The sequence below is a fragment of the Bacteroides sp. 41_26 genome, from assembly GCF_949740115.1.
Classification (GTDB): Bacteria; Bacteroidota; Bacteroidia; order Bacteroidales; family Bacteroidaceae; genus Bacteroides; species Bacteroides nordii.
In genome coordinates, this window is record NZ_CATJGZ010000054.1 from 1 (window position 1) to 115,343 (window position 115,343).

The 115,343-nt window shown below is 41.1% G+C and carries 79 protein-coding genes and 1 tRNA gene (1 of these 80 running past the window's edge); 46 read left to right on the top strand and 34 right to left on the bottom strand.

Translation table 11 applies throughout. From position 1 onward, the window contains the following. Positions 1-263: 263 nt before the first annotated feature. Genes QX565_RS04235 through QX565_RS04245 form a run of 3 tightly spaced genes read right to left on the bottom strand, consistent with a single transcriptional unit; the run spans position 264 to position 2,960 of the window. The gene (locus tag QX565_RS04235; RefSeq protein ID WP_289291480.1) at positions 264-1,220 is read right to left on the bottom strand and encodes a glycosyltransferase family 2 protein; all 957 of its coding nucleotides are present in this window, start codon (positions 1,218-1,220) and stop codon (positions 264-266) included. Further along, positions 1,220-2,194: a glycosyltransferase family 2 protein gene (locus tag QX565_RS04240; protein WP_289291482.1), complete on the bottom strand. Its 975-nt coding sequence runs from the start codon at positions 2,192-2,194 to the stop codon at positions 1,220-1,222. Before QX565_RS04240 ends, QX565_RS04235 begins: the two co-directional genes overlap by 1 nt. Next, positions 2,175-2,960 carry a glycosyltransferase family 2 protein gene (locus QX565_RS04245; protein WP_221650712.1) on the bottom strand — a complete coding sequence of 262 codons (786 nt, stop codon included), beginning with the start codon at positions 2,958-2,960 and terminating at the stop codon, positions 2,175-2,177. Before QX565_RS04245 ends, QX565_RS04240 begins: the two co-directional genes overlap by 20 nt. A gap of 171 nt (positions 2,961-3,131) precedes the next feature. Here QX565_RS04245 and QX565_RS04250 point away from each other — a divergent pair, with 171 nt between their 5' ends. From QX565_RS04250 to lpxZ, 6 genes are all read left to right on the top strand, one after another. Continuing rightward, positions 3,132-4,091, top strand: coding sequence for a glycosyltransferase (locus QX565_RS04250; protein WP_289291485.1), 960 nt, complete (start codon positions 3,132-3,134; stop codon positions 4,089-4,091). After that, positions 4,091-5,281, top strand: coding sequence for a glycosyltransferase (locus QX565_RS04255; RefSeq protein WP_289291487.1), 1,191 nt, complete (start codon positions 4,091-4,093; stop codon positions 5,279-5,281). The genes QX565_RS04250 and QX565_RS04255 overlap by 1 nt, the downstream gene beginning before the upstream one ends. Before the next feature lie 17 nt (positions 5,282-5,298). Continuing rightward, the gene (locus tag QX565_RS04260; protein ID WP_289291489.1) at positions 5,299-6,288 is read left to right on the top strand and encodes a glycosyltransferase family 2 protein; all 990 of its coding nucleotides are present in this window, start codon (positions 5,299-5,301) and stop codon (positions 6,286-6,288) included. Between the two features lie 434 nt (positions 6,289-6,722). Beyond that, a complete protein-coding gene (locus tag QX565_RS04265) occupies positions 6,723-8,726 on the top strand; it encodes a glycosyltransferase (RefSeq protein ID WP_289291491.1) in 2,004 nt (667 codons plus the stop codon). Between the two features lie 344 nt (positions 8,727-9,070). Continuing rightward, positions 9,071-10,903 (top strand): ABC transporter ATP-binding protein, encoded by a 1,833-nt coding sequence (locus QX565_RS04270; protein ID WP_221650707.1) that lies wholly within the window; start codon positions 9,071-9,073, stop codon positions 10,901-10,903. 11 nt (positions 10,904-10,914) lie between these two features. Further along, positions 10,915-12,147: an LpxZ family protein gene (gene lpxZ, locus QX565_RS04275; protein WP_221650706.1), complete on the top strand. Its 1,233-nt coding sequence runs from the start codon at positions 10,915-10,917 to the stop codon at positions 12,145-12,147. A 1-nt stretch (position 12,148) separates the two neighbouring features. On the opposite strand, the gene QX565_RS04280 is transcribed toward lpxZ, so the two are convergent. Further along, on the bottom strand, positions 12,149-12,781 hold the full coding sequence (locus tag QX565_RS04280; RefSeq protein WP_289291495.1) for a ribonuclease H1 domain-containing protein: 633 nt from the start codon (positions 12,779-12,781) through the stop codon (positions 12,149-12,151). Between the two features lie 287 nt (positions 12,782-13,068). On the opposite strand from QX565_RS04280, the gene QX565_RS04285 reads away from it, so the two are divergent. The 7 genes from QX565_RS04285 (at position 13,069) to QX565_RS04315 (ending at position 18,839) form a co-directional block, all read left to right on the top strand. Further along, complete coding sequence (locus QX565_RS04285; RefSeq protein WP_025866598.1) at positions 13,069-13,671, top strand: nitroreductase family protein; 603 nt, start codon at positions 13,069-13,071, stop codon at positions 13,669-13,671. Positions 13,672-13,791: 120 nt separating this feature from the next. After that, positions 13,792-14,319: a shikimate kinase gene (locus QX565_RS04290; RefSeq protein ID WP_002558705.1), complete on the top strand. Its 528-nt coding sequence runs from the start codon at positions 13,792-13,794 to the stop codon at positions 14,317-14,319. Positions 14,320-14,439: 120 nt separating this feature from the next. After that, positions 14,440-16,332, top strand: a complete 1,893-nt coding sequence (speA, locus tag QX565_RS04295; protein WP_002558706.1) for a biosynthetic arginine decarboxylase — start codon at positions 14,440-14,442, stop codon at positions 16,330-16,332. Between the two features lie 181 nt (positions 16,333-16,513). Beyond that, on the top strand, positions 16,514-17,287 hold the full coding sequence (gene argB, locus QX565_RS04300; RefSeq protein WP_221650703.1) for an acetylglutamate kinase: 774 nt from the start codon (positions 16,514-16,516) through the stop codon (positions 17,285-17,287). A 61-nt stretch (positions 17,288-17,348) separates the two neighbouring features. After that, complete coding sequence (locus QX565_RS04305) at positions 17,349-17,858, top strand: GFO_1088 family ECF-type sigma factor (RefSeq protein WP_195350650.1); 510 nt, start codon at positions 17,349-17,351, stop codon at positions 17,856-17,858. Then, entirely contained in the window at positions 17,848-18,357 is a 510-nt protein-coding gene (locus QX565_RS04310; protein ID WP_221650702.1) for a PG0215 family putative anti-sigma factor, read from the top strand. Before QX565_RS04305 ends, QX565_RS04310 begins: the two co-directional genes overlap by 11 nt. Continuing rightward, positions 18,357-18,839, top strand: coding sequence for a DUF4252 domain-containing protein (locus tag QX565_RS04315; RefSeq protein ID WP_221650701.1), 483 nt, complete (start codon positions 18,357-18,359; stop codon positions 18,837-18,839). Before QX565_RS04310 ends, QX565_RS04315 begins: the two co-directional genes overlap by 1 nt. 365 nt (positions 18,840-19,204) lie before the next feature. Here QX565_RS04315 and QX565_RS04320 read toward each other — a convergent pair whose 3' ends face one another. After that, entirely contained in the window at positions 19,205-19,948 is a 744-nt protein-coding gene (locus QX565_RS04320; protein ID WP_221650700.1) for a head GIN domain-containing protein, read from the bottom strand. A gap of 270 nt (positions 19,949-20,218) precedes the next feature. Between QX565_RS04320 and QX565_RS04325 the strand changes: the two genes are divergently transcribed. After that, positions 20,219-20,917, top strand: coding sequence for a YgjP family zinc-dependent metalloprotease (locus QX565_RS04325; protein ID WP_221650699.1), 699 nt, complete (start codon positions 20,219-20,221; stop codon positions 20,915-20,917). A 139-nt stretch (positions 20,918-21,056) separates the two neighbouring features. Here QX565_RS04325 and QX565_RS04330 read toward each other — a convergent pair whose 3' ends face one another. After that, entirely contained in the window at positions 21,057-21,452 is a 396-nt protein-coding gene (locus QX565_RS04330) for a hypothetical protein (RefSeq protein ID WP_289291502.1), read from the bottom strand. A 456-nt stretch (positions 21,453-21,908) separates the two neighbouring features. On the opposite strand from QX565_RS04330, the gene QX565_RS04335 reads away from it, so the two are divergent. From QX565_RS04335 to QX565_RS04465, 27 genes are all read left to right on the top strand, one after another. After that, on the top strand, positions 21,909-22,889 hold the full coding sequence (locus tag QX565_RS04335; RefSeq protein ID WP_289291504.1) for a GntR family transcriptional regulator: 981 nt from the start codon (positions 21,909-21,911) through the stop codon (positions 22,887-22,889). Between the two features lie 72 nt (positions 22,890-22,961). After that, positions 22,962-24,734 (top strand): L-fucose isomerase, encoded by a 1,773-nt coding sequence (gene fucI, locus QX565_RS04340; protein WP_289291506.1) that lies wholly within the window; start codon positions 22,962-22,964, stop codon positions 24,732-24,734. A gap of 64 nt (positions 24,735-24,798) precedes the next feature. Further along, entirely contained in the window at positions 24,799-25,437 is a 639-nt protein-coding gene (locus tag QX565_RS04345; RefSeq protein ID WP_002558716.1) for a class II aldolase/adducin family protein, read from the top strand. Then, positions 25,437-26,879: a rhamnulokinase gene (locus QX565_RS04350; RefSeq protein WP_221650715.1), complete on the top strand. Its 1,443-nt coding sequence runs from the start codon at positions 25,437-25,439 to the stop codon at positions 26,877-26,879. Before QX565_RS04345 ends, QX565_RS04350 begins: the two co-directional genes overlap by 1 nt. 14 nt (positions 26,880-26,893) lie before the next feature. Further along, positions 26,894-27,289: an L-rhamnose mutarotase gene (locus QX565_RS04355; protein ID WP_221650695.1), complete on the top strand. Its 396-nt coding sequence runs from the start codon at positions 26,894-26,896 to the stop codon at positions 27,287-27,289. A gap of 23 nt (positions 27,290-27,312) precedes the next feature. Further along, on the top strand, positions 27,313-28,641 hold the full coding sequence (fucP, locus tag QX565_RS04360; protein WP_221650694.1) for an L-fucose:H+ symporter permease: 1,329 nt from the start codon (positions 27,313-27,315) through the stop codon (positions 28,639-28,641). 88 nt (positions 28,642-28,729) lie between these two features. Then, the gene (locus QX565_RS04365) at positions 28,730-32,776 is read left to right on the top strand and encodes a hybrid sensor histidine kinase/response regulator transcription factor (RefSeq protein ID WP_289291509.1); all 4,047 of its coding nucleotides are present in this window, start codon (positions 28,730-28,732) and stop codon (positions 32,774-32,776) included. A gap of 599 nt (positions 32,777-33,375) precedes the next feature. After that, on the top strand, positions 33,376-35,142 hold the full coding sequence (locus QX565_RS04370; protein ID WP_289291511.1) for a right-handed parallel beta-helix repeat-containing protein: 1,767 nt from the start codon (positions 33,376-33,378) through the stop codon (positions 35,140-35,142). A gap of 18 nt (positions 35,143-35,160) precedes the next feature. Further along, positions 35,161-38,199 (top strand): SusC/RagA family TonB-linked outer membrane protein, encoded by a 3,039-nt coding sequence (locus tag QX565_RS04375; RefSeq protein ID WP_289291513.1) that lies wholly within the window; start codon positions 35,161-35,163, stop codon positions 38,197-38,199. Positions 38,200-38,220: 21 nt separating this feature from the next. Further along, positions 38,221-39,735 (top strand): RagB/SusD family nutrient uptake outer membrane protein, encoded by a 1,515-nt coding sequence (locus QX565_RS04380; RefSeq protein ID WP_221650690.1) that lies wholly within the window; start codon positions 38,221-38,223, stop codon positions 39,733-39,735. A 110-nt stretch (positions 39,736-39,845) separates the two neighbouring features. Then, positions 39,846-45,089, top strand: a complete 5,244-nt coding sequence (locus tag QX565_RS04385) for a RagB/SusD family nutrient uptake outer membrane protein (RefSeq protein ID WP_289291516.1) — start codon at positions 39,846-39,848, stop codon at positions 45,087-45,089. Between the two features lie 111 nt (positions 45,090-45,200). After that, positions 45,201-46,199: a glycoside hydrolase family 16 protein gene (locus tag QX565_RS04390; RefSeq protein WP_289291518.1), complete on the top strand. Its 999-nt coding sequence runs from the start codon at positions 45,201-45,203 to the stop codon at positions 46,197-46,199. A 116-nt stretch (positions 46,200-46,315) separates the two neighbouring features. Continuing rightward, positions 46,316-48,592 (top strand): glycosyl hydrolase family 95 catalytic domain-containing protein, encoded by a 2,277-nt coding sequence (locus QX565_RS04395; protein WP_289291519.1) that lies wholly within the window; start codon positions 46,316-46,318, stop codon positions 48,590-48,592. 10 nt (positions 48,593-48,602) lie between these two features. Beyond that, positions 48,603-50,990, top strand: a complete 2,388-nt coding sequence (locus tag QX565_RS04400) for a polysaccharide lyase family 8 super-sandwich domain-containing protein (protein WP_289291521.1) — start codon at positions 48,603-48,605, stop codon at positions 50,988-50,990. Then, complete coding sequence (locus QX565_RS04405) at positions 50,971-53,550, top strand: glycoside hydrolase family 3 N-terminal domain-containing protein (protein WP_289291522.1); 2,580 nt, start codon at positions 50,971-50,973, stop codon at positions 53,548-53,550. Before QX565_RS04400 ends, QX565_RS04405 begins: the two co-directional genes overlap by 20 nt. A gap of 40 nt (positions 53,551-53,590) precedes the next feature. Beyond that, complete coding sequence (locus tag QX565_RS04410; protein ID WP_289291523.1) at positions 53,591-55,840, top strand: family 20 glycosylhydrolase; 2,250 nt, start codon at positions 53,591-53,593, stop codon at positions 55,838-55,840. A 331-nt stretch (positions 55,841-56,171) separates the two neighbouring features. Next, positions 56,172-56,456, top strand: a complete 285-nt coding sequence (locus QX565_RS04415; RefSeq protein ID WP_289291525.1) for a hypothetical protein — start codon at positions 56,172-56,174, stop codon at positions 56,454-56,456. Between the two features lie 473 nt (positions 56,457-56,929). Further along, positions 56,930-57,397, top strand: coding sequence for a ribosome assembly cofactor RimP (rimP, locus tag QX565_RS04420; protein WP_221650684.1), 468 nt, complete (start codon positions 56,930-56,932; stop codon positions 57,395-57,397). 2 nt (positions 57,398-57,399) lie between these two features. Then, complete coding sequence (nusA, locus tag QX565_RS04425) at positions 57,400-58,662, top strand: transcription termination factor NusA (protein ID WP_221650683.1); 1,263 nt, start codon at positions 57,400-57,402, stop codon at positions 58,660-58,662. A gap of 145 nt (positions 58,663-58,807) precedes the next feature. Continuing rightward, positions 58,808-61,867, top strand: coding sequence for a translation initiation factor IF-2 (infB, locus tag QX565_RS04430; protein WP_289291526.1), 3,060 nt, complete (start codon positions 58,808-58,810; stop codon positions 61,865-61,867). A gap of 140 nt (positions 61,868-62,007) precedes the next feature. Continuing rightward, on the top strand, positions 62,008-62,508 hold the full coding sequence (locus QX565_RS04435; protein WP_002558743.1) for a CvpA family protein: 501 nt from the start codon (positions 62,008-62,010) through the stop codon (positions 62,506-62,508). Beyond that, positions 62,508-63,962: a Fe-S cluster assembly protein SufB gene (gene sufB, locus QX565_RS04440; protein WP_002558744.1), complete on the top strand. Its 1,455-nt coding sequence runs from the start codon at positions 62,508-62,510 to the stop codon at positions 63,960-63,962. Before QX565_RS04435 ends, sufB begins: the two co-directional genes overlap by 1 nt. A gap of 110 nt (positions 63,963-64,072) precedes the next feature. Next, positions 64,073-64,825 carry a Fe-S cluster assembly ATPase SufC gene (gene sufC / locus QX565_RS04445; RefSeq protein ID WP_002558745.1) on the top strand — a complete coding sequence of 251 codons (753 nt, stop codon included), beginning with the start codon at positions 64,073-64,075 and terminating at the stop codon, positions 64,823-64,825. Positions 64,826-64,939: 114 nt separating this feature from the next. Next, positions 64,940-66,283, top strand: coding sequence for a Fe-S cluster assembly protein SufD (gene sufD, locus QX565_RS04450; RefSeq protein ID WP_221650680.1), 1,344 nt, complete (start codon positions 64,940-64,942; stop codon positions 66,281-66,283). A 117-nt stretch (positions 66,284-66,400) separates the two neighbouring features. Further along, positions 66,401-67,612 carry an aminotransferase class V-fold PLP-dependent enzyme gene (locus QX565_RS04455; RefSeq protein ID WP_002558747.1) on the top strand — a complete coding sequence of 404 codons (1,212 nt, stop codon included), beginning with the start codon at positions 66,401-66,403 and terminating at the stop codon, positions 67,610-67,612. Positions 67,613-67,648: 36 nt separating this feature from the next. Beyond that, the gene (locus tag QX565_RS04460; protein ID WP_289291530.1) at positions 67,649-69,859 is read left to right on the top strand and encodes a RagB/SusD family nutrient uptake outer membrane protein; all 2,211 of its coding nucleotides are present in this window, start codon (positions 67,649-67,651) and stop codon (positions 69,857-69,859) included. Between the two features lie 87 nt (positions 69,860-69,946). Then, positions 69,947-70,267, top strand: a complete 321-nt coding sequence (locus tag QX565_RS04465) for a heavy metal-binding domain-containing protein (RefSeq protein WP_002558749.1) — start codon at positions 69,947-69,949, stop codon at positions 70,265-70,267. 103 nt (positions 70,268-70,370) lie between these two features. On the opposite strand, the gene QX565_RS04470 is transcribed toward QX565_RS04465, so the two are convergent. The 4 genes from QX565_RS04470 to QX565_RS04485 all read right to left on the bottom strand — a co-directional run bounded on the left by QX565_RS04470 (position 70,371) and on the right by QX565_RS04485 (position 74,304). Then, positions 70,371-70,775: a serine hydrolase gene (locus tag QX565_RS04470; RefSeq protein ID WP_289291533.1), complete on the bottom strand. Its 405-nt coding sequence runs from the start codon at positions 70,773-70,775 to the stop codon at positions 70,371-70,373. Between the two features lie 15 nt (positions 70,776-70,790). Continuing rightward, on the bottom strand, positions 70,791-71,849 hold the full coding sequence (locus QX565_RS04475; RefSeq protein WP_289291535.1) for a PDDEXK nuclease domain-containing protein: 1,059 nt from the start codon (positions 71,847-71,849) through the stop codon (positions 70,791-70,793). A 77-nt stretch (positions 71,850-71,926) separates the two neighbouring features. Then, positions 71,927-72,343: a Fur family transcriptional regulator gene (locus tag QX565_RS04480; protein WP_025866617.1), complete on the bottom strand. Its 417-nt coding sequence runs from the start codon at positions 72,341-72,343 to the stop codon at positions 71,927-71,929. A gap of 38 nt (positions 72,344-72,381) precedes the next feature. Beyond that, positions 72,382-74,304: a heavy metal translocating P-type ATPase gene (locus tag QX565_RS04485; RefSeq protein ID WP_289291537.1), complete on the bottom strand. Its 1,923-nt coding sequence runs from the start codon at positions 74,302-74,304 to the stop codon at positions 72,382-72,384. A 459-nt stretch (positions 74,305-74,763) separates the two neighbouring features. On the opposite strand from QX565_RS04485, the gene QX565_RS04490 reads away from it, so the two are divergent. Then, complete coding sequence (locus QX565_RS04490) at positions 74,764-76,968, top strand: sodium-translocating pyrophosphatase (protein ID WP_221650675.1); 2,205 nt, start codon at positions 74,764-74,766, stop codon at positions 76,966-76,968. A 181-nt stretch (positions 76,969-77,149) separates the two neighbouring features. Beyond that, complete coding sequence (rnhB, locus tag QX565_RS04495) at positions 77,150-77,752, top strand: ribonuclease HII (RefSeq protein ID WP_289291539.1); 603 nt, start codon at positions 77,150-77,152, stop codon at positions 77,750-77,752. On the opposite strand, the gene QX565_RS04500 is transcribed toward rnhB, so the two are convergent. The 3 genes from QX565_RS04500 to QX565_RS04510 form a co-directional block, all read right to left on the bottom strand. After that, entirely contained in the window at positions 77,741-79,210 is a 1,470-nt protein-coding gene (locus tag QX565_RS04500) for a DUF5723 family protein (RefSeq protein WP_289291540.1), read from the bottom strand. The two genes, rnhB and QX565_RS04500, sit on opposite strands and share 12 nt — an antisense overlap. Before the next feature lie 29 nt (positions 79,211-79,239). Beyond that, entirely contained in the window at positions 79,240-81,024 is a 1,785-nt protein-coding gene (locus QX565_RS04505; RefSeq protein WP_221650672.1) for a hypothetical protein, read from the bottom strand. 285 nt (positions 81,025-81,309) lie between these two features. Continuing rightward, a complete protein-coding gene (locus QX565_RS04510) occupies positions 81,310-82,236 on the bottom strand; it encodes a magnesium transporter CorA family protein (protein WP_221650671.1) in 927 nt (308 codons plus the stop codon). Between the two features lie 264 nt (positions 82,237-82,500). On the opposite strand from QX565_RS04510, the gene gpmI reads away from it, so the two are divergent. Further along, entirely contained in the window at positions 82,501-84,015 is a 1,515-nt protein-coding gene (gpmI, locus tag QX565_RS04515; protein WP_221650670.1) for a 2,3-bisphosphoglycerate-independent phosphoglycerate mutase, read from the top strand. A 118-nt stretch (positions 84,016-84,133) separates the two neighbouring features. Further along, the gene (locus tag QX565_RS04520) at positions 84,134-84,715 is read left to right on the top strand and encodes a DUF3109 family protein (RefSeq protein ID WP_221650669.1); all 582 of its coding nucleotides are present in this window, start codon (positions 84,134-84,136) and stop codon (positions 84,713-84,715) included. 121 nt (positions 84,716-84,836) lie between these two features. On the opposite strand, the gene gyrB is transcribed toward QX565_RS04520, so the two are convergent. From gyrB to QX565_RS04535, 3 genes are all read right to left on the bottom strand, one after another. Beyond that, on the bottom strand, positions 84,837-86,804 hold the full coding sequence (gyrB, locus tag QX565_RS04525; RefSeq protein WP_221650668.1) for a DNA topoisomerase (ATP-hydrolyzing) subunit B: 1,968 nt from the start codon (positions 86,802-86,804) through the stop codon (positions 84,837-84,839). A gap of 201 nt (positions 86,805-87,005) precedes the next feature. Beyond that, entirely contained in the window at positions 87,006-87,260 is a 255-nt protein-coding gene (gene rpsT / locus QX565_RS04530; RefSeq protein WP_221650667.1) for a 30S ribosomal protein S20, read from the bottom strand. A gap of 39 nt (positions 87,261-87,299) precedes the next feature. Further along, positions 87,300-87,371 (bottom strand) — tRNA-Glu (locus tag QX565_RS04535). A gap of 286 nt (positions 87,372-87,657) precedes the next feature. On the opposite strand from QX565_RS04535, the gene recO reads away from it, so the two are divergent. After that, a complete protein-coding gene (recO, locus tag QX565_RS04540) occupies positions 87,658-88,386 on the top strand; it encodes a DNA repair protein RecO (protein ID WP_289291545.1) in 729 nt (242 codons plus the stop codon). Between the two features lie 581 nt (positions 88,387-88,967). Here recO and QX565_RS20590 read toward each other — a convergent pair. The 18 genes from QX565_RS20590 to QX565_RS04635 form a co-directional block, all read right to left on the bottom strand. After that, positions 88,968-92,375: an ulvan lysase-like protein gene (locus QX565_RS20590; protein WP_321028780.1), complete on the bottom strand. Its 3,408-nt coding sequence runs from the start codon at positions 92,373-92,375 to the stop codon at positions 88,968-88,970. A 146-nt stretch (positions 92,376-92,521) separates the two neighbouring features. After that, positions 92,522-94,171 (bottom strand): RagB/SusD family nutrient uptake outer membrane protein, encoded by a 1,650-nt coding sequence (locus QX565_RS04555; protein WP_289291547.1) that lies wholly within the window; start codon positions 94,169-94,171, stop codon positions 92,522-92,524. 22 nt (positions 94,172-94,193) lie between these two features. Next, a complete protein-coding gene (locus QX565_RS04560; RefSeq protein ID WP_289291549.1) occupies positions 94,194-97,382 on the bottom strand; it encodes a SusC/RagA family TonB-linked outer membrane protein in 3,189 nt (1,062 codons plus the stop codon). A 259-nt stretch (positions 97,383-97,641) separates the two neighbouring features. Next, complete coding sequence (locus QX565_RS04565; RefSeq protein WP_289291551.1) at positions 97,642-98,091, bottom strand: GatB/YqeY domain-containing protein; 450 nt, start codon at positions 98,089-98,091, stop codon at positions 97,642-97,644. Between the two features lie 90 nt (positions 98,092-98,181). Next, a complete protein-coding gene (ftsZ, locus tag QX565_RS04570) occupies positions 98,182-99,495 on the bottom strand; it encodes a cell division protein FtsZ (protein WP_002558771.1) in 1,314 nt (437 codons plus the stop codon). Between the two features lie 81 nt (positions 99,496-99,576). Further along, on the bottom strand, positions 99,577-101,010 hold the full coding sequence (gene ftsA, locus QX565_RS04575) for a cell division protein FtsA (RefSeq protein ID WP_221651518.1): 1,434 nt from the start codon (positions 101,008-101,010) through the stop codon (positions 99,577-99,579). 58 nt (positions 101,011-101,068) lie between these two features. Beyond that, positions 101,069-101,806, bottom strand: a complete 738-nt coding sequence (locus QX565_RS04580; RefSeq protein WP_221651519.1) for a cell division protein FtsQ/DivIB — start codon at positions 101,804-101,806, stop codon at positions 101,069-101,071. Positions 101,807-101,836: 30 nt separating this feature from the next. After that, positions 101,837-103,231, bottom strand: coding sequence for a UDP-N-acetylmuramate--L-alanine ligase (gene murC, locus QX565_RS04585; protein ID WP_289291556.1), 1,395 nt, complete (start codon positions 103,229-103,231; stop codon positions 101,837-101,839). After that, complete coding sequence (gene murG / locus QX565_RS04590) at positions 103,228-104,340, bottom strand: undecaprenyldiphospho-muramoylpentapeptide beta-N-acetylglucosaminyltransferase (RefSeq protein ID WP_289291558.1); 1,113 nt, start codon at positions 104,338-104,340, stop codon at positions 103,228-103,230. Before murG ends, murC begins: the two co-directional genes overlap by 4 nt. Before the next feature lie 73 nt (positions 104,341-104,413). Then, entirely contained in the window at positions 104,414-105,706 is a 1,293-nt protein-coding gene (locus QX565_RS04595) for an FtsW/RodA/SpoVE family cell cycle protein (RefSeq protein ID WP_221651522.1), read from the bottom strand. Between the two features lie 29 nt (positions 105,707-105,735). Further along, the gene (murD, locus tag QX565_RS04600; protein WP_221651523.1) at positions 105,736-107,070 is read right to left on the bottom strand and encodes a UDP-N-acetylmuramoyl-L-alanine--D-glutamate ligase; all 1,335 of its coding nucleotides are present in this window, start codon (positions 107,068-107,070) and stop codon (positions 105,736-105,738) included. Between the two features lie 170 nt (positions 107,071-107,240). Beyond that, on the bottom strand, positions 107,241-108,509 hold the full coding sequence (mraY, locus tag QX565_RS04605) for a phospho-N-acetylmuramoyl-pentapeptide-transferase (RefSeq protein WP_221651524.1): 1,269 nt from the start codon (positions 108,507-108,509) through the stop codon (positions 107,241-107,243). Between the two features lie 77 nt (positions 108,510-108,586). Then, positions 108,587-110,038 carry a UDP-N-acetylmuramoyl-L-alanyl-D-glutamate--2,6-diaminopimelate ligase gene (locus tag QX565_RS04610; RefSeq protein WP_221651525.1) on the bottom strand — a complete coding sequence of 484 codons (1,452 nt, stop codon included), beginning with the start codon at positions 110,036-110,038 and terminating at the stop codon, positions 108,587-108,589. A gap of 60 nt (positions 110,039-110,098) precedes the next feature. Further along, a complete protein-coding gene (locus QX565_RS04615) occupies positions 110,099-112,198 on the bottom strand; it encodes a PASTA domain-containing penicillin-binding protein (RefSeq protein ID WP_289291618.1) in 2,100 nt (699 codons plus the stop codon). Positions 112,199-112,276: 78 nt separating this feature from the next. Continuing rightward, on the bottom strand, positions 112,277-112,639 hold the full coding sequence (locus QX565_RS04620) for an FtsL-like putative cell division protein (RefSeq protein WP_221651526.1): 363 nt from the start codon (positions 112,637-112,639) through the stop codon (positions 112,277-112,279). 68 nt (positions 112,640-112,707) lie between these two features. After that, positions 112,708-113,628: a 16S rRNA (cytosine(1402)-N(4))-methyltransferase RsmH gene (gene rsmH / locus QX565_RS04625; RefSeq protein ID WP_289291563.1), complete on the bottom strand. Its 921-nt coding sequence runs from the start codon at positions 113,626-113,628 to the stop codon at positions 112,708-112,710. 147 nt (positions 113,629-113,775) lie between these two features. Continuing rightward, a complete protein-coding gene (locus QX565_RS04630; protein WP_289291565.1) occupies positions 113,776-114,231 on the bottom strand; it encodes an HU family DNA-binding protein in 456 nt (151 codons plus the stop codon). A gap of 85 nt (positions 114,232-114,316) precedes the next feature. Continuing rightward, a protein-coding gene (locus QX565_RS04635) for an ISAs1 family transposase (RefSeq protein ID WP_007482973.1) crosses the window boundary here: on the bottom strand, positions 114,317-115,343 show its 3' portion. 125 nt of this gene lie beyond the right edge of the window; only the last 1,027 of its 1,152 coding nucleotides appear in the window; its start codon lies beyond the right edge, outside the window — the gene reads right to left on this strand; the stop codon is at positions 114,317-114,319.

The following is a 115,343-nucleotide window of genomic DNA, read 5'->3' on the forward strand; positions in this document are numbered from 1 at the left end:
AGAAAACATAGTGAAGAAAGGACATATCTTTCGTAGTTAACATTTATTAAAGCAATATTCTGCGGAAACATTTGGTTTTAATAGAGTATACGAGGAACAGCTCGAAACTCTACGAAGAATGATGCGAAACTCTACGGACAATGAAGTGAAACTCTACGAAGAGTATACTAAAAGTTCGTAAGATATTACATCTGAAGAGGGTAAATAATAAAAAGACTTTTTGGGAATGTATTAAAAAAATATCTTTATTTCTGTTTCTTTTCTTATTTATGCTTAATGAAGCGGTAGTATTTCTCAAATAAGGTAGGCGAATAATTGAATAATCGTATATAGAAGGATGGCTTTCGGGGACACAATGGATATAGACCTTCTTCTTTAATTTTCTGTATTAACTCCTTTTGGATGGAATGTCCGTCCCTGATACTGCGTTTGAACATCATTATCACTCTGTTTGCAATGTGGTCGTTGAAATAGGATATGATTTTAGGATCATTTTCGTGTTCAAGTCTGAACCTATTGAGTGAACCCATTGCAGTGAGCATATCATAAAAGTTACTTTCTTTGTAGGTATGCATGAATGACTCTTCATTCTGGAAATAGTTATAGAAAGTCAGAGGATAATATTTAATACGCTTAGCCATGTAAATAGCTTTGGGAGTAAACTCCTCATCTTCATGTCCGATAGAAAGAAAAGTGAGGTTGTTCTCGGTAATAAAAGAGCGACGATATGCATACAATGGAATCATCGGCGGATAGTTTTCTCTGATTAAAAACTGTTTGCCGGAGACTATTTTCTCGTCATTCTTATCAATATGATATCCGCCCTTCCGTTGAGTTCCGTTGGGAAGTATATATTGGTAGTTCATTAACATCATATCCAGTTGATTTCCGGACATCTCCTCATAAATATCCTTTAAGCAGTTGGGTATAATACTATCATCTGCATCTAAGAATAATAGATATTCTCCTGTTGCTTCTTTTACACCTCTGTTTCGGGATGCACTAAGCCCGCTGTTAGGGGTAGATACATAACGGGCAAATGAGTACTGTTTACATAATACATCTAAAAGGCTTTGAGTGTTGTCTGTAGAACCATCATTGATCACAATCGCTTCATAATTATTAGTTGGCATGTCTTGTACAGACAATGACCGAAGACACCTCTCAATATACTTTTGTGCATTGTAAGCTGGTATGATAATAGAAATTTTGATATCCATTATTTGAGAATTTTGAATTTGAAAAATGTCTTGATAGTCGCTACAATTTTATTATGCAATAAATATTGCGACTTTTTATAATTATGTATCATAGCTTGTCTCCAGAGCTTGTCTTTGTAGATTTTTACAGATTTATTCCTTAAAAGGCATTCTCTGCAGAAAGTTTCATATTCTTTTATCCATTCTTCCGGGAATGTTTTTTTCTTGCGATGTGCCAACTCATAATGAAGTTCAATAATATGTTCATTGTAACGAACCCCTAAATCCTCCATCATCTGTTTGTAAACCAGATAGGCATCTTTTTGCTGTTTATCAAAAGATACAGAAGATATCTGCGAATCAGAAATCTTGTAGTACATCAAAAAATGAGGGATAACATGAAATTTCAGTTTTTTTATGGCATTGGCCCATAAATCATAATCCTCTGCATAATGATTTTCTTTATATTTAAGTCCGGATTGCTTAAAAGACTGACTGCGGATAAAAGCTGTGGACTGTTGGAATGCACAGCGCAAGAACATCTCAACAGCTATTTTATCATGTTTTACCGGAAATGTAAATTTACCTGTAATAGCACCTCTCTTGTTGATTAATTTTACAAAACTACCGCAGATATCAATATCCGGATGCTGTTCCATGAAGTTATATTGTTCTTCTAATCTATTGGGAAACATAATATCATCCGCGTCACAGAATGCAATATAGGTTGATTGTGCGAGTTTAATACCTTTATTCCGGGTGCCTCCGGCTCCTAAATTCTTCTCGTTTTTAATAACACAAATACGAGGATCAGAAAAAGAATTAGCTATTTCTAAGGTATTGTCTTTTGAACAGTCATCAATAAGTAGTAGCTCAAAGTCTGTGAAAGTTTGATTAAGAATACTGTCTAAAGTCTCTTTTAGAAAAGAGGCTGCATTATACATTGGAACGATTATACTGACTTTTGAAGTACGGCTATAGGCTGTCGTATCCATTCTTTGCTCGTATTATTTTTTTGTTGAGTGCAAGATTGGAAATTTCCATATTCTTTTCTTCACAGTTTCTTGAATTCAAAGGATGGTGAAGGTGGTAAGCTATTGCTTTAAATTTCACTTTTTTCATCTTAATTCCTGAATTATGAAGGCGGATAGCAAGCTCTATATCTTCATGTCCCCAGCCATTAATATCATTATTATAGCCATTTACTGCAATAAAGTCTTTCTTCCAATAAGCCATATTGCACCCTTTTACATGTGTTACATCTTCCGATACCCCACTGAATATATTTGCAAGGAAGGGTATTCTGAATGCATTGAACTTATTGTTACTTCTCATTAAATTACTTTTCTGGGGGCGAAGCGCATTGCGGTGCAGAAAAAATCTTGTTTTAAATGCATTGATGAGTGTACGCCCGCCTCTTATGAAATATCCAGGCTCAGCTATTTCGAGATGATCTGCTATGAAATAAGGGTGCAGTAATATATCCCCATCAATTTGGATGATGTAATCTCCCGTAGCTGCTTTGATGGCCTTGTTCATAATCATTGTTTTCCTAAACCCCTTGTCTTCGTGCCAAATGTGTTGTATGGGGATAGGATATTCAGTCTGAAGCTCTTTAATCATATTCTGAGTTTCAATGGTAGAGCCGTCATCCGCTATAACTATTTCGTACGGATATTGGGTCTGATGCAACACTGTCATAAGGCTAAGTCTTAACGCTTCAGGCCAATTGTAGGTTGAAATGATTAATGAAACTTTCATTGGATATATCTTAATCAGCTTTTGTTTTACTATGTAAAGTAATAAATGCAAAGATAGGGGAAATACTGCATATTTTTGCTCTTTTTTCTGAAAAAGTCTTTTTCTATTAATTATGTCCAACTATATTTGACTATCTTTACCACCTTAATTTACGAAAAGCGGGATATATATATGCAAATCTCTGTTATTATACCAGCTTATAATGCTGCAAAATATTTAAACAGATGTATAGAGTCAGTTGCCAATCAGGATTTACCATATGATTGTTATGAAGCAATTGTAATAAATGATGGTTCAACGGACAACTCCATTGAAATATTGGATTCTTTGTGTGAGAAATATTCATTTTTAAAGTATATTGATATTGAAAATGAGGGAGTTAGTTGCGCAAGGAATAAGGGAATATTAGAGGCTTGTGGTGAGTATTTGCTTTTTTTGGATGCTGACGATTGCTTCTATCCGAATGTTTTTGAACGTATTTATAAGGAGATGTCTGATGGTAAATTGGATATGATGTTGTTGAATTATAAGCATATTTCTTTGGATGGAAGTTTTTTAGAGCAACCTTATCATATGGAATTGAATGATTCAAATATCATTTCCGGAAGAGAGTTTCTTCTGAGAGATTTTTATCCGGCAATGGTTCCGCTATATGTTTATAAACGCACTTTTCTTATTGCTAATCAATTAAAGATGATTCCTATTAGGCATGAGGATGAAGAATTTGTGCCAAGAGCTATTTTTTATGCAAACAGAATAAAATATCTACCCTTGTGTTTTTATTCTTATTTCCAAAATAGCGGTTCTTTTATGAATCAGTATTGTGAATCTAATGCACTATATATGGTTGCGGCTATGGTATCGCTGAATAATTTTAAAATTACTGTTAGTAATGATCCAAAGATAGTAGCCTATTTTGATGATCACATTGCTGTGATTATTATGAGATTATTTAAGAACAGCATTCGCTGCGGTGGACGAGGACAGACTGATATGATAAAAAAAATAAAAGAAGGAGGATTACTCCCTCTTAAACCCCGTAAAACTTCTTTTTATTATTGGATGTTTAATATGTCACCGTTTTTTTTCGAAAAGTATTACCGCTTTATAAAACAAAGACCTAAAAAGTAATGGATAAAAAACGAATTTTGTTTTTACATAACGAATTTCCTAGTGGTGGAGCAGATAGAGTGACTATTGATATTGCTGGTTATATATCTCATTATGGATTTGAAGTATATGTTCTGGCGAGAGAAATACGTGATAAGTTTTTATCCAACATAATACTTTTGGAACTGCCGGACAAAGCAAGCGTTAATAGTAAAGAAAATGCAGATGCTATTATTGAGACTTTAAAGCAGCTGAGGATTGATATATTTGTTTTGCCTGTTCAAACATTGTCGCATCTGGCACATATACGGAATAATACTAATTGTAAAATAATATTTGCTTTGCATAGTGTTCCTTTTTGGGAGATTGGGCATGATCTTTACAATAAAAAGAAAAAAGCATGGCATTCATTATCCGGGCGAATAAAGTGGATTTTATTTACTTACCCTAAAACCGTTTGGTTTAAGAAATACTATAAACGTCTTTTGGGTGATTATCGTAGGATATACGAACAGGTAGATGTATATACGGTCTTGTGCGAAGGGTATAAACAGACGTTGATTGATAAAATAGGATTGTCTCCTGAGGAAAATAAGATATCTGTAATTCCTAATTCGGAAAAACGGGTTGAGAACATAAATCCGAATAAAAAGAAACAAATTTTATTTGTAGGGCGTATGACCTATGAAGATAAACGTATAGATCGTTTGATAGATATTTGGGAACTGATTTATAGAGAAGTACCGGATTGGGAGTTGATTTTGGTTGGCGACGGGGATGAAAAAGTGTTTCTTCAACAGAGAGCGCAAAAAAAACAATTACAGCGTATCAGCTTTGTAGGATATAGTAGCTGTGTTGATAAATATTATTATAATGCTTCGGTGCTATGTTTGACTTCTAATTATGAAGGATGGCCGCTTTGCCTTACCGAAGCTCAGGCAAATGGAGTGGTACCTGTTGCTTTTGATTGCGTAGCGGGTATACATGAAATTATATCCCCTTCGGGAGAAAATGGAATACTCGTACCTCCATTTTCTTTAAAAGAATATGCGCGTTTGTTAATTGACTTATTGAATGACGCTGATAAACTGCAAAAAATGAAAGGGAATGTTATTCGTAAGTCTATGGATTATGCTCCGGAGGTAATTGGTGAAAAATGGCTAAGGCTATTTGAATCATTATTGTTATCGTCGAAAAAAGAATGGAATTAATAAATTAGAAATTGTTTATGATGGTTAACTTATCATCTCCTTTGGTTTCTGTAATTATACCTGTTTACAATAGTGAGCTTTATTTAGAGGCGTGTATTGAAAGCGTGATTGGGCAAAGTTATTCTACACTGGAAATAATAATAGTTAATGATGGCTCTACAGATGATAGTTTTACTATTATGGAGAAGTATGCCAAACTTGATGAACGTATTATTATTATAAATAAGAGAAATGGAGGGTTGCCGTCTGCGCGAAAATCAGGGATTGATATTGCTAAAGGGAAATATATTCAACACCTGGATAGCGATGATGTTTTGCTGCCCGGAGCGGTTGAACATTTGGTAGATAAAGCTGAAAATTCCGATGCTGATATTGTTGCAGCACCTTTTTATTTTTGTACATTAGGAAAAGAACCTAAAAGATCTGTATCGATGACTTTTGATACATTATCCGGGATGGAATATTTTAGAGAGATTCTTCAGGGTAGAGGATACTGGAGTGTGTGGGCTAATTTTCAGAAGCGTTCTTTATTCCTTGACCATTCTATAGAGCATGTTCCCGATATTTCTTTAGGTGAAGATGCCATACTGATGGTTCAACTTCTTTCTTTTGCTCAAAAAGTAGTGACTATCGATATGCCTATTTTAAATTATTATGTACGTCCTAATTCTTTGTCACGTTCGGAGGTAGTAAGTGACACGATGTATAAAGACCTTAGGGCTTATCCTACTTGGATAGAGCATTATTTACGGAGAAAGGGGTTAATTAGAGAGTTCGAGGAGGATTTAGCGCATTTGCAACTTCAGAATCTTTTTTTGGCAATGTATTGGAAGCGATATGAAGATGCACCTGCAGATCTGAGAAAAGCGGCTAATGATCTAAAAAGAATGCCCGGATTACGGGCTGGGTTGACTAAACGTCAATTAAAGATTCTATCAGTTTATCAATTGTCAGGTTGGTTAGGTGATTTATATCTATCTTATTATCGTAGTAGAGGGAAAATATAAATAAGATTATAAAGATCGTTTGGTAATCGATAACTCTTCATTTGAGTGCGATAAATATATTATGGGCATTTTCAGAGTAATATTAATATATTAAGGAGATAACGACAGGAATAAAATCGATGTATGATATGGACTGTGGTAACGACAAGATATTGTTTTCCTGGGAATATTAAATATGTCACTTATACACATGGATACACTGTCTTTGTGTACATCAAGACCGCAGTATCGTTCCATAGGTATCAATTTAGATGTTCCTCATAAATATAATATTAATTGAATTGTGAGTTCGTAGTACCAAATTTAGAAGATATAAGGTCTTGATTTTTTTACAAACGGGGGTAGAAAAAAAGCTGTTCTTTTAATAAGGCACGCTTATGAACCGAGATTTTTTATCTATATTTGTCGAATAATATTAAATTCCTGAATAAGTAATGGATAATAGAATTTCGATTGTTTTTACTGTAAACAATTCATATGCTCAGCATTGTTGTGCTGCAATGATATCTGTTCTGGAGAATAATCTTACCAGTAGCATTGATTTCTACATTTTGACGGACTATTTTTCTGATGAAAATAAGAAGTTGTTTGTTTCTGCAGTAGAGGGATATGGTAATAATAATCGTGTTGAGTTTAAATTAGTGGATCATGCTATATTTGAAGGCTTTAAACTCCATATAAAATACATTACTTGTCATACATACTATCGATTGCTAATAGCAGATCTGTTCCCGGAACTTACTCGTATTTTGTATTTAGATGCTGACTTGATTGTTGATGGCCCTATAACCGAATTATGGAAAACTCCTTTGGAGGGTTATTTGTGCGCAGGTGTGAATGATTCCTGGATAGAACGGATAAAATATAAATATAGTATTGGTTTGCAAGAGTCTGATATATATATAAATGCCGGAGTGATTTTGATGAATCTTGAGGCTATGCGTAATGAGAATATAACCGCACTACTGATGGATGTGGCAAAAAAATACTGCGATAAATTTGAGTATCAAGATCAGGACATTATAAATTGGGCTTTTAGAGGAAAGATAAAAGAAGTCCCAGTAATCTATAACTATACGACAGAGGAGGTTCTCCATACAAGGGCAGAAAGTCCGGTTATCATTCACTATACGGGTCGGATCAAACCATGGAGTATTAATGAGGAGTGTTGTAAGCCATTGCGGAACCTTTATTTTGAATATCTGAAGAAAACACCTTATAAAGGATTTATTGGTATGTTTAAAAAAGAACGGTTGATTCGAACAATCAAAAAAATGTGTGGAATAAATATTAATCCCAAGAAGATAAAAATAGCTCTCATTATTGACGAGTATTTTGGTGGAATGGGGACTGCCTTTGGAGGGTATGGCTTTCTTGCACGTTATTATATAGCTCGTTATCTACCGAATGAAGAGATGTCTGTGGAAGTTCTCTTAGGAAAGAGTTCTAATAAATGGGAGTATAGAGCTAAGAAAAAGAAAATAGATGGAGTGACAATTATAGTCCCACCCGGTAGAAAATTTGTTTATAAGTGGTTGAAAAGAACCAATTATGATGTCTATCTTACCGTTGAATTGACGCATGATCTTTTGAAGTACGAACACCGGGGAAAGCCTATTATACATTGGATACAAGATCCCAGACCTTGGACCGAATGGCAGGAAATTCAGACAGTAAAGCTCTTTACTGAGTCATGTTATTGGAATTCTGAACTATATGATATGGTGAATCGATTCTATTGTAATGGGCAGCTTAAATTTATATCACAAGGATATTTCTTAAATGAGAAAGCCAAAGTATTGTATCGGTTACCGGAAGATGTAGATATTACTTATTGTGCGAATCCGATAGATATAGATTATACATTTGATCCTGCTACTTATAAAAAAAAGAATCATATAATTTTTATTGGACGTATTGAATCGGTGAAACGAGGATGGCTATTCTGTGAAATAGCGAAAAGAATGCCTCAATATGAATTTTTTATGTTGGGACAAACTTTTAGAGAGAAAAAAGAGAACGAGGTAGTTATGTCGGCATATAAAGCTGGTATCCCTAACCTCCATTTCGTGGGGCATGTAGAGGGTGAAGAGAAAAATGCATACATAAGAGATGCTAAAATATTGGTAAATACCTCTATCCATGAAGCCTTGCCTATCACCTTCCTTGAAGCATTGGCTTATGGTACACTTCTTGTCAGTTGTAGAAATCCTGAGGATTTAACTTCTAAATTTGGAAAATTCGTAGGCACAGTATTGGGCGATGGATTTGATGAAGTTCCTAAATTTGTTTCAGCAATTGAGGAAGTTATGAGTGATGAAGAAAGGCGTAAGAAATTGTCATGTGAGGCCGTTAGTTATATTCGTGAGGTACACTCTGTGCAGAAGTTTCAACGTGATGTGAGACAGCTAATAAAAGATTCTGTAACTAAAAAGTAATTGGATATGTTGAATGCACCCCTTATTTCTATATATTATTCCCGTTTATAATTTGGAGAAGGAAATAGCTAAATATTGGATTCATATCTGTAGTATATTGTGTAGCTTGATATTGTCCTTATACAAACCCTAAAGAGTTGGATATCTGGTCTAGTGATTGATTGTTTCAATTAATCGAGAGACTAAAATTCCTGTAAGCAGCTTCTTAAAATATCTTTTTTTTTGTAACTTTGTGTGTTTTCGGTTTTAACAAATTCTAAAGTAGATAATAAAATTAAAGGTAGTTTCTGTAAACTGAGGATTTTCTCCTATCTTTGCGACTTAATTCTTTTAATGACAAACTAATGAAGGAATTCTTTCAACTCATGCGCCGATTCGTGGCGCCTTACAAAAAATATCTGGGATGGGCTATATTGTTGAATATACTATCTGCTGTACTTAATGTTTTTTCATTTACATTGATTATCCCAATCTTACAGATTCTGTTTAAGATGGATAATAAAGTTTATGAGTTTATTCCATGGGATTCGGGTGCAAGTTTAAAAGAAATAGGGGTGAATAATTTTTATTATTATGTTACCCAAATGATCCAGACGAATGGGGCGTCACTTACCTTACTCTTTTTAGGATTATTTCTTGCTTTTATGACACTGCTGAAAACATCTTGTTATTTTGCTTCTTCAGCTGTAATGGTTCCATTACGCACAGGGGTAGTTCGTGATATTCGCATAATGGTATACTCAAAAGTGATGTCATTGCCATTAGGATTCTTTTCCGAAGAACGTAAGGGAGATATTATTGCACGTATGAGTGGAGATGTCGGTGAGGTAGAAAACTCTATTACCAGTTCGTTGGATATGTTGATTAAGAACCCGATTTTGATCCTTTTCTACTTTAGTACGTTGATTATCACGAGTTGGCAGTTGACTTTGTTTACAATACTTGTATTACCCGGTATGGGATGGGTGATGGGAGTTGTCGGAAAGAAATTAAAACGCCAGTCTTTGGAGGCGCAGGCAAAATGGAGTGATACCATGTCGCAGCTGGAAGAAACTTTGGGGGGGCTCCGTATAATTAAAGCTTTTATTGCGGAGAAGAAAATGGTGGATCGTTTTACAAAGTGCAGTAACGAATATCGGGATGCTACAAATCGTGTCGCTATCAGACAATCATTGGCTCATCCGATGAGTGAATTTTTGGGTACTTTGTTGATTGTGGTTGTGTTATGGTTTGGAGGATCGTTGATATTGGGTAATAACTCTGCTATAGATGCTCCGTCTTTTATTTTTTATATGATTATTTTGTATAGCGTAATTAATCCATTAAAGGAATTCTCAAAGGCGGGCTATAATATACCAAAGGGATTGGCTTCTATGGAGCGTGTGGATAAGATATTGAAAGCAGAAAACAAAATAAAAGAATCTCCGAATCCGAAGCCGTTGAACGGATTGAATGACAAAATCGAGTTTCAAAATATTACGTTCAGTTATGACGAAAAAAGAGAGGTGCTGAAGGATGTTAGTATTACAATACCAAAAGGAAAAACAATCGCTTTAGTTGGACAATCCGGATCCGGCAAGTCTACATTGGTTGATTTGTTGCCTCGCTATCATGATGTGCAAGGAGGAGATATAAAGATTGATGGTACGAGTATTAAGGATGTACGTATATCTGATTTGCGTGGTTTGATTGGAAATGTAAATCAGGATGCTATCCTTTTTAATGATACTTTCTTCAATAACATTGCTTTCGGTGTGGAAAATGCAACTATGGAACAAGTGATAGAGGCTGCCAAGATTGCTAATGCCCATGATTTTATCATGGAAAAGGAAGATGGCTATAATACCAATATCGGAGACCGTGGTGGTAAACTGTCCGGAGGGCAGCGCCAACGTATCAGTATTGCCCGTGCCATATTGAAAAATCCTCCGATTCTGATTCTTGATGAAGCAACTTCTGCTCTTGATACAGAATCTGAACGTCTGGTACAGGAAGCTCTTGAAAGATTAATGAAAACACGTACGACGATTGCTATTGCCCATCGGCTTTCGACAATAAAGAATGCAGATGAAATTTGCGTACTTTATGAAGGAGAGATTGTAGAACGCGGCAAGCATGAAGAATTATTGGAAATGAATGGATACTATAAGCGACTGAATGATATGCAATCCCTTTGATAGAAGGTAAAATGAAAAACGGCAGATATATTGGATGGACAGGTTGTTTGATGATGCTTCTCATAGTAACTACAACGGTTCGGGCCCAAGTGGAAGAGAAAGTTTGTAAGACTGATTACAACATTAATCCTGAACGAGTAGGAGAGTTGTCTGTAGAACTGGATAATATCAGTTTTTTTAAAGATAACGAGTATGCCGGTACTGTGATGAAGGGATATTCATTGCCGGGTATGTGGCTGGAACCTAAGGTTGTCTATTATCCGCTGAAAAATATAAAACTGGAGTTAGGAGCGCATGCATTGATTTATAGCGGTGCTTATAAATTCCCCAACTATGCTTATCATGATATAGCTACCTGGAAAGGAAATCAATACCAACGTGGAACACATATCTTGCCTTATTTCAGAGTGCAATTGGCCTTGTCTCGTGTGAATCTTATTCTGGGAAATATTTATGGTGGTTCCAATCACGGGCTGATTGCTCCTCTTTATAGTCCGGAATTAAACCTGACTGCCGATCCGGAAACGGGATTGCAGTTTTTATATGACTCCCGGCATTTGCATCTGGATGCGTGGGTCAATTGGATGAGCTACATTTTTGAAGAAGATACCCATCAGGAGTCTTTTGTTGTAGGGCTGTCTTCGTTGATAAAATACAATGATCCGAAAGCGCGCTTCCATTACTATACACCTGTGCAAATGACTATTCAACATCGTGGAGGAGAACAGGATACGATCTATACGAATTCGGTACAAACATTGATGAATGGTTCCGTAGGAGCCGGAGTAACCTGGAACGTGAATCGTCCGGTGCTGAAACGAGTGAATGTAGAAGTGGATGCAGTAGCCTATTATCAGCAGGCAGGACATTTATGGCCTTTTGATAAAGGAGTAGGGCTATACGCTGCTGCTTATACTGATCTTAAAGATATACGTATCAAAGGTGGGTATTTTATGTCAAAAGACTTTATCTCTTTGCTTGGCATTCCTTATTTTGGCTCTGTTTCCACGAAAGAAGAAGGGGCGTTTTATAATGATCCGCAAACTCTTTTCCTTTCTGTAGAATATTCTCGCTCATTTGGTAAACACTATGCCCTTGGCGCTAAAGCGGATATTTATCAGTATCTGCCTGGCACTATGACAAAAGCAGATGGGGAAATGATAAAGCCTGGTAGTGCCACCAGCTTTTCTTTTGGTGTTTACCTGCGTGTGAATCCGAGTTTTCTGATAAAGAAGTTCAAGTAGTTTATTTTCTTCCGAAGTCGGCGGGAATTTCGCCCCATTCTTTGGTTTCCCACTTCAGAATAGGGGTAGAATAGGTGTTTTCTTTTAACCACTTCTCGGCACGTTCTATTAATAAGAAAAGTTGTTCCGTTTCAGCGGTGCGTGGCAATTTTGTTTTGCATCTCTTTTGTCTTACCCAACTGATAGCGTTCACACTGTCACTGTAGACGGGCATATCGAATCCTTTTTGTTTCAATAGGGCAAGCCCATGTACTAATGCCAGGAATTCACCGATATTATTTGTACCTTTCATTGGGCCGAAGTGAAATATTTCCTGTTGACTGGCTACATGTACTCCGCGATACTCCATCGGACCGGGATTACCACTGCAGGCTGCATCTACAGCAAGGCTATTCTCTATTACAGCAGCAGGCAACGTGTGTGAGGTAGGTTTATTTTCTTTTTTGTTTGTGGCATTTTTACCAATATATGCGTAAGGAGATGATGCGAGAGCACGTTCTGCTTCTTCCCGGCTGTCAAATGACTTATATTTGGCTCCTTCGTATCCTTTAATTTGTAGTTGGCAATCAGTCCAGGAAGAATAAATACCTGGGGTTACGCCTTCCCATACCACATAAAATTTTTGCTTTGCCATTCATCTTTTTATTTATTCGGGTGGTAAAGTTACAAATATATTTTAGTAAGTACTGTATCCTAATTAAATGAACCTATCATTGAAATGTAGATTATCGCAAATTCACGCAAAAATATCGTCTCTCAAGTACAGCAAACCTTCTAATTTGCGAAAAACTGCGATCATTTGCGTTTTAATAAAACGTTGTCATAGTATGAATTAAATTTGAAGTACTACTTATCGAACAAGTTTTCAAGATCAGTTGTTCTCTATATAACAGATTATAAACCCAAAGAAAGGAGACTATGATGCAAAAATCATTTAAAGATGTCCTGAAACACAGGAGAAGTTACTATTCAATCACAAATCAGTCACCTGTTTCTGACGAAGAGATAGAGCGTATCATAAATTTTGCGGTAACCCACGTACCATCGGCTTTTAATTCTCAGTCGACCCGCGTCGTATTACTCTTGGGTGAGAATCATAAGAAACTATGGGAAATAGTGAAAGATGCTATACGGAAGATTGTAACTCCGGAGGCTTTTAAAAATACAGAATCAAAGATTGATAATTGTTTTGAGAGTGGTTATGGTACTGTATTGTTCTTTGAAGATCAATATGTTGTGCAAACGCTGCAGGATACATTTGTCAGTTATAAAGATAATTTTCCTGGGTGGTCCTTACAAACATCGGCCATGCATCAGTTAGCAATCTGGAGTATGTTGGAAGATGCTGGTTTTGGCGCTTCTCTGCAACATTACAATCCTCTGATTGATGAAGAAGTGCGTCGTACCTGGGAATTACCGGCCAGTTGGCATCTGATTGCTGAAATGCCGTTTGGTATGCCGGTTGGAGAACCGGGTGATAAAGAATTTAAAGCACTCTCTGAAAGAGTGAAAGTATTTAAGTGATCACGTCAGGATATAAATCGCTTAAAATCATAACAAATTTAGAGTAAATTGAAGTACAAACTTTATTTATTCTATAATTATATTACCTATCTTTGCTCTGAAAAGAAAAGATAGGTAATTATGATTCGTATATTCCTGACCGGCTATATGGGTGCCGGTAAAACAACTTTAGGGAAAGCTTTTGCCCGAACACTGAACGTACCGTTTGTTGATCTGGACTGGTATATGGAAGAGCGTTTCCATAAGACAGTGGGAGAGTTATTCGCCGAACGCGGTGAAGCAGGTTTTCGTGAACTGGAAAGAAATATGTTGCGTGAGGTAGGTGCTTTTGAAAATGTTGTTATCTCTACAGGTGGTGGTGCCCCCTGTTTCTTCGATAATATGGATTTTATGAATCATCATGGTAAAACTGTTTTTTTGAATGTCCATCCCGATGTTTTATTTCATAGACTGCGTGTTGCCAAACAGCAGCGTCCTATTTTACAAGGTAAAGAGGATGAGGAACTGAAAGAATTTATCATTCAGGCGTTGGAGAAACGTGCACCGTTCTATTCTCAGGCCCAGTATGTTTTTAATGCCGATGAATTAGAGGATCGCTCGCAGATTGAAAAATCAGTGCAGCGGCTACGCGATTTATTAAAACTATGACTTATTTGCGCCTTCCGAACCTGTCTTATTTAAAAAACGTGTCTTTCTGATTGTATACTATGGATTTATAACTATTTTTGTTGCCTTAAATATTTTATAAACACAACTGAATACATTAAAATGAGAAAGTGGCGTATTGAAGATTCTGAGGAACTCTACAACATTACTGGTTGGGGTACTTCGTACTTTGGTATAAATGACAAAGGTCATGTGGTTGTTACACCGCGTAAGGATGGCATAGGTGTCGACCTGAAGGAGTTGGTCGATGAACTGCAGTTGCGTGATGTGGCAGCTCCCATGTTGCTGCGTTTTCCGGATATTCTGGATAATCGGATTGAGAAGACAGCATATTGCTTTAAACAAGCTGCTGAAGAGTATGGCTATAAAGCACAGAATTTCATCATTTACCCCATTAAGGTAAATCAGATGCGCCCGGTTGTGGAAGAGATAATCAGTCATGGAAAGAAGTTTAATCTTGGTCTTGAAGCTGGTTCTAAACCGGAACTCCATGCTGTAATTGCTGTTAATACTGATTCTGATTCGTTGATTATCTGCAACGGATATAAAGACGAAAGTTATATTGAACTTGCTTTGCTTGCACAAAAGATGGGCAAGCGTATTTTTCTCGTTGTAGAAAAAATGAATGAGCTGAAACTCATTGCCAAGATGGCGAAGCAATTGAATGTGATGCCCAATATCGGCATTCGTATTAAACTTGCTTCTTCCGGTAGTGGTAAATGGGAAGAATCCGGTGGTGATGCCAGTAAGTTTGGATTGACTTCCAGCGAATTGCTTGAGGCACTTGATTTCCTGGAAAAGAAGGATATGAAAGACTGCTTGAAACTGATTCATTTCCATATTGGTAGTCAGGTGACTAAAATTCGCCGCATAAAGACTGCTTTGCGTGAAGCTTCCCAGTTTTATGTACAACTTCATTCCATGGGTTTTAATGTACAATTTGTTGATATTGGCGGTGGATTGGGAGTTGATTATGACGGAACACGTTCATCGAGCAGCGAAAGTAGTGTGAACTATTCTATTCAGGAGTATGTCAACGACTCTATCTCTACTCTTGTAGATGCCAGTGATAAGAATGGTATTCCTCATCCTAATATTATAACAGAAAGCGGACGTGCATTGACGGCACATCATTCTGTACTTGTTTTTGAAGTTTTGGAAACGACCACACTGCCCGAATGGGATGATGAGGAAGAGATAGCACCGGACGCACACGAATTGGTGCAGGAGCTGTATGGTATTTGGGATACCTTGAATCAGAACAAGATGCTTGAAGCCTGGCATGATGCACAGCAGATTCGTGAAGAGGCACTCGATCTGTTCAGTCATGGTATTGTTGACTTGAAAACTCGTGCACAGATTGAACGTCTTTACTGGTCTATCACTCGCGAAGTAAATCAGATCGCAAGTGGGTTGAAGCATGCACCGGATGAGTTCCGTGGTCTGTCTAAACTATTGGCCGATAAATATTTTTGTAATTTCTCGTTATTTCAATCACTGCCGGATTCCTGGGCTATCGATCAGATATTCCCTATTATGCCTATTCAAAGATTGGATGAAAAACCTGAGCGGTCAGCTACTTTGCAGGACATTACTTGTGACTCGGATGGGAAGATTGCAAACTTTATTTCTACGAAGAATGTAGCTCATTATATGCCTGTGCATAGTTTGAAAAGTAAAGAGCCTTATTATCTGGGAGTATTCCTGGTTGGTGCTTATCAGGAAATACTGGGAGATATGCATAACTTGTTTGGGGATACGAATGCAGTACATGTATCTGTAAACGAAAAAGGGTATACTATTGAACAGATCATTGACGGCGAGACTGTAGCAGAAGTGCTGGATTATGTGCAATATAATCCTAAGAAGCTGGTGCGTACACTGGAAACCTGGGTTACAAAATCTGTAAAAGAAGGAAAGATTTCTGTGGAAGAAGGAAAAGAATTCCTTTCAAATTATCGCTCCGGGCTTTACGGATATACCTATTTGGAATAATAGAACCTTTGGCGAGGGTGCCCAAAAGTAAAATTCGCTATCATTAAAACGCAGATTACGCTAATTTACGCAAAGATTAAATAACTCTGCGGTAATCAGCGTTAATCTGCGTTTTTAAAGTTATATATTGATAGCTGTCTCAGACTTTTAACGCACCTTCCTTTATATAATATATAGAATTATGAGAGAAAAACTGACTGTTATTAAAGTTGGTGGCAAAATAGTAGAAGAAGAAGCCACACTCAACCAATTATTAAATGATTTTGCAGCTATTGAAGGGCACAAAGTCCTTGTTCATGGAGGAGGGAGATCGGCCACAAAGATCGCAACCCAACTCGGCATTGAAAGTAAAATGGTGAATGGGCGTCGTATAACTGACGCCGAAACACTCAAAGTGGTAACAATGGTCTATGGAGGACTGGTCAATAAGAATATTGTAGCGGGCCTGCAAGCTCGTGGGGTGAATGCTTTAGGGCTGACCGGGGCGGATATGAATGTGATTCGCTCGGCCAAACGTCCGGTGAAAGAAGTTGATTATGGCTTTGTAGGTGATGTGAAGAAGGTAGACGCTTCCTTGCTGTCTGACCTTATATATAAAGGTGTAGTTCCGGTTATGGCTCCGCTGACTCATGATGGCGAAGGGAATATGCTTAACACGAATGCCGATACGATTGCCGGGGAAACGGCAAAGGCGCTTGCCCGGTTTTTTGATGTGACTCTTGTCTTTTGCTTTGAGAAGAAGGGGGTATTGCGCGACGAAAATGATGACGACAGTGTTATTCCGCAGATTACACCTGCTGAGTTTGATCAATATGTGGCTGATGGTATTATTCAAGGTGGCATGATTCCAAAGCTTGAAAATTCTTTTGAAGCAATTAATGCAGGTGTCTCAGAAGTGATAATCACCTTAGCATCAGCTATTAATGGAGATAGCGGTACACGTATTAAAAAATAATTCAAAAAAAATACGATTGTACCTGTAACTTTTTATATTCTCACCCGTCATTCTTATAGAGATGCAAGAAATCAGTTTCCGAAACGACATACTTCCTTTGAAAGATAAACTCTTTCGATTGGCGCTTAGAATAACCCTGGATAGGGCAGAAGCAGAGGATGTAGTTCAGGACACCATGATACGAGTCTGGAATAAACGTGATGAGTGGAAGCAGTTTGAGTCTATTGAAGCTTATTGCCTGATCGTTGCAAAAAATCTGGCAATAGATAGGAGTCAAAAGAAAGAAGCTCAGAACGTAGAACTTACCTCGGATATGGCTGAAGAGGTTGATCTTTCTGGTCCTTATGAACAGTTGGTAAATGATGAGCGGATGAAGATTATTCATCGGTTGATTAATGAACTTCCTGAGAAACAGCGGCTTATAATGCAGCTCCGGGATATAGAGGGCGAAAGTTATAAGGATATTGCAAAAGTCCTGCATCTGACGGAGGAACAGGTTAAAGTGAACCTCTTCAGAGCAAGACAAAAAGTGAAACAACAGTATATTGAGATTGAAGAATATGGACTATAAGTATATAGAACAGCTTTTGGAGCGATATTGGCAATGTGAAACTTCTTTAGAAGAGGAGTTGGAATTGCGTACTTTCTTCTCACAGGAAAAGGTACCTGCTCATTTGTTTCAATATAGAGATCTGTTTGTTTATCAGCAGATTCAGCAGGAGGTTGGGCTGAGTGAAGACTTTGACGTGCGTATTCTTGCTCAGGTAGAAACGCCTGTAGTGAAGGCAAGACGCCTGACATTGGTAGGAAGATTTATGCCTTTGTTCAAAGCTGCTGCAGTTGTTGCTGTAATGTTTTCATTGGGCGGTATAGCACAACATACCATTTTTGCCGATGAGGCTTTGGACTATAATTATGATGCTTACACAGATACATATGATGATCCGGAAGTAGCTTACAAACAAGTATCTTCTGCTTTAATGATATTGTCTGAGGGAATCAATAAATCACAAGACCAGCATTTGGCCGACAGTGTGCGGGCAGGTGTAGTCGATATGATAAAGAAATAATGAAGAGCGTTCTTTTAATGTGCTGGATGGCATTGCTGTCTGTAGCTGTATCAGCTCAGGACTTTGCTTCTCGTTTTCTGACAGAACATAAAGGAGATTCAAATCTTACTTGTGTTACTATCAGTCCGAAAATGATGGAGGAAATAATGAAAAGTGATGCTGAAAAAGATGATGAAATTCTGGAGATAATATCTAATCTGAAGAGTATGCAAATGCTTACTGCCAAGGTAAAAGGGCAAAAGTATTATGATGAAGCTCTGAAAGTGGTAGAAAAGAATTCCGGAAGATTTGAACCGTTTCTTTCTTTCAAAGACGGTGCCGAAAATTGTCAGATTATGGTACGAAAGAAGAATGATACGATTATTGAATTGGTGATGTTAATGCATGGGAAAAATAATTTTTCCGTGATTAATTTTACAGGTAATATGAGTGCAGAGTTTATCTCAAAATTGGCTGCTTCAATGAAGCCCAAACACTCTTGATAAAAAAAGACATTTTCATTTGCTTTAAACATATAATATAGTTAGTGTGCTTAATTAAAACAACTTGAGGCTGTGAAGTTTCAATTCTCTCAAATTTTTATAAATAAAACTAACTAAATAGATGGGCTACCGCGTGATGCAGTAGCCCTTTTATTATGCTTATCTGTCATCGGGGGATAAACAAAGAAAAAGGAAATTGCCTCACGGAAACTTCCTTTTTTGTATCTCTGTTAGAGATAAAGTTATATGTAAGAGAGAATTTTAATAATCTATCTGATGTCTGGCATTGAGAAAACCTTTATGCTTCCGAAACATCTTTGAGTTGAAGTAACAAGCTACAGATGTTTTTGTTTCTGCAATTCTTGTTATTCTATACTTTTTATGCTTCCCACACCTTTTTTACTGAATGTCTTTTGCACAGGCGAACCCTTATAGTGGATACTTCCTACGCCTCTTACTGCGGCGTCCAATGATTCGGCAGCATTGCAGGATATATTTCCTACTCCATGGGAAGAAGCTTTCACATGAATGGCTTCCAGATTGATGGCTTCTACATCGCCCACACCTTTTGAATAGAGATTGGCATTTTCTACTTTACCTTTCAGGTTTACATTTCCTACTCCCATAGAGCTCACTGTCAGATTTTGACAACTAAGATCTTCTATGTCTATATTACCCACTCCTTTGCTCTCTATGTCGAGTGTGTTGGTTATGAGTCTATCTTTGATGCTGATATTTCCTACACCTTTAAAATTAATGCGGTCCAGATCGGGGGAACTGATTGTGATTTTAAGGTTTTTGGTATCTCTTATTTTATTCTGTTTGTCCATTGTAAGTATCAATGTATTGCCTTTTGCCGAAACCTGTATCAGATTAACGAAATTATCCGGTCCGGATATCTGGAGAGAACTTTTTCCGTCTGTGGCCTGTGTGTAGTAAATGTTACTCACTGTATTGGCATCTATTGCAGTGAAGTTTTTAATCTCATAATCTCTGGTAATAGATTTCTTACTTGGTTTTAATCTTCCTGATTTATCGGCTACGAAGGTACAACTGGTCAGTAAGCAGGCTAAGAGTGTAGCTAATAGTACTGTTAAATTTGTTTTCATTTTTTTCTTTTTTCTGGGTTTCCGTATATTAGACGTAGTTTATCCTGGTAAAGTTGCATCTTATCTTGATTTTTTTCGTATTAATATCTGATGAAATGTCGATTAATACGGGTTGACGCAGATTAAAAGGCTATTATTCTTTTTTATACCTGTATTTACCTTTTTACGGATATTTGCGTTTCAATAATTAACCATCATTTACCCTGATTTTACTATATTGTATTTGTTCTTCCGGTGGATTATTTGTTTATTTGCAGATGTATGAAAGGAATGGATAGGATAATTGAAGATAATGAGTTAGGCACTTTGATCATACGTGTCAATACGCGTGCAAGGAGCCTTGTATTTCGTACAAAGAGCGATGCAATTTATGTAAGTGTACCTCCTGGAACTACCTCTGCTGATGTTACGAACGCTATAGATCAGCTGCGTGTAAAGTTACGTGGGCTTAAGGAGAAAGTGGTTCGTCCATTGATAGATCTTAATTATCATATTGATACGGAATATTTTAAATTATCACTTGTTAGTGGGCAGCGTGATAAGTTTCTGGCTCATTCGGAATTGGGTGAAATGCGTATTATTTGTCCACCTTCTGCTGACTTTGCAGATGAGAACCTGCAAGTGTGGTTACGTAAGGTTATCGAAGAAGCTCTCAGAAGAAATGCAAAGATCATCCTGCCTCCACGGCTTTATATGCTGTCAGAACAATATAAATTGCCTTATAAAAGTGTGAAGATTAACTCCAGTCGTGGCCGATGGGGGAGTTGTTCGGCCCGGAAAGCTATCAACCTGTCTTATTTTCTGGTTCTGTTGCCTAAGCATTTAATTGACTATGTTTTGCTTCATGAACTCAGTCATACGCGTGAAATGAACCATGGAGATCGTTTTTGGGCATTGCTAAACTCTATGACTGGCGGCAAAGCTTTTGAATTGCGTGAGGAACTGAAGAAGTATAAAACAGAAATTTGAAATCCTCTTTATATACTTGTATTACACCTTATTAAAAAGTACGTACTTTATAAGTATAAAGTATGCATTTTAACGCCTTGTTAAATAGGTAATTAACACGCTGTTAAATACGTACTTTTATAATTCAGAGAATCTATGTTTAGCGTGCCAATTGTTTTATTCCGTCTGTATCCTTCTCAAATCGATAGTTGCCTCCCTTTTCACTCAAGTCAAAAACCGATACTTGTTCCGTAATATTATCTACAATCATCAACGCGCTTTCTTCTGCAAAACGTCCTATTTCTACTGTGACAGGTTCTTCTGATATCTGTTTGTTCATTATCAGGCTATCATTAATAAAGAGTGAAAGCGAATCACCCACAAATCCCTTTGTCAGATTAACAGTGTATGTTTCGATAAAGTGACGGTCTGTTTCTTTGTTGCGTTGTAGTCTCATACTCATATAAACAAAGACTACTACGATAAAGATGACTGCAAATGCCAGAATACCATTACCTATCATAAATTGTTTATTAGTGTTCAGACGGTGTGCCATGATAATACTTTTAAAGTTTCGGGGTAAAGATACTGATTTTATTTGTGATAGCCTATAAGGGTGTCTAAATAATGTCAATTTATGGCGAATGGTCATCACTATATTATCATGCTCTTTTATTCGTCTCTATAATGTATATATAGGTGTGAAGAAATCTATCTAATGTAATCATGAATTTGTAATGGAAATATTGGGCATCGGTATTTCTTTTCGGATATTTATTTGGAATCAGGTGTTTTTGAAGAAATACGAATTCTACTGTTCTATATCCATATTTATTGTATTCGCTACAGATGAAACTGCATAGTGTGTAATTCTGTTTTTTCAGATCATATCTTTCGTGTTATAGAACATATTCTTTTTTCTTGTTGATTTTAAATAAATTACTTTACTTTGTCACAGGATGGTTCAGCATAGTCATGTGTTCCATTCTTACTACCTTTTAATTCTAATTGTATGGAAATCATTTTCGGACAACAAACTACTAAAGTGAAACAATTGGCTGACCTTATCAGCCAGGATATTTCGATAGGCAAGTATAAGGCTGAAGACGCATTGCCTTCCATTAACCAGCTAAGTCAATATTATAAAGTGTCACGTGACACGGTCTTTAAGGCTTTTCTCGATTTGAAAGAAAGAGGTATTATTGATTCTACACCAGGTAAAGGTTATTATGTAGTAAACAGGCAGAGAAGTATTTTATTGTTGCTTGATGAATATTCTCCTTTCAAAGATACGCTTTATAATAGTTTTATTAAACATCTGTCGGTTCGTTATAAGGTCGATTTGTGGTTTCATCAATATAATGAACGTTTATTTAATGCTATTTTGCGCGAGTCTCTCGGACGTTATAACAAATATGTCGTGATGAACTTCGATAATGAAAAGTTTTCTTCTGATCTTTATAAAATAAATCCTTCTAAACTTTTACTACTCGATTTCGGTAAGTTTGATAAAAAAGACTACTCTTATATATGTCAGGATTTTGACGATGCCTTTTATCAGGCATTATTACAGCTTGTTGATAGATTGCGACAGTACAGAAAGCTGATTCTGCTATTCGTAAAGGGAACCAAACATCCTCAAAGCACTTGCATTAGCTTCCATAAATTTTGTACAGATCACCAGTTTGAGTGTGAAGTGATAGACAATATGGATGAGATAAAGATTAGTAAAGGAGAGGTATATATCGCTATCAGACAGCTGGATGTGGTTAGCCTTATTAAGCAAAGTCGTATAAGCGGGCTTGCATGTGGCGAAGATTTCGGCTTGCTGGCTTACAACGAAACGCCGGCTTATGAAGTCATTGATAAAGGGATTACTACGTTGAGTATTGATTGGGAAAAGATGGGAACTTTAGCAGCTGATTTCATTCTTTCGGGTAAGCAGATACATACTTATCTTCCCACTGAAGTGCGGTTGAGAGGATCTTTATGATCCTTTTTTATCTCCTTACTCCGGCACAGTTCAGCATGGTTTTGAAGTGTTTTATTTATTAAATCATAGATTATGAAAAAGTATCCGAAAATTGGGATTCGTCCCACGATTGATGGTCGCCAGGGTGGCGTACGTGAAAGCCTTGAAGAAAAGACGATGAATCTGGCTAAAGCTGTAGCCAAATTAATTTCTACGAATCTGAAAAATGGTGATGGTACTCCTGTGGAGTGTGTAATTGCTGATGGTACGATTGGACGTGTTGCTGAAAGTGCAGCGTGTGCAGAAAAGTTTGAGCGTGAAGGAGTAGGGGCTACTATCACTGTAACTTCTTGTTGGTGCTATGGTGCCGAAACAATGGATATGAATCCTTACTATCCGAAAGCAGTGTGGGGATTTAATGGAACCGAACGTCCGGGAGCTGTCTATCTGGCTGCTGTATTGGCCGGGCATGCTCAGAAAGGATTACCTGCTTTTGGTATTTACGGACGTGATGTACAAGATTTGAACGATAACTCTATTCCTGCTGATGTAGCGGAAAAGATTCTTCGTTTTGCCCGTGCTGCACAGGCTGTAGCCACCATGCGTGGTAAATCTTACCTTTCTATGGGTAGTGTTTCCATGGGTATTGCCGGATCTATTGTTAATCCGGATTTTTTCCAGGAATATTTAGGCATGCGTAATGAATCTGTCGATTTGACTGAAATAATCCGTCGTATGACTGAAGGTATTTATGATAAGGAAGAGTTCGTTAAAGCCATGGCATGGACTGAAAAATATTGCAAGAAAAATGAAGGGAAAGATATTAATATCCCTGAAAAGACGAAGACCCGTGAACAGAAGGATGAAGATTGGGAATTTATTGTGAAGATGACTATTATAATGCGTGATCTGATGCAAGGAAACCCGAAATTGCGTGAGATGGGGTTCAAAGAGGAAGCTTTGGGGCATAATGCTATCGCTGCCGGTTTTCAGGGACAACGTCAGTGGACTGATTTTTATCCCAACGGAGACTATTCAGAAGCCTTATTAAATACATCCTTTGACTGGAATGGGATTCGTGAAGCCTATGTGGTGGCAACGGAAAACGATGCCTGCAATGGAGTCGCTATGCTCTTCGGACATTTATTGACCAACCGTGCGCAAATCTTCTCAGATGTACGTACTTATTGGAGCCCGGAGGCAGTGAAACGTGTGACAGGAAAGGAACTTACCGGCCGTGCTGCCAATGGTATTATTCATTTAATAAATTCCGGTGCTACTACATTGGATGGTACGGGGCAACAAACCAATGAACAGGGTGAACCGGTAATGAAACCTTACTGGGATATTACAGAAGCAGAAGTAGAAAAGTGTCTGGAGGCTACCACCTGGTATCCTGCCAACCGTGACTATTTCCGTGGAGGTGGTTTTTCATCTAATTTCCTTTCAAAAGGTGGTATGCCTGTCACTATGATGCGTTTGAATCTGGTGAAAGGGCTTGGCCCGGTTCTGCAGATTGCAGAAGGATGGACCGTTGAGATTGATCCGGAAATTCATAAATTGCTGGACGAACGTACGGATCGTACCTGGCCTACTACCTGGTTTGTACCCCGTCTTTGTGACAAACCGGCTTTCAGAGATGTATATTCTGTCATGAACAACTGGGGAGCTAACCATGGCGCTATTAGTTACGGACATATCGGCCAGGATTTGATAACTATGGCTTCCATGCTTCGTATCCCTGTTTGTATGCACAATGTAGAAGATGATAAGATTTTCCGTCCTGCAGCATGGAATGCATTTGGTATGGATAAAGAGGGGGCAGACTACAGAGCTTGTACTGTTTATGGCCCTGTCTATAAATAATGCGAATCAGCAGTTGAAATATTTAATTAAGATACAGTACTTAAAAAAACAGCAAATAAGTATTATGATAACAAATGAACAAATAGAGCAGTTTATGGCTCAGGCACATCGTGTAGGCGATGCAAATCTTACAATCTGTAGTAGTGGAAATATCTCATGGCGTATCGGTGATGAAGTATTGATTACCGGTACAGGATCATGGGTACCCTCTTTACCAAAGGAAAAAGTTTCAATTTGTCGCCTTTCCACCGGTGAAGTTTTGAATGGCGTAAAACCTTCTATGGAGAGTGGCTTTCATTTTGGTGTTCTTCGTGAACGTCCGGATGTGAATGTGGTACTTCATTTTCAGTCACATTATGCAACTGCTGTGGCTTGTATGAAGAACCGTCCCACCAATTTTAATGTAACAGCTGAAATACCCTGTCACGTAGGCAGCGAAATTCCGGTGGTTCCTTATTATCGTCCTGGTTCGAAAGAACTGGCCCAAGGAGTGATTGACGGGATGAAGGACCATAATTCGGTGTTATTACTGAAACATGGGCAAGTAGTGTGTGGTAAAGATTTTGATGAGGCTTTTGAACGTGCTATGTTTTTTGAGATGGCATGTCGTATTATTATCCAGTCGGGTGGTGATTATACTGTATTGACCCCGGAGGAAATAGATGACCTTGAAACGTATGTTTTAGGAAAAAAGACAAAATGATGTTAGATACTTATTTAGCTATAGATTTTGGTGCCGGAAGTGGCCGGGTTATGGCTGGATTTGTCAGTGCGGGAATGGTAGATTTAGAGGAAATCTACCGTTTCCCCAACCGGCAGGTAAAATTGGGTAATCATCTTTACTGGGACTTTCCGGCACTGTTTGCGGATATGAAACAAGGCATAAGTAAAGCGATCCGCAGGGGCTATCATATAAAGGGTATTGGAATTGATACGTGGGGAGTCGACTTTGGGTTAATAGACAAGAAAGGTAATTTGTTGGGCAACCCTGTTTGTTATCGTGATTCCCGGACAAATGGACTTCCTGAAGAATTCTTTGCGGGTACGGATGTTTCACAACATTATGCCGAAGCAGGTATCCAGGTGATGGCGATCAATACGCTCTTCCAGCTTTACAGTTTGAAGAAAGAGGAAGATGCTACTCTTGAGATAGCCGACCGCCTGTTGTTTATGCCGGATCTTTTCAGCTATTTCCTGACTGGAACGGCAAACAATGAATATAGTATCGCGTCTACTTCCGAACTGTTGGATGCGCGTAGCCGGACGTGGAACTGGCCATTAATCCATCAGTTGGGCTTACCCGGTCATCTTTTCGGAGAGATTGTTATGCCTGGTACAGTGCGTGGACAGTTGAAACAAGATGTTGCCGCAGAACTTGGTTTGGATTATGAGGTAGATGTGATAGCCGTAGGTTCGCATGATACGGCAAGTGCTGTGTTTACTGTTGGTTTGGGGACAGGGTGCTCTGTGTTTGCCGATACGGATGCTGTACTTGAAAGCGTTGCTCCTGCTACAAGCCTTCGTCATGCATTTTTGAGTTCCGGAACCTGGTCATTACTGGGAATTGAGCTCGATGAACCTATATTGACCGAAGAAGCCCGGCTGTCTGGCTTTACCAATGAGGGTGGAGTAGGAGGCAAGATTCGTTTCCTGCAGAACATTACGGGTTTGTGGATTTTACAACGGTTGATAGCCCAATGGGGCGAAAACCAAAAGGAGACTGAATACGATGCTTTAATCTCTGCTGCTGAACTGGCAGAAATCACCTCTGTGATTGATGTCGATGATCCGGCTTTTGCCTGCCCGGCGGATATGGAAATTGCCATAGCCGACTATTGCCGTACTCATGAACTGCAGGTACCTTCTACACAAGGTGAATATGTGCGTTGTGTACTAAAGTCACTGGCACAACGTTATAAAAGAGGGATCGAACAATTAAACCGTTTGTTGCCCGCTCCGGTAGAGGCACTGCACATTATTGGAGGCGGTTGCCGGAATAAGCTGTTGAACCGGTTGACAGAAGAAGCGCTGGGTATTCCAGTGTATGCAGGTCCGGTAGAAGCTACTGCCATTGGTAACATTCTGGTGCAAGCTTTAGCCAAAGGAGAGATTGCAGACCGTAGAGAAATAACAGGAATAATTTAAAAGTGAATAGATTTATGGAAACATCTATAAAGAGTTATCGGACACAGGAATATCATCAGCCTGTAAAACGCTATTGTCAGACACTTGATTTGAGAAATGATCCTGAATTGATAGCTGAGTATCGTCGTCGGCATAGCCGTGAAAATATCTGGCCGGAAGTGATGGCAGGTATTCGCGAGGTTGGAATCCTTGAAATGGAAATTTATATTCTCGGTACACGTCTCTTTATGATTGTAGAGACCCCGTTGGAGTTTGATTGGGATACTGCTATGTCTCGCCTTGCCACCCTGTCGCGTCAACAGGAATGGGAAGATTATATGTCCATATTCCAGTTGACAAAACCCGGAGCTACTTCAGCGCAGAAATGGCAACCTATGGAGCGCATGTTTTATTTATATGAATCAGAATAATTTCTAATAACCTTTTTACCATTATGAACAACACTTCCAAAAAAACGATTTTAAGTAAAGATGGTGTAAGCTATCTCATCCCTTTTATTCTTGTCACCAGTTGTTTTGCACTCTGGGGATTTGCCAATGATATCACCAATCCTATGGTGAAAGCGTTCTCCAAAATATTCCGAATGAGTGTAACCGATGGTGCGTTGGTACAGGTTGCTTTTTATGGTGGTTATTTCGCTATGGCCTTTCCGGCGGCGATGTTTATTCGTAAGTACTCTTATAAAGCGGGTATTCTGCTTGGGTTGGGGTTGTATGCATTGGGTGCGTTACTTTTCTTCCCGGCAATGATGACCGGATGTTATTATCCTTTTTTAATCGCTTACTTTATTTTGACGTGTGGGTTGTCCTTTCTTGAAACGAGTGCCAATCCTTATATCTTGTCAATGGGAACGGAAGAGACAGCTACCCGCAGGCTTAATCTGGCTCAATCCTTCAATCCGATGGGATCATTGTTAGGTATGTATGTGGCCATGAATTTTATTCAGAATCGTCTCAATCCGATGGGGACAGCAGAACGCAGTCAGCTTTCTCCTACGGAGTTCGAAGCGGTGCGTGATTCGGATCTGGCAGTACTTATAGCTCCTTATCTCGTGATTGGAGTCATTATTCTCATTATGTTGTTACTGATTCGTATGGTGAAGATGCCCAAAAGTTGTGATCATTCTCATTCGATTGATTTTTTACCAACGCTGAAACGCATCTTCTCTATTCGACATTACCGGGAAGGAGTTATTGCACAGTTTTTCTATGTAGGTGCACAGATTATGTGCTGGACATTCATTATTCAATATGGTACCCGTCTGTTTGTCTCCCAGGGGATGAGTGAGCAAGCGGCCGAGGTTTTATCTCAACAGTATAATATTGTTGCGATGGTCATTTTTTGTGTGAGCCGCTTTGTTTGTACGTTTATTTTGCGTTATCTCAATCCCGGGCTTTTACTGAAAATACTTGCAATTGCTGCCTGTTGTTTTACAGTAGGAGTTATTTATTTTCAGAATATTAGTGGAATGTATTGTCTGGTAGGTGTCTCAGCTTGTATGTCGTTGATGTTCCCTACCATTTATGGTATTGCCCTTCAGGGGCTGGGTGATGATGCCAAGTTTGGTGCTGCCGGATTGATTATGGCCATTCTGGGTGGTTCTGTCTTACCTCCGGTTCAGGCAAGCATTATTGACCAATCGGTTTTGTTTGGCATGCCGGCAGTGAATTTGTCGTTTATACTTCCATTTATTTGTTTTGTAGTGGTAACTATATATGGACACCGGTCTTATAAAAGGATGAAGAAGGTGCGTAGTAAATAACCTGTTTGTCTTTTTATTAATGAGAGAGTTGGGCGTGATTCTTATTTATCGTATTTTTGCGCAATAAAGAATCTAATTCGTCTCTGATATGAAAAACATAAAGCATCAGAATATAAGTAGGATTACCTTATTTCTTATTTCACTATTTTGGGTTACTAAGCTTATTGCGCAAGACATATCGTTCAATTATTTATCTACTGAGAATGGACTTTCACAGTTTACAGCCTACTGTTTATATAAAGATGAACTTGGTAGGATATGGATAGGAACACGTGACGGGTTGAACGTCTACAATGGCAATCGGATACAAAGTTACAAGCCGGAACGGGAGAACAGTCATTCTATTTTAGGAAAAGATGTCCGGAAGATTTGTGGTGATGATAAAGGACATCTATATATACAGACAATTGAGGGGATATGTTCTTTTGATATGCGTACTGAAACATTTGAAACGATTCAGAGGGGTGCGGGTTACTCAATTACTTATAGTGCTGATACATTACTGATAGGTGGTAACAATTTTGTCTATTATTACGATGTCGCAAGCCGTCAGGTGGAGCCTTATTGCTCTTTAGAAGGAAACATACAGGTCTCTTCCATACTGAAAGACAGTAGGGGGCGATTGTGGCTCGGTACCCGGGGAGAAGGGCTATATTGTTTGGAGAGAGGACAGGCGAGTCAGAAATGTGTTTTGCCCCGGTGTAATGTCTTTAATCTCTATCAGGATTTGTCCGGTGATGTTTGGGTATGTACCTGGGAGGACGGACTTTTTCATATCTCTGATGATGAAATCGTACATTATACAGATGGAGGAGCAGACAAAGCACACTGTATTTCTTCTAACTCAGTGCGTGATTGCTGTGAAGATAATCAGGGAAATTTGTGGATCGCAACTTTCAATGGGTTAGATAAGTTTGATAAGAAGAAAAACGAATTTGTCTATTATACTTCTACGGATATACCGGGAAGTTTGAGTAATGCTTCTGTTTATTGCATTATTAAAGATCACCAGGGAACTCTCTGGGTAGGCACTTATTTCGGTGGGGTGAACTATTTTAATCCCGAATATGAAATTTATACCCATTATCGTCCCGGATTGCACGAGAACGAGGGACTTAGTTTTCCGGTGATCGGTTGTTTTGCAGAAGACAAGAGAGGAAACTTGTGGATTGCTACCGAAGGGGGTGGACTGGATTTTTATGATCGTACCAACAAGCGTTTCAAATGGTATAAACATAGGGAGGGTAGCGGTTCTCTTTCGCATAATAACATTAAAGCTTTGTACTATGACGAGAAACGGGAAGCGCTTTGGATCGGAACCCATCAGGAGGGAGTTAATAAACTGGATTTAAAAACAGACAAGATTACCACTTATAAGCTTCCTGATATAGAAGGAAAACAAGCATCCAATGTGATACTGGACATTATTCCCTATAAAGATGATTTGTTGCTGGCTTCTTATGATGGCGTCTTTCAATTCAATCCTGAGACGGGAAACTCCACTTTGTTGTTAAATCTATTTTCACATTATCTGAAAATAGATTCGGAGGGATTATTGTGGATTGGGGTAGAAGGGCATGGCGTATATGCTTACCATTTTGATACGAAGGAGCTGGTGAATTACAGATATGATCCGGAGAAGACAAATTGTTTAAGCGATAATATGATAACCTGTATTGCCGAAGATCGTCATCGCAATCTGTGGTTCTCGACGATTAGTTCCGGCATTGACGTTTATTACCGGGAGACAGGTAAGTTTGAGAATTTCAATTCTAAGAAAAACGGCTTGGGTAGTGATTGTATTTATGCTGTAACAGAGTCTTTAAACGGCAAATTGTTGCTGACCACTAACCAGGGATTCACCCTTTTTGATTATTACACGAAGCTATTTTATAATTATGATAATGAGAATGGCTTTCCTTTCACTACGTTGAATGAGAACTCATTATATCAATGTAAAGATGGTGAAATATTTTTGGGAGGTATTAAAGGAATGGTTTCATTCTATGAAAAAAGTCTCAATATTCCTCCTAAACCTTATGATATCTTTCCGGTAGGACTTTGGGTGAATGGCGAAGAGGTGGGTATCAATGACAAGACAGGCATTCTGAAATCTTCTTTTTATGACACCTCTGCTATTACGCTGAAAAGTGATCATTCGGTTTTAAATCTGGAATTTGCTGTTTCCAATTATATTGCTGCCAATCAGCATGAGTTTGTGTACCGGTTAGAGGGATTCTCCAATGGGTGGACAAAGATATACAAGCAACGTACTATTACTTATACCAATCTGTCGCCGGGTGACTATACCCTGATTGTAAAACCGGCAGGAATTAATAATGTGTATCAACCGGAATATCGTCTTAACATAACCGTTCTTCCTCCGTTTTACAAAACAATCTGGGCCTATCTTATCTATGCTGTCACTACGATTAGCCTTCTTTATTATATAGTGAGGACCTATCATGGAAGAATAAAATTGCAAGAATCTCTTAAATACGAGAAACAGCGCATTCGGGATGTAGAGGAACTGAACCAATCTAAACTCCGTTTCTTTACTAATATTTCTCATGAGTTCCGTACTCCGTTGACGGTTATTGTGGGGCAGATTGAAATGTTACTGCAGGTACAGTCGTTTCCACCGGCTATTTACAATAAACTTCTGAATGTTTATAAGAACGGGCTCCAGTTACGGGGATTGATCAGTGAATTACTTGATTTTCGCAAGCAGGAGCAAGGACATATGAAGATAAAGGTGAGCAGGCATAATCTGGTTGACTTCTTATATGAAAACTATCTGCTTTATATCGAATATGCATCTACCCGGCATATCAAATTCTATTTCAATAAAGATCAGGATCAGTTGGAGGTTTGGTATGACTCGCGTCAGATGCAGAAAGTTATTAATAATTTGCTGTCAAATGCTTTTAAATATACTCCTGAGAAAGGAAGTATCTCCATTAACATCAGTAAGAGAGGAGAAGAAGCTATTATTGAAGTGCAGGACAGTGGTAAAGGAATCAAGCCGGAAGAAGCAGGGAAGATTTTTGAACGCTTCTATCAAACCAGCAATGATCCGGAGAATACTCAGGGAACAGGTATTGGGCTGGCCTTGAGTAAAGGTATTGTGGAGTTACATAAGGGGCGGATTGAGGTTAGCAGCAATCAGACCAGTGGGACAACGTTTACTATTGCGTTAAAGTTAGGAAATGCCCATTTCACCGCAGAACAGATAGAGACAGAGGAGCCGAAAGAAGAGGAGGCGGCGGTCGTTGTCGAATCGAAATTCATGGTTGAGCAGCAGGTGCTGGACGATACGGTGAAGGAACGTATCAAAGGAGCGAAGGTGCTGATTGTGGAGGACAATGACTCTTTAAGAGAAATGTTGGCGGGTCTGTTTGAACCTTATTATGAGATAATAACCGCTGCGGATGGAGAAGAGGGATTGAAAGAGGCTCGTGATAGGATGCCTGATCTTATTATTAGCGATGTGGTTATGCCTAAAATGACCGGTATTGAACTCTGCAAGCAGATAAAGCAGGATTTCGAAACGTGTCATATTCCGGTTGTTTTATTGACGGCCCGTACTGCGATAGAGCATACCATTGAAGGCTTGCGTATTGGTGCGGACGATTATATCACGAAACCTTTTAATGTGAACCTGCTTATTTCCAGATGTAATAATCTGGTGAACAGTCGTATCGTATTGCAGGAGAAGTTTAGTAAACAGCCACAGACCCGTGTTCAGATGTTAGCAACCAATCCGATGGATAAAGATCTGTTAGACCGTACCGTTGCCATTATTGAAAAGAATATGGATAATGCAGAGTTTAGTCTGAATGACGTGATTCGTGAGTTGTGTATCTCTCGCACCAACTTCTTCTCTAAAATGAAAGCTATTACCGGACAAACTCCGAACGATTTCATTTTGACAATTCGTTTGAAAAAAGCCGCTTATCTTCTGAAGAATGAATTGTTCTTGTCTATAGCTGAGGTGGCAGACCGGACAGGTTTTAGCTCTCCCCGTTACTTCAGCCGTTGCTTTAAGGAAGTATATGGCATCAGCCCATTATTCTATCGCACGGGTAATAAGGACGAGGATGTGGAAGAAACGGAAGAGGAAACTGGCGGGTAAAGAGGCGCTCATCATCGTATAAGTTTTTGGTGTATGATATATGCCCAATTCTGTATCAGTCGTTTTTTATGTACGTGATATTCTCTTCACCTCTTATATTGGATTTATTCGGCAAATACGTAATAGTCAAAAAAGTAATTACAGATATTTTTCAAAAGAAATTTTTGGGCAGAATATACTTCGTTGATATTATACAATCATCTGATTTATAACAGATAATAGCCTCTTGTTTAATGTTTTGCAAAAGTGTACACTTATTCATGTGTTAATTGTACATTTTTGCTATGCAAAGATGTACATTTTTGTAGTGCAAAAGTGTACACTCTTACAAGACAGGAGGCGGTTGTTAAAGAATAATGTTAATTGTGTTAATACAATAGCAGGGGCAGGTTTAATACGAAATTTATTAGATTGATGTGCACTATGCGTACAATCAGGTGCACATTGCGTACAGAATAATTCCTGCATGTTGTATATTGGTGAATTGTACTTGATGTGCCTCCTTTAAGTACGCAATATGCATCCCTCTCTTTCATATTTATTCCACTTTTGTTGCATCAAAAACCGATGTAAAACTTATCAATTTTAAAATTTATAGTATGAAAAAGACATTATTCTCTGCAATGTGTGCTTTGGTTCTCTGCTCAGGCATGAGTGCGAAAGTAATCTACGTAACTACTGATGGTAATGACAACAATGCCGGGACTTCCTGGGAGACGGCGGTGAAAGATTTGAATGTGGCAATAAGCAAAGCCGATAAAGGTGATGATATTTATATTGCTGCAGGCACCTACGTCTTTAATACATCTATTATGATGAAAAATGGAGTAAGTTTTTATGGTGGATTTGCCAAAGGAGAAACTTCTGTCGATGCACGCCAACGACCCAATCCTCAAGCTGAACCCTGGAACTTTACAAATGAAACGATTTTTACCGGTGAGAATGAAAACCGTTTGATGGAGCGGGAGGATAAAAGTTCTCTTTGGGATATGCTGTATGTGGATGGAATTACTTTTAATAATTATAAGGTAACTAAGGACTGGCGTTTTTTATATTTTAGAAATTCTGTTACTTTCCAGAATAACAAAGTGATTAATTGCGCAGCTAATGCTACCCTTGTTTATGGTGAAGAGAATTTCATAGTGCGTGATTGTTATTTTGCCAATAACAGCAATTTGGGTGATTTGACGAAGACTAATTCAGTGATTTATTTTTGTGGTTATGCAGTAGGCAGTTTGCCAAATCGTATGGAGAACTGTGTCTTTGAGGCTAACAAAATGCAATCTTTTGGACTTTATAATTATAATGGTGGACCACAGAATCAATCAGATGAAGTGCTGATTACCAAGTGTCTTTTTAAAGATAATACAGATAAATGTATTGGAATTGCTTATGACTGGTCAGAAGGTACGATGGCGATAACCGACTGTCTGTTTGAAGGAAATGCCACAACTGTTTCTGGTACTGTGCTTTCCGGAAAGTCAAATGTACAGGCAAGTTTTACTAACAACATTGTTCGTAATAATCAAAATACAACAGAAAGTGGAGACGAATGGAGAAGTGCTATTATTACAACGGTCTCCAATATGGTTCTTGCTAATAATCTGATAGTGAATAATACAAGTAACCGCTTACTGATGGATATTCAGGGAGGTACTCAGTTGAATAATACCATTGCCAATAATAAAGGTACTTTGTATATTGATGGTGCCGGTAGTCCTTTCTGGTATAATAATATTGTAGTAAACAATGAAGCAAGTAGAGAAAAAACTGTGGAGGTTGCAGCTAATAACGAACTGTGTTGGATAGAATACAGTGCTTTTGATACAGAGATTGATTTTGGAGAAGCAACGAATAGTAATAATGTTGTAGATGTTACTCCATTTGTAAATCCTGCTTCTTTCAAAGGGGTTGCTGTGGATGCAACTCAGAAAGAGGAATCTGCAAAGGCTGATTATTCTTTGAAGGAGGCTTCATTAGCTATAAACTCCGGTACTACTGAATTTGACTATAATTGTGAACTGGAAGATACCTGGGTTGAAAAATTCATGAAGAAAGATATTGCAGGAAATGATCGTATTGTAAATGGTAAAATAAATATGGGAGCTTACCAGGGTTCGGCACTGACCGGCATTTATCCGAACAAAGCAGATAACGGTTCCTCAGTGGTGGCTTATGGGAATCAGTTGGTAGTAACCTCTGATGAAAATTCGGTTGTAGAGGTTTACTCTATTGTAGGTGAAATGGTTCTTAGTGTGCCGGTTACCGCTGGTGATAACACTATAAACATGTCCGGAAATGGTTTCTATCTGGTGAAAGTCAGCAATGTAAACGGTTCGAAGACATTTAAAGTTCTGGTGAAATAACTTTAGAAATAAAATAGTATGAAAAAAAGTAATTTGGCGACAAAAAGGTTGTGGAGCCTGTTTGTAGTTTGCTGCCTGATGACACAAATAGTATGGGCACAGGTAGGGACTATAACTGGTAAGGTTATTGACAAAGCCGGGGAGGGCGTGATTGGAGCATCTGTTCTGGTGGTAGGTACGACAATGGGTACCATTACGGATGTGGATGGAAACTTTAAGTTGGACAACGTACGGAGGGATGCAACTTTGAAAATTTCCTTTGTCGGTTATCAGACATTAGAGGTCAAAGTAGCAGGAAAGAAAAGTCTGACAATAACGCTGCAGGACGATACGCAAGCTCTGGATGAAGTAGTGGTAGTAGGTTATGGTGTACAGCGTAAGTCGGATTTAACGGGGGCGGTTGCTTCTGTTAAAGCAGACGATATTCTGAAAAATACACCGACTAATAATATTGAGAATGCACTTCAGGGACGCATGGCGGGGGTTAGTATTGTTTCCGCTTCGGGTGACCCTACCCAGGGAGCTACGATCCGTGTACGCGGAGCCAACTCCATCAAGGCAGATGGTGGTCCGCTGGTAGTAGTCGATGGTTTTATCGGAGGTACATTGAGCATGTTGAATCCGGGAGATATAGAGTCCGTCGAGGTCCTGAAAGATGCTTCTGCTACGGCTGTTTATGGTTCGCGCGGGGCGAATGGAGTTATCTTGATTACTACTAAAAAAGGAAAATCCGGAAAAGTAAATGTGAATTATAACGGATATGTCAATTTTAAAAAGCCGTATACTCTTCCTGATATTTTGTCTCCCGGACAAATGGCCGATTTGGCTAATGATTACGGAAGAGAAATTAACCGGAATTCAGGTCTGGATCCTCAGGTTTTCTATGATGCAGATGCTGTTAAAGGTTTCTATAATGGAGGTGGATATGACTATCTGGACGCTATTTTCCGGGATGTGGCGTTGGAGCATACACATGAATTGTCGGTGACCGGAGGAAATGAAAAAACTCAATTTGTATTTTCCGGGCGTTATAATTATAACGAAGGTACGATTGAAGAGTCGCAACGCAAGTTGATCAATGCCCGCTTGAAGGTGGATACAGAACTTCTTCCATGGTTAAAAGCAGGTGTGAACTTTAATGGCAGTTACTCTAAGGATTCCGGGGTGAACTTTAGCGGATGGCAGAATACCTTGGTAGATGCGTTGAATTTCCCGAATACTGTTTTACCGAAAGATGAAGATGGAGCTTATCATCACAAAGATATACAGGGAGGTCGTAAATTCAACCCGATGGCTCATATCAATGAGGTAGATAAAGACGGTTATTATTATAGTTCTACAATACAGGGGTATGTAGATGTTACGATCTTGAAAGGACTAACGCTACGGACTACTCAGAATTTCTGGTTTGGGAATACCAGTGCATTGAATACCAATACGAAAGGGAGCCTGAGTGGGTGGAACAGCGGATATAACTCTGCTGCTTTTACCAGTACCCAAAATTATTCCTGGACGAACCAGAATATTCTATCCTATGTGAAAGAGTTTAATAAAAACCATCGTATTAATGCTACAGCCGTTATTGAGCAACAGTATAGTAATAATATGAACAATAAGAGTGAAGGTCGTGAGTTGATTTCCGAAGAAATAGGCGCCAATAATACCTCTTTGGCTAAAAAAGTATATGGTTCTTCCGGACATACCCGGTCTTTCATGCTTTCTTATATGGCAAGAGTAAATTATGTTCTTATGAACCGGTATATGCTGACTGCCTCCTGGCGTTATGACGGTTCTTCCAATCTTTCGTCAGAGAAGAGATGGGAACAATTCCCTTCCATGGCTTTGGCATGGAATATGAAGGAAGAATCATTTTTGCGTGATGTTGATTTCCTGAGTCAATTAAAACTCCGTGCCGGCTATGGTGAAACAGGAAACCAGGCTGTAGCCGCATATTCTGCCTGGACAGAGTTGGAAGCAACCCGTGATGCAAATGATAATTTGACTCTTACAACCAAGCGGATCGGAACGAAAGGTCTGCGGTGGGAACGTACAAAACAGTGGAATGCGGGTATTGACTTCGGAGTATTCAATAATCGCCTGACATTTACGGTAGATGTGTATGATAAACTGACCAAAGATGCTTTGCTGGATGTGACTGCACCGTTATATACTGGTTTCAAGACCCGTTTGAAGAATGCAGCCGAAATACGTAATAAAGGTTTTGAGGTTACTATCGGAGCCGATCCTGTAGCTGCCAGAGATTTCAGGTGGAATACGAATATCACTTTATCACACAATAAAGGAGTTATTGAAAGCCTGGACGGAGATTTGGAATATGCTATTATTAGCGGTGGATATCAGAACGACTATTTCCGTAATATAAAGGGCGAAAAACTTGGAACGATGTGGGGATATGTAAGTGACGGTGTTTGGAAAACAAGTGAATTGGCTGATGCTCCACAGGGAACAGAAGCGGGATCTTATCGGTACAAGAATCTGGATGGTAGCGAAGATAAGCAGATAACGGTGGAAGACCAGACTATTATCGGTAATGGGCAACCCTCTTTTCAGTGGGGATGGAATAATACGTTTACCTATAAGAAATTTGACTTAAGCCTGTTTGTCATTGGGGTACACGGTTTTGATATTTATAATTATACGCGTGCGGCTCGTTTGGGAGTAGGGGATAGTCCGTTGGAGTTAGGTCCTAATCCGGAATGGCTGAATCGTTGGACACCGGAGAATGAGAATTCGGATATTGCCGGTTTTATATCAAAACGTAATTCAAAGAAATCTGTATCTCAATACGTGGAAAGAGGTGATTTTGTGAAAGTAAAGAGTATCACATTGGGATATAATTTACCGGAAACGGTATTGAAACGCATGAGAATCAGTACATTGAGGATATATGCTTCTATCCAGAATCCATTCCTGTTTACCGGTTATTCCGGTATCGATCCGGAGGTTACATTGAAAAGTCCACTGACCTCGGGGATCGACTACGGATATTATCCTAACGGACGTAATTATCTGATTGGGTTGAATTTTGGGTTTTAATAATAAAAAGCAGATTGATTTATGAAAAAATATATTGTAGCGTTAGCTTTTACAGGTTGTATTGGGCTTTCCGGGTGTGCTGATTTGTTTCAAGAGCCATTGAGCTTTCCAACTCCGGAGAATATTGAATATAATCAGGACAATGTAACGAGCCTGACTGATGGTTTATATCGAAAATTGTGGTTTAATAACTGGGGATTCAATTGCCGTCCCCAAATTTTGGGATTAGGAGCCGATGATATTATCGGAGGTTCGGTTAGTAAACGTCATTATCTGATTGATGAGTTTTATGTACATGGTGATGATGTTGATTTGGTTTGGGAGTATTTATATGCTGTGATACAAGCAAGCAATCAGTTTATAGAGGGACTGGAAGCTTCTCCAACTATGGCTGATGAAGCCAAGAAACCCTATTTGGGTGAGGCTTATTTTATGCGTGCATTTGCTTATTTTCATCTTGTGCGTTATTTTGGGGATGTTCCCGGATTTACCGATTCCACTTGTTATAAAGATATATTGGGGAGTACGGACATTACCCGTAACAAGACAGAAGATATTTACAATCTGATTATTGTTCCTTCTTTGAAGATAGCCGAAGAGTATCTGCCCGAAAGAGGACGGAAGAATAACGGTTCAAATGAAACTCCTTCCAAATGGGCAGCTAAGGCATGTCTGGCCGATGTATACCTGACCATGGCAGAATGGCCATTAAAAAAGACAGAAAATTTTGCACTTGCCCGTGATAAGGCAAAAGAAATTATTGATGAAGGAGGTTATTCATTACTTCCGCATTACGAAGAATTATGGAAAGAAGCTACTAAGCTTGATGCGACGGAACATATGTTCGCGTTACCTCATGACAAGGTAAATCAAGCCAGTAACTATGGTATTTCATATATGGCAATGGAGGAAAGTACGGCTGCATGGAGTGATTATCTGGCAGACTCCTGTTTTTATGAACGTTATCCGGCCGATGAACGGAAGGCATTCAACTTTATCACTAAAATGGGTGAAGGGAAAAGAGCGAAAGATTTTCGTAAAACACAGATGCGTTCTCCTGCCATCAATAAATACCGTGATTACGGGGGCACAACTACCGCGAATGGAGCAGAAATGAGTGCGCAATCTTCGGGTATTACCCCAATTTATCGTTATGCTGAAGTATTACTGATTTATGCTGAAGCCCAGAATCGTGCAGAGCATGGTCCCAATACATTGGCATACCAATGTCTGAATGATATTCGTAAACGTGCGGCAGGAGGCGGAGTGTATGACAAAGCGGAAAACATGAACGAAGAGGAGTTTGATAAAGCCGTGTTTGATGAATACGGTTGGGAATTTTTCGCTGAGTTTAAGAGATGGTTTCAACTGGTGAGAACGGAAAAAGTATGGGAAATGAATCAATATAATCCGCGTGTGAAAGCATCTATGATGAAGAATGGAATTACCAAAGAAGAGCGTCGTACCTATTTGATGCCACTTCCCGAACAGGAACAAGTTGATTGTGGTTTTGAGGCTAATCCGAGAGTCTATTAATATAGAAAAAACGTAGTTTAGTGAGCTCTGTCTTCAGTAGCCGATAACCGGATTGTTACGGTTACCGGAAGATAAGAGTTCGCGAAACTTAACTTAAAAAAAGAAATCCAATGAAAAACATTTTATTAGCATTGACATTATGTGGGGCTGCCGGCATTGGTTATGCAGCATGGTTTGCCCCTGCAAACTTGTTTGAGTCAAACGAGGTATCACATGCTCAGGCTGTTTCCGAACACTTGCAGCACCAGTCTTTACAAGAACTAAAAGCATCTGTTTCGTCTTACATGACTAAAGCAGAATTGGAAACGGCAGCCAATAAGTTATACACTACACTATGGGGCGGTAATTGGGGATTTAATTGTCGCCCGCAGATTTTAGGATTAGGAGCGGATGATATTGTCGGAGGATCGGTAGCTAAGCGTCATTATGCTATGGACGAGCTGAAAATAGATGCGGCATTTGACGGTGATGTGAAAATCATATGGCAGGACATGTATACGTTGATAAGAGAGTGTGATCTTTTGATGGAAACAGTTCAAAATTCAACCGCTCTTACCGAAAGTGACAAAGTGCAATATGCCGGAGAGGCCCATTTTTTCAAAGCGTTTGCCTATTACCAACTGGTTCGTTGGTTTGGAGAGGTGCCGGCTTATAAAGATTCGGAGCAGAAAGAAGATATTCTAGGTAGTACAATCATCGGTCGTAATGCGATAAGCGACATTTATAATCAGGTGATTATTCCAAATTTACAGGCTGCGGCAGAGAAATTACCGGAACAGGGACGTTTAGGAAGTGCCGGAGCCAATTCTACCCCCACTAAGTGGGCAGCAAAGACTTGTCTGGCGGAGGTATATCTGACTATGGCAGGATGGCCTCTTAAACAGACAGATAAATATACATTAGCAAAAGAAACGGCTAAAGAGGTGATTGAGAGTGGAAAATACTCTCTATTGCCCCGTTATGAAGATTTGTGGAAAGAGGCTACTTGCGGAGACGATACGGAACATATTCTGGCATTGAATCATACCATTGTCGGATCCAGTAATTATGGTATCTCTTACATGGCAATGGAAGAGAATGCAGGTGCCTGGAGTGATTATCTGGCCGATTCCTGTTTCTATGAACGTTATCCGGAAGATACTCGTAAGGCTTTTAATTTTGTAACAAAATTCGGTGAGGGGAAACGAGCGAAAGACTTTAAGGTATCGGAAATGCGTTCTCCTGCTATTAATAAATACCGTGATTATGGAGGAATAGAACCACTGAGTGCACAAACAAGTGGCATTACTCCTATTTATCGTTATGCAGATGTACTGTTGATTTATGCTGAGGCTCAGAATAAAGCGGATAAGGGGCCGGATGCTTTAGCATACCAATGTATAAATCAGATACGTAACCGGGCCGGAGGAACCGAGCTTGCTGCCGGATTGAACGAAGCCGATTTTGACAAGGCTGTATTTGATGAACGGGGATGGGAATTTTTTGCTGAATTCAAAAGATGGTTCCAATTGGTGAGAACGGAAAAAGTATACGAGACAAATCTGTATAATCCACGTGTGAAGGCCTCTTATGAGGCGAGGGGCATAACAGCCGATAACCGTGATATTTATCTGATGCCGTTGCCAGCGTCAGAAAATGATAAGTATGCTATACAGATTAGAGACAATGGTTTCGACAATGCAGATTTGACCCGGGGCTTTAAAACACAGCCTTATCTCTTCAATGAATGGGTTACGAATAATCCTCAGCCGAATGTAGTACAGTTTGCTGTTGTAGATGACCCGGAGCACGGAAAGGTTGCAAAAATGACCGGAGCGCCCGGTACCTGGTATAAAGATTTCCTGGCACAACGTATGAAAGGAAAAGCAGATCGTGATATTTATCGTTTGACATTCTATGCCAAATCAATGAATGAAGCTCAGCTCAGAGTATATACTTTCCTTACGAAAGAGGATAACTCGGATGCTTCCGGAGGTCGTTTCTTTGTTGTGAAACAAGATAATGTGGCTGATAATAAAAAGGCATCGGTTGTTTTAAAACTGACCGATAACTGGGTTAAATACACAATTGACTTTGATTTATCGAAAGTGGAGCCGGACTTCTGGGAGTCGAAACCCGTGGAAGAATCTACAGATATAGACCTTACTAACTTCTGTATATTGTTTTATAACCAGAACAATGCAGAATCATACATCGATGATGTACGTTTTGATAAATTATCTACACTGGAAACAAACAAGCCGAAAGCATTTACTTTTGAGAATGTATCGGAATTGGAACAGTGGAGTGCAGTGAACAGTACACTATCATTGAGTAAAGAACATCGTAGTGAGGGGAATCAGGCTTTATGCTGGGATACGAAAGATGGAGGAACGCTGACCGTTTCTGTCGGAGAGTTTACCATTGGCAGTCAGTCGGCATTTTTTGAGATACATAACTCACAACCGTGTGATGATCAGATAACGATTGACTATCTGGACGAAACCGGTAAAGCGGTAAAAACCGGTCATATCTCAATGAATTTTAAAGGATGGCGTGAGTTCAACCGGTTCTACTCGGATTATGCGAATAAGAATGCAGTTACTATTACCGATATACGGTTTACTTATGCCGGAAAGAATGCAGGTAATACAAAAATATACCTGGATAAAGTGAATTTTGATGCACCTAAATCTTCCAATTGGAAAGTACTGTATCAGGATTTGATGATGCCGGATCTGGAATATTTATATAAAGACCGTGTTCAATTGCTGAAAGCGTATGCTGCTGGTCAGAACAAAGTAATCAATGAACCTACAGCGCAGGAAATTACTGACTTTGAAAAGTTGAAAACTGCATTGGCTACGGTTCCTGCTACAACAGTAACGATGAAAACTTTACGATCTTATATGTCAGCTCTCGGTCTGGTCCGCAATGAAGACGGTTCGATTAATGGTCCTGCATTAGGAGGGAGCGAAGAACTGACAATCGATATTATGATTGATATTTCTCAAAGGGTGCAAGCACTGGCAGCTCATGCAAAGAAGGGAGATCAGGAAGCGAAAGATTTATTGAAAGATTATGTTGATTATATTCTGGATCAAGGCATCTTCTATGATTTCGAACGCCTTACATATAGTCATTATGGTAGTGTAGATGATATTCCTGCAGGTTTTATAGCAGCAATGTCCGAATATACGGAGGAGCAGAGAAAAGAGATGATAAAGGCTATGACTTGGATGCTCGAAGCAAATATGGTATATGCCGATAATGATTACCTGGTTTCCTGGATGAATGCGGATTATTTGTGTAACTACTTTAAACATCTGTTTGCACTGGCTGTTGCTCCTACTGATAAGAAAGAGGCTATCCAGAATCTGAAAGATATGGTTCGTTTCATGGAGTTGCATACTATTTATACTCCGGCAGGGCGGGAGGTATTGAAAGTGGACGGAACAGGTTTTCACCACGATACACACTATAATGCATATATGTATGCTTATAAAGCATGGTGCAATTATATTTATACACTGAAAGGAACTTGTTTCCAAGTAAAGAAAGACTCTTACGAACGTATTCGTAAAGCGATTGTATCCATGTATCTGATGGCAGTAAAGGGGGCAAATAGAACAGACTACTATGCAGCTAACAGTCTTTGTGGAAGACATCCGTATACAGATGGCGGTGGAATTGTTCCGTCAGAAGCCTGGTATGTGGACCGCCTGATAGAAGGTGGCGGTGATATTCTGGGTACCAAATATGATATGGAGCTGGCAGCATTCTATAACTATTTCTTTATGACGGATAAGTATGATATAGAGCCGGCAAAAGTAGACGGTTACTATCAGTTTAATTATAGTCCGGCTGGTATTTACCGGCAGAATAACTGGGTAGCTACCATGCGTAGTGCTACTACTCAGTTCTGGGGAACGGAAATTTATACAACCAGTAACCGGTTCGGACGTTACCAGAGCCATGGCACTTTGGAAGTCATGTATGATGGTGGGGCGGCTGTATGTGGTTATCCTGTTGAAACAGCACCCAATGCGACAGGTAGTAAAATGTCCGGAGGTTGGGACTGGAATGTTGTACCGGGAGCTACTACTGTACATTATACTTCATGGAAAGAGATGATGCCACGAAAAAGTACGGAAGGTACTTACTGCCAGTATTCGAAAAAGGATTTTTCCGGAGCATTGGCTTGGGGGCAGTATGGTATCTTTGGAACGGATTTCCTACAGAGCGATGATTGGGGAGGTCAACAGTTTACTCCGACCAACCTGCAGTTTAAGAAATCGGTTTATGCATTCGATGGTATGCTCATCAGTATGGGCAGTGGTATCAGTGCTAAAGGAAGTTATGGAGATGATATGATTACGGCTACGAATTTGTTCCAGGGAATCGATTATGAAGGTATTAGCAGTGACTTGGTCGTAAACGGGCAGGTGATGGCTCCGGGAGCAGAGAATATGACTAATAATTCAGAGCAGGATGTATGGCTGGTAACTCCGCAAACGACGGGATACTTTATTCCGAAAGGCAATGACCCGATTGTTATCAAACATGCTAATCAAACCGCTCCTCGTGAAGACGGCAGCGATGTTACAGGCGATATGAATACGGTAATGGCTGCCAAGGCTTATATTGACCACGGGGTAAAACCGGAAAATAAAGAATACCTGTTTGTTGCTGTTCCGGGGACAACACCCGAGAAGATGCAGCAATTATCTGCAAAACTTGCTGGTAACGGAGGAGATATTTTCAAAGTGGAAGCACAGAATGAGAAATTGCATGCATTGACTTACAAACCGCAGGGTATTACTGCTTATACGTTCTTTGGAGCGGCAGACGGACTCAGCTTTGCCAATGTGAAGTCCTCCGACTCGGAGTTGTTATTGATGGAGAAGGCCAATACAGGAGCAAAGACTATCTCATTTGCGGTTGCTAATCCGAACCTTCGCCCGAAAACGCACGAGCTGTTTAAGTGGATTGAACAGGAAACCAATGCTACGATTGTTGTAAAAGGTGAATGGAAACTTCAGAAGGCTGTTGATGGCGTTTCTGTTAGTACTTTGGCTGATGGCAATACACAAGTAAGTCTGCATCTGGAACAAGGAGAACCGGTTTACTTTACATTGCAGGATCCGAATGCTACCGGTATTTCTGATATGAACTTGGCAGAAGCCATGAAAGTCACTGTTTGTGAGGATCATATACAGGTTGAGAATGTTAATGGAGCAGTGACTGTTTATGACGTGGCAGGTAAGCTTGTTGATGCGAAAGAAGCCGATGGTTCGGTAACGTTCGTAATACAGGAGACGGGTTGTTACATTATCAGATGTGGTAGCGAAGTAACCAAAGTTATTGTAAAGTGATATGAAAATGAGTACCGGACCGTATTTTTTACGGTGGTAAATAATAGTATAAATGAAGGTGTGAAGAGCCGAATATATCCCTGGCTCTTCACCCTATAAAACGGATATTCGATGAAAAAGCTGATTCTATTAATACTTTCTTTATCTTTGGGCGGATTACTTTATGCACAGATGAAAACTTCGGAAACTACGGACTATAAACTGGTCTTTTATGATGATTTCGATCAGGATACCGGGAAACCCGATCCTAAATATTGGTCGTTTGCTGTTCCGGATGGTGCACCCTGGTCTATTTATCTTTCGAAAAGTTATGATCAGGCTTACCTGCAGGATGGTAAACTCGTACTGAAGGCAGAGAAGGCGAAACGATACCGGACAGGAGGCATCTGGACGAAAGGAAAGGTAGCTTTTAAATATGGTAAATTAGAGGTTCGTGCAAAATTCAAATCTGTACAGGGTGGATGGCCTGCTATTTGGTTATTGCCTGTCAGTCCGCAATATTCTACAGGATATGGGGGAGAAATAGATATTATGGAGCAGGTGAGTCATGAATATATGGCATGGCACAGTGTTCATCCGGGAAGTGAGGAATATCGCGGATCGGGTCTGGGCGGAAAGTATGTTCTCGATGATTTTAATACATATACTTTGGTTTGGACAGCGGACGAACTATCTTTCTTTATTAACGGAGTAAGTACGGGTACTTATCTGAGAAATAATCAGTTACCCGAAAGTGAGGCTTGTAAGCAATGGGTGTTTGATGTTCCTTACTATCTCATTTTGAATTATGCTTTAGGAGGTGAAGGAACCTGGCCCGGAGTGATTAATGATGAAGAGTTACCGGGATATATGGAAATAGATTGGGTAAAGGCCTATGAGAAAGTTCCTACCGGTTTCTCCCCAAATACCTTTGCAGATCCGATGAAGGTCTCAGTGGTAGGAAAAGAAATATGCGTTGAGAATACAACCGGTAAGGTTTCTATTTATGATTATTCGGGTCGATTGGTAGAAAGAATAGATATAGTTGATTCGGCGCGTATTACTGTGAAGGATACAGGCTGTTATATTTTAAAGTGTGGTAATCAGGTTGTAAAGGTAAGTGTATCCTGATAAATTGCATATATATTAGGCTTTATGCGATAGTTTGTTGTATTGTTGACAGGGTAGCCGGGGATATATGTCATAAGATGGATATATCCCTGTTTCTATATAAATTTTGTTTGATTATGGTGCGTGTAAAACATTTATTACTTATAGTTGTGGTAGGAATCTTGTTTTCCTGCCGGTCGGGAGAGGAGGTGTCCGATCTTCCCCGTCCTTATCATAACCTTCGTTTTGAGAAACTTCCGGAGGTTTGGGACGAAGCCCTTCCATTGGGAAATGGTTTAACCGGTGCTCTTATCTGGCAGAAGGAAGGGAAACTGAGAATCGCTATAGACCGGGCCGATCTGTGGGACTTACGTCCGGTAGAAGAGTTCAAATCACCCGATCATTCTTATCAGTTTATTTGTGACCAGGTACTTCGAAAAAAAGATATTGCCCCTATCCAACGCTTGATAGACGACAGGACTAAATACGACGCGGCTCCCACTAAGATACCTGCAGGAGCTATTGAGTTTAACATTGCTTCTTTAGGAAGAGTAAGGAATGTAAGTCTGGACCTGACTTCTGCTGTCTGTACCATTTTATGGGAGAATGGAGCCAAAGCACGCATTTTTGTTTCCGCTAATGAGAAAGGAGGGCGTTTCTTATTTGAAAATCTGCCGGATACTCTTTCTCCGGAGCTGATAACTCCTTTATATGAAGAAAATGATGCAAAACTGGACTATCAGCCCGGTGTAAATAAGCTGACTGCATTGGGATATAAACGAGGAAAAGTAGAACGAATAAATCCCGGAACTTTGCTCTATCAGCAGCAAGGGTGGGGAGGTGTTTCTTATGAAATAGCATTAAACTGGAAGTCTGTTTCCGGGCATTCGCTGGAGGGGGAGTATTGTGTAACTTCCAAAGGAACCTGGTATTCGGAGAAGGAGGGGGCATTGGAATGTATGAGGCAAACTATGAGTCGCGACTTTGATAGCAGCCTGGCGATGCATAAGCGTTGGTGGCGGGAATATTGGATGAAATCTTCTATCAGCCTGCCCGATACATTACTGGAGAAACAATGGTATCTGGAAATGTACAAGTTTGCCGCTGCTTCACGAAAGGGCGCACCCCCTATCTGTCTGCAAGCTGTATGGACTGCCGATAACGGTCAGACTCCTCCCTGGCGTGGAGACTTTCACAGCGATTTGAATACCCAGTTGAGTTATTGGGCAGGATATACCTCTAATCATCTTGAAGAGTCGTCCGTGTTTACCGACTGGCTCTGGAAGATAAAAGAAAATGCAGAAGCATTCACCCGGCAGTTTTATGGAGTGAAAGGACTGAATGTTCCTTGTATTGCTACATTGACAGGAGAACCCATCGGTGGATGGAGCCCTTATTCACACTCTCCCTCTACAGCCGGTTGGTTATCGCACCATTTCTATCTGCAATGGAAGTATAGTATGGATACCGAATTCCTGAAGAACCGCGCTTATCCATGGATAAAGGAGGTAGCACGGTATTTTGAGAATATTTCAGTACGGGATGAAAACGGAGAACGACAACTTCCTTTATCTACTTCTCCGGAGATAAATGACAATCGTATAGATGCTTGGTTTCAGAAAACAACAAATTATGATCTTGCCAATATACGGCTGACGTATACCATTGCCCGGGAGATGGCGGAGGCTTTGGGCTTGAACGAAGAAGCCGGTTATTGGGTAAGGCAACTAAGCGAATGGCCTAAACCTGCTGTGAATGAGAGTGGGTTGATGATCGCACCCGGAAAGTCACAAGTGGAGTCGCATCGCCATTTTTCACATTTACTGTCTTTTCATCCTTTTGGATTAATAGACGTGAGTAAAGGGAATGGGAATATCGATTTGATATTGCGTTCTATTAAGAATGTAGAGATGCTGGGCACGGATTGGTGGACCGGATATACTTATGCATGGCTGGCCAATATGAAGGCCCGTGTTTTTGAAGGAGATGATGTGGTGAGAAACTTGCACATCTTTATTAAAGCTTTTTGTTCTCCGAACAGTTTTCATCTGAACGGTGACCAGTTGAACGCCGGCTATTCGCAATTTACCTATCGTCCGTTTACACTGGAAGGTAATTTTGCTTGTGCGGCTGCTATTCAGGAAATGCTGTTGCAAAGTCATACCGGAGTGATAAAAGTATTTCCGGCCTTATCCACCAAATGGGAAGATGTATCTTTCCGGCATCTCCGGGCGATGGGAGCTTTTCTCGTATCTGCCTCTTATGAAGGAGGGAAGATTGTTTCTATCACTGTTGAATCTGAAAAAGGAGGATTGATGAGGCTGAATAATCCTTTCACGGACCAAATAACGGAGAGAAAAATGGAAGCCAGAGAGACGATTACATTTACGAATAAGTTTCCGATGGGAAAATAAGAATTGATATATGAAGAGAACACATTTATTCGCGATTTTGATTTTGCTTTCTTGCGGTGTCTTCGCACAACCGTCGAAGAAAGAAGGTATGCGTATGCTTAGGGAGTATTATGTGGCAAATGTAAATGGTTCCTGTAATGAAGCTGACTGTGAAAAATATATCAGCCTGTTGAATCGTGACGGACAGTTTACAGACATGATTGCTTATGAAAGAGAGATAGGAACACGGAAGCTGCTCGAAAGTATAAGTTTTGACGAACAACAACATATGGGACTTTATCTCACCGAAGCAATGAACCGTCTGAGGTCACTTGCTGCTTATTACCGTCAGAAGGGTGGAAAAGAAATTCCTGATAAGTATTGGAAAGCAATTGTCAGATATGGTACTATCGAACAGAACCGCCAGCCGAATGATCGGTTTCATGCCTCTTGTTTTGCTATCCCTCAGGCGGCTTGCGGCATTTATTATCTGTTGATAGATGCGATGGAGCGAACGGAAACGGATAAAAACGCTTCTTCTTTGGAGGGAAAGGCAAACCGGATGCTCAAATACCTTGCTATGCAATCGTGGACACAACCCTTACGTAAGGATGAAACGGACAAAAACGTGGTCAGTATTCCCCGTTTTCGTCATCATGTATGGTGGGTAGGAGGAAATGCACTGGCTTACCGTCCTCTGTTGGAGACGGCTGTGCTGATGGACTCTATTCCGATGGTAGACGTTGTAGCAGAAGTTGCGAAAAAGAGTCTAAGCAATGTGTCCCAAACCAATTATGAAGAGGCTTTCTGGAATGAAGGATTTACAGCCGATGGTGCCGGATGGGGGCATGGTAAGCAATGTCTGGTATGGGGATATCCTATTCACGGTGCATCCAGTGCCTTGAATATTCTGAAAGTGTTGAAGAAGACTCCCTGGGCTCAGACATTAAGCAGGGAGAATGCGGAAGCGCTACTCCATTTCTACCGGGGAAGTAACTTTTATCATTACAAAGGATACATTCCTCCGTGTCTCGACCGGTATTCGATGGTATATTATGAGGGCAGGCATCAGCCCGTACCTTATTATGAAATGCTGAAGCGAACAGTGGAGGACTATGCAGATGCCTTTACTTCAGCCGAATTAAAAGAGTTGAAACAACTGATTGACGAGGCCGGGCGGGAAGATATCCGTATGGATAATTATCCGGACGGCATGTATCACGGATCTCACTGGTTTTTCAATAATGATGATCTGATTAAGAAGAATAAAGAGTACCATATCCTTATTAATATGGCCTCTTTCCGCTGTGACGGACTTGAAAGTGCGAGAAACTTTGCGGATGAGTTTAATATTTTCACCAATGACGGGTTAACCTTTTTTCAACGCCAGGGAGACGAATACCGTAGAATAATAGGTGCTATGGATTTGACCGCTATGCCGGGTGTTACCGCACGGGAAGGTATGGATAAACTGTCTCCTGTGACTAATTGGAGAGGGTTTTGCAGTAAACACAACTTTGCCGGAGGTGCTACGAGCGGAGGAGAGAATGCAGTAGCAGGTTTTATCTTCGAAAAAATGGATGCCGAAGCAAAAGAAAAACGGGTAAAAGAGAATAATTCGTCGGCCTTCGGAGTGAAAGCTTATAAATCCTGGTTTATAATGGGAGATTATCTGGTTGCTTTAGGAGCCGGTGTAACCAACCTGTCTCCTGAACTGGAAGGTACGATCCGGACTTCGATAGAGCAAACAGCCCATCAGGGAGAAGTGTCTTTGTTTGATGGGAAGTCCATCTCTCCGGTAACTTCGGCCTCGGGTACTTTGTGCCGGGATGGAAAACCGGTATGGATCATGCAGCAGGGAGGATTTGCCTATACGGTATTACCACCCTATTCTTCGGATGCCTTTTATTCAGTCGAAACCCTTCCTAACGAATGGTTAAAAAGGAATCTGAGCAATAAAGGTAAAGCGAATTTGCCGGATAGTGCTGCTGTCTTTCGTCTTTGGATTGATCAGGGGCGGGAGGTAAAAGATGGTAAATATGGCTACGTTGTTTATTGTGGTGAAGGGACTCCTGCTTATGAATTGCCTTTTGTCGTATTGAGAAATGATACGCTTGCACAAGCCGTTTCGACGGTGGATCACATGCTTACAGGGCTTGTTTTTTATCAGGACGATGCGGTTGTAACGGTTGGTAATACCGAAATCTCGGCTTCCGAACCTTGTGTTGTATTGATGGAACAGGATGCAAAGGGCACTAAGATATCTGTGACTGATGCTATGATGAGGGCTGATTTACAGAGTATTACTCTGAGAATAGGAGAAGATAGAATCACAATTGACATGCCGCAGGGAAAAGAATGTGGCAATACAGTTACCAAAATATATAAAAAGACATATCATGAACAGACTGTTGAATAAATTAGCACTTTTATTGCTTTTGTTGCTGTCTCAGCAAGGATTAGGGGTGGCACAACAACTTCCTTATAGGAACAGCGCATTACCTGTACAAGACAGAGTAGAGGATTTGCTGCAACGCATGACACTTGAAGAAAAGATAGCCCAGATACGCCATATACATTCCTGGAATATATTCAACGGACAGGAACTCGATGAGAATAAACTCGCCACTTTTGTGGGTGATATAGGTTGGGGCTTTGTGGAAGGTTTTCCGCTGACCGGTGAAAACTGCCGGAAAAATATGCGGGTGATTCAGGAGTATATGATAAAGAATACTCGTCTGGGAATACCGGTGTTTACCGTTGCCGAGTCCTTGCACGGATCCGCTCATGAGGGTTCTACCATTTTTCCTCAGAACATAGCATTGGGAAGTACATTCAATCCGGCACTTGCTTATCAGAAGGCGGCTCTGACTTCCTGTGATCTTCATGCCCAAGGGATGCGTCAGGTTCTTGCCCCTTGTATTGATGTGGTACGCGACTTGCGTTGGGGAAGAGTTGAAGAGTCCTACGGAGAAGACCCCTTCCTCTGCGGGACATTGGCTCTGGCAGAGACACGTGGGTATTTGGATAACGGTATCTCTCCTATGCTGAAACATTTCGGAGCACATGGTAACCCTTTAGGTGGTTTGAATCTCGCTTCTGTGGAGAGTGGCTTGAGGGATTTGCATGATATCTACCTGAAACCTTTCGAGATGGTTATTACTCAGTTGCCGGTACAGGCAGTTATGTCTACCTATAATTCGTGGAATCATGTTCCTAATTCGGCTTCTGCCTACTTGTTGACCGACGTTTTGCGGAAACAATGGGGATTCAAAGGATATGTTTATTCTGATTGGGGGGCAATTGAGATGTTGCAGAACTTTCATCATACGGCTGCCACACCTGCTGATTGTGCAGTACAAGCACTTTCTGCCGGACTCGATGTAGAGGCTTCCAGTGAATGCTATCCGCACCTGAAGCAACTTATTGAGCAAGGAGAGTTTGACGAAAAGATACTGGATGAATCCGTACGTCGTGTGCTGACTGCTAAATTTAAACAGGGGCTCTTTGAAGACCCTTTTGGTGAAAAGATAAAGAAAACGGTGATGCACTCTGCTGCGAGTATCGCCTTGTCCCGTAAAATTGCAGATGAGTCTGTAGTATTATTGAAGAATGAGAATGGACTGTTGCCGTTGGATGCAAACAAGTTACGCTCAGTTGCTGTGATAGGGCCGAATGCAGCACAGGTACAGTTTGGTGACTATACTTGGAGCCGGGATAATAAAGATGGGGTTACTCCATTGGCAGGATTACAGAAGCTGCTGGGAAGTAAAGTTGCCATTCACTATGCTCCGGGATGCAGTATGATGTCCGAAGATACTTCATTGATACCCGAAGCTGTGGCAGCAGCGCAGAAAAGTGAGGTCGCTCTGGTGTTCTGTGGCAGTTCGAGCGCATCTTTGGCAAGAGATTATAGTAATACTAACTGTGGCGAAGGGTTCGATTTGCATGATCTTAATCTTACCGGAGCACAGGGAGAGTTGATAAAGGCAGTTTATGCAACCGGAAAACCCGTAGTACTGGTGCTGGTAAGTGGGAAACCTTTCACTATCGCTTGGGAGAAGGAACATCTTCCGGCTATTCTAGTACAGTGGTACGCAGGCGAACAAGCGGGTAACTCTATCGCAGACATTCTTTTCGGCAAGGTAAACCCTTCCGGGAAGTTGACTTTCTCGTTTCCGCAGAGCGTAGGACATCTTCCGGCTTATTATAACTATTTGCCTTCTGATAAAGGTTTCTATAAGAACCCCGGGAGTTATCAGAAGCCGGGCCGGGATTATGTGTTCTCTTCTCCTGCTTCTTTATGGGCTTTCGGATACGGATTGAGCTATACTTCTTTTTCTATGAAGGATATGCAGGTATCGGTAAAGGAAGATTCGGTTTTTGTCAAAGCAGAAATACTTAACACAGGCAAAAGGGCCGGACAAGAGGTCGTTCAGCTTTATGTACGTGATCTTGTCAGCTCAGTTGTTACCCCTATAAAACAACTGAAAGCATTTACGAAGGTGGAACTGCAACCGGGAGAACAGAGAACGGTTTTGTTACGCTTCCCGGTTGCAGAACTTGCCCTGACAAATGAAGCCGGGCTGCGGTTGGTAGAACCCGGCGAGTTTGAGATTCAGTTGGGCAACTCATCTGATAATATCCTGCTGAAACAAACGATAAGGATGGGTGACAATGTGAAGAAGAATTCGGGAGATGAGATTGCAACTCAAAGCAAACCTGTAGGAACGGGAGAAATGAGGATTGTTCGAGGGATCGTGAGAGATATACAGGCCACTTTGGTCGCGAATATTTCTATCTGGTCTGTCGGGCAGAAAAAGGAGATTGGGAAAACAAATAAGAAGGGAGAGTATGAAATAAAAGCCGCATCGGATGATATCCTGATATTCTCCGGGAAAGGGTATTTGAAACAGACTGTACCTGTGAATCATCATACGGACATCAATGTAAAACTGGCATACGGTGAAGACAGGTAATGGCCGGAAACTGATAAATATTAAAACAACTGATACTATTATGAAACGATTCTTTCTAAATTTATTGGCAGCCGTTAGCGTGGTGTCAGCTTTTGCTACGGGTAACAGACAAATCACTATAACACCTTATCCTCAGGAAGTGCATGTGCGGCAGGGAGAGTTTATGATTACTCCACAGACCTCTTTTGTTGTTCAAACTACTGAGCTGAAAGATGTTGCCGGATATTTCGGGGCTAAAATAAAGCGCTCTACAGGATATGAACTGCCTGTAAACACGATTGCTACCGAAAACAGCATTGTATTATCAATAGACAGCCAATTGCCTCTCAATGAGGAAGGATATTTATTGGAAGTGATGCCCGGACAGATCACAGTAACCGGAAAGAGTGACAGAGGGGTGTTTTACGGCATGCAGACAGTGATGCAACTCCTTCCTCCTGAAATAGAAGAGGCGGTTGTTGTGGACAATGTGGCATGGACTCTTCCCTGCGTTTCTGTAAAAGATGAACCCCGTTTTGCCTATCGCGGCATGATGCTGGACGTATGCCGGCACTTTCTTGATGTCGATTTCGTAAAGAAACAGTTGGATATCATGGCTATGTTTAAAATGAACTACTTTCACTGGCATCTTACTGACGATCACCTTTGGACTATTGAGATAAAAAAATACCCTTTGCTGACAGAGATAGGATCTGTCCGGCACAATGTGGACGGAAGTGTGAACCGTGGATTCTATACACAAGACCAGATTCGGGAAGTTGTGGCTTATGCTGCTGAAAAGAAAATCACCGTTATCCCGGAAATAGAACTTCCGGGGCATGCCCTTGCGGCAATTACGGCTTATCCGGAATTATCCTGTATCGAAGGCCCTTTCCAGTTGAGAAACCAGTGGGGTGTGGAAGATAACGTATATTGTGCCGGAAACGACCGTGTATTCAACTTTCTGGAAGATGTGATAGGTGAGGTCGTTCCTTTGTTTCCCGGAAAATACTTTCACATCGGTGGAGATGAATGCCCGAAGATTCATTGGGAAGCTTGTCGCAAATGCCAGCACCGTATGAAAGAAGAGGGGCTGAAGAATGAACACGAACTGCAGAGTTATTTTGTACATCGTATCGAGAAAATCCTGTTAAAACATGGCAGAGCAATGATTGGCTGGGATGAAATACTTGAAGGAGGGCTTGCCGCATCTGCTACTGTCATGTCGTGGACGGGGGAGCAAGGTGGAATCACTGCCGCCAACATGGGGCATGATGTTATTATGACTCCTTTGAATTTTGCTTATTATGATGCCGGGCAAGGAGCACCGGAAGTGGAACCTATCACCATCAGTTTCGGTATTTCGCTCGAGAAGGCATATAAATATGAACCGGTAGCAGCAGGGATTTCCCGGGAGAAATCTCACCACATATTGGGTGCACAGGCCAATTTATGGACAGAATATTCTCCGACTGCCGAGCATACGGAATATCTTCTTTATCCGCGTATGCTGGCCATGGCAGAATTAACCTGGACACAAAAAGAGAATAAGGATTATACTGCCTTTGTTCAGCGTTTGGACAATCAGTTGAGGCGCCTGGATGCCCATCATATTAATTATCATATTCCATTGCCCGAAGGACCACAGGCCGATTATGTAGCATTTGTTGATAAAACAACTCTGACTTTTCATAACAGCCGCAATTTACCCATGGTTTATACAGTTGACGGAACGATGCCTACAACACAATCCACTCTATATACCACCCCTCTTGTATTTATGAAGAATACGACGCTGAGAATAGCTACCATGCTTCCGTCCGGCAAACTGAGCCGGACAAGAATTATAGATGTCCGGAAAGAAAAAATGAGACCAGCTCTTCACAGAAAATTGGTGGCAGGAGCAGAACTACAACGTATCTCCGGTAAGTATTATTATGTCACAGACTTAACTGATGCGAATTGGGAAAAGCCAATGATCGTTCCGGGGTTTCATCTGGATGTAAAACCAGAAGCTAACGGTGCTTTCCTTTATAAAGGATATTTCGAGGTTCCTGCTGACGGGGTTTATTATATCTCTTCCGAAATGGATCAACTGAAGATAGACGGGGAGAAAATAATAAATAATAGCGGGAAATTGATACGACATTCAGTGAGCCGGAAGTCAGTTGCTTTGAAGAAAGGAATTCACTCATTTGAACTTATCTATATTAATAGTAACATTGGAGGTTATCATCGTTACTGGAACAAACGTGGATTTCAGTTGATCGGGGAAGATGGCACACTCACTACTCCGGAGGTTTATCACTGAGTGCTTCCCGCACCACGGGGAGGTACGCCAGGCGATGGTTAGTTGAAACGCAGGACGCAGATTTTCGCAAAGGGAAACAAGTAGATGACAAGGAACTACAGTCTTTTAATTTGCGTCATCTGTGTTCATCCGCGTTTCATCAGATAAAAACTCTGTGCAAGTTCGATTCATTTCGAATCTATTTACGATTAGACGAATTACGATGTACGATTGGGATTACTCTGTCTCTGACAGCGCTGAAACAGGCTTTTAAAAGAGAGTTACTTCAATCGTACATCGTAATTCGTCTAATAGTAAATAAATTCAGTTTTGAGCTTAATGGTGTTTGTCATTGCCATCCGTCTCTTTCTCCGGTATCGATAAAGCTCTATCTCGTAGAGTAACGTATGAAGCCTCGGTGTGTGACGTTGTTTTAGATGTACATGTAAAGCAGTACGACATGTACATGTGGGACGGTACGACATGTACATGTGGAGCAGTGAAACATGTACATGTAAAACAATGCTGCTCACCGGGGAAAGGAGTGTTCCTTTCTGAGAAAGACAGAGTACAACACCGGGCAAGGGTAATGATGCCGTCTATGGATACTTCCGCTACCGAAAAGATAGGGACATAATCTTCGTTACTGTATGGTTTTGAATGTATTTCACCACAAAGTAACACGGAGTTCCACAGAGTTTAAATCTTTATTGAAACGCAGATGATCGCAGATTCTCGCAAAGGGAAACAAATGTATGATAAAGAACCACAGTCTTTTAATTTGCGTTCATCTGTGTTAATCCGCGTTTTATCAGATAAATACTACTCTGTGGAACTCTGTGCTACTCTGTGGTGAGTTTTGCTCGTTTCTATTCAGATCCGAATAAATTCCGTTGCAAATAGATAACTACTCTTTTTTTACCAAATCAGCATCTGTTTGACATCTCTTTTAGTGGTATAAAGAGTAGTAACCTTTGCGTCTGGTGTTATATTAAACTTTTTTTCTCTAATATTTTGTAGTCGAATAGATTATTTATATCTTTGCACCCGAAACGGATGAAAGGTGGAGGGGCGATTAAGCTCCTTTTTTTGTTCTTATATAGCTAATCAATGATAGAAAAGAAAACAGTTTGTCAGATTGTTGAAGAGTGGCTGGAAGGAAAAGACTACTTTCTGGTAGAAGTAACTGTAAGCCCTGATGACAAGATTGTGGTTGAAATAGACCATGCAGAAGGAGTTTGGATTGAAGATTGTGTGGAGCTGAGTCGCTTCATCGAATCTAAATTAAACCGTGAAGAGGAGGATTATGAGCTGGAAGTTGGCTCGGCTGGAATCGGACAGCCATTCAAGGTAGTGCAGCAGTACTATAATCATATCGGCAGTGAAGTGGAAGTATTGACCAAAAGTGGTAAAAAACTGACAGGAGTGCTGAAGGAAGCCGATGAAGAGAAGTTTGTAGTGGCTGTACAGAAGAAAATGAAGCTTGATGGAGCAAAACGTCCCAAACTTATGGAAGAGGATGAAACTTTCCGTTATGATGAGATAAAATACACTAAATACTTAATTAGTTTTAAATAATTATGGCCAAGAAAGAAGAAACAATCAGCTTGATTGATACATTTTCGGAATTTAAGGAACTGAAAAATATCGATAGAACAACGATGGTTAGCGTGCTCGAAGAGTCGTTCCGGAGTGTGATCGCGAAAATGTTTGGCACTGATGAAAATTACGACGTAATTGTAAATCCGGATAAGGGTGACTTTGAAATATGGCGTAACCGTGAGGTAGTGGCAGACGAGGAATTGACAAATCCGAATATGCAGATTTCGTTGACAGAAGCACAGAAAATAGATGCTTCTTACGAAGTAGGAGAAGAAGTAACTGACGAAGTTATTTTTGCAAAATTCGGTCGCCGTGCTATTCTAAACCTTCGTCAGACATTAGCTTCTAAAATTCTTGAGCTTGAGAAAGATAGTATTTACAATAAATATATAGACAAAGTAGGTACAATCATTAATGCAGAAGTATATCAGATATGGAAAAAAGAAATGCTGCTGCTTGACGATGAAGGAAATGAACTGTTACTGCCTAAAACAGAGCAGATTCCGGCAGATTTCTACCGTAAAGGAGAGACTGCGCGTGCAGTGGTGGCCCGCGTAGATAACAAAAATAATAATCCGAAGATTATTCTTTCACGTACATCTCCCGTTTTCCTGCAACGTCTGTTTGAAATGGAAGTACCTGAAATTAACGATGGCTTGATTACTATCAAGAAGATTGCCCGTATTCCCGGTGAACGTGCTAAGATTGCGGTGGAATCTTATGATGATAGAATCGACCCTGTAGGAGCCTGTGTAGGTGTAAAGGGAAGTCGTATCCATGGCATCGTTCGTGAGCTTCGCAATGAGAATATTGATGTGATTAACTATACATCAAATATCTCCTTGTTTATTCAGCGTGCACTGAGTCCGGCAAAGATCTCTTCTATCCGATTGAACGAAGAAGAGCGTAAGGCAGAGGTTTTCCTCCGTCCGGAAGAAGTTTCGCTGGCTATTGGTAAAGGCGGTTTGAATATCAAACTTGCCAGTATGTTAACTGAGTACACTATTGATGTGTTCCGTGAATTGGATGAAAGTGTGCAGGATGAAGATATCTATCTGGACGAGTTCAAAGATGAAATCGACAGTTGGGTAATCGATGCTATTAAGGCTATCGGTATTGATACGGCTAAAGCTGTATTGACTGCACCTCGCGAAATGTTGATTGAAAAGACGGATCTGGAAGAAGAGACAGTGGACGAGGTATTACGTATTTTGAAATCGGAGTTTGAAGACAATGAATAATTTCATTTACGATTAGGCTATTTACGATTTACGATTGGAGCTACTCTATATTGTAGGTTGTAGATGAAAGGAACTATAAATCGTCTAATCGTCAATCGTGAAATCGTAAATATCTTCTCATTCCATTATTCTTTTAATTTAAAGTATGACGATAAGGTTAAACAAAGTAACAAGAGATTTGAATGTAGGAATTGCAACGGTAGTTGAGTTTCTGCAAAAGAAAGGGTATACCGTTGAGGCAAACCCAAATACAAAAATTACCGAAGAGCAATATGCTATACTCGTGAAAGAGTTTAGCACAGACAAAAATCTTCGGATTGAATCAGAGCGTTTTATCCAGGAACGTCAGAATAAGGATCGTAACAAAGCATCAGTGGCTATTGATGGTTACGAAAAACAGCCCGAAAAACCTAAAACGGAGGATGTTATTAAGACAGTTGTTCCTGAAGATGCACGCCCGAAGTTTAAACCTGTCGGAAAAATAGATTTAAATAAATTCAACCGGAAAGCTGATAAAGGGGGAGTGAGTGAGACAAAACCGCAACCTCAGCCGGAAGCACAGCCGCAGACTAAACCAGAAGCTCCAAAGCCAACTCCGACACCGGTAGTGGAAGAGAAGAAAGTGGAAGAAGTAGTGAAGCCTGTTGTCGTAGAGGCAAAAAAGGAAGAGGTAGTTGTACCTGCTTCAAAACCGGAACCGGTAAAAGAAGTACAGCCTGTAGTTGTAGAACAGCCAAAACCGGTAGTGGAAGAGAAGAAAGTGGAAGAAGTGAAAAAAGAAGAACAGAAAGTGGAAGCTGCTCCAGAAATAAAAGAAGAAAAGGTAGAATCGAAACCTGTTGTTTCGGAGGCTGCTGAGTCTGAAAAGAAAGACGATGACGTCTTTAAAATCCGCCAACCGGAATTTGTATCTAAGATTAATGTAATCGGTCAGATAGACCTGGCTGCATTGAACCAGTCAACCCGACCCAAGAAGAAATCGAAAGAGGAAAAACGGAAAGAACGGGAAGAAAAGGAAAAAGTTCGTCAGGATCAGAGGAAACAGATCAAAGATGCTATTATTAAGGAAATCCGTAAAGATGACAATAAGGTAGCAAAATCTGCTCCGAAGGAGAATGCAGATGCGAATGCCAAGAAGAAGCGTATCCGTATTAATAAGGAGAAAGTAGACGTTAATAACGTTGCTTCTAATTTTGCACATCCTACTCCTAATAGCCAGAAGCCTGCAGGTCAAGGTGGTGGGCAAAACCGCAACCGTAACAATAATAAAGATCGTTTCAAGAAACCGGTTGTAAAACAGGAAGTGAGCGAGGAAGATGTAGCTAAGCAGGTAAAAGAAACTTTAGCTCGTCTGACAACAAAAGGCAAAAATAAGGCTTCCAAATATCGTAAAGAGAAACGTGAAATGGTTTCCAATCGTATGCAGGAATTGGAAAACCAGGAAATGGAAGATAGCAGAGTACTGAAAATAACAGAGTTCGTGACTGCCAATGAATTGGCAAGTATGATGGATGTATCTGTAAATCAGGTTATCGCAACTTGTATGAGCATTGGTATGATGGTTTCTATCAACCAAAGACTTGATGCGGAAACAATTAATCTGGTGGCCGAAGAATTCGGTTTCAAAACTGAATATGTAAGTGCTGAAGTTGCTCAGGCCATTGTAGAAGAAGAAGATGCAGAGGAAGATCTTGAACCACGTGCACCGATTGTAACTGTAATGGGACACGTTGACCATGGTAAGACTTCATTGCTTGACTATATCCGTAAGGCGAATGTTATTGCCGGTGAGGCCGGAGGTATTACACAGCATATCGGTGCTTACCATGTTAGTATGGAAGATGGACGTAAGATCACCTTCCTGGATACTCCGGGACATGAGGCGTTTACTGCTATGCGTGCCCGTGGTGCTAAGGTAACAGATATTGCTATTATTATTGTAGCTGCTGATGATAATGTGATGCCACAGACAAAGGAAGCTATCAATCATGCGATGGCTGCCGGAGTACCTATTGTATTTGCAATTAATAAGGTGGATAAGCCAACGGCTAATCCCGATAAGATAAAAGAAGAACTGGCTGCCATGAACTTCCTTGTTGAAGAATGGGGTGGTAAGTATCAATCACAGGATATCTCTGCCAAGAAAGGTATGGGTGTAAGTGAATTGATGGAAAAGGTATTGCTTGAAGCCGAAATGCTTGAGCTGAAAGCCAATCCGAACCGTAATGCAACAGGTTCTATTATTGAATCTACTTTGGATAAAGGGCGTGGCTATGTGGCTACGGTATTGGTATCCAATGGTACGCTGAAAGTGGGTGATATCGTGTTGGCAGGAACCAGTTATGGTCGTGTAAAAGCAATGTTTAATGAACGTAATCAGCGTATCAAGCAAGCAGGACCTTCTGAACCCGCATTGATACTGGGATTGAATGGTGCACCTGCAGCAGGTGATACATTCCATGTTGTAGAGTCCGATCAGGAAGCACGTGAAATTACTAACAAACGTGAACAATTGCAACGTGAACAGGGCTTGCGTACACAGAAGATTCTTACATTGGATGAGTTGGGCCGTCGTATCGCATTGGGTAACTTCCAGGAATTGAACATCATTGTGAAGGGTGACGTAGACGGTTCGGTAGAAGCTTTGAGCGATTCATTGATTAAGCTTTCTACTCCGCAAATTCAGGTAAATGTAATCCACAAAGGTGTGGGACAGATTTCCGAATCAGATGTTTCTCTAGCTGCTGCTTCAGATGCTATTATTATCGGTTTCCAGGTACGTCCTTCAGGTTCAGCTGAGAGAATGGCAGAGAAGGAAGGCGTTGATATCCGTAAGTATTCGGTTATCTATGACGCTATCGAAGAGGTGAAAGCTGCTATGGAAGGTATGTTAGCACCGGAAGTGAAAGAGGTAGTAACTTCTACTATCGAAGTTCGCGAAGTATTCAACATTACGAAGGTTGGTACGGTTGCTGGTGCGGTAGTAAAGACCGGAAAGGTGAAACGCAGCGACAAAGCACGTCTTATCCGCGATGGTATTGTTATCTTCTCAGGTGCAATTAATGCGCTGAAACGTTTCAAAGACGACGTGAAGGAAGTAGGTACGAACTTCGAGTGCGGTATCAGCCTGGTGAATTACAACGACATCAAGGTGGGGGATATGATCGAAACTTACGAAGAAGTAGAAGTAAAACAAACGCTGTAATGGATAAGTTATAGAGTTATAACGTTATAAAGTTATAGGGTGGTAATGTGGTAATGGCCACCTTACCACCTTTTTCTTTTTGATAACTTATTATCTCGCTGATTTCCTATGACTCCATAACCTTATAACTCTCTTCATATATGATCGATATAATAATTTTGGTTATCGTTGGTGCAGGTGTGGTGACAGGCTTTATGAAGGGGTTTATCCGGCAGCTTGCTTCCATACTGGGGCTGATAGTAGGATTATTGGCAGCAAAAGCGTTGTATGCTTCTCTTGCCGAGAAACTTTGTCCTACTGTGACAGACTCAATGACGGTGGCACAGATATTATCTTTCATTGTCATTTGGATTGCCGTGCCATTGATCTTTACTTTGGTGGCATCTCTGCTAACAAAAGCAATGGAAGCTGTTTCTTTAGGGTGGCTGAACCGTTGGCTTGGCAGTGGACTGGGGGCGTTGAAATTTCTGCTGCTTACCAGTCTGGTAATTTGTGTGATAGAATTTATCGATGCAGATAACACATTGATTGATAAAACAAAGAAGGAGGAATCAGTGTTATATTATCCTATGGCTAAGTTTGCGGGAATATTCTTTCCTGCGGCAAAAGAAGTGACACAACAATATATACTCAATAAATAATGCAACAAGAAGAACCCAATAAATATGTAAAGGAACTCACGCAGGAGAAGTATAAATATGGCTTCACTACGGAGGTGCATACAGATATCATTGAGAAAGGACTTAATGAGGATGTCATTCGCCTTATTTCGTCGAAGAAAGGCGAGCCGGAATGGTTGCTGGAGTTTCGGTTGAAGGCGTATCGCCACTGGCTGACATTGGAGATGCCTACCTGGGCACATCTCCGTATCCCTGAGATAGATTATCAGGCTATCTCTTATTATGCCGATCCTACCAAGAAGAAAGAAGGACCGAAGAGTATGGATGAGGTAGATCCGGAGTTGATAAAGACATTTAATAAGTTAGGTATTCCATTGGAGGAACAGATGGCGTTGAGTGGAATGGCTGTGGACGCTGTAATGGACTCCGTTTCGGTAAAGACAACATTTAAAGAAACGCTGATGGAGAAAGGGATTATATTCTGCTCTTTCAGTGAAGCAGTGCGTGAACATCCCGATCTGGTAAAGAAGTATTTAGGATCGGTAGTAGGTTATCGTGATAACTTCTTTGCTGCGCTGAACTCGGCAGTGTTCTCTGACGGGTCATTTGTTTATATACCGAAAGGCGTACGTTGCCCGATGGAGTTATCGACATACTTCCGCATTAATGCGGCTAATACGGGGCAGTTTGAACGTACACTGATTGTGGCGGATGATGATTCGTATGTTTCCTATCTGGAAGGTTGTACAGCACCGATGCGTGATGAAAACCAGTTGCATGCTGCTATTGTGGAAATTATGGTACATGATCGTGCCGAAGTGAAATACTCCACTGTTCAGAACTGGTATCCGGGTGATGCTAACGGCAAAGGGGGCGTTTATAACTTTGTGACGAAACGTGGTAATTGTAAAGGAGTAGATAGTAAACTGTCGTGGACGCAGGTAGAAACCGGTTCGGCCATTACATGGAAATATCCTTCCTGTATTCTTACCGGCGATAACTCTACAGCGGAATTCTATTCTGTAGCTGTAACGAACAACTATCAGCAGGCGGATACGGGTACAAAGATGATACATCTCGGTAAGAATACCCGTAGTACGATTGTAAGTAAAGGTATTTCTGCCGGAAAGAGCGAAAACTCCTACCGGGGGCTGGTACGTGTTTCTGAAAGAGCTGATAATGCACGTAACTATAGCCAGTGTGATTCACTCTTGCTCGGTGATAAATGTGGTGCACATACTTTCCCTTACATGGATATTCATAACGAGACGGCTGTGGTAGAACACGAAGCTACTACCAGCAAGATCAGTGAAGATCAGATATTCTATTGTAACCAGCGTGGTATCCCAACCGAAGATGCTATCGGACTTATTGTAAACGGATATGCCAAAGAAGTATTGAATAAACTTCCGATGGAATTTGCCGTTGAAGCGCAAAAATTGCTGACGATCTCATTAGAGGGAAGCGTGGGATGATTGGACGATTAGACGATTTACGATTTACGATTGAAGTTTGATTGTAAATGTAGACCGTCTTAAAAGTAATTTCAATCGTAAATTGTAAATCGTAAATTGTAAATATAATCATGTTAGAGATAAAAGACTTACATGCCAGCATCAATGGCAAAGAGATATTGAAAGGTATTAACTTAACAGTGAAACCGGGCGAGGTACATGCTATCATGGGACCTAACGGATCCGGAAAGAGTACGCTTTCTTCTGTTTTGGTGGGAAATCCTGCTTTTGAGGTAACCAAGGGTAGCGTAACCTTTGATGGAAAGAATCTGTTAGACCTGAGCCCTGAAGATCGTAGCCATGAAGGTCTTTTTCTGAGTTTCCAGTATCCGGTAGAGATCCCCGGAGTAAGTATGGTAAACTTTATGCGTGCTGCGGTAAATGAGCAACGCAAATACAAAGGACTTCCTGCATTAACAGCCAGTGAGTTTCTTAAACTGATGCGTGAGAAGCGTGCGGTGGTAGAACTGGATAATAAGTTAGCTAACCGTTCGGTGAACGAAGGCTTCTCTGGTGGTGAGAAGAAGCGGAATGAGATTTTTCAGATGGCTATGCTGGAACCACGTCTCAGCATTCTTGATGAAACCGATTCTGGCCTTGATATTGATGCACTTCGCATTGTAGCCGAGGGAGTTAATAAATTGAAGACTCCTGATACAAGTTATATTGTTATTACCCATTATCAACGTCTGCTGGACTATATCAAACCGGATATCGTACATGTGCTCTATAAAGGCCGTATCGTGAAAACTGCCGGACCGGAACTGGCTCTCGAACTGGAAGAGAAAGGATACGACTGGATTAAGAAAGAGGTGGAGGATTGACTTATGAATTATGAGTAATGAAGACTGTGCAGCATGGCATTGCTTATACACCATAACTCATAATCCATACATCATCATGCATAATTCATAAATGATAAATCATAAATCAAAAAGATGAGTGTAGAACAACAATATATAGATCTCTTCTCACAATGTGAAGCAATGATTTGCCGGCATAGTACTGAGGTCATGAATGCTCCGCGTGCTACTGCTTTTGCTGATTTTGAACGGGTGGGCTTTCCTACGCGTAAGCAGGAGAAGTATAAATATACCGATATCAGCAAATTCTTCGCACCCGATTACGGACTTAATCTGAATCGTCTGGATATTCCGGTGAATCCCTATGAGGTGTTCAAGTGCGATGTGCCCAACATGAGTACCTCTTTGTTCTTTGTAGTGAACGATGCGTTTTATAATAAGGCATTGCCAAAGTCGCATCTGCCGGAAGGAGTTATCTTTGGAAGTCTGAAAGAGGTAGCAGAGCAACATCCCGATTTAGTAAAGAAATACTATGGCAAGCTGGCTGATACTTCTAAAGATGGAGTGACTGCTTTTAATACCGCCTTTGCACAGGATGGTGTACTGATGTATGTTCCGAAAAATGTAGTGGTAGAACGCCCTATTCAGTTGATTAATATATTACGTGCAGATGTCAATTTCATGGTAAACCGCCGTGTATTGATTATTCTTGAAGAAGGTGCGCAGGCACGTTTATTGATGTGTGACCATGCTATGGATGGCGTAAACTTCCTGGCTACGCAAGTGGTTGAAGTGTTTGCCGGAGCGAACTCCGTATTCGATTTGTATGAATTGGAGGAGACACATACCAGTACGGTGCGTATCAGTAATCTCTATGTAAAACAGGAGGCAAACAGCAACGTATTGCTTAACGGTATGACTCTTCATAACGGTACTACCCGTAATACAACAGAGGTAACTCTTGCAGGAGAAGGTGCCGAAATCAATCTTTGTGGCATGGCTATTGCCGATAAGAACCAGCATGTAGACAATAATACGACCATTGACCATGTTGTGCCAAATTGCACCAGTAATGAATTGTTTAAATATGTACTCGATGACCAGTCTGTTGGCGCTTTTGCCGGTTTGGTACTGGTGCGTCCTGATGCACAGCATACAAGTTCTCAACAAACGAACCGTAATCTTTGTGCCACCCGTGATGCCCGTATGTATACCCAGCCTCAGTTGGAAATCTATGCAGACGATGTGAAATGCTCTCACGGTGCTACCGTTGGCCAATTGGATGAAACTGCTTTGTTCTATATGCGTACCCGTGGTATTGCAGAGAAAGAAGCCCGTTTGCTGCTTATGTTTGCTTTTGTAAATGAAGTAATAGATACCATCCGTCTGGATGCCTTAAAAGACCGTTTACATCTGTTGGTGGAGAAACGTTTCCGGGGTGAACTGAACAAGTGCCAGGGATGTGCGATATGTAAGTGATTAGTGATTAGTGGTTAGTGCCATGCAGCATAATAGCGCAGCCCACTAATCACTAACCACTAATCACTAACCACTAATCATTAACCACTAATCATTAACCAACTAATCACTAATAAAATGGATATAAAGAAGATACGTGAAGACTTTCCCATTCTTAGCCGTACGGTATATGGGAAGCCTTTGATTTATTTCGATAATGGTGCAACGACTCAGAAACCACGTCTGGTGATTGATTCGCTGGTAGATGAATACTATTCTGTTAATGCCAATGTGCATCGGGGAGTACACTATCTTTCTCAGCAGGCTACAGAGTTACATGAAGCTTCCCGTGCTACGGTGCGTGAGTTTATCAATGCCCGTAGTATAAATGAGATTATCTTTACCCGTGGTACAACAGAGGCTATTAATCTTCTTGTTTCCAGTTTCGGTGAGGAGTTCATGGAAGAGGGAGATGAGGTTATTCTCTCCGTGATGGAGCATCACAGTAACATTGTGCCCTGGCAACTTTTAGCTGCCCGTAAAGGTATTGCAATAAAAGTGATACCTATGAATGATAAAGGTGAACTGTTGCTGGACGAATACGAGAAGCTTTTTTCAGACCGGACAAAGATAGTGAGTGTAACGCAGGTTTCCAATGTATTGGGAACGGTTAATCCCGTCAAAGAGATGATTGCTACTGCTCATGCTCACGGGGTACCTGTATTGATAGACGGTGCACAGTCCGTACCTCATATGAAAGTTGATATGCAGGACATGGATGCTGACTTCTTTGCCTTCTCTGCACATAAAATCTATGGTCCTACCGGTGTGGGTGTTCTTTATGGAAAAGAAGAATGGCTCGACCGCCTGCCGCCTTATCAGGGTGGGGGAGAAATGATACAGCACGTTTCTTTTGAGAAAACAACGTTCAATGAACTTCCTTTTAAGTTTGAAGCCGGTACTCCCGATTACATTGGTACTACCGGGCTGGCAAAAGCCCTTGATTATGTGACTGGTCTTGGTATGGATAATATTACCGCCCATGAACATGAACTGACTACTTATGCTATGCAGCGTTTGAAAGAGATTCCGGATATCCGTATCTTCGGTGAAGCAGCGCACAAGAGCAGTGTTATCTCTTTTCTGGTAGGTAATATTCACCACTTTGATATGGGTACTTTGCTCGACAGACTGGGTATTGCTGTCCGTACCGGACATCATTGTGCACAACCGTTGATGCAGCGCCTTGGTATTGAGGGTACGGTTCGTGCTTCTTTTGCCGTTTATAACACAAAAGAGGAGATTGATGCCCTTGTAGCCGGTGTGGAGCGCGTTAGTAAAATGTTCTGATTGAGTAATATGCCGTAAGGCACAATAACATAAACTATGAAACATAAACTGCTAAACTATTTCTGTTTACTTTTTCTTTTGGCATTCGTAACCGGATGTGAAGAAGATAATAAGGATGATTTTACCCCGAAACTCTATAAAGTAACGGGTAAAGTAGAAAAAGGACCTTTTATAAATGGTTCCAAAATTACTGCGCAAGCATTGGATAAAGATTATAATCTGACTGGTGAGGTTTACCAGGGTATTATTGTTGATGATGACGGTTCTTTTAATCTGGGAGAGATTAAATTGAATTCGTCTTACGTGTTATTAACAGCTGACGGATATTATTTTAATGAAGTAGACGGGGAATTGTCTACCGGGCAGATATCTCTGCAGTCAATAGTCAATTTGGCTGATAATAAACAGGCTAATATCAACATTCTTACCCACCTGAAAACGCAACGTATGATGCAGCTTCTTAGGAATAATAAGCCGGATTTCAATGAAGCTGATGCAAAAGTCCAGAAGGAAGTTTTGAAAAGTTTTGGTCTGGAACGTTATGCCGATAAAGACGTTTGTAACTTCTCTATTGCTTCCGGTACTGATGAAGCCGGTGCATTAATTGTTGTATCTTCTACTTTATTGAGAGATCGTACGGATGCTGAATTAACGGAATACTTAGCCAAACTGAGTGCCGAATTCAAAGCGGAAGGTACATTTACGGATAATACAAAAAAACAACTCCGGGAGGATGCCGTGCTGTTGGATGTAAATGAGATATCAGATAACATCATCACTCGTTATAAGGCGTTGAATATGGATGTTACTGTCCCAAACCTGAATTATTTTATTGACTGGGATGGTGATGGTATTGCCGGTAATGAACCCGATGCCGGAGGAGATATGACGTTGACTCTCGATAAAAAAGAGTTGGCTATTCCTGCCGAGGGAGGAACTTTCCGTATTAAGATAGATTGTAAAGTACCGGTAACTTTAGAGAGGCCGGCTGGGATGCCGGATGAACCTGTCTTTGAGGAGAGTCTGAAGGTTTTTAAATATACTGATATTAATTACACGAAAACGATTGAGGGGAATGAACTGATTATCGTTGCCCGGCCTGCTGATGGAGCTTTGATAAAAGGAGAATCTATTACTGTTTATACTACAAGTGGAAAACTTTCTGCAGAACTGAGGATTACACAAAACGGAGATCCTTCTAAACAGATCGAGTTTGGAGAGGATGGACAAGCAGTTGTTGCCGGCATAGCCAGTCAAATGATGATTTCCATGCAGGACTTTTCCAATTTGGATGGTTACTATACACAAAGCTTTGATGGCAGGAATACGTCATATTATGCTATTTATGAACATACATTGACTACCTATGACAGTAAATTACTGAATATTTGGAGGAAGGCATATAATGCTATTTCCAGAATCAGGATGTTAGATTATATACTTGAAAAAGGTGGAGTCGCTGAAGCCCCGTCCTTTATGGCTTATATTCATCAGTTAGCCGCCGTTCAGTATTTCCAGTTAGCATCCTGGTGGGAGAATGTTCCTTATGTGATAAATTATGATGATCCGCTTGGAGGCTTTCAACAACTGGGTAGTGAGAATTTGTTTGCGAACTTAATAGATGATTTGAATTATTGTGTGGAGCATAGTAAGCTGGAACCGGGTGGGTTTAATACTCCCGAGGGCGTTTTGTACCCTGCAAAAGGTGCTTCGTTAGCGTTATTGGCTAAGATGTATCTGCATCAGAAATCCTATGCGCAAGCTTATAATTATCTGAAACGGATTATTGACAGTGGTGTATACGGCTTGGAGCCCTCTTCGGAAATTTCGCTGGGATTGAGCTCCCGTGAAATCGTCTGGGGATTGCATACTGATTCACAGCAGCAATCATCTGAATCTGTTTTGAAAGGCAATGCTTATGTACCTTTTGTGACTTATACCGAAGTCCTGTTATCTGCTGCTGAATGTGCTTATCATTTAGGCAACCGGGCTGAGGCAATGGCTTATTCGAATAAAGTAACACAAGTGCGGAACTTACCCTTAATATCCGAAGTTAACTTTATCGAATCTTTACGCTCGGTCTGGCAAAGTGAATTGAAGGGTTTTGGTAGCTATTTCTCATTCTTACGGCGCAACAATCTGGCTGTTGAGCAGTTGAAGATAAAAGATTATCAACAGTTGTTGCCCATTCCCTTACAGGAGATGGAAGCTAATCAAAATCTCATTCAGAATCCGGGATGGAAATAATTGTGAATTAAATTGGACAGCAGTTGCAACTTTTCCGGTTATTTGTGCGTCTAATAACGTAAATAACCAATAAACAAAGAAAAGATTATGTTAGTAACAACGACTCCCATTATTGAAGGGAAAAGAATAATTCACTATTATGGAATCGTCTCTGGTGAGACGATCATCGGTGCCAATGTATTTCGTGATTTTTTAGCCGGTATTCGTGATTTTGTAGGTGGACGTTCCGGTGCTTATGAAGAAGTGCTCCGTCAAGCTAAAGAAACGGCGATAAAGGAAATGGAAGAACAGGCTGCCCGACTCGGGGCTAATGCTGTAATAGGCGTTGACCTGGATTATGAAACCGTTGGGGGTAGTGGTAGCATGTTGATGGTAACTGCTACCGGAACGGCGGTAGTGATAGAATAATAACAGGACTCCTCTGGTTGTTAGTAAAGTTATAACAATTGGGGGAGTTTTTCTATGAAGAGAAGATATGCATTGCAATATTAACGGAACTACCTATACAATATCAACCCATGTTCTCGAGGAGGTCTTGGTGCGTGAAAGTTTTTTTGAACTTGCCCGTTCTACATTTGGGCTGGACTTTGAACCTTGGTTTCAAAAATGTCTCGGTTAGATTGAGCCGGCCTTGTTCCACAAGTTGTTCAACCAGTGTAGCCGTCATAAGTTTGGTGATGGAGCCTATGCGATATTTGAATGCTTCACCGTTTAGTTTCTTATTCAGATTATTTTGTCCGAAACGGCGTGTATACACCGTTTTCCCTCCTTTGGAAATGGCCACAGAACCAATACCTTGATTATACTTCTCGATATGATTAAGAAAAGAATCGATTTTGGCTGTGTTTATTTCTTGTCCCTGTATTGGCAACAGGATTAAACAGAAGAGAATACATGAGATTATTGATTTCTTCATATTGTAGATTGTTTTTTACTGCAAACGGTCATATTCGTTTAATTGCTCTTTCAGCTCTTGCAGGTCGGGGAGCGCTTGTCGGATTTCTTCCGGAAGTTCATTATAAGTATAAGTACTGACTCCAATAGGTTTGTTGATGTCTCGAAGCGAGAATTCCACTTCATAGTCATCTTTTCCTTTGCAGAGGAGAATACCGATGGTGGGGCGGTCTTGGGAGTCACGTACCAGTTCGTTAATAGCTGATACGTAAAAATTGAGTTTACCTATGAATTCGGGCTCGAACTCTTTCGCTTTTAATTCGATAATGATATAGGCCTTAAGTTTTGTATGATAGAATAGCAGATCCAATCTATACTCTTTTTTACCTACTCTCAGCAGGTATTGCCGTCCCATGTAAGCGAAGCCTTGTCCCATCTCCAATAAAAATTGTGAGATGTGTTGTACAAGACCATTTTCAATGTCGCGCTCCAATGCTTTGTCTGAAAGTTGGAGGAAATCGAAATGATACGGATCTTTGATAAGTTCGTTGGCGAGTTCACTTTGAGGTTCGGGGAGAGTGGTAGAAAAGTTATTGATAGCTTTGCCTTGAGTATGATAGAGGTCTTTTTCGATGTGATATTCTAATATGGCACGACTCCATCCGTTTTCGATGGTTTTGTGGATGTAGAAGAGGGCTTCCTGAACAACTTTGGTTCGTTCCATTATGAGTCCGTGATGCCCCCAGGGTATTTGGAATAAAGAATCGTCTTCTAATTTGGCCACAAGTTGTGGCCGAATTGTATTGTCTTGATTATAAAAGAGATAGAACTGTTTGCAACGTCTTAGATTCCGATAAGAGAACCCGCCTATAGTAGGAAATTCCATTTGTAAGTCTTTACTAAGCCGTTCTATGAATCCGCTTCCCCATTGTGCATTCTCTTGCTTTTCTACAATCTGTTGCCCGAGGTTCCAATATAGGCGGATGAGTTCGCTGTTAATGGCTACTGCCGCTTTTATCTGGCTGAAACGTATTTTTGATTTAAGCTCTGTGAGCCATTGTCGGTAGTCTTCTTGCAATCCATAAAGCTGTTCCATTGTGTGTTGAATAGTATGATGAGACACAAAGGTAACAAAAGATATATATAAGAGAACGCTAACCGAATCTTTTTTTGTCAATGCGAACAATGATCACACAAGCCCTTTATTACGTAATTGATACTTTCTGCAGTGAAATGTTGTGGCAGGCTGACTGCCGGGATATGTATATTCCGCAGGCAATATGTCTTGTGGCACTTAGTACAATAGAAATGTACATGCAGATCATCAATGTCACAGTTGCATTCATTCCCACATACGGCGTACTTCAGTGAGCCTGAACCATCGTCTATACCATGTATGAGATGATGTTTCAGAAAAAGGTTAATAGTGCGTGAGAGTGTAGATTTGTCCACAGTATCCAGATACGTCTCCAGGTCGAGCAGACTGAAAGCCCGGTTGAACTGCATCATGGCTCGAAGGATAAGCAACCGCATAGCGGTTGGCTTAATATCCCGTTGTCCTAGTTTGTCGAGGTAGATATTCTCTTCCATAATCATTTTTTGTTTTCATTGTTCATGCCGGATGTAAACTAATCCGAGGCACCTTGCTTCTGTATTCGTATGGCATTCAGGATAGCCAGCAAAGCTACGCCTACATCAGCAAACACAGCTTCCCACATGGTAGCCATGCCAACGGCACCCAATAGCAATACGGCCAGTTTTACACCGAAAGCAAGAATGATGTTTTGCCAGACAATCCGTCGGGTAGCACGACCGATGCGTATGGCAGTTGCTACTTTAGACGGCTGATCGTTTTGTATCACTACGTCTGCCGTCTCGATGGCTGCATCACTACCTAAGCCTCCCATAGCGATACCTACATTGCTCATTGCCAGTACAGGTGCATCATTGATACCGTCTCCTACGAAAGCAATGCGGTGGGCAGGATTGGCCTTCAGTTGTTCAATATGGGCAACCTTTCCTTCGGGTAGCAGATCGCCGTATGCCTGAGATATTCCCAATTGCGCTCCTAATTTAGAAACAATTGCTTGTTTATCGCCCGAAAGAATTTGTATATTATCAATATTTAATGCTTTCAGTGCCTGGATAGCTATCTCTGCATCCTCTTTGGGAGTATCAGCCAGAAGAAGAAATCCGGCATATGTTCCGTCTACTGCACAAGTTACAATGGTATCTGCCGAAACATTCAATTCTGCCGGGCAGGCAATGTTGTAGCGGGAGAGTAGACGGGGATTACCTGCCAGTACTTCGTGCCCGGCTATGATAACTCTTAGTCCGTGTCCGGGTATCTCTGTTGTGTCTGTGGCAGGGAGGAGTGTTACTTCCTTTCGGATCGCATATTCACCGATGGCACGTGCTATCGGATGTGTGCTTTTCTGCTCCGCAGAGGCAACGTATTGCAATAACTCTATATCGGAAAAGAGTACGCTCTCCAGATGCTGTACTTCAAATACTCCTTTGGTGAGAGTTCCGGTCTTGTCGAAAACTACGGTGTTGACCTGAGTAATAGCATCCAGATAGTTTCCCCCCTTGAACAGGACTCCGGCGCGGGAAGCTGCTCCGATACCTCCAAAATAGCCTAAAGGGATACTGACAACGAGCGCGCAAGGGCAGGAAATAACCAGAAACACCAGACTCCGGTAAAGCCAGTCTCTGAAAACATAATCAAATGCAGGCACTCCCAATGAGTAGAGGAAGGGGAGGAGAACGATAAGTACTGCCAATCCCGTAACGATAGGGGTATATATCCGTGCAAACCGGCGTATGAATAACTCTACAGGTGCTTTCCGCTCGTTGGCTTCTTGTACCATGGCAAGTATTCGGGCAAGTGCACTTTCATTAAATGGTTTGGTTACTGTAAGCCGTACTACCCGGTCGGTAGCAATCATCCCTGCAAGCACCGTCTCTCCTAAGCGTATGGTTCGAGGACGACTTTCTCCGGTTAGTGCAGCTGTATTGAAAGAGGCCTGATCGTTTTGCATCATTCCGTCAAGAGGGACGCGTTCGCCGGCTTTTATCTCGATGGTTTCTCCTACCTTAACATTTTCAGGGTGCATTGCCTCCGGACGTTTATCACGGATGACTGTTGCCGTTTCCGGACGTACATCGAGCAGTGCTTTGATATTTCGCTGTGCATTCCCCACTGCACGATCCTGAAAAGCTTCTCCGATGGAGTAGAATAGCATCACTGCCACTCCTTCGGGATACTCACCAATGCAGAATGCGCCGATGGTGGCGATACCCATCAGCATAAATTCATTGAAGAACTCTCCGTGACGGAGTCGTCCGAAAGCCTCCCGCAATACAGGCCATCCTACGGGCAGGTAGGCCACTGTATACCATATCAGAGCACTGCCCGGCAGTGTAAACAGATTGAAATGATTGAGTATCATTCCTACTGCCAGCATGGTAAAACTGATGATAGCCGGTATATATTCGTTCTTTTTCTTTTCTGGGCTACAGCCGGAAGGGTGACAACAGTTACAGCTCATAATGATTCTATTATTGATTTCTGATGCAAATATAGGGCATTTGCATGTGCAACTGGGTTGCAATCTTGTCAAGAGCTGATTTATTGATTCTTAACTAAAAAAACAACTATTCGGGAAGAAAGTAGCATTTACATCACAACACAATGTCATTTGCGTCGTAACATAGTATGTAATGAACCGTAACATACCGTGTAATTTTCATTATATACCGAGGAAATACTTAAAAAGTACCGAAGAAAGAAGGCATATCCTCCGTATATAAAAGAAGAAAGGAGAAAGCTGCGGCTCTCTCCTTCTAATGTAGTTTAATTGAATCTACTTTATGATTACGTTAACAAAGATACGATATAAAAAAGCTAAAGTCAAGTAATCCGACATCTTTTTTCTTTCTTTTTTATTTGCTTATCTCGTTTGGAATCAATACTTTTAGCCTTTCGTAAACCTCTAAAAATTTATTCTATGGATAGCTTGCTTTTCTGGCTGGTTCCTGCCGCCTCTGTATTGGCTCTCTGCTTTGCTTATTATTTCCACAAGCAAATGATGAAAGAGAGTGAAGGTACTCCTCAAATGATTAAGATTGCTGCAGCAGTGCGCAAAGGTGCCATGTCTTATCTGAAACAACAGTATAAGATTGTGGGATGGGTATTTTTCGGTCTGGTAGTCTTGTTCTCTATTATGGCCTACGGTTTTCAGGTACAGAATGCCTGGGTACCTATTGCGTTTCTGACCGGTGGTTTCTTCTCCGGACTTTCGGGATTTCTTGGTATGAAGACGGCCACTTACGCTTCTGCACGTACCGCCAATGCTGCGCGTACTTCTTTAAATGCCGGACTGAGGATCGCTTTCCGTAGTGGTGCGGTGATGGGACTGGTAGTAGTAGGCCTTGGACTTCTTGATATATCTTTCTGGTATTTATTGTTGAACTGGGCCATTCCGGCTGATGTGCTGAGTCCTACTCATAAACTTTGTATTATCACTACTACGATGCTGACTTTCGGTATGGGAGCTTCCACACAGGCATTGTTTGCCCGCGTAGGTGGCGGTATTTATACCAAAGCAGCCGATGTGGGTGCCGACCTTGTGGGGAAGGTAGAAGCAGGCATACCGGAGGATGATCCGCGAAATCCGGCTACCATTGCCGATAATGTAGGTGACAATGTAGGTGATGTGGCTGGTATGGGAGCCGATCTTTATGAGTCCTATTGTGGCTCTATCCTTGCTACCGCTGCATTGGGGGCAGCTGCCTTTATTCATACAGGTGACACCGTGATGCAGTTTAAAGCCGTTATTGCCCCAATGCTGATTGCTGCTGTGGGTATTCTGCTTTCTATCATTGGTATCTTCTCGGTACGTACCAAAGAAAATGCTAAGATGAAAGACTTGTTGAACTCGCTTGCTTTCGGTACAAATCTGAGTTCGGTATTGATAGTAGCGGCTACTTTCTTTATTCTTTGGTTATTGCAGCTTGAAAATTGGATGTGGATTTCTTGTGCCGTGGTAGTTGGATTGGTTGTTGGTATTATCATTGGCCGTTCTACCGAGTATTATACATCCCAGTCCTATCGGCCTACTCAGAAGTTGAGCGAGAGCGGTAAGACTGGTCCGGCTACAGTTATTATCTCCGGTATCGGTTTGGGTATGATCTCTACAGCCATTCCTGTATTAGCTGTGGTAGTGGGTATTATAGCCTCTTTCCTGTTTGCTTCCGGCTTCGACTTCAATAATGTTGGTATGGGACTTTATGGTATTGGCATTGCTGCCGTAGGTATGCTTTCTACATTAGGAATAACCCTTGCTACGGATGCCTATGGACCGATTGCCGACAATGCTGGTGGTAATGCTGAAATGTCCGGTTTGGGTGAGGAAGTACGTAAGCGTACGGATGCCCTCGACTCATTGGGTAATACAACAGCTGCTACAGGTAAAGGATTTGCCATTGGCTCTGCTGCACTAACGGGGCTTGCCTTGCTTGCTTCTTACATTGAGGAAATCCGTATCGGGTTGACCCGTCTGGGAACAGTAGAACTGACGATGCCCAATGGCGATATTATAGCAACTGCCAATGCTACCTTTGTGGATTTTATGAATTACTATGATGTCACTCTGATGAACCCAAAGGTGCTTTCCGGTATTTTTATTGGTTCTATGATGGCTTTCCTTTTCTGTGGATTGACAATGAATGCCGTTGGGCGCGCTGCCGGTCATATGGTGGATGAAGTACGTCGTCAGTTCCGTGAGATAAAAGGTATCCTGACCGGAGAGGCGGAACCCGATTACGAACGTTGTGTGGCTATCTCCACCAAAGGTGCTCAGCGTGAGATGGTTATTCCTTCACTTATAGCCATTGTTGCTCCTATTCTTACCGGAGTTGTTTTTGGAGTGACTGGAGTTGTTGGGTTGCTTATCGGTGGTTTGAGCAGTGGTTTCGTACTTGCTATTTTTATGGCTAATGCCGGTGGTGCTTGGGATAATGCAAAGAAATATGTGGAAGAAGGTAATTTGGGTGGCAAAGGTGGCGAAGTACACAAAGCAACTGTTGTAGGCGATACCGTTGGCGATCCGTTTAAAGATACATCCGGCCCGAGTTTGAATATCCTGATAAAGCTTATGAGCATGGTCGCCATTGTTATGGCAGGTCTGACTGTTGCCTGGAGCTTGTTTTAGTTGAAAGTTGAAAATTGAAAATTACTATGCAGCGTTATAGCGTAGCCAATTTTCAACTAAATAATTATCTTTGTGCCGTTTTTTAAATGTAAGGATGATTGTGCTATTAGTTGAAAGTTGTTACGTAGCATGATCGCGCAGTTAATTTTCAACTTTCAATTTTCAACTAAATAAAGCGATTATGCTATTACCTTATTTGAATGAAGGTCTTGTGGAGGCTGGTTGTGATGAAGCCGGACGCGGTTGTTTGGCCGGTTCTGTTTATGCTGCTGCCGTTATTCTTCCGGTAGATTTTAAGAATGAACTCTTGAATGATTCCAAACAGCTCACCGAAAAACAACGTTATGCTTTGCGTGAGGTTATTGAGCGGGAAGCTATTGCCTGGGCTGTTGGGATTGTATCTCCCGAAGAGATAGACGATATAAATATTCTGAACGCCTCTTTTCTTGCCATGCACCGGGCAGTAGATCAGCTCAAGGTACGACCGGAACATCTTCTCATTGATGGTAATCGTTTTAAAAAGTATGCTGATATCCCTCATACAACGGTGATTAAAGGGGACGGGAAGTATCTGTCTATTGCTGCTGCTTCTATCCTGGCGAAAACTTATCGCGATGATTACATGAACCGGCTGCATGAAGAATTCTCTTATTACGATTGGGATCATAACAAAGGGTATCCCACAAAAAAACACCGTGCAGCTATTGCCGAACACGGTGTTTCTCCTTATCATCGGATGACCTTCAACCTGTTGGGTGACGGTCAGTTATCTTTAGAATTCTGATGTCGTAGTTGTTGTTACCACTTTTTTGGTTTTCTTCTTTCCCCAGGTAATGTTGAATCCCATACTTACGTTTGCATTAGCATTGCCTACCGGAACATATTGTGGGGTTACTTTGGTTATCATGTGGTCTGTTCCAATAAAGAAGTTGAAACCACTCGGGTGGAAATTCAGTACCCATCCCAATGACGAACCGAAACTGCTTATTGCATAGTTTACAGAAGCCTCAAACCATCTTACCGGGGCTACATTGGCTGAAAGGCGTGCTTCCGACCATGTGAAAGGCTTATTGAAATGTGTGGATGAAAGCAAACCGAATTTCAGGTTCTTATAATAAGGAAGCACGTATTCGGCACCGATATTCATGGTAGTGGCCAGTTTGGTAGTACGGCTCTTAACTGTTCCGTCATCATAGAACTTGATGAATTCTTCAAACTGATCTCCCAGGTTATCCAACTCGTCGTCTATATCTCCCGGTTCACCTTCTCCTGGTTTTACTGCAATTGGATTTTCAAATCCCTTGAAGGTGTAGTTATGTTGCATTTTAGCTTTCAGCCCGTTGTTCCATTTAATGAACCCCAGGTCAAGCAGAGCAGCCGAAAGGGTAAGTCCTTCTACGTAATCGTCCATTTTGTATACAGCTCCCAAATCAAATCCAACTCCGTAACCACCTATACCTGGACCATCGATGTCAAAACCGTCAATTTCTCCGGGTTTACCGTGTTCATCGGGCTCTTTACTTTCGAAATACCCCCCCTTCAATGAACCTTCTACCTGTCCTTCAGCATCTATGAGCCATTCGTCTTGTCCCATTGTGATGTCCATTCTCTTGATTTGCGCTTCTGCATTAGCTCCTCCTACCAGGAATTTAACTTTGGCACCTATTGTCAGGCGATCTTTAATGATCTCATGCGAATGTCCCAAAGCTACTTCTGCATAATTGTTGGAGCGTACGGTGAGATCTTTTACTCTATAATGAGTTCCGCCTTCGTCGCTCATTCCTGTTTTCATAAAGTCAAAAAGTCCGTATGGCAAGTTGACAGAAGTATTAGAGCGGAATGCAATTTCAAATGTATTGAAACCTCCGAAACCACGGAAACCAAATGCAATAATAGGCATACGAAGATTTACACTGAGGTGGTTGTTAGTATGCAGGTTGCTTAGAAACTCTTGACTGCCAACGGTCGGGTTCATAAACGTAGTCAGTTTATATCCGTTCTGATTATATTTATAAAGGAAATCATTCACCCCGATATTACCCTGAAGTCCTACATTGAAATTACCTAATACGAAGAAGGGTAAATTGATATAATTACTTTCATTCATAAATGCCGGGTTGAGCTGATGACGATAAGTCATACCTTCCATAAAATAGCTCGAGTTGAGGCTTTGTGCCCCTACGCCTGTAGTACAGAGAATAAAGAGTGAAGCCAGTGTGGCTTTTAATTTATAGTGTTTCATTGTTCTATTCGTTTTTTGATACATCTAAATTAGTTCAAATCTATAATTACACCATTGGGTACTTTCAGTCGTACATTCTTCAATTGCAACGTTTGGTTTTCGTTCAGTTGTTGTCCCTCGGCACCTTCTGCTGATGCTGCTACGATTTCGAAAGCAAGTCCGTCCAGTCTCTTGACAGCTCCGGAAGTCGTTTCTTTTATTTCAATGACTAATGTACTTTCAACGGCTATATTGTTCTTACCGGCTTTGATGGTACCGTCTTTTTTACCATCAACTATTACTGTGACAGCAACACCTTTCAGTTCTTCGGCTTTTCCTTGATTATCTACTGTCAGTGCCTTAGCTGTGAGGTTCAATCCTAACGGGATTGTGTTGAAAGCAGTAGCGGTAGCGTTTACCTGTTGTATTTCATAGTCTTTCAAGTCATCATACCAACCGTCTACACTGTCTTTGTAAACAATCGTTGTGATGTTTTTACCAAATACGAAAGGTACGTTCACGTCATAATCGGTAGTAATATTGTAAGTACGCCCTAATTCGACAGTAGTTTCGTCGGTAGTAGCGTTGGTTTTTACGTCGAACTTAAATATGTCAGGAATCTTGTTGATAAGTGTAGGCAAATTGGGCACTGCCACATGGGTTATTCCTTCCATATTTGTAGGTGCTAACGGTGAAAGACAGAATTTCTGATCTTCTTCTTTGTTCAGTTTGAAGCTGAATGTTACAGGCTTATTAGGATCTCCTACCGGTATTTCTTCACTACCCTTGTTTATGAAAGAAGTGATTATACCATTTACGTTTGCTGCAACCGGGGTATTGTTCTTAGCTGTGAAGAATACCATTGGATTCTGTACAGACAAGGTTACTTTTTCATCATCCAGAAAGTCGGGCAACCCGGACAGAGTAACCGGATCAATGTTGATATCTATCTTTGGTTGTACAATACCTGTAACTGACTTTATGCTGATAATAGGTTGTTTGGACTGTTTGTCCTGTAGTGTGATTTCCACTGTCAGATTGATACTAACAGGGCCTTCAACTCCTTGTTGTACATCGCCGGTATTGATACTGACTTCTCCTTCCAGAGAGATAGTTCCTTTCATCAGAAGTTGAGAATATTCATCGCCTTTGATAAACGTGACCCCTTCTTGATTATTACAGTTAATTCCGTCAACGGGAATTGTAATTGTCAGTCCATTTGCGGCAGTAGCTTCTTCTCCTGTCAGGTGTAATACTCCATTTGTGAGTCTCGGTGATTTGATAAACTTCGGGAAGCTCAGTTCAACACTCTTTAAAGTGAGTTTACTGATGATTGTTGCCGGTATAGAAAAGCGAATCACAGCTTCCATATCCATATCGATAGAAGAGAGGCTTGTGATATCTGTCGGAAGGTTTTCACCCTTCAATTCGAAATTTGTACTCTCTATTGGAAGTGGTGCTGAGATATCAGTTGGAGGAAGACCGGTCAGAGGCGGTATGGTAAAGTTTAATTCTGGTCTTATCGGGGTGATATTGGGGGCTTCTACCTGAAAGCCATTTACTGAGATGTTTGTGTTACTTTCCGATCCTTCCTGTAGCAGATAATAATTGCCTTCATTGTCGATCTTTACAACGCCATCTTCTTCAATATCCAGTATCTTACTCAACTTTATCGGCTCAGTCTCTCCTCCGGGAATAGCGAATTCGCTTCCACCCACCTGAATGGTTAAGTCGATGTCTTTAGTAAGATCATAATCGTTATCCACACAAGAGGATAGCGTGAGTAATGAGGCCATGAGGGCACATGAGCCGAGTTTTAAGTGTTTTTTCTTCATAATGCATTCCTTTTTAACACGATAGTAGTACTTTTTGCAAAAATAAACAAATAAATCAAACGGCACAAACTTTGTGTAAGAAATGCATCTTGCAGATATTCTTTGTTTTACAACAAAAAGAACACTTAAGCAGCTATTTAAACCACTTAAGCATTCTTTATGTCTGTTTGGACCTGATTTAATTGAAAATGAAGAAAGTTATTTAATGAAAAGTTGAAAGTTGTTGCCCTGTCACGCTGCATAGTACTTCTCCCTTCTCTACTCTCCTTTTTTCCTTCCCCTTCTTTAGAACCATTTAATCTTTCTGAATATGATGAACGCCATTGCAGAAAGCACTACTGAGGATAATACGATTAATGCAAAAGCATGTGGCACTTCATCAATGTGTATATCTACATTCATTCCATAGAAACTGGCAATCAGTGTAGGTATCATCAATGTAATAGACAGGCTTGTCATGCGTTTCATGATCGCATTCACATTGTTGGAAATGATAGAGGCAAATGCGTCCATGGTTCCCGTAAGGATATCACTATAGATATTCACGGTATTGAATGCTTGTTTTAATTCGATTATAACATCTTCCACTAATTCCTGGTCCAGATAGTCGGTATCTTGAAAAATACTTTTCAGCTTACCTATCATCACCTCATTACCACGAATAGAGGTGTTGAAGTAAACGAGTGTTTTTTGTAATTTCATCAGGCGCAGGAGATCTTCGTTGCGGATACTTTTTTCCAGCTCTTTTTCTGCTGCGGTGATGTCAATATTAATTTGTTTCAGGTATTTCAGAAACCATACTGCCGATGAATAGATAAGCCGTAAAATCAAGTCTAATTTATTGCGTACTATGATCCCTTTACGGCGGGTATGTTCAATAAAATCCGGTAGTAATTCCGTGTTGTGATAACATACGGAAACAATGATTTCATTGTTGGTAATGATACCAATGGGGACGGTACTGAATGGGATGGCGTTCTGATTACTTTGTACGGGTATGCGAAGAATAGTCAATAACCAATTTCCCTCCGTATCTGTACGAGGGCGTTCGTCGGTATCGGCAATGTCATTCAAAAAAGATTCTGGGACTTGTAATTCCTGAGTCAGAAACTCAAAATCATTTGCATCGGGGCATACTACATTCACCCAGCTATTGGGTAGCCATTGTGATTTTTCCACAAAGCCAGCCTCACAATAAAGATATTTTCTCATCTTATTGCCTCCTTTCGTTTGTTTTTAATCCGAACAGAGGCATCATGACGCTTGTATGGCTCTGTTCGCTTTTAGTTAATACTGTTGCACGTTCGCGGGTTTGAATCGTCCATATTTATATTCTTAATATTTTTAAAAGCGGGGCAAAAGTACGGAATATTTCTTATAAGAGTGCACCTTATTCTCCTTTTTTGTGATTAAAATAATCTTTTTCGTACCTTTGCACCCGAATTAAAGAAAGCCAATTAATTAATTTTAAATATTATGAGTAAGAAAGCCCTTTTAATGATCCTTGATGGTTGGGGAATAGGCGACCACGGAAAAGATGACGTAATTTTTAATACTCCCACTCCTTATTGGGATTATTTGCTAAAAACGTATCCTCATTCTCAGCTTCAGGCAAGTGGTGAGAACGTGGGTTTGCCCGATGGACAGATGGGTAACTCAGAAGTAGGACACCTTAATATTGGTGCCGGACGTGTCGTTTATCAGGATTTGGTAAAAATCAATCTGGCATGTCGTGATAACAGCATCATGAAGAACCCCGAAATTGTTTCTGCTTTTACTTATGCTAAAGAAAACGGAAAGAATATTCATTTCATGGGATTGACTTCTGATGGTGGTGTACACAGTTCATTGGATCATCTGTACAAGCTTTGTGATATATCCAAAGAATATGGTGTTGAGAATACATACATTCATTGTTTCATGGATGGTCGTGATACAGACCCGAAGAGCGGTAAAGGATTTATCGAACAATTGGAAGCGCATTGTGCAAAATCAGCCGGCAAGATTGCTTCTATCATTGGTCGCTATTATGCAATGGATCGCGATAAACGTTGGGAGCGTGTGAAAGAAGCATATGATTTGCTGGTAAATGGCATTGGTACAAAAGCTACAGATATGGTTCAGGCAATGCAGCAGTCTTATGATGAAGGTATTACTGACGAATTTATAAAACCGATTGTTAATGCGAACGTTGACGGTACAATTAAAGAAGGCGATGTTGTTATCTTCTTTAATTATCGTAATGACCGCGCGAAAGAGCTGACTGTAGTACTGACTCAGCAGGATATGCCGGAAGCAGGTATGCATACTATTCCGGGGTTGCAGTATTATTGTATGACTCCATATGATGCTTCTTTTAAAGGTGTTCATATCTTATTCGATAAAGAAAATGTGATGAATACTTTAGGTGAATATCTGGCTGCCAAAGGTTTGCAACAGCTTCATATTGCTGAAACAGAGAAATATGCACATGTAACATTCTTCTTTAACGGTGGACGTGAAACTCCATATAATAATGAAGACCGTATCTTGGTTCCGTCTCCCAAAGTAGCTACTTATGACTTGAAGCCGGAGATGAGTGCTTACGAAGTGAAAGATAAACTGGTGGCTGCCATCAACGAGAATAAATATGATTTTATCGTTGTGAACTATGCCAATGGCGATATGGTAGGACATACCGGTATTTATGATGCAATTGAGAAAGCGGTTGTTGCCGTAGATGCTTGTGTAAAAGAAACAGTTGAAGCAGCTAAGGCGCAGGGTTATGAAGCTATCATTATTGCCGATCATGGTAATGCCGATCACGCTTTGAATGAAGATGGTACTCCGAATACAGCACACTCTCTGAATCCGGTTCCTTGTGTGTATGTTACAGAAAATAAGGATGCTAAAGTAGAGAATGGACGTCTTGCTGATGTTGCTCCTACAATCCTGAAGATTATGGGACTTGAAGCACCGGCGGAAATGAATGGTAATGTACTGATTAAGTAATATATAATTTATGGTAGAGACGCACTGCATGCGTCTTGTAGCTTTGCAAACACGAATGAAATGTTTATAAGGGTACAAGGTGTATTCAATGCGTCTCTGCTTTTAATAGATTGAGTGAATGATTCAAATAGGAGATGTTGTAGTAAGTTTAGATGTGTTTCGCGAAAAATTCATTTGCAACCTGAAGGCTTGTAAAGGTGAATGTTGCATCGAAGGAGATGCCGGTGCTCCGGTTGAACTCGATGAGATTGCGAAGCTGGAAGAGGTGCTTCCTGTGATTTGGGAGGAACTTTCTCCGGAGGCTCGTGCCGTTATTGACAAACAAGGAGTGGTGTATACTGACCAAGAGGGAGATATTGTGACTTCTATTGTAAATAATAAGGATTGTGTATTTACTTGCTACGATGAAAAAGGCTACTGCTATTGTGCCATTGAAAAAGCTTACCGCGAAGGGAAAGTGAATTTTTACAAACCTGTGTCTTGTCATCTCTATCCTATTCGTGTGGGCGATTATGGTCCTTATAAAGCTGTTAATTACAGCCGTTGGGATATTTGTAAGGCAGCTGTGCTATTGGGCAAGAAAGAAGATGTACCGGTATATAAATTTCTGAAAGAACCACTTATTCGTAAATTCGGAGAAGAGTGGTATAGAGAGTTAGAGGTTACTGCAGAAGAATTAAAGAAACAACGTTTTATTTGATTGGAACAAGGTAGTATTCCAGCCTTTCTTTTTAAAAAGAAAAGCGCCGGTACAAAGGATTTTCCTTTGTTTACCGGCGCTTCTTCGTTGTAAGATGTGAGGTTGGTGATATAATTACGTATTATGCATCGATATTTGCATACGTTGCATTTTCTTCAATGAATTCGCGGCGCGGTCCTACGTCTTCACCCATTAACATGGAGAAGATGAAATCAGCTTCTGCTGCGTTTTCAATATTTACTTGTTTTAGCATACGGTTTTCCGGGTCCATCGTTGTTTCCCACAATTGCTGGGCGTTCATTTCACCCAAACCTTTATAGCGTTGTGTATGAACCGCGTTTTCCGAACCACCGCCATAGGTATCGATAAACTTCTGGCGTTGCGCATCTGTCCAGCAATATTCTTCTACTTTACCTTTCTTACACAGATAGAGCGGAGGCGTAGCGATGTACAGATAACCATTCTGGATAATCTGTGGCATATAACGGAAGAAGAATGTCATGATCAGTGTGTCGATGTGAGAACCATCGACATCGGCATCGGTCATAATGATAATCTTATGATAGCGCAACTTGTCAATGTTGGCAGCCTTGCTATCTTCTTCTGTTCCGATAGTAACACCTAATGCTGTATATATATTACGGATTTCTTCGCTTTCAAGCGCTTTGTGGTACATTGCTTTCTCTACATTCAAAATCTTACCACGTAAGGGTAAGATAGCCTGGAATGCACGGTTACGACCCTGTTTGGCTGTACCACCTGCTGAATCTCCCTCAACGAGGAATAATTCACATTTTTGTGGATCTTTGTCCGAACAGTCAGCCAGTTTACCCGGAAGTCCGCCACCGGACATCGGAGATTTACGTTGTACCATTTCACGTGCTTTACGGGCAGCGTGACGAGCTGTTGCAGCAAGTACCACCTTGTCAACGATCAGCTTGGCTTCTTTCGGATGTTCTTCCAGATAATAAGCCAATGCTTCACCTACTGCTTGGTCTACAGCTCCCATTACTTCGTTGTTACCCAATTTCGTTTTGGTCTGTCCTTCAAACTGTGGTTCAGCCACTTTAACAGAAATAACAGCAGTCAAACCTTCGCGGAAGTCATCACCGGAGATTTCTACCTTTACCTTTTCCAGCATTTTGCTGTCTTCGGCATATTTCTTCAGCGTACGCGTCAGTGCACGACGGAAACCGGCCAGGTGTGTACCACCTTCTATTGTATTAATGTTATTTACATAAGAGTGGACGTTTTCAGAGAATCCGGTATTATACATGATAGCCAGTTCAATGGGGATACCCTGCTTCTCCGTGTCCAGATAGATCACATCATTAATCAGGTGATCACGTGAGGATTCCAGATAACGAACAAACTCCTTTAAGCCTTCTTCTGAATAGAATACTTCTTGTTTGAATTTGCCTTCATCATTAACTACACGGCGATCTGTCAATGTAATTCTGATACCTGCATTCAGGTAAGCAAGTTCGCGCATACGTCCGGCAAGAATTTCATACTTGTAAACCGTTTCTGTGAAGATGGTAGCATCCGGCCAGAATTGTTGTTTTGTTCCGGTATGTTCCGACTCGCCTACTTCCTTTACGGGATAAAGCGGTTTTCCTATTTCATACTCCTGCTGGTAGATTTTACCATTACGGTAAACCTGACTGATCATGTGGGCAGACAGCGCGTTCACGCAAGACATACCTACACCATGCAGACCACCTGAAACTTTGTACGAACCTTTGTCGAATTTACCACCTGCATGAAGTACCGTCATCGCTACTTCAAGTGCTGATTTCTGTTCTTTTTCGTGGAAGTCTACAGGAATACCACGTCCATTGTCCTGTACGGTAACTGAATTATCTTCGTTGATTGTGACTTCAATGTGGTCGCAATAACCTGCCAACGCTTCGTCGATAGAGTTATCAACGATTTCATATACCAAGTGATGAAGTCCCTTTACACTGATGTCGCCGATGTACATCGCGGGGCGCTTGCGCACAGCTTCCAGACCTTCTAGAACCTGAATGCTGTCGGCTGAATACGATCCGTTGTCCTGGGGAACTTGGGAGAATAAGTCTTCGCTCATAATTGCCTTTCTAAGTTATAATAACAGAGCAAAAATAGCAAAAAAAAATGGATTGAGGAAGAATAAAGGGTGAAAAAACAAGAATACTGATAAGTAGTGAAAAAGAAGAAGGTTTATCTGATTAGATGGATCCTAACGCACAAAAGACCGAACTAAAAAGTCCAGTCTCTGTGTTGTATGAAGTAGTGCTAATTTCTTATATTAAGCAAGCTTATTAATGTAGATAGCCAATTTAGACTTCAAGTTGTTAGCTTTGTTCTTGTGAATAATATTCACTTTAGCCAACTTATCAAGCAATTTTGTGATGCCTGGATACATAGCAGTTGCTTCTGCTTTGTCAGTAGTCGAACGAAGTTTTCTAACAGCGTTTCTCATGGTTTTACCATAATATCTGTTATGAAGTCTTCTTGTTTCTTCTTGTCTGATTCTCTTTAGTGATGATTTGTGATTTGCCATCTCGACTAATCTGTTTTAATTCGTTTATTTTTTTAATTGTAGCCCGTGGGGGAGTCGAACCCCCCTTTCAAGAATGAAAATCTTGCGTCCTAACCGATAGACGAACGGGCCATCATTTCTTTGAAGCGTTTCCGTTTCTTTTGCTTTTCGAGTGTTTGTTTCTCGATTGCGGATGCAAAGGTAGATACTTTTTTTGAATTAGCAAATATTTCGCAAGATTTTTTTTATAAGAAGTTACCCCGTTTCTTGTGTTATACCTGATTTTCTTCTGATTATCAATAAAATAATGCAGCGAAAAAAATGTCATATAGATATCTTTTTTTTAGGTAGTAGAAGATAAACTACTAACATTCCGCTTTTTTTTGTAGTTTTGTGTTGAATTAGAATTAGAAGAGAAATGTTACAAAAAACGGTTGGGATAGTTCTTCATACACTGAAATATAATGATACATCTAATATTGTTGAGATGTATACTGAGTTGTTGGGGCGCGCCTCTTTTTTAGTTTCGGTACCACGTTCGAGAAAAGCGGCAGTAAAGTCCGTATTGTTTCAACCACTTTCTTTGATAGAGTTTGAGGCAGATTTCCGACCCAATACTACTCTTTATAAGATAAAAGAGGCAAAATCCTTTTTTCCTTTCTCTTCAATACCTTACGATCCATATAAGTCAGCTATCGCTCTTTTTCTGGCGGAATTTCTTTACCGTGCCATTCGTGAAGAAGCGGAAAACCGTCCGTTGTTTGCTTATCTGATTCACTCCATTACCTGGCTGGATGAATGCCGGGAGAGTTTTGCCAATTTCCATTTGGTGTTTTTAATGCGTCTTTCCCGCTTTTTGGGGTTATATCCCAATTTGGAGGATTATCATGAAGGGGATTATTTTGATATGTTGAATGCTTGTTTTACCTCGCTTCGTCCGCAGTTGCATTCGTCGTATATTGGTCCGCAGGAGGCATTCCGTCTTATTGGTTTGATGCGAATGAATTATGATACGATGCATGTTTTCGGTATGAACCGTACAGAACGGGCACGTTGCCTCACAATTATTAATGAGTATTATCGGTTGCACTTACCCGATTTTCCGCTATTGAAATCTTTAGATGTGCTGAAAGAGTTATTCGATTAGTTGCTTCGTCTCTATGTCCTTTGCGGTGAGCTGATTTATTATTAATCAGTTTTACGCTAAATGTTGTCTGCCATTACCATCTATTTATCTCTCCGGTATCGATAAAGCCCTATCTCGTAGAGTAACGTAGGAAGCCTCGGTGTGTAGCGTTGTTTTAGATGTACATGTAAAGCGGTACGACATGTGCATGTGGTGCAGTACGACATGTACATGTGGTGCAGTGAAACATGTACATGTAAAACAAGACTGCTCACCGGGGAAAGGAACGTTCCTTTCTGAGAAAGACAAAGTACAACACCGGGCAACGGTGGCGATGCCGTTTAGGGGCACTTCCGTTACCGAAAGGATAGGGCCATAATCTTTGTTCTTATATGGATATGAATCTATTTCACCACAGAGTAACACGGAGTTCCACAGAGTTTAAATCTTTATTGAAACGCAAATGAACGCAGATTTTCGCAAAGGGAAACAAATGTATGATAAAGAGCTACAGTCTTTTAATCCGCGTTTTATCAGATAAATAGTACTCTGTGGAACTCTGTGCTACTCTGTGGTGAACTGATTCGCATAAGTAGGGATTTTTAAGGTGCTGTAATACGGATACTTATTTCTACTTCCCCTTTTTCATTGGGTTGTACAATCACAGGGATAAAACAAAATCCGGGGACAGGGTTGAAAATACGTCCGTTTTCATCTGTTGGAGCGATTGTAAGCGTTTGCGGGCTATTGAGTACTAAAACTCCTCCTTCCTTATTTACTTGAACAGAATGTTCGGTTATATTTTCTTTTTCCTGCGGTGCGGCAATGATGGGCAGCGTTAGTTGTACACCGGCTTTTCTTAGTGGTTCAGGGATAGAGCAGTGAATGCCGATCTCTTTCTCCTGGAAGATATAATCAATCTCCACAGCTTCTTTTCCGGCAGAAGAAAATTGCTGTTTGCTATCTACCAGATGCGTTACAATATGAAACTGATGGGCGTTTCCCTTTTTCTGATAAGTTATTTTTGTGTCCAGATCGTCGAGGTTACTATACATCGTTCCATTTTCAATTAATTCTATACGAGGGCTGCCAGCCATACGGTGTGGCTGCGTATAGGCCTGCATATTAGGAGCTTCGATCAGTGTATAGAGATTCATGGTGGCAGCAAATACCGGACCGATCTGTTTGTTCCATAACATAGAAAGAACTCCTCCCATCGGATGTGTACCTTTCACTTTGTATTCCGAATCGAATCCGGTGACGGTAGCCCGCCATTCGCCTTCGCTCACCAGCCAGGTGTTGATATCCTTGAAACGTTTCACTCCATAAGTCTTATCTCGTGGGAGTAGAACGGGGGCCGGAGTAACTACCGGTTGGTTGAGAAAAGAAGCCAGTGCTTTGGCATGTCCGAAGGTATGATGAATGCAGGCTTCTACACCGCAGTCGTGATAATTCATACCTCCATGTAATAGTCCGTTGTGGGTTGCCTTTTTCAGTAAGGCGATATTGCGGTGTATGGCTTCTGCATATTCCGGATGTCGGTCGGCAAGTGTATAGTATCCTCCCATGAAACCGTCACTGGTACGTCCTCCCCAATACGTCCATTTAAAGCTGCGGGTTCCCCAACTGTTGTCCCATGCTCCGTCGGGGAGCATAAATTCAAGATGGGTATCCATTGATTTTTCCAGGAGTGCCATTAGCTCCTTATCATCTGCCATACGGGCATAGTAAACCATATTGGGAAGTGACTCTTCTACATTATATAGAAGGTCTACCGGGAGGCAACCATTGCGTGTTTTATTTTTTATTTCGGGACCTTCACCAAAAAGGAAATATTCATTGGTGGTGAAGAAGGCTTTTAAGTCTCCGGCCGTTTCGCGGGCACGGGCGATGAAGTCCTGCCGGTTGAATTCTGTGCCAATAGCAAAGAGGGCATAGATTGCCGAGGCGGAGTAGTTTACATTCATATTGCGCATCCCTTCACGACGACGGCTGTAGATGAATTTATCACCATAGATAAATTCTCCGGCCTGCAAGAGTTGTTCACGCCAGGCATTGCGGGTCGAGTCGTCCAGTAAATGGCCGTGATGATGCAATGCTTCATAAAGAGCGATGGCAGCGAATACGGTTGTTCCGTTCCAGTCCGACACGTTCACGTCATTCATCCATGAACCATCCGGTTGATGAACGTTGCCCATCCAGTGCATCAGGTTTTTGGCTGCTGTTACATATTTCTCATTACACGTTTTCTCGGCAATATACATTAAAGGTAACACAGCATCACCACAGCGCCCATGTACGCGGGCACAGGCCGGACAAAGAAGGCCTCCGTTCAATGAGGCATTTTTGTGGCTGACTTGATAGGTAAGGAGTGTTTCCACCCATTCGGTAAGTAGCTCATCGGCTTCGGCTTGTATAGAGCTGTCTTTGTATCCGGCACGTACACCAATAGCCGAAATTTTATCTCCCGGATTTACGTTGAACGGACCTGTGTAGAGGAACCAGTGATGTTCGTTCAATCCGCGACCGTTTATCTGGTAAGCAATGGAAGCTCCTTCGGTACTGCAAGTCAGGGTAGCCGTTCCGTTTTCTATCTTTACTTCAGGGCGGGCTACTACAGGTTGTACCCCTCCCGGGCGAAACATTTCAATGAGTTCCGGTTCGGTGTATTTCCACATCTCATTATAAGTCGATATCCAACGGTCAAATTCATCACTCAGTTCCTTTATCTTTTTCTTATATTTAGGGTCATCCGCCAGATTGTTTAGTTCATGCGGATCAGCTTGTACGTCATAGAATTCTATTTCGGGACGAGGATATTTGAACCATTTCTCCTGATCGGCATTTAGTTTTCCGGCTTCATGGAGCTCTGCCATACGGGCCATCATAGGCATAGCGGCGCGGGAGATGATGGGTAGATAGTCGGGTTGTTCAGTACGATAGTTGCGTATATAACGATAGCGCTCATCACGTACACAGCCTTGTTTTTCATAGAAAGTATCGAGGCGGTCGCGCGCACCATAAACATACTTACGCGGTTTCTGCTTGTATTGACCTAAAAAAGCACGACCGTGCATATATTCAGGTACAGGTAGTCCGGCCAGTGAAAGGATTGTTGCAGGGATATCAACAAACATGTGCAACCCCTGGTCTACCGTCCCCGCTTTGTATCCGTCGGGAAAACGTATCATAAACGGCACAAGTGCCCCTGATTCATATAGTTCTCTTTTTTGTCTGGGCATGGGGCCTCCGTTGTCTGAGTACCATATGATAATTGTATTGTCCAGTTTACCCGATGCTTTAAGCTCGTCTACCAGTATCTGAAACTGACGGTCCATTTCGGTGATATTGCTATAAAGAATGGCCATGTCTTTGCGTACAACAGGATCGTCCGGATAATAGGGAGGAAGAATGATATCTTCCGGCTGAACACTCAAAGGCTGGTCTGCACGTTTCATTACCTGAAACTCATGCGTCACATTGAGATTGAAGATGGAGAAGAAGGGCATTCCTTCGGGAGCATGTTTCCAATGTGCCCGATCTCCTTGTTCATCCCAGGCGGTTAGAGGAGCGGCAAACTGATAATCTGTTTTTGAGTTATTAGTGCAGAAGTAACCTGCGGCACGCATCTGTTCCGTATAGCATTTGATACCTGCCGGAAGTACTACATCGTATGGATGTATGCCGGCCGGTTTCGACTTGTTTTGTGCTGTACGCATATTGTTGGCACCAATGGAGGTTGAATACATCCCGGTAATAAGTGCTGCACGACTTGGAGAAGAGACTCCGATCGTGGTGTACATACCCGTGTAGCGTATACTCTCGCGTGAGAAATTATCCAGGTTGGGGGTAACGGCTACAGCGTCGCCATAACATCCCAGGTAAGGACTGATATCTTCGCAAACGATGCAGAGAATGTTTGGCCGTTCGGGCTGTTTTTGCCCGGTAGCGTTACTGTGTGCCAGAGGTAAGATGAGGCCCGGCAGGGCTGATAATAACTTGTATTTCATAATTGTCAGGGATAAAAATCTGTATCAGCTTTCCCCTTAGACCGCAGATTATACAAACCCGGAACAAAAGATAATCACACTAATTGTTATGGACTTAAGAGTTTATAATTTGTATAGGTTCATACAACCTGCGGCCCGGGGTTTTATCAATATTTCGGATTCTGGGTCACGATACCCTTCGTCTCCCGTATTTCGTAAGTTGGTATCGGATATAATTCATGTTTGCCCGCTTCGAAACGATTTCCTGCTGCCCAGGTATAGGCTTTCAGTGTACCGTCAGCTACGGCTGCTTTGAACTTCACGGCAAAATCGGCAATCGTACTACCCAATAAATTCCATCGGATAAGATCAAATCTGCGAAAACCTTCAAAGCAAAGTTCGCGTGCACGTTCCATATATAGATAATCACGGACGGTTTGCTGTGTGGGAAAGTCTGCTTTTGTGAAGTCCAGCTCTGCATTCGGGGTTGTAGGGTCGGCTTCATAAGCCCGGCGACGTACCTGATTCAAACATTCAATAGCCAGATCGTCCAGCTGCCCGTCGCATTCATTTACAGCTTCAGCATACATCAGCAGTACGTCAGAGTAGCGTAGCAGGATGAAGTTTACATCTGTGTTTTCGAGGTCTTTTGGAGAACCTGCTACCCAGTTGCGACGCCATTTGCCTGGTGCCCAATTATAACTCTCGTTAAGGGGAACAGCGATTACTTTATCATTTTTGTCTATTTTGAATGTAGCAATAGCGGTTGGGAGGCGTGGATCATCTTCATCAAAATAATTATAGAAGATGTGAGTAGTTTTGATAAATGAATTTCCCAACCCATAAGAAGAGTTTCTGTCAATCTCAGGCGAGTTGTATGAGCCGATTTTACCGGTATGTTCCGTACCTCCTGTCGGGTTATAGAACTGTACTTCGTACATCACCTCTTTCGGTTCCAGTTTATACTCGCATACATTGCGGAATACCCGTTCATAACTTGGATTCAGTGAGTGGTGATGCGAAGTGATCAGTTCGTTACAAACTTCTTTGGCCCGTTTGTAATACTCTTTGTAATTGTCCGGGCGTTTCATCTTTCCATCCTGGTGCAAGGAGTATCCGGCACGAAAGAGATAAGCACGTGCCAGTAATCCCATAGCCGCTCCTTTGGAAGGACGTCCCGTATAAGAAACTTCGTCATGCCAGGGCAGGTCGGCAACAGCAGCTTCCATATCCTCTATAATCTGGTCATATACTTTTTCACGATCAGTGCGGGGGATCAGGAAGTTTTCGCTCTTTTTTGATGAGGTTAGTTTCATCGGTACATCGCCCCACATACGTACAAGATCAAAGTAACAAAGTCCACGCAGAAGGCGAGCTTCGGCAATCAGGCGTTTGAAAGTAGCTTTACTTGCTTCATCCGGTAATTCCACTTTCTCTTTATTGTCCATGATACGGTTTACACGGTCAATACCTGTATAGTAAAGCCCCCATGATTCTTCCAGCCAGGTATGTGCGGCATAGATATTATAGTGGCCAATATCTCGTGCAGCTTGTCCTGTACCCGAACCTTTGATATGGCTCAGGTCAGTATCGCAGTCGTTGACGAGCATAAAATGTCCGTAAGTCATCTTCTCACTCAGCACTTCATAAGCTCCGTTTACGGCAAGTTCTAATTCGGTATTATTGGTATAAAAGTCAGCTTCGTCAATGAAATCATATTTCTTTTCTGAAAGGAAATCTTCACAGGAAGTGAATATGCCCATACCCAAAACAATAAGTGGCAGGGTTACCATATGCTTGATCGTTGTTGTTCTCATAATACTTGTTCTTTTTTAAAGTTTAGAAAGCGATGTTTGCACCAAATACGAAGGAGATAGAAGAAGGGTAAGCTCCCCAATCGATTCCCGGAGTCAGACCGTTGTTAGGGTATGTGTTTACTTCCGGGTCATAACCGGAGTATTTCGTGAATGTATGAAGATTGTATCCGGTGGCATAGAAACGTACTGTTGACAGTTTGATTTTCTTTGTCAGTTCACGTGGAAGGGTATATCCCAATGAGATATTGTTAATCTTCAGGAACGAGCCGTCTTCTACATAACCGGAGTGGAAATAAAGATCAGAACTTCCTTCAATGGATACGTAGTTTCTGTTTCTGTTCACTTCTGCCAGTTGTGCCGGATCGTTGAAGATATATTCACCTTTGGCATTCATTACGGTAAAACGGCTCAGGGCTTCGTCTTTCAGTGTGTTGCGCCACTGGTTATTGAACTTTGTATAATACATTTTATTGGCGCTGTATACCTTGTTTCCTATGGAGAAATTCAAGAAGATACTCAGGTCAAAGCCTTTCCAGGTCAATGTATTGGTCATACCACCATAGAGTTTGGGATTGGCATTCCCGATAACTTCACGATCTTTATCGGTGATTTCTCCGTTTTTATCTATATCTTCAAACTTCCAATAACCGGGTTTGGGATAACGGCTCTTATCATAGGGTATACCTTCTTTTAATATATATTTTTGTTGATTGGCATCGTATGTAAAGTCATCCATCGTATAAATGCCTTTCAGGCGATAGCCATACATTTGTCCCAACGACTGTCCCACCCGGATCATGTAGTCACTCTTATTGAATTCAGAGGTTTGTGCCCATCCTGATACGATTTCCATATAGTCGGACATGTACAGCTCTTTCACCTTGTTTTTGTTGTGTGCAAGGTTGATGTTGGTAGTCCAGGTAAAGTCTCGGGTATGGATGTTATGTGACGTAATAGATACTTCTACACCTTTGTTATTGGTTTTTCCCGCATTAATCATCATGTTTTTAAAGCCGGATAATTGAGGGATAGGAGCGTCCAGTAGCAAACCTTTGGTTTCTACGTTATAGATATCTACAGTCAGTTGCAGGCGTTGATCGAAGAATCCCATATCCAGTCCCAGGTTGGCAGTGATATTGGTTTCCCATTTCAAGTCGGGATTGTATAGCTGTTTACTAACAAAGCCACTTTGAGTACCTGTACCATAGGGGATCCATACCGAACCTATTTTTGAAAGTGAAAGGTAGTTATCGATGTGATTGTTGCCGGCAGCACCGTAACTGAGTCTTACCTTCAGATTAGAAAATACATTCCAGCGTTTAATAAATTCCTCTTCGGAAGCTCTCCATGCAAAAGAGGCAGAGGGGAAATAGCCCCATTTGTTGTTTGCTCCGAATTTGGATGAACCATCTGCGCGGATGGAAGCTGCGAAAAGATACCTTTGTTTCAGGTTATAGTTGGCACGAAAGAAGTATGATAGCATACGCTCTTCCTGATTGATCGTCTGTACAATATCGGGTGAAGCCCCTAACGACATATCATTCAGACCGAAGTTCTTGTCGGGGAAATTAGTTGCCCCTGTCTTTAAGTATTTTGATTTGAAAGAGATAAATTCCTGACCACCTACCAGATCGAGTTGATGATTGATGTTAAATGATTTATTATAGGTCAACACATTATTATACATAAAACTCTCTTCGTCCGTTGATTTTTTCCATCCAAAAGGAGCCCCGGCATTCTTTGCCTGCTTTGAACGTTCCGAATAAAACACATCTTCGTTGCGCATCCGCTTACGGATACCAACCGTTCCGCGATAAGACCATTCTTTATTGAATTTGATTTCAGCATCTCCATTGATATTCAGGATGCGGTTTCGTTTTTCTATAGATTCGCTTTCGATAGAAGCAATCGGGCTTTGCATGGGGCTTGCACCTTCGAGTAGCAATACCGGATCGTCATCATTGATAAGTAAGTCATTGTCACTGCCGTTTTTGCCGATAGTAGGACGGTATTGTATCACATGTTGCATGCGGCTGAATGCTCCACCTTCCTGGAGACTTCCCAGCCCTTCTGTTGTTTCGTCAATATAACTTGCATTGGCCGATAGGTTAAGCCATTCGGATGCTACCTGGTTGATCTTCATACGGAAGTTATCGCGCTTTAGTCCACTGCCATACCAGATACCTTTGTCATCATTGCGTGTATAAGAGAAGAGATACTTTGAGGTTTTACTCCCTCCGCTGATTGTGAATTTATGCTGTTGGCTGATAGCAGAGTGGTTTTCAAAAACCTCTTTCTGCCAGTCGATACCGGATCGGTTTCCATATAACTGGTTGTATTCATCGAAATTTCCATAAGTTGGAATGATCACATCACGCATTTTATCCGGCTGATCGATGTAACGTTCGTAGTCTAATTTTACGAAATCTTCTACATCCAGGAGGTCGTACTTCTTATTTACTTTTTTGAATCCTATATACATGTCGTAACTGATACTCAATTTGTCCTGTTTACCGCCTTTCGTTGTTACCAGAACCACACCATTTGCTCCTCTTGCTCCATAAATGGCTGTCGACGAAGCATCTTTCAGGATGTCAATTGACTCAATATCATTGGCTTCGATTCCTTTCAATCCGTCTTCCGAGGGGAAACCGTCAATAATATAAAGAGGTTCGTTACTTTGTGTAATCGATGTACCTCCACGTACTTTTATAGATACATCAGCATCGGGTGAACCTTGTGAGCGGATTACCTGTACACCGGCCACTTTACCACTTAATGCCTGGGTTACATCTGAAATGGGCACAGCTGCCAGCTCACTGGCTTTTACTGAAGACACCGAACCTGTCAGGTCTTTCCGTTTAACAGTAGCATATCCGATTTTTACGACTTCTTCCAGTTCGACAGCAGATGATTCAAGAGTGACATTAATTCTGCGTTGATTTTTCACGGCCACTTCTTTCGAGTCAAGGCCTATAAAAGAGAATACTAACACGGCTTGACCGGGATTAGTAACGGTAAGTTTGTAGTTACCCTCCACATCGGTCGTAGTTCCTACTGTTGTTCCTTTAATAAGGATATTTGCACCGGGTAAACCTTCCTGATCGGCATCAACCACCTGACCAGTAACTTCGATACTTCCTTGTGCGTGTACTTGTAGAGTGAAGCAAGTACATAATACAAGAAAGATGTAGCGTAATACATTTTTCATACGTGTTTGAATTAAGATTAATACTTAGGTTTTAGTGTCTGCAATGTAATATTTTATTTCTTTTTGCGCTTTCAGCTTCGTTGTTGTTATTTTTAATTTTGATTTTTGGATTTTAATCTTGTGTAAATTAAATATAAATTTGTTGAATATTATAAAAGATGTCCCGGAAAGAGATCAATATTCTCTTTCCGGGACATCTTTTTAAGTGCTGGTATTTACTTCGGTTATCTCGTAGAGAATTCCTCTGTATATTGAAGAATTAACCGAGTAACTCTTTCACTTTAGTAGATATAGCGCGGCCTTCTGCCAGTCCGGCAAGTTTTTTGGAGGCAACTCCCATTACTTTACCCATATCTTTACTACTTGTAGCACCTGTTTCTGCAATGATTTCTTTTAGCGCTGCCTCCAGTTCTTCTGGCGTCATCTGTTTAGGTAGATAGGCTTCCATAACCTTTACTTGCGCCAATTCACCGTCTGCCAGGTCCTGACGTCCTTGTCCGATGTAAATTTCAGCAGAGTCTTTTCCCTGTTTAACCAGTTTCTGGATGATCTTTAAAGCAGCATCATCTGTCAGAATATCATTTGCTCCCGGAGCTGTTTTGGCTTCCAGAAAGAATTTCTTTACATTTCTCAGTGTTTCAAGGGCTACTTTATCTTTAGCCTTCATTGCGTTTTTGATGTCTTCGCTGACTTTTTCGAATAAATCCATAACTATATTTACAATTTAGCGATTTACAATTTACAATTAAAAAAAACTCTTATTTCTTTAATTTTCAACTTTCAATTTTCAACTCTCAATTCAAAAAGTGATTAGTCCGCTTTCGTCCACGGCTTCTTCCGTTGCGATCTCTTCTTCCAAAGCTGCCTTTGCTCTGATTTTGCCAAGAGTAGTTTTATCACGTTGGTAGGTTGGTGAATCTTCTACCATTGCAATGATATCGTCATTATCCAGATCTTCAGCACTGAAAATATAGATATGACGACGTTTACGAATATTTTTACTTCCAATGCTGCTGGCACTTTCGCCATATGCTTTGCGAATACGTTCTTTGTTTTTCTCCTTCTCTTCTTCCAGTTGGAGTTGGCGTTCTTCTTCTTCTTGACTGCGTTTCTCGAGCACACTGTCCATACCTGGCACGTCTTCTACACCAAATCCGGTAGCAAGTACGGTTATTTTTACTTTCTTATCCAGTGAATTGTCCATAGCCACACCCCAGATTACTTCTACTCCTTCACGGAATTTGCTCATGAACTCGTGAATTTCGTTCATTTCTTCCATCATCAGTTCTGAGTTAGGACAGAAAGAAACATTCAGCATGACCTTCTTTGCGTTGAAGATATCGTTGTTGTTCAGTAGCGGTGAGTGCAGGGCATCATCGATGGCCTTTGTCACACGATTTTCACCCTCTCCGAAACCGGTACTCATAATGGCTACGCCACCATCTTTCAAGATCGTTTTCACATCTGCGAAGTCCAGATTTACCGTACCACGCATGGTGATAATTTCAGCTATACTTTTGGCTGCGATAGAAAGTGTATCATCCGCTTTTCCGAACGCATTCATAAAAGTAAGGTCTGAATAGATTTCTCTCAGGCGTTCATTGTTGATAACCAACAGAGCATCTACATGTTGGGCGATACGCTCTACACCATCCAATGCCTGGATGATTTTCTTTTCTCCTTCGAAGATGAAAGGGATAGTTACGATACCTACAGTCAGGATATCCATCTCCTTGGCGATACGGGCTATAACAGGAGCAGCACCGGTTCCTGTTCCCCCTCCCATTCCGGCAGTGATAAATACCATTTTGGTACCATCATTCAGTAGGGTCTTGATGTCTTCGATACTTTCTTCGGCTGCATCACGTGCCCGGTCGGGGCGGTTACCTGCTCCCAGACCTTCCGTAATGTTACGACCTAATTGTAGTTTCACCGGCACGGGCGATTCTGCCAATGCCTGATTATCTGTATTACAGAGAACGAATGTTACGTCATGTATACCCTCCCTGTACATGTGGTTTACGGCGTTACCGCCACCACCGCCTACACCAATTACTTTGATGATCTTTGGCGAATCTGTCGGGAAATCGAATTGTACTATCTCGTCCGTCATGATATTTATTATTTATTCCCTATGGTCATGACCATTATCTGATATTGACACTAAGGTACGTTTTCTATTTACAATTTACTATTATTTCATATCGTCATCCGAGAAGATCTCGTTAGAAATCTTATTGAAAGTCTTTTCAAACCAACTGGGACCCTCTTTTTTCTTCTTTCGTGCCTCTTCTTTCTTACGTTTTTCTTCTTCTTTACGACGTCTGTCTTCGTCCCGGCGTCGTTTATCTTCTTCATCTTTTTTCTTCTTTGCTTCGCGGGCGGCAGCTTCCTGTTCTTTCAGTGCTTCATCTTCTTCGAACATATTGACCGGTTCGGTTATGACAGGTTGCGAATGAGTTACGGGACGTGCTTCTACCAGACAGCAGTTCTCTTTCCCTTCAAAAAGCAAACCGAATAATGTATTTTGTGTGCCGTCTTTCTTTATCAGATTGCTGTCTGTCTGTATCGTATTGCGGATACTTCTGGCAGTTCGTATCTTTTCAATCTTACTCCTTTTGCGAAGCATAGTATCCAGATTTTTCAGATTAGCGGCTCCACCGGTGATGATAATGCCGGACAATAATTTGTCATCGTAGCCTGATAACTGAATTTGATTCCATACATTTGTGATGATTTCTTCTGCCCGCGCTTCGATAATGTTGTTTAATGCTTGTAACTCGACTGTACGACTTCCGTCCTCGAGTTGGCAGGTAGCAGCTTCTTCACTCTCTTCTTCCTCGTACATTACATTCCCGAAAGTTGTTTTCAGGCGTTCGGCTTCTTCCTCTTCCATCTGCATGGAAGTAATGTCACGTGTAATGCTGTTTCCACCTAATGGCAATACAGTGAGGAAACGAAGAATATTATTTTTATAAACAGAGATTGTAGTGGTGTCAGCTCCGAAGTCGATAAGTGCACAACCGGAACGGCGCTCACTTTCGCTTAGTACGGCATTGGCAGTTACTAATGGAGAGATAAGCAGGTCGGCTATCTCTATTTTAGCCTGTTCGAAACAGCGTTCCAGATTCTTTTTGATCGAAGCCCGTGCTACGATATTCAGGAAACGCCCCTCTATATGGCTACCGGCCACTCCTACAGGATCTGCTTGCAGGTTGTTCCCGATCTTATATTCCTGTGGGGCAACATCCAATATATCCATGTCTACCAACGGAATTTCCAGATTCTCATCGCAGATAGCATCCACTAACTCTTGCGAGATGATTGTTTCTTCGTTCAGATCACGGCTTACGACATTCCGTACGGTACGGAGTGATTGTCCGCCGATACCTACATATACCTTGGCGATTGAGTTTTTCAGATCGCCTTCCAACTTGTTAATGATGGATGTAAGGCTTTGGGCTGTCTTATCCAGATTATAGATAATTCCTTTTCGGATGAACGAAGAGGAATCTTCTTTGGCATAAGCCAACACCTGCATACTTCCGTCACTGTTCTTTCTTCCGGCAATGCCGGTAACCTTTGATGAACCCAGTTCAATAGCGGCGATAAATTCTGTTGTTGCCATATTTCTTATTTACGATTTTACAATTTACAATTTACAATTGGCTGCGCGCAGGCATTCATCATTGATGCTTGGTGCAGATAATCTGGTTACTGAACTCCAGACTGATGCGTGAATATTTATTCCATCCCACCTCGTTCAAGGCTTTCCTATAGAATGTTTTCAGGCGATCCAGCTTATCTTCAAAGTGTTCCAGTTTTCCAAGATAGACAATATGATCACCTACCCGTGGTACCAATTCAATATCCTTGCCGGGTAGTACATGAATTTGTTCTATCTGAGCATCCCAGAACGGATTGTTCTGCAAAAATACACCAAACTTATATAAATCCCTCATTGCAAACGACTTTTCTACATTTCCGGTTACAATTGTCCGGCGAGCTACGCATTTGGCTTCGGGGGGCATGATGGTTCCTTTGTTATCTACGTAATAGTTCTCGCCATTATTGCTCATGATACGGAGGATTGGAATACGCTGTTTAACTTCTACGCAGAGTTTGCCACTGGGAGTTTTATAGCATTCTGTTTCGTCAATAAGCGGGTGTTTATCCAGTTCCCGTTCCAGGGTTTTAGTCTGGATACGTTCCATTTTCTTTCCTACGGGGTAGATTCCTTTCTTTTGTAGTATTCCGGCTACTTCGTCTTTGGTTACGAAACCGGCATAAACCGTGTCCTTGATAATTAATTCCATGTCACGACAAACCTGGTTGGCCGGTTTACGGTTGAATACTGTCACGGCTATACATAGATAGGCAGTGACGAGCAACAGGACGAGGGATAAAAGAATCCGTTTCAGCATAATGACATTTACAATTATACGATTTACAATTTATGATTGAGGTTTGTTCAATCTTGTATTTAATTTTTCTGTAATAGATGGAACATAGTTGTCTATGTCACCAGCTCCAAGAGTGATTAATACTTCTATATTCTTGTTTTCCAGGATATTCAGTATTTCTTCTTTTTTACACATACATTTTTCAATACCGGGACGGAGATTATCGTAAATCAGTTGGCTGGTTACTCCCGGTATGGGTTGTTCACGCGCCGGGTAGATATCTACCAGAATTACTTCGTCCAAGAGGGATAAACTACTTGCAAAATCTTTATAAAAATCACGCGTACGTGTATATAGATGAGGTTGAAAAATAGCTGTAATCTTTTTGTCTTTATACAATTCGCGGATAGACAGCACACTCTGTTTGATCTCTGACGGATGATGAGCATAATCACTCAGAAAGACTACGCGATCGTTTTTGATTTTGAAATCGAAACGACGGTCCACCCCATGGAAACTCGCCATACCTTGTTTAATTTCCTCATTAGTAACACCATTCAGGTGAGCAAGTGCCATGGCAGCCACTCCATTTTCAATGTTGATACTTATGGGTACCCCCAGTTGGATATCGTTGATACGTACATCCGGTCCCACAAAGTCAATGAAAATCTCACCGTTTCCGATACGGATATTTTCAGCATGGAAATCACCTTCGTCGCGCGAATAAGTATATACTTTCACTCCTTGCTGTACCTGAGGTTGCAGCGAAATACCTTTGCGAATAATCAATGCACCACCTGGCTGAATAAGCGTGGTGTAGTGCTCAAAACTTTCAAGGTATGCTTCTGCTGTTCCGTAGATATCCAGATGATCGGGATCCGTAGATGTGATGACAGACATGAACGGAGATAGCCAGTGGAAGGAACGGTCAAATTCATCCGCTTCGATTACAGTGTACGGGCTTGTCTTCGAAAGTAGCAGGTTAGTTCCATAATTTTTGGAAATACCTCCTAGGAAAGCTGTACAGCCCACATGTGACTGGTGTAACAAATGTGCAGTCATCGTCGAAGTAGTTGTCTTTCCATGGGTCCCGGCTACGCAAAGCCCTTTACTGGAGTGTGTAATGGTTCCCAGTACTTGAGCGCGTTTCTGTATTTCAAAACCGTTGTTACGGAAATAAACCAGTTCGGCATGTTCCTGTGGTACGGCGGGTGTCAGTACGACGAGGGTACTTTCCTTGTCTTTACATACTTCGGGAATCAGGTCTGCATCTTCTTCGTAGTGTATTTGTGCACCTTCGGCAATAAGGCACTCAGTTAGTTCGCTGGGAGTACGGTCATAACCGGCTACAAATTTTCCTTTGGAAAGAAAGTAGCGTACAAGTGCACTCATTCCGATGCCACCGGCACCAACAAAATAGACTGATTTTATAGTTTCGATATTCATTGTTGTGCTAATTTTATCACTTCTTTTGCTATGATAGTAGCAGAGTCCGGCAATGCTAACTTTGCTATATTCTCACTTAAATCTTTTAATTTCGTAGCATTGGTAATTGTTTCTAATGCTACGGACAACAGTTTCTCTTCTGCTTCTACATCTTTTACATATATAGCAGCCTGCTTATTGACTAGGGCCAATGCATTTTTAGTCTGATGGTCTTCAGCTACATTAGGCGAAGGAACCAGAATAACCGGTTTGTTCAGCAGACAGAACTCTGATATAGAACCCGCACCAGCCCGGGAAATCACTAAATCGGCTGCTGAATAAGCTGTGGCCATGTCTTTAATAAAGTCTGCTACATACAGATTCGGAATTTCTCCTGCTGCCTTAACAGCTTCCATTACTTGTTGATAATATATTTTTCCTGTTTGCCAGATGAATTGAATGCCGCTTGTTTCTTTTATGGTTTGTAACCCTGCTATCAGCGTATTATTAATGGTACGTGCGCCAAGGCTACCTCCCAAGATCAGTATTGTTTTCTTTTCCGGACTGAGTCCGAAAGCCTGTATGGCCTCTTCCCGGCTCTGATTATTGGTGAACAGGTTTTGGCGAACCGGGTTTCCTGTCATCAGTATTTTAGCTGCCGGAAAGAATTTTTCCATACCATCATACGCCACACATATTTTACATGCTTTCTTTGCTAATAACTTATTGGTTACTCCTGCATAAGAATTTTGTTCTTGTATCAGAGTTGGAACTCCCATCATACCAGCCATCTTCAGAGTTGGTCCGCTGGCATAGCCACCAACGCCTACTGCTACCTGAGGGCGAAACTTCTTAATGATACTTTTTGCTTTCCATTGACTACGCGCCAGTTTAATGAGTACAGCGAAGTTCTTCCACAGACGTTTGCGGTCGAATCCGGCAACCGGCAGTCCGATAATCTCATAACCAGCATCAGGTACACGTTGCATTTCCATTCGGCCTTCAGCACCAACGAATAATATTTTAGCATCAGGACATTGCTCTTTTATGGCATTGGCGATGGATACAGCCGGAAAGATATGTCCTCCTGTGCCACCGCCACTGATGATAATTCTAAGCTCTTTTTCCATTATACATTATTTTAGTGAACTACTGATTGCGGATATCATAGGATATCGGGACGCAACGACCTGTAACTCTCAACTATTTTTCTTTCTCAAACTCTGCATCACTATTCAATACCTGTGCTGTAGGTTCTGCAACTATCTGAGCCTCGGTTGTTTCTGCTGCTATCTGCATCTGTAGTTGTGCATCACGTTCTTTCTGCTCTTCAAGATACGCAGTATAACGACTTACACTCAGTATCATACCGATATAGGCACAATTTATTAAAGTTGAAGTTCCTCCTTTACTGATGAGTGGCAGAGGCTGACCTGTCACCGGGAATAAACCAACGGCTACCATCATATTTAAAATCGCCTGCGATACCAACATGAGTGCTATGCCCATTACCAGAAAAGCCGGGAATGTTCGTTCACATTTTTGGGCTATACGTCCGGCACGTACCAGTAGCCAGATATAGAGGCAAACTACGAAAGCTCCTCCCACCAGGCCAAGCTCTTCTATAATGATGGCAAATATAAAATCAGAGAATGCCTGACTTAAAAAGTCGCGTTGAATAGAGTTACCAGGTGCTTTACCAACAAAATTACTTGTTGCAATAGCAATACGGGCATGCGCTATCTGGGCATCTTTGTCTATATCAAACTTAGCAGCCGGTACTTCCTCTTTCTCTGTGAAGTTGGTGATACGACTTTTCCATGTGTCAAAACGGTGTAGGAAAGGAATATCCGAATCCTTTGGAATCGCCAGCAGAAACACGACACCTATTATACCTACCAATCCCAATGAACCTATTAAAAGAAGTAGTTTCCGTGCTGCTACCCGTCCGATAAACATCATCAGAAATACAACTCCGAATAGTAACATTGCTGTTGAAAGGTTTTCCGGAGCAATCAACAGGCAAACAAGCCCGGTGATAATCATGATGTATTTGAATGCCTTCGGATTGGCTCCTTCGTCATCCTGTCTTTTGGATAGAATAAAAGAAACTGCAATAACCACAGCCATCTTTGCCAGTTCCGATGGCTGGAACTGTAATCCCATGAACGACATCCAACGTGCTGCACCATTGACGCGATCGCCTGTGATAACACCCATCAGCGTAACGAAAGCCAGCAGTACAACAGAGACAGGATATAGGAAAACAGGAAATACCTGAAACCATTTATAAGGGATATTGTGCATCAACACTACAACAACGGCCCCCACCATCAGGATGATAGAATGCTGTGTGATCGGTCCCCAGTGGTCCCCGCTCTTATACGTCAGGGTGCTGGCTGCCGAAAACACCTCAATGATTGAGATGAGGCAGAGGCAGAGAAAGATAATCCAGATTACCTTATCGCCCTTGAATATGTTCTTTAATAGATCCACTGTTTAATTTAAAAATTAAAGATTAAAAATTAGAGGGCGCGAACGTACTCTTTGAACTGGTCGCCACGGTCTTCGTAACTCTTGAAGAGATCGAAGGAGGCACAACAAGGACTTAACAGTACGGTTTCACCTTTTTTAGCCAGTTTATATGCAGCTTCTACTGCGTCTTTCATGCCGGTCTGTACATCGGCTACCGGTAATCCGAACCGGTCGAAAAAAGCATGTAGCTTTTCATTGTGCAGTCCCAGATACACCAATGCCGAACATTTCTCGCGTACCAGATCTTCTATTTCTGTATAGTCATTTCCTTTATCCTTACCACCAAGTATAAGTACTGTTTTGGTTGTCATACTTTGCAGAGCATACCAACAGGAGTTTACATTGGTAGCTTTGGAGTCATTGATAAAATCAATACCACCTACACGGGCTACTTTCTCTAAACGGTGTTCCACACCTTTAAAATCCGACAATGCTTTGCGGATATCTTCTTTGGTAATACCGGCAAGATTGGCCGAGATACCTGCTGCCAGTGAATTATAGAGATTATGTTGTCCGGTCAGTGCCAACTTCTCTTGTTCCATGTTGAACGCAATTGGCTCTGTGATTTTTACCTCATTATCCTCTACATAGGCAATTGCTCCATCCTCTTTTACTGCTGCGAATGGGTATAAGTGTGCCTTTAGGCCATGCTTTTCCAGTTCTCGTTTGATGATAGGATCGTCATTCCAGAAAATGAAAGCATCGTCCTGAGTTTGGTTTTGAGTAATACGGAATTTTGCATCAATATAATTTTGCATACAGTGATCGTAACGATCCAGATGATCCGGCGTAATATTCATCAGGACAGCGATGTTTGCACGAAATTCGTACATGTTGTCCAGTTGAAATGAACTTAGTTCGATTACATAATAATCATGCTTGCCTTCTGCTACTTGCAAAGCCAGGCTTTTTCCTATATTTCCTGCCAGTCCCACATTTAGTCCTGCACTTTTAAAAATGTGGTAAATGAGGCTGGTTGTTGTTGTTTTTCCGTTTGACCCGGTGATACAAACCATCTTTGCATCCGTATAGCGTCCGGCAAATTCTATTTCCGATATAATCGGCGTGCCTTGTGCCTTTAGTTTCAGAATCAATGGAGCGTCATTCGGAATCCCCGGGCTTTTTACCACCTCGTCGGCGTTCAGAATCAATTCTTCGGTATGATGGCCTTCTTCCCAGGCAATACCGTGGCTGTCGAGTTGTTTCTTGTATTTGTCCTTAATGGCGGACATATCTGATACAAACGTCTCGAACCCTTTTACCTTGGCTAATACGGCAGCACCTGCGCCGCTTTCACCTGCTCCTAAAATTACAACTCTTTTCATTCTCAATAATGTGCTAATAGGCCAATATGCTAATGCACCAATGGCAGTGCACAAACTTTAGTGGTTAATAATCCGGTTAATTCTCTTTGTTATCTTTGGGGTTCATGCTTCATTACTCCATTGGCTTTTCTTAATCGGCACATTGGCATATTGACGCATTGAATCTTTATTTATCTTATCTTTAATGTAATAATCGTTATGGCTGCCAGGACAATTGTTACAATCCAAAAGCGAACTGTGATTTTTGATTCGTGAAACAGATTGTCCGGTTTTGTAAACACTACCCGGCATCCGTCTTCTATCTGATTCATTGATGTACGGAAATGGTCGTGTATAGGCGTACGTTTAAAAAGACGTTGTTTCACTCCTTTGCGTTTACCAACTTTATAATAAGCACGTTGCAGAATTACCGACAGGTTTTCAACCAGGAACACACCACAAAGAATCGGGATCAGTAATTCTTTGTGTATGATGATGGCAAATACGGCGATAATGCCGCCAATTGTCAAGCTACCCGTATCTCCCATAAATACTTGTGCCGGATATGCATTGTACCATAAGAATCCTATCAGTGCACCGATAAATGCACAGATGAAGATTACCAGTTCTTCCGATCCGGGGATATACATGATGTTCAGGTATCCCGCGAATTCAATATGGCTCGATACATATGCGAGTATTCCCAGTGTTAATCCGATAATGGCGGAGTTACCCGCAGCCATACCGTCCATACCGTCATTCAGGTTGGCTCCGTTGGATACGGCTGTCACCACAAAGATGGTGATGATAACGAACAATATCCAACCGGCTGTTTGAGCATGATCACCCATAAAAGCTACCAGATCGGCATAGTCAAGGTTATTGCTTTTAAAGAATGGAATGGTAGTCTGAGTAGACTTAAGATCATTCGTTCCATGTATAACCTCCATTTCACGTCCGGGAGTTTGTACTTCGATGTTTTCACGAATTACCACATCCGGGCTGAGGTATAAGGTTAATCCGACAATCAGCCCTAATCCTACCTGACCGATAATTTTAAACTTACCGTGTAATCCTTCTTTGTCTTTTTTGAATATTTTGATATAGTCATCGGCAAATCCCAGTGATCCCAGCCATATAGTGGTAATGAGCATCAATATCATGTAGATATTGTGTAATTTTCCTAGCAACAGGCAAGGTATCAAAATGGCTACAATGATGATAACTCCTCCCATGCTGGGCACACCTACTTTGTTGACGCCAAAAGGATCGATTTTAGCATCACGCTGTGTTTCCGTGATTTGCTTTCGTTTCAGCAAGTTGATAAACTTGTCACCCCAGATACTTGAAATCAGCAGTGCCAGAATGATAGCCATCAATGCACGGAAAGATGTATATCCAAACATTCCCGCTCCGGGGAAGTTTAATTTATGTAGCCACTCAAATAGATAGTATAACATGATTTTAGTGATAAGGGATTAGTGATAAACGATTAGTCGGCTGTGCTGTCAGGCTGCATAGCACTAATCATTAATCACTAATCATTAAACATTTCTTTCAGTATCTCTTTATCATCAAAGTGATGTTTCACTCCTTTTATCTCCTGATAGTTCTCGTGCCCTTTTCCGGCAACGAGAATTACATCTCCTTTTTCGGCCAGCATACAAGCGGTGCGAATAGCCTCTTTACGGTCTGTAATACTGATTGTTTTCTTTCTGTCCTCTGTGTCCAGACCAGCTAACATATCATTTATGATGTCCTGAGGTTCTTCAAAACGAGGGTTATCCGATGTGATGACAACGCGATCACTTGCTTTGGCAGCTTCTTTGGCCATAATAGGACGCTTGCCTTTGTCACGGTTACCTCCGGCACCTACTACGGTAATCACTTTTCCTTTTCCTTCGAGTACTCCATGAATGGCATTCAGCACATTTATCAGAGCATCCGGAGTATGTGCATAATCAACAATCGCTGTATATCCCTGTGGCGAACGAATGGCATCAAAACGTCCGGCTACCGGATGAAGTGTACTGAGTGCTACCAGTACGTCTTCTTCTTTCTTACCAAGCAACACTGCTGCACCAAATACAGCCAGAAGATTGGAAGCATTGAATTTGCCTATGAATTGTACCATCAATTCATGGTTATTGAAATCAAGCAACATTCCTTCAAAGTGTGATTCCAACACTCTGCCTTTGAAGTCACTCAAACTTCTCAGAGAGTAGGTGTACACCTTCGAACGTGTGTTCTGCGTCATTACCAGCCCGTTTTTATCATCCAGGTTAGTAAGACTGAATGCACTCTTGGGTAGGTCATCAAAGAATTTTTTCTTTGCTTTCAGATAGTTTTCTACTGTCTTATGATAATCCAGATGGTCGCGGGTCAGGTTGGTGAAGATACCTCCTGCAAACTTTAAACCACTGATACGTTTCTGAGCAATGGAGTGGGAGCTTACCTCCATGAAAACATATTTACAGCCTTCATCAGCCATTCTTCCCAGCAATCGGTTTAGTGTGATAGGGTCAGGAGTGGTATGCTCAGTCGGAATTGCTTCATCATCAATATAGTTACATACAGTTGAGATGAGTCCTACTTTATATCTGAAATAACGGAATGTATTATATAATAAGGTAGCGATTGTTGTTTTTCCGTTTGTTCCGGTTACACCCACCAATTCCACTTTTGAAGTAGGATCTCCAAAGAAAGTAGTGGCAACTTTACCGGTTGCGTCTTCGCTGTCTTTCACTTGTATATAGGTGATACCTTCTTCCGGATGTTCAGGCATATCTTCACAAAGCACAGCTATGGCTCCTTTTTCAATTGCTGCGGGAATATATGCATGCCCGTCTGCCTGTGTACCACGCATAGCCATAAATAAATGGCCTGCCTCCACTTGTCTGGAATCAATGTTGACTCCTGTTATTTCTATGTCCGAAGCTCCGATAACTTGTATCGGTTGAATAGCCTTTAATAATTCATTTAACTTCATCTTCTTTTTTTATATTCGGTTGACACGTACTACTTATTCAAAATCTTCACTTCCATCTCTCTAATGCAGTACGAGTGTTATTGTTTGTCCCTTCTTTACTCTCGTTCCGTTAGCTATCGACTGGCTTTTCACCTTGCCTACACCTACCAGATTTACTCTCACTCCTCTGCTTTCAAGCAAATAAACAGCGTCTTTTGCTCCCATGCCTATAACGCTTGGTACAAAATCCCGCATAAGATCTCTGCTTTCCAGAATAACACTTTTGGGAGCTGCATGTGTACTTCCCCAGGTTTCTTTGCCACTCTTTAAGTCAAATTTGCTTTGGCTTTGTATGCTTAGTTCATCCAGTACCCGTTTGGCATCATTCATCTCTCCGGCTTTTACGTCGGGAATGACTACGCTATTTGTGTCGATGGCATTTGTCAAAGGCAAACGCAGGTCTTTTGCATATACTCTTTCTGCAATTTTGCCAAATACACTACCTGCCATCAAACCTCCCGAAGCTGGTAACCCGGGTTTCTGAATCGAAACAATACAGCTGTATTTCGGAGCCTCCGAAGGAAAATATCCGCAGAAACTAACCAGATAATTTGTTCTTCCGGTCTTATATCCGGCAGCACCTTGTGAGATCTGTGCCGTACCTGTTTTTCCCGAAACGGCAAACTGCTTACTACCTGCCGGTCCTGCCAATCCCTGATGAACAACTTTGTACAAAATCTCTTGTATCTGCTTCAATGTATTGTCTGAACAAATTTTCGGATTAATCACCTCCGTTGGAAACTCTTTTACTACTTCTCCATCCTTCACAGCTGCTCTTACAAATTTGGGGCGTACCATAACACCATTATTTGCAATGGCATTATAGAACGTCAGGATATTCATGGGTGGTACCTGAGTTTCATAACCAATACTCATCCAGGGAAGAGTTGTTTTTGCAAAATAGCGTTCTTTGGGCCCTTTGATATTTGGCTTACCTTCTCCTGATATCTGTAAATGTAGGGGTTGGTCAATGCTCATACGTTTCAGTCCATCTACAAACTTTTGTGGTTTGTCATGATAGAATTGATCTATAATGCTTGAAGTGCCCACGTTGGATGATACTTCAAGAATACGTGTTACATTGATTCTTCCGTATCCGCCACGATGCCAGTTCCAGTCTCTCATTGCACGTCCATACATCATTTTGATACCGTTTCCCGTATCTACTTCATAGTCCGGAGTGATGTGTCCGTCTTCCAAAGCTACCATAATGGAAGCAGTCTTGAAAGTGGATCCCGGCTCAAGCATGTCACTGATAGCATTGTTACGCATTTCGTAATAGTTACCGTCTGCAGCTTTCATCATGTTGACTATCGCTTTGACTTCTCCTGTTGAAACCTCCATCAATGCAACAACGCCTACACTGGCATTTAACTCTTTCAGTTTGTCCACCAGTGCCTTTTCGCAAATATCCTGCATTCCTACATCAATGGTGGCAATAAGATCACAACCATCTATGGGAGGAATGTCTACGATGTTAAGGTATTTGTTCATTACCTTCTGACGGTGTGTGATTCCGTCCCGTCCTTTGAGCAATGTATCAAAAGCCAGTTCAATTCCATTCTTTGCACCTTGTGCTGTGTCAGCGTAAAGATCCCCTAAGGTACGAGCTGCCAGAGAACCGAATGGTTTCTTGCGTTGGTTGTATGCCAGTTCATGAAATCCGCCTTTATATTTGTTCATGTTAAAAACAGGCAGGCGTTTGGCTTCTTTGTATTGAATGTAAGAGATTCGTTTGGGATAGAGCAGGTAGTTCCGGCTTCCTTTTTTTATTCCCTTTTGAAGATGCGCTTTAAACTCGGCAGCACTTTTGTCTGGAAATATCTGGTGTAATCCTTCGCAGATCTCATTCATGTGTTTTTTTAATGAGTCTATTTTAGCAGGAGCTCCAGCTTTAAAGTCCATGTAGATGCGATATTCCGGCAGTGAACTTGCCATTAATTTACCGTCGGATGAGATAATATTACCCCGGTTCGGTTTTACGGTTACATTCTCCTTTACAAAACGGTCTGCTACATCCTGCCAGTATTGTCGTTCGGCAAACATGGTAATGCCTGCCTTTACAACAATTGCTACTCCCACCAACCCCATGATGAGGATGACGAAGAAGTAACGGGTCATTATGTTTTTTTTATTAACTGCCAAGACTATTAACTGTTTAACGATTTACTATTTAAAGTTACCTGTTCTCTGTGTTTTTTATTTTTTGATTTCATACGGTGGATTGGTCGAAGTCTGCAAATCACTTTCTTTAGTCGAGATATACTCTTCGATACGTGATTGGCGGCTTTTTTCCATCAACTCCGAACTACGTGTCAGTGCATCATATTTTATGTCGATAAGCTCTTTTTTAAGCCGGTCTATTTCAATCTGTTGTTGCTGGCTGGCATATCGGTTATGGATATAGAAGATGATAAATACCATGATAAGTACCAGCAGCTTCGTTTGGCGGCGGAAAAAGTCTGTTGCCAGAATATCTCCTCCAAGAATACTTTTCAGGGAGGCTCTTTTTTTCTTTTTCCCTCCTTTCGGCTCTTCTTTTGTTATCTTTTCTTCTTCCATCGTTGTCTCTATTTTAGTTGACTTATCTTTTAGAAAGTCTGGTCTCAATTTACTAACAAGCTTCTCTTTTATTTCTTTTCCGCTATCCTTAGTTTGGCACTTCGTGATCTCGGATTACGTTCTATCTCTTCCTCATTCGGGACAATCACTTTATTGTTTACCAGTTTGAATGGAGTTTGCAGATTTCCAAAAAAATCTTGTGTTGCTTTGCCCTCAACATTACCGGTTTTCATGATGTTTTTTACCATTCGGTCTTCCAACGAATGATAAGTGATTACTACTAATCTTCCACCCGGTTTTAGCGCTTCCGTTGCTGCCAGCAACATTTCTTTCAATGCTTCCATTTCCTGGTTTACTTCTATGCGAAGTGCCTGAAATACTTTGGCTAATTCTTTCTTTTCCCGTTCACGTCCAAATAACGGTTTGATGATTTCCAGAAACTCACCTATTGTCTTAATCTGTCCGGCAGCACGGGATTTTACTATAACCGATGCCAGTTTACGACTGTTTTTTAATTCTCCGTACAGATAAAAAAGATCTGCCAGCCGTTCTTCATCATAGGTATTTAATACATCAGCAGCTGTGAGTCCTGCCCGCTTGTTCATACGCATATCCAGTGCTCCGTCAAAGCGAAATGAAAATCCTCGTTCGCTGTCATCAAAGTGATGAGATGATACCCCTAAATCTGCCAGTATAGCATCCACTTTTTCTATTTCATGATAGCGAAGAAAATTATGCAAATAGCGAAAGTTACTTCGTACAAATGTGAAATGTGGGTCATTGACAATGTTCCGTTCGGCATCCTCGTCCTGGTCAAAACCCAGTAAACGTCCGCCTTTTTCTAAGCGTGAAAGTATCTCCCGTGAATGTCCGCCACCACCGAAAGTAACGTCTACATACGTTCCATCGGGGCGAATATTCATTCCGTCTACGCTTTCTTTTAGTAATACCGGTACGTGATATGTCAATTCCTCTTGTTCTTTCTTCATCTGTTTCACCTTATTATATAAGCAAGTGTCGGCAAAAATACGTATTTCTCAAAGAAAAAAGAATCTCTCAGATAGAAAATGTGAAATAAAGTTTTCAACAGATTGTTAAATGCTTCTTCGTTCTCTTTTTCCCTGTTATTTTTATGTTCACTTCTCATTACCCGCTTCTGCTGCTTTCTTCTTTTTAGCAGCTGCTTTTCTTCCTTCCTGCAATTGGATACTGAGGAATTTGGTTTTTATTCGTACTTTTTTTAAAAAAGCAGGAGCCGCTTTGAATCCGATACGTGCTACCCACACTTTATCAGCTGTACACTCTTCCGGCTTTTCTACTCCTTCACTACTAATGGTCGGGAAGAAATTTCCCAATCCGTCAATACTTACTGTCCTGCCTTCGTGCAAGTGTCCGGCGATGATCCCCGATAGCTGTGTCAGCACCGACATTACATCTCCATCTTGCAGAGAACTTCTTTCGGCTAGCTGCATTGCAATCTGTGAACTGTCAACAGGCTTTTTTTGCATAACCCTTGTGGTAGCATAATAACGTACTTTTACTTCTCCCTTCGTTTTATCCACCTTTTTGGTTACTACATAGTTGATAGACATATACTTTTTATATTATTGATAATAATGTTTTTATGTACAAGATTACTGTGTTCTTGTATACTTGTCTTGTGACAGGGCCGACGCATTAAAATGCGCTGTCCTGTAAAAGTGTTGACAGGTATTTTTCATCCCATCCTGCTTTCAGCCTTTTGAGATTCATGCTTCCTTTTGTGACTTTATCATTCTTCAAAATGGTGAGCGCCATTTTTGTAACTGCCGAGAAATTTCTTGCTGCATTCTGCACTTTCTTGCTGTAGTCTTCCCTGAAGGTAACATCCAGTTGCCAATGCAGATTGTTTTCAATGGACCAATGCTGCCTAATGGCATTGGCTATTTCCTCCGGGTTAGTATTTTCAAGTGAAGTTATATAATACCTCGTTTCTTCAGTACGTTCCCCCGTTGCCAAAATTATCCTTTCGGATTTCATGCCCACTATTGACCTCAATCCCGCAAATTTGTCCTTAAACATCGGCTCCATGACCGGACCATAACTGACTACAGTACAGACTCTTGTTTCAAGCCTGCCATGTCCTGTACTTTCGCTGGTATGCCGGGTAACCCTATTGAGAATCACATTTCTGTTTTCATACCCATCAATTATTTTCTTGGCTAATTCATAACTGCTCTTTTGATTTTTCTTTAAAGCTATTATATAGTTTGAATTCCGTTCAATAATGGCTTTTGTTATTTCCAACTGACAGCCCATGGCATCAATAGTGACGATACAATCATCCAGATCCAAGGCATGGATTAGCAGAGGAACAGCTGTGATTTCATTACTTTTATCATCCACTTTTACCTGACCCAGAGAAATACCGTTAGCTGCAGACCATGCTGAAACCATCCAAAGCTTAAAGCCTTCTTTGCCGGTAGTATGTTCATCATTACATTTGCTAGGACCACGCATTAGTTTTCCATCGATGGCTACAACACCTTTAATCTCCTGACACACTTGTTTCACCCAATTGCGGAAAATCAACTCAAAATAGGATGGTTTTATAATGCTGAAGAAACGATTAAAAGTATCATGGCTGGGGATAACTTCTAAATCGGGTATTCTACTTTTAAAAAAATCGAATTTAGCATGGCCAAATTCTTCAATCTCATTCCAA

Coding starts and splice junctions, on each gene's coding strand:
- QX565_RS04235 (WP_289291480.1), bottom strand. CDS start 1,220: ATGGATATCAAAATTTCTATTATCATACCAGCTTACAATGCACAAAAG.
- QX565_RS04240 (WP_289291482.1), bottom strand. CDS start 2,194: ATGGATACGACAGCCTATAGCCGTACTTCAAAAGTCAGTATAATCGTT.
- QX565_RS04245 (WP_221650712.1), bottom strand. CDS start 2,960: ATGAAAGTTTCATTAATCATTTCAACCTACAATTGGCCTGAAGCGTTA.
- QX565_RS04250 (WP_289291485.1), top strand. CDS start 3,132: ATGCAAATCTCTGTTATTATACCAGCTTATAATGCTGCAAAATATTTA.
- QX565_RS04255 (WP_289291487.1), top strand. CDS start 4,091: ATGGATAAAAAACGAATTTTGTTTTTACATAACGAATTTCCTAGTGGT.
- QX565_RS04260 (WP_289291489.1), top strand. CDS start 5,299: ATGATGGTTAACTTATCATCTCCTTTGGTTTCTGTAATTATACCTGTT.
- QX565_RS04265 (WP_289291491.1), top strand. CDS start 6,723: ATGGATAATAGAATTTCGATTGTTTTTACTGTAAACAATTCATATGCT.
- QX565_RS04270 (WP_221650707.1), top strand. CDS start 9,071: ATGAAGGAATTCTTTCAACTCATGCGCCGATTCGTGGCGCCTTACAAA.
- lpxZ (WP_221650706.1), top strand. CDS start 10,915: ATGAAAAACGGCAGATATATTGGATGGACAGGTTGTTTGATGATGCTT.
- QX565_RS04280 (WP_289291495.1), bottom strand. CDS start 12,781: ATGGCAAAGCAAAAATTTTATGTGGTATGGGAAGGCGTAACCCCAGGT.
- QX565_RS04285 (WP_025866598.1), top strand. CDS start 13,069: ATGCAAAAATCATTTAAAGATGTCCTGAAACACAGGAGAAGTTACTAT.
- QX565_RS04290 (WP_002558705.1), top strand. CDS start 13,792: ATGATTCGTATATTCCTGACCGGCTATATGGGTGCCGGTAAAACAACT.
- speA (WP_002558706.1), top strand. CDS start 14,440: ATGAGAAAGTGGCGTATTGAAGATTCTGAGGAACTCTACAACATTACT.
- argB (WP_221650703.1), top strand. CDS start 16,514: ATGAGAGAAAAACTGACTGTTATTAAAGTTGGTGGCAAAATAGTAGAA.
- QX565_RS04305 (WP_195350650.1), top strand. CDS start 17,349: ATGCAAGAAATCAGTTTCCGAAACGACATACTTCCTTTGAAAGATAAA.
- QX565_RS04310 (WP_221650702.1), top strand. CDS start 17,848: ATGGACTATAAGTATATAGAACAGCTTTTGGAGCGATATTGGCAATGT.
- QX565_RS04315 (WP_221650701.1), top strand. CDS start 18,357: ATGAAGAGCGTTCTTTTAATGTGCTGGATGGCATTGCTGTCTGTAGCT.
- QX565_RS04320 (WP_221650700.1), bottom strand. CDS start 19,948: ATGAAAACAAATTTAACAGTACTATTAGCTACACTCTTAGCCTGCTTA.
- QX565_RS04325 (WP_221650699.1), top strand. CDS start 20,219: ATGGATAGGATAATTGAAGATAATGAGTTAGGCACTTTGATCATACGT.
- QX565_RS04330 (WP_289291502.1), bottom strand. CDS start 21,452: ATGGCACACCGTCTGAACACTAATAAACAATTTATGATAGGTAATGGT.
- QX565_RS04335 (WP_289291504.1), top strand. CDS start 21,909: ATGGAAATCATTTTCGGACAACAAACTACTAAAGTGAAACAATTGGCT.
- fucI (WP_289291506.1), top strand. CDS start 22,962: ATGAAAAAGTATCCGAAAATTGGGATTCGTCCCACGATTGATGGTCGC.
- QX565_RS04345 (WP_002558716.1), top strand. CDS start 24,799: ATGATAACAAATGAACAAATAGAGCAGTTTATGGCTCAGGCACATCGT.
- QX565_RS04350 (WP_221650715.1), top strand. CDS start 25,437: ATGTTAGATACTTATTTAGCTATAGATTTTGGTGCCGGAAGTGGCCGG.
- QX565_RS04355 (WP_221650695.1), top strand. CDS start 26,894: ATGGAAACATCTATAAAGAGTTATCGGACACAGGAATATCATCAGCCT.
- fucP (WP_221650694.1), top strand. CDS start 27,313: ATGAACAACACTTCCAAAAAAACGATTTTAAGTAAAGATGGTGTAAGC.
- QX565_RS04365 (WP_289291509.1), top strand. CDS start 28,730: ATGAAAAACATAAAGCATCAGAATATAAGTAGGATTACCTTATTTCTT.
- QX565_RS04370 (WP_289291511.1), top strand. CDS start 33,376: ATGAAAAAGACATTATTCTCTGCAATGTGTGCTTTGGTTCTCTGCTCA.
- QX565_RS04375 (WP_289291513.1), top strand. CDS start 35,161: ATGAAAAAAAGTAATTTGGCGACAAAAAGGTTGTGGAGCCTGTTTGTA.
- QX565_RS04380 (WP_221650690.1), top strand. CDS start 38,221: ATGAAAAAATATATTGTAGCGTTAGCTTTTACAGGTTGTATTGGGCTT.
- QX565_RS04385 (WP_289291516.1), top strand. CDS start 39,846: ATGAAAAACATTTTATTAGCATTGACATTATGTGGGGCTGCCGGCATT.
- QX565_RS04390 (WP_289291518.1), top strand. CDS start 45,201: ATGAAAAAGCTGATTCTATTAATACTTTCTTTATCTTTGGGCGGATTA.
- QX565_RS04395 (WP_289291519.1), top strand. CDS start 46,316: ATGGTGCGTGTAAAACATTTATTACTTATAGTTGTGGTAGGAATCTTG.
- QX565_RS04400 (WP_289291521.1), top strand. CDS start 48,603: ATGAAGAGAACACATTTATTCGCGATTTTGATTTTGCTTTCTTGCGGT.
- QX565_RS04405 (WP_289291522.1), top strand. CDS start 50,971: ATGAACAGACTGTTGAATAAATTAGCACTTTTATTGCTTTTGTTGCTG.
- QX565_RS04410 (WP_289291523.1), top strand. CDS start 53,591: ATGAAACGATTCTTTCTAAATTTATTGGCAGCCGTTAGCGTGGTGTCA.
- rimP (WP_221650684.1), top strand. CDS start 56,930: ATGATAGAAAAGAAAACAGTTTGTCAGATTGTTGAAGAGTGGCTGGAA.
- nusA (WP_221650683.1), top strand. CDS start 57,400: ATGGCCAAGAAAGAAGAAACAATCAGCTTGATTGATACATTTTCGGAA.
- infB (WP_289291526.1), top strand. CDS start 58,808: ATGACGATAAGGTTAAACAAAGTAACAAGAGATTTGAATGTAGGAATT.
- QX565_RS04435 (WP_002558743.1), top strand. CDS start 62,008: ATGATCGATATAATAATTTTGGTTATCGTTGGTGCAGGTGTGGTGACA.
- sufB (WP_002558744.1), top strand. CDS start 62,508: ATGCAACAAGAAGAACCCAATAAATATGTAAAGGAACTCACGCAGGAG.
- sufC (WP_002558745.1), top strand. CDS start 64,073: ATGTTAGAGATAAAAGACTTACATGCCAGCATCAATGGCAAAGAGATA.
- sufD (WP_221650680.1), top strand. CDS start 64,940: ATGAGTGTAGAACAACAATATATAGATCTCTTCTCACAATGTGAAGCA.
- QX565_RS04455 (WP_002558747.1), top strand. CDS start 66,401: ATGGATATAAAGAAGATACGTGAAGACTTTCCCATTCTTAGCCGTACG.
- QX565_RS04460 (WP_289291530.1), top strand. CDS start 67,649: ATGAAACATAAACTGCTAAACTATTTCTGTTTACTTTTTCTTTTGGCA.
- QX565_RS04465 (WP_002558749.1), top strand. CDS start 69,947: ATGTTAGTAACAACGACTCCCATTATTGAAGGGAAAAGAATAATTCAC.
- QX565_RS04470 (WP_289291533.1), bottom strand. CDS start 70,775: ATGAAGAAATCAATAATCTCATGTATTCTCTTCTGTTTAATCCTGTTG.
- QX565_RS04475 (WP_289291535.1), bottom strand. CDS start 71,849: ATGGAACAGCTTTATGGATTGCAAGAAGACTACCGACAATGGCTCACA.
- QX565_RS04480 (WP_025866617.1), bottom strand. CDS start 72,343: ATGGAAGAGAATATCTACCTCGACAAACTAGGACAACGGGATATTAAG.
- QX565_RS04485 (WP_289291537.1), bottom strand. CDS start 74,304: ATGAGCTGTAACTGTTGTCACCCTTCCGGCTGTAGCCCAGAAAAGAAA.
- QX565_RS04490 (WP_221650675.1), top strand. CDS start 74,764: ATGGATAGCTTGCTTTTCTGGCTGGTTCCTGCCGCCTCTGTATTGGCT.
- rnhB (WP_289291539.1), top strand. CDS start 77,150: ATGCTATTACCTTATTTGAATGAAGGTCTTGTGGAGGCTGGTTGTGAT.
- QX565_RS04500 (WP_289291540.1), bottom strand. CDS start 79,210: ATGAAACACTATAAATTAAAAGCCACACTGGCTTCACTCTTTATTCTC.
- QX565_RS04505 (WP_221650672.1), bottom strand. CDS start 81,024: ATGAAGAAAAAACACTTAAAACTCGGCTCATGTGCCCTCATGGCCTCA.
- QX565_RS04510 (WP_221650671.1), bottom strand. CDS start 82,236: ATGAGAAAATATCTTTATTGTGAGGCTGGCTTTGTGGAAAAATCACAA.
- gpmI (WP_221650670.1), top strand. CDS start 82,501: ATGAGTAAGAAAGCCCTTTTAATGATCCTTGATGGTTGGGGAATAGGC.
- QX565_RS04520 (WP_221650669.1), top strand. CDS start 84,134: ATGATTCAAATAGGAGATGTTGTAGTAAGTTTAGATGTGTTTCGCGAA.
- gyrB (WP_221650668.1), bottom strand. CDS start 86,804: ATGAGCGAAGACTTATTCTCCCAAGTTCCCCAGGACAACGGATCGTAT.
- rpsT (WP_221650667.1), bottom strand. CDS start 87,260: ATGGCAAATCACAAATCATCACTAAAGAGAATCAGACAAGAAGAAACA.
- recO (WP_289291545.1), top strand. CDS start 87,658: ATGTTACAAAAAACGGTTGGGATAGTTCTTCATACACTGAAATATAAT.
- QX565_RS20590 (WP_321028780.1), bottom strand. CDS start 92,375: ATGAAATACAAGTTATTATCAGCCCTGCCGGGCCTCATCTTACCTCTG.
- QX565_RS04555 (WP_289291547.1), bottom strand. CDS start 94,171: ATGAGAACAACAACGATCAAGCATATGGTAACCCTGCCACTTATTGTT.
- QX565_RS04560 (WP_289291549.1), bottom strand. CDS start 97,382: ATGAAAAATGTATTACGCTACATCTTTCTTGTATTATGTACTTGCTTC.
- QX565_RS04565 (WP_289291551.1), bottom strand. CDS start 98,091: ATGGATTTATTCGAAAAAGTCAGCGAAGACATCAAAAACGCAATGAAG.
- ftsZ (WP_002558771.1), bottom strand. CDS start 99,495: ATGACGGACGAGATAGTACAATTCGATTTCCCGACAGATTCGCCAAAG.
- ftsA (WP_221651518.1), bottom strand. CDS start 101,010: ATGGCAACAACAGAATTTATCGCCGCTATTGAACTGGGTTCATCAAAG.
- QX565_RS04580 (WP_221651519.1), bottom strand. CDS start 101,806: ATGCTGAAACGGATTCTTTTATCCCTCGTCCTGTTGCTCGTCACTGCC.
- murC (WP_289291556.1), bottom strand. CDS start 103,231: ATGAATATCGAAACTATAAAATCAGTCTATTTTGTTGGTGCCGGTGGC.
- murG (WP_289291558.1), bottom strand. CDS start 104,340: ATGGAAAAAGAGCTTAGAATTATCATCAGTGGCGGTGGCACAGGAGGA.
- murD (WP_221651523.1), bottom strand. CDS start 107,070: ATGAAAAGAGTTGTAATTTTAGGAGCAGGTGAAAGCGGCGCAGGTGCT.
- mraY (WP_221651524.1), bottom strand. CDS start 108,509: ATGTTATACTATCTATTTGAGTGGCTACATAAATTAAACTTCCCCGGA.
- QX565_RS04610 (WP_221651525.1), bottom strand. CDS start 110,038: ATGAAGTTAAATGAATTATTAAAGGCTATTCAACCGATACAAGTTATC.
- QX565_RS04615 (WP_289291618.1), bottom strand. CDS start 112,198: ATGACCCGTTACTTCTTCGTCATCCTCATCATGGGGTTGGTGGGAGTA.
- QX565_RS04620 (WP_221651526.1), bottom strand. CDS start 112,639: ATGGAAGAAGAAAAGATAACAAAAGAAGAGCCGAAAGGAGGGAAAAAG.
- rsmH (WP_289291563.1), bottom strand. CDS start 113,628: ATGAAGAAAGAACAAGAGGAATTGACATATCACGTACCGGTATTACTA.
- QX565_RS04630 (WP_289291565.1), bottom strand. CDS start 114,231: ATGTCTATCAACTATGTAGTAACCAAAAAGGTGGATAAAACGAAGGGA.